Source organism: Vagococcus allomyrinae (assembly GCF_017829975.1).
Classification (GTDB): domain Bacteria; phylum Bacillota; class Bacilli; order Lactobacillales; family Vagococcaceae; genus Vagococcus_D; species Vagococcus_D allomyrinae.
This window is the reverse complement of sequence record NZ_JAEEGA010000002.1, coordinates 334,033-449,375: the sequence shown is the minus strand read 5'-3', so window position 1 is coordinate 449,375 and position 115,343 is coordinate 334,033. Positions and strand designations below refer to the sequence as shown.

The 115,343-nt window shown below is 39.5% G+C and carries 106 protein-coding genes (1 of these 106 running past the window's edge); 97 read left to right on the top strand and 9 right to left on the bottom strand.

Annotated elements, in window-relative coordinates:
* The 6 genes from I6N95_RS04750 to I6N95_RS04725 all read left to right on the top strand — a co-directional run.
* Nucleotides 1–1,493, top strand: partial view of a glycyl radical protein gene (locus I6N95_RS04750; protein WP_209525210.1) — the 3' portion only. 946 nt of this gene lie to the left of the window's left edge; 1,493 of the gene's 2,439 nt are visible here — the last part of the coding sequence; the start codon falls outside the window, past its left edge; the stop codon is at nt 1,491–1,493.
* A gap of 62 nt (nt 1,494–1,555) precedes the next feature.
* Nucleotides 1,556–2,260, top strand: a complete 705-nt coding sequence (locus I6N95_RS04745) for a hypothetical protein (RefSeq protein WP_209525209.1) — start codon at nt 1,556–1,558, stop codon at nt 2,258–2,260.
* A 226-nt stretch (nt 2,261–2,486) separates the two neighbouring features.
* Nucleotides 2,487–2,714 (top strand): hypothetical protein, encoded by a 228-nt coding sequence (locus I6N95_RS04740; RefSeq protein WP_209525208.1) that lies wholly within the window; start codon nt 2,487–2,489, stop codon nt 2,712–2,714.
* 8 nt (nt 2,715–2,722) lie between these two features.
* A complete protein-coding gene (locus I6N95_RS04735) occupies nt 2,723–2,998 on the top strand; it encodes a hypothetical protein (protein ID WP_209525207.1) in 276 nt (91 codons plus the stop codon).
* 385 nt (nt 2,999–3,383) lie between these two features.
* A complete protein-coding gene (locus tag I6N95_RS04730) occupies nt 3,384–5,513 on the top strand; it encodes a MucBP domain-containing protein (RefSeq protein WP_209525206.1) in 2,130 nt (709 codons plus the stop codon).
* Nucleotides 5,514–6,165: 652 nt separating this feature from the next.
* Nucleotides 6,166–6,759: a hypothetical protein gene (locus I6N95_RS04725; RefSeq protein ID WP_209525205.1), complete on the top strand. Its 594-nt coding sequence runs from the start codon at nt 6,166–6,168 to the stop codon at nt 6,757–6,759.
* 116 nt (nt 6,760–6,875) lie between these two features.
* Here I6N95_RS04725 and I6N95_RS27805 read toward each other — a convergent pair whose 3' ends face one another.
* Nucleotides 6,876–7,058: a GHKL domain-containing protein gene (locus I6N95_RS27805; RefSeq protein ID WP_209525204.1), complete on the bottom strand. Its 183-nt coding sequence runs from the start codon at nt 7,056–7,058 to the stop codon at nt 6,876–6,878.
* Nucleotides 7,059–7,351: 293 nt separating this feature from the next.
* Complete coding sequence (locus I6N95_RS04715; RefSeq protein ID WP_209525203.1) at nt 7,352–8,218, bottom strand: helix-turn-helix domain-containing protein; 867 nt, start codon at nt 8,216–8,218, stop codon at nt 7,352–7,354.
* 823 nt (nt 8,219–9,041) lie between these two features.
* On the opposite strand from I6N95_RS04715, the gene I6N95_RS04710 reads away from it, so the two are divergent.
* The 14 genes from I6N95_RS04710 (at nt 9,042) to I6N95_RS04645 (ending at nt 21,544) form a co-directional block, all read left to right on the top strand.
* A complete protein-coding gene (locus I6N95_RS04710; RefSeq protein ID WP_209525202.1) occupies nt 9,042–10,166 on the top strand; it encodes an AI-2E family transporter in 1,125 nt (374 codons plus the stop codon).
* Entirely contained in the window at nt 10,163–11,509 is a 1,347-nt protein-coding gene (locus I6N95_RS04705; protein WP_209525201.1) for a DUF1254 domain-containing protein, read from the top strand. The genes I6N95_RS04710 and I6N95_RS04705 overlap by 4 nt, the downstream gene beginning before the upstream one ends.
* Nucleotides 11,510–11,530: 21 nt before the next feature.
* Nucleotides 11,531–11,818, top strand: coding sequence for a LapA family protein (locus I6N95_RS04700; protein WP_209525200.1), 288 nt, complete (start codon nt 11,531–11,533; stop codon nt 11,816–11,818).
* Nucleotides 11,819–11,867: 49 nt separating this feature from the next.
* The gene (locus tag I6N95_RS04695; RefSeq protein WP_209525199.1) at nt 11,868–12,032 is read left to right on the top strand and encodes a hypothetical protein; all 165 of its coding nucleotides are present in this window, start codon (nt 11,868–11,870) and stop codon (nt 12,030–12,032) included.
* A gap of 34 nt (nt 12,033–12,066) precedes the next feature.
* Nucleotides 12,067–13,536 (top strand): AcpB/EbpR/MafR family transcriptional regulator, encoded by a 1,470-nt coding sequence (locus I6N95_RS04690; RefSeq protein WP_209525198.1) that lies wholly within the window; start codon nt 12,067–12,069, stop codon nt 13,534–13,536.
* A 60-nt stretch (nt 13,537–13,596) separates the two neighbouring features.
* Entirely contained in the window at nt 13,597–14,412 is an 816-nt protein-coding gene (locus tag I6N95_RS04685) for a DUF2238 domain-containing protein (RefSeq protein ID WP_209525197.1), read from the top strand.
* An 84-nt stretch (nt 14,413–14,496) separates the two neighbouring features.
* Nucleotides 14,497–15,153: a GAP family protein gene (locus I6N95_RS04680; RefSeq protein WP_209525196.1), complete on the top strand. Its 657-nt coding sequence runs from the start codon at nt 14,497–14,499 to the stop codon at nt 15,151–15,153.
* Nucleotides 15,154–15,197: 44 nt separating this feature from the next.
* Nucleotides 15,198–16,550: a DUF1254 domain-containing protein gene (locus tag I6N95_RS04675; protein WP_209525195.1), complete on the top strand. Its 1,353-nt coding sequence runs from the start codon at nt 15,198–15,200 to the stop codon at nt 16,548–16,550.
* Between the two features lie 150 nt (nt 16,551–16,700).
* Nucleotides 16,701–18,344 (top strand): SulP family inorganic anion transporter, encoded by a 1,644-nt coding sequence (locus tag I6N95_RS04670; protein WP_209525194.1) that lies wholly within the window; start codon nt 16,701–16,703, stop codon nt 18,342–18,344.
* 70 nt (nt 18,345–18,414) lie between these two features.
* On the top strand, nt 18,415–18,933 hold the full coding sequence (locus I6N95_RS04665; protein WP_209525193.1) for a DUF308 domain-containing protein: 519 nt from the start codon (nt 18,415–18,417) through the stop codon (nt 18,931–18,933).
* An 87-nt stretch (nt 18,934–19,020) separates the two neighbouring features.
* A complete protein-coding gene (locus I6N95_RS04660) occupies nt 19,021–19,530 on the top strand; it encodes a hypothetical protein (RefSeq protein WP_209525192.1) in 510 nt (169 codons plus the stop codon).
* Nucleotides 19,531–19,596: 66 nt separating this feature from the next.
* Complete coding sequence (locus tag I6N95_RS04655) at nt 19,597–19,908, top strand: DUF1622 domain-containing protein (protein ID WP_209525191.1); 312 nt, start codon at nt 19,597–19,599, stop codon at nt 19,906–19,908.
* 66 nt (nt 19,909–19,974) lie between these two features.
* Nucleotides 19,975–20,640, top strand: coding sequence for a GAP family protein (locus tag I6N95_RS04650; protein WP_209525190.1), 666 nt, complete (start codon nt 19,975–19,977; stop codon nt 20,638–20,640).
* Between the two features lie 82 nt (nt 20,641–20,722).
* A complete protein-coding gene (locus I6N95_RS04645; protein ID WP_209525189.1) occupies nt 20,723–21,544 on the top strand; it encodes a mechanosensitive ion channel family protein in 822 nt (273 codons plus the stop codon).
* Nucleotides 21,545–21,707: 163 nt separating this feature from the next.
* Here the strand turns inward: I6N95_RS04645 and I6N95_RS04640 are convergent, their stop codons facing one another.
* Nucleotides 21,708–22,676 (bottom strand): VOC family protein, encoded by a 969-nt coding sequence (locus I6N95_RS04640; protein WP_209525188.1) that lies wholly within the window; start codon nt 22,674–22,676, stop codon nt 21,708–21,710.
* Between the two features lie 38 nt (nt 22,677–22,714).
* Between I6N95_RS04640 and I6N95_RS04635 the strand changes: the two genes are divergently transcribed.
* Nucleotides 22,715–23,296 (top strand): alpha/beta hydrolase, encoded by a 582-nt coding sequence (locus tag I6N95_RS04635; RefSeq protein WP_209525187.1) that lies wholly within the window; start codon nt 22,715–22,717, stop codon nt 23,294–23,296.
* 380 nt (nt 23,297–23,676) lie between these two features.
* On the opposite strand, the gene I6N95_RS04630 is transcribed toward I6N95_RS04635, so the two are convergent.
* Nucleotides 23,677–24,717: a LacI family DNA-binding transcriptional regulator gene (locus tag I6N95_RS04630; protein WP_209525186.1), complete on the bottom strand. Its 1,041-nt coding sequence runs from the start codon at nt 24,715–24,717 to the stop codon at nt 23,677–23,679.
* Between the two features lie 258 nt (nt 24,718–24,975).
* Between I6N95_RS04630 and I6N95_RS04625 the strand changes: the two genes are divergently transcribed.
* The 21 genes from I6N95_RS04625 (at nt 24,976) to I6N95_RS04530 (ending at nt 51,532) form a co-directional block, all read left to right on the top strand.
* Nucleotides 24,976–26,382 carry an L-fucose/L-arabinose isomerase family protein gene (locus tag I6N95_RS04625; protein ID WP_209525185.1) on the top strand — a complete coding sequence of 469 codons (1,407 nt, stop codon included), beginning with the start codon at nt 24,976–24,978 and terminating at the stop codon, nt 26,380–26,382.
* Nucleotides 26,383–26,387: 5 nt separating this feature from the next.
* The gene (locus tag I6N95_RS04620) at nt 26,388–27,218 is read left to right on the top strand and encodes a transketolase (RefSeq protein ID WP_209525184.1); all 831 of its coding nucleotides are present in this window, start codon (nt 26,388–26,390) and stop codon (nt 27,216–27,218) included.
* Entirely contained in the window at nt 27,211–28,152 is a 942-nt protein-coding gene (locus tag I6N95_RS04615; protein WP_209525183.1) for a transketolase family protein, read from the top strand. The genes I6N95_RS04620 and I6N95_RS04615 overlap by 8 nt, the downstream gene beginning before the upstream one ends.
* Nucleotides 28,153–28,168: 16 nt before the next feature.
* Entirely contained in the window at nt 28,169–29,620 is a 1,452-nt protein-coding gene (locus I6N95_RS04610) for an FGGY-family carbohydrate kinase (RefSeq protein WP_245249245.1), read from the top strand.
* Complete coding sequence (locus I6N95_RS04605; protein ID WP_209525181.1) at nt 29,620–30,300, top strand: aspartate/glutamate racemase family protein; 681 nt, start codon at nt 29,620–29,622, stop codon at nt 30,298–30,300. Before I6N95_RS04610 ends, I6N95_RS04605 begins: the two co-directional genes overlap by 1 nt.
* Nucleotides 30,301–30,303: 3 nt before the next feature.
* Nucleotides 30,304–32,262 carry a glycoside hydrolase family 127 protein gene (locus tag I6N95_RS04600; protein ID WP_209525180.1) on the top strand — a complete coding sequence of 653 codons (1,959 nt, stop codon included), beginning with the start codon at nt 30,304–30,306 and terminating at the stop codon, nt 32,260–32,262.
* Between the two features lie 44 nt (nt 32,263–32,306).
* Nucleotides 32,307–33,746, top strand: coding sequence for a four-carbon acid sugar kinase family protein (locus tag I6N95_RS04595; protein ID WP_209525179.1), 1,440 nt, complete (start codon nt 32,307–32,309; stop codon nt 33,744–33,746).
* The gene (locus I6N95_RS04590) at nt 33,743–34,546 is read left to right on the top strand and encodes a beta-keto acid cleavage family enzyme (RefSeq protein WP_209525178.1); all 804 of its coding nucleotides are present in this window, start codon (nt 33,743–33,745) and stop codon (nt 34,544–34,546) included. The genes I6N95_RS04595 and I6N95_RS04590 overlap by 4 nt, the downstream gene beginning before the upstream one ends.
* Nucleotides 34,547–34,657: 111 nt before the next feature.
* On the top strand, nt 34,658–36,793 hold the full coding sequence (locus tag I6N95_RS04585) for a hydantoinase/oxoprolinase family protein (protein ID WP_209525177.1): 2,136 nt from the start codon (nt 34,658–34,660) through the stop codon (nt 36,791–36,793).
* A 19-nt stretch (nt 36,794–36,812) separates the two neighbouring features.
* Entirely contained in the window at nt 36,813–37,424 is a 612-nt protein-coding gene (locus I6N95_RS04580; RefSeq protein ID WP_209525176.1) for a hypothetical protein, read from the top strand.
* A gap of 12 nt (nt 37,425–37,436) precedes the next feature.
* Nucleotides 37,437–38,735: a citrate transporter gene (locus I6N95_RS04575; protein ID WP_209525175.1), complete on the top strand. Its 1,299-nt coding sequence runs from the start codon at nt 37,437–37,439 to the stop codon at nt 38,733–38,735.
* 88 nt (nt 38,736–38,823) lie between these two features.
* Nucleotides 38,824–41,493 carry an alpha-L-rhamnosidase gene (locus I6N95_RS04570; protein ID WP_209525174.1) on the top strand — a complete coding sequence of 890 codons (2,670 nt, stop codon included), beginning with the start codon at nt 38,824–38,826 and terminating at the stop codon, nt 41,491–41,493.
* Between the two features lie 3,124 nt (nt 41,494–44,617).
* Nucleotides 44,618–46,684, top strand: a complete 2,067-nt coding sequence (locus I6N95_RS04565; protein ID WP_209525173.1) for a BglG family transcription antiterminator — start codon at nt 44,618–44,620, stop codon at nt 46,682–46,684.
* 20 nt (nt 46,685–46,704) lie between these two features.
* Nucleotides 46,705–47,307 (top strand): KpsF/GutQ family sugar-phosphate isomerase, encoded by a 603-nt coding sequence (locus I6N95_RS04560; RefSeq protein WP_209525172.1) that lies wholly within the window; start codon nt 46,705–46,707, stop codon nt 47,305–47,307.
* Between the two features lie 21 nt (nt 47,308–47,328).
* A complete protein-coding gene (locus tag I6N95_RS04555) occupies nt 47,329–47,790 on the top strand; it encodes a PTS sugar transporter subunit IIA (RefSeq protein ID WP_209525171.1) in 462 nt (153 codons plus the stop codon).
* A gap of 17 nt (nt 47,791–47,807) precedes the next feature.
* Nucleotides 47,808–48,215: a hypothetical protein gene (locus I6N95_RS04550; protein WP_209525170.1), complete on the top strand. Its 408-nt coding sequence runs from the start codon at nt 47,808–47,810 to the stop codon at nt 48,213–48,215.
* Nucleotides 48,216–48,217: 2 nt separating this feature from the next.
* Nucleotides 48,218–48,868 carry a ribulose-phosphate 3-epimerase gene (gene rpe / locus I6N95_RS04545; RefSeq protein ID WP_209525169.1) on the top strand — a complete coding sequence of 217 codons (651 nt, stop codon included), beginning with the start codon at nt 48,218–48,220 and terminating at the stop codon, nt 48,866–48,868.
* Between the two features lie 13 nt (nt 48,869–48,881).
* On the top strand, nt 48,882–49,955 hold the full coding sequence (locus tag I6N95_RS04540; RefSeq protein WP_209525168.1) for a galactitol-1-phosphate 5-dehydrogenase: 1,074 nt from the start codon (nt 48,882–48,884) through the stop codon (nt 49,953–49,955).
* 12 nt (nt 49,956–49,967) lie between these two features.
* The gene (locus I6N95_RS04535; protein ID WP_209525167.1) at nt 49,968–50,261 is read left to right on the top strand and encodes a PTS sugar transporter subunit IIB; all 294 of its coding nucleotides are present in this window, start codon (nt 49,968–49,970) and stop codon (nt 50,259–50,261) included.
* 19 nt (nt 50,262–50,280) lie between these two features.
* Complete coding sequence (locus tag I6N95_RS27350) at nt 50,281–50,616, top strand: PTS transporter subunit IIC (protein ID WP_283808917.1); 336 nt, start codon at nt 50,281–50,283, stop codon at nt 50,614–50,616.
* Nucleotides 50,558–51,532, top strand: a complete 975-nt coding sequence (locus tag I6N95_RS04530; protein WP_347340530.1) for a PTS transporter subunit IIC — start codon at nt 50,558–50,560, stop codon at nt 51,530–51,532. Before I6N95_RS27350 ends, I6N95_RS04530 begins: the two co-directional genes overlap by 59 nt.
* A gap of 283 nt (nt 51,533–51,815) precedes the next feature.
* On the opposite strand, the gene I6N95_RS04525 is transcribed toward I6N95_RS04530, so the two are convergent.
* Nucleotides 51,816–53,282, bottom strand: a complete 1,467-nt coding sequence (locus I6N95_RS04525; protein WP_209525166.1) for a response regulator — start codon at nt 53,280–53,282, stop codon at nt 51,816–51,818.
* Entirely contained in the window at nt 53,267–55,015 is a 1,749-nt protein-coding gene (locus tag I6N95_RS04520) for a sensor histidine kinase (protein ID WP_209525165.1), read from the bottom strand. The genes I6N95_RS04525 and I6N95_RS04520 overlap by 16 nt, the downstream gene beginning before the upstream one ends.
* Nucleotides 55,016–55,128: 113 nt before the next feature.
* Between I6N95_RS04520 and I6N95_RS04515 the strand changes: the two genes are divergently transcribed.
* The 5 genes from I6N95_RS04515 (at nt 55,129) to I6N95_RS04495 (ending at nt 60,489) form a co-directional block, all read left to right on the top strand.
* On the top strand, nt 55,129–56,406 hold the full coding sequence (locus I6N95_RS04515) for an ABC transporter substrate-binding protein (RefSeq protein WP_209525164.1): 1,278 nt from the start codon (nt 55,129–55,131) through the stop codon (nt 56,404–56,406).
* 77 nt (nt 56,407–56,483) lie between these two features.
* Nucleotides 56,484–57,416, top strand: a complete 933-nt coding sequence (locus tag I6N95_RS04510) for a carbohydrate ABC transporter permease (RefSeq protein WP_209525163.1) — start codon at nt 56,484–56,486, stop codon at nt 57,414–57,416.
* On the top strand, nt 57,413–58,237 hold the full coding sequence (locus I6N95_RS04505; protein WP_209525162.1) for a carbohydrate ABC transporter permease: 825 nt from the start codon (nt 57,413–57,415) through the stop codon (nt 58,235–58,237). Before I6N95_RS04510 ends, I6N95_RS04505 begins: the two co-directional genes overlap by 4 nt.
* A gap of 30 nt (nt 58,238–58,267) precedes the next feature.
* Nucleotides 58,268–58,969, top strand: coding sequence for a hypothetical protein (locus tag I6N95_RS04500; protein WP_209525161.1), 702 nt, complete (start codon nt 58,268–58,270; stop codon nt 58,967–58,969).
* The gene (locus I6N95_RS04495; protein WP_209525160.1) at nt 58,936–60,489 is read left to right on the top strand and encodes an alpha-L-rhamnosidase-related protein; all 1,554 of its coding nucleotides are present in this window, start codon (nt 58,936–58,938) and stop codon (nt 60,487–60,489) included. Before I6N95_RS04500 ends, I6N95_RS04495 begins: the two co-directional genes overlap by 34 nt.
* A 153-nt stretch (nt 60,490–60,642) precedes the next feature.
* Here I6N95_RS04495 and I6N95_RS04490 read toward each other — a convergent pair whose 3' ends face one another.
* Nucleotides 60,643–62,085: an AcpB/EbpR/MafR family transcriptional regulator gene (locus tag I6N95_RS04490; RefSeq protein WP_209525159.1), complete on the bottom strand. Its 1,443-nt coding sequence runs from the start codon at nt 62,083–62,085 to the stop codon at nt 60,643–60,645.
* A 432-nt stretch (nt 62,086–62,517) separates the two neighbouring features.
* On the opposite strand from I6N95_RS04490, the gene I6N95_RS04485 reads away from it, so the two are divergent.
* From I6N95_RS04485 to I6N95_RS04435, 11 genes are all read left to right on the top strand, one after another.
* Nucleotides 62,518–63,042, top strand: a complete 525-nt coding sequence (locus I6N95_RS04485; protein ID WP_209525158.1) for a serine integrase family protein — start codon at nt 62,518–62,520, stop codon at nt 63,040–63,042.
* A gap of 267 nt (nt 63,043–63,309) precedes the next feature.
* Entirely contained in the window at nt 63,310–63,618 is a 309-nt protein-coding gene (locus tag I6N95_RS04480) for an LPXTG cell wall anchor domain-containing protein (protein ID WP_209525157.1), read from the top strand.
* Nucleotides 63,615–64,289 carry a WxL domain-containing protein gene (locus I6N95_RS04475; protein ID WP_209525156.1) on the top strand — a complete coding sequence of 225 codons (675 nt, stop codon included), beginning with the start codon at nt 63,615–63,617 and terminating at the stop codon, nt 64,287–64,289. The genes I6N95_RS04480 and I6N95_RS04475 overlap by 4 nt, the downstream gene beginning before the upstream one ends.
* A 39-nt stretch (nt 64,290–64,328) precedes the next feature.
* A complete protein-coding gene (locus I6N95_RS04470; protein WP_209525155.1) occupies nt 64,329–65,102 on the top strand; it encodes a WxL domain-containing protein in 774 nt (257 codons plus the stop codon).
* Nucleotides 65,103–65,121: 19 nt separating this feature from the next.
* Nucleotides 65,122–65,883 carry a WxL domain-containing protein gene (locus I6N95_RS04465; RefSeq protein ID WP_209525154.1) on the top strand — a complete coding sequence of 254 codons (762 nt, stop codon included), beginning with the start codon at nt 65,122–65,124 and terminating at the stop codon, nt 65,881–65,883.
* A gap of 24 nt (nt 65,884–65,907) precedes the next feature.
* The gene (locus tag I6N95_RS04460) at nt 65,908–66,672 is read left to right on the top strand and encodes a WxL domain-containing protein (protein WP_209525153.1); all 765 of its coding nucleotides are present in this window, start codon (nt 65,908–65,910) and stop codon (nt 66,670–66,672) included.
* A gap of 147 nt (nt 66,673–66,819) precedes the next feature.
* Nucleotides 66,820–67,638 carry a WxL domain-containing protein gene (locus I6N95_RS04455; protein ID WP_209525152.1) on the top strand — a complete coding sequence of 273 codons (819 nt, stop codon included), beginning with the start codon at nt 66,820–66,822 and terminating at the stop codon, nt 67,636–67,638.
* Nucleotides 67,639–67,664: 26 nt separating this feature from the next.
* On the top strand, nt 67,665–68,453 hold the full coding sequence (locus I6N95_RS04450; protein ID WP_209525151.1) for a WxL domain-containing protein: 789 nt from the start codon (nt 67,665–67,667) through the stop codon (nt 68,451–68,453).
* A gap of 219 nt (nt 68,454–68,672) precedes the next feature.
* Nucleotides 68,673–69,749, top strand: a complete 1,077-nt coding sequence (locus I6N95_RS04445) for a WxLIP family cell surface protein (protein ID WP_430727526.1) — start codon at nt 68,673–68,675, stop codon at nt 69,747–69,749.
* Between the two features lie 259 nt (nt 69,750–70,008).
* On the top strand, nt 70,009–72,270 hold the full coding sequence (locus tag I6N95_RS04440) for a MucBP domain-containing protein (RefSeq protein ID WP_209525149.1): 2,262 nt from the start codon (nt 70,009–70,011) through the stop codon (nt 72,268–72,270).
* A gap of 533 nt (nt 72,271–72,803) precedes the next feature.
* On the top strand, nt 72,804–73,163 hold the full coding sequence (locus I6N95_RS04435) for an aldo/keto reductase (protein WP_209525148.1): 360 nt from the start codon (nt 72,804–72,806) through the stop codon (nt 73,161–73,163).
* A 78-nt stretch (nt 73,164–73,241) separates the two neighbouring features.
* Here I6N95_RS04435 and I6N95_RS04430 read toward each other — a convergent pair whose 3' ends face one another.
* Nucleotides 73,242–74,102, bottom strand: coding sequence for a helix-turn-helix domain-containing protein (locus I6N95_RS04430; RefSeq protein ID WP_209525147.1), 861 nt, complete (start codon nt 74,100–74,102; stop codon nt 73,242–73,244).
* Between the two features lie 185 nt (nt 74,103–74,287).
* Here I6N95_RS04430 and rhaB point away from each other — a divergent pair, with 185 nt between their 5' ends.
* The 29 genes from rhaB (at nt 74,288) to I6N95_RS04285 (ending at nt 105,255) form a co-directional block, all read left to right on the top strand.
* Nucleotides 74,288–75,697, top strand: coding sequence for a rhamnulokinase (gene rhaB, locus I6N95_RS04425; RefSeq protein ID WP_209525146.1), 1,410 nt, complete (start codon nt 74,288–74,290; stop codon nt 75,695–75,697).
* Nucleotide 75,698: 1 nt separating this feature from the next.
* Entirely contained in the window at nt 75,699–76,952 is a 1,254-nt protein-coding gene (gene rhaA, locus I6N95_RS04420) for an L-rhamnose isomerase (protein WP_209525145.1), read from the top strand.
* A gap of 51 nt (nt 76,953–77,003) precedes the next feature.
* Nucleotides 77,004–77,825, top strand: a complete 822-nt coding sequence (gene rhaD, locus I6N95_RS04415) for a rhamnulose-1-phosphate aldolase (RefSeq protein ID WP_209525144.1) — start codon at nt 77,004–77,006, stop codon at nt 77,823–77,825.
* 156 nt (nt 77,826–77,981) lie between these two features.
* On the top strand, nt 77,982–79,136 hold the full coding sequence (gene fucO / locus I6N95_RS04410; RefSeq protein ID WP_209525143.1) for a lactaldehyde reductase: 1,155 nt from the start codon (nt 77,982–77,984) through the stop codon (nt 79,134–79,136).
* Nucleotides 79,137–79,424: 288 nt separating this feature from the next.
* Nucleotides 79,425–82,172, top strand: a complete 2,748-nt coding sequence (locus tag I6N95_RS04405) for a sigma 54-interacting transcriptional regulator (RefSeq protein ID WP_209525142.1) — start codon at nt 79,425–79,427, stop codon at nt 82,170–82,172.
* Nucleotides 82,173–82,406: 234 nt separating this feature from the next.
* Nucleotides 82,407–82,841, top strand: a complete 435-nt coding sequence (locus tag I6N95_RS04400; RefSeq protein WP_209525141.1) for a PTS sugar transporter subunit IIA — start codon at nt 82,407–82,409, stop codon at nt 82,839–82,841.
* Between the two features lies 1 nt (nt 82,842).
* Nucleotides 82,843–83,328 (top strand): PTS sugar transporter subunit IIB, encoded by a 486-nt coding sequence (locus I6N95_RS04395; protein ID WP_209525140.1) that lies wholly within the window; start codon nt 82,843–82,845, stop codon nt 83,326–83,328.
* A complete protein-coding gene (locus I6N95_RS04390; RefSeq protein ID WP_209525139.1) occupies nt 83,329–84,102 on the top strand; it encodes a PTS mannose/fructose/sorbose/N-acetylgalactosamine transporter subunit IIC in 774 nt (257 codons plus the stop codon).
* Nucleotides 84,102–84,923 carry a PTS system mannose/fructose/sorbose family transporter subunit IID gene (locus tag I6N95_RS04385; protein WP_209525138.1) on the top strand — a complete coding sequence of 274 codons (822 nt, stop codon included), beginning with the start codon at nt 84,102–84,104 and terminating at the stop codon, nt 84,921–84,923. The genes I6N95_RS04390 and I6N95_RS04385 overlap by 1 nt, the downstream gene beginning before the upstream one ends.
* 130 nt (nt 84,924–85,053) lie before the next feature.
* Nucleotides 85,054–87,627 carry a family 78 glycoside hydrolase catalytic domain gene (locus tag I6N95_RS04380; RefSeq protein ID WP_209525137.1) on the top strand — a complete coding sequence of 858 codons (2,574 nt, stop codon included), beginning with the start codon at nt 85,054–85,056 and terminating at the stop codon, nt 87,625–87,627.
* Between the two features lie 561 nt (nt 87,628–88,188).
* The gene (locus I6N95_RS04375; protein ID WP_209525136.1) at nt 88,189–88,848 is read left to right on the top strand and encodes an RICIN domain-containing protein; all 660 of its coding nucleotides are present in this window, start codon (nt 88,189–88,191) and stop codon (nt 88,846–88,848) included.
* Nucleotides 88,849–89,004: 156 nt separating this feature from the next.
* A complete protein-coding gene (locus tag I6N95_RS04370; RefSeq protein WP_209525135.1) occupies nt 89,005–90,591 on the top strand; it encodes an immunoglobulin-like domain-containing protein in 1,587 nt (528 codons plus the stop codon).
* Nucleotides 90,592–91,448: 857 nt separating this feature from the next.
* The gene (locus tag I6N95_RS04365; protein ID WP_209525134.1) at nt 91,449–92,198 is read left to right on the top strand and encodes a signal peptidase I; all 750 of its coding nucleotides are present in this window, start codon (nt 91,449–91,451) and stop codon (nt 92,196–92,198) included.
* A gap of 69 nt (nt 92,199–92,267) precedes the next feature.
* The gene (locus tag I6N95_RS04360) at nt 92,268–93,566 is read left to right on the top strand and encodes a hypothetical protein (RefSeq protein WP_209525133.1); all 1,299 of its coding nucleotides are present in this window, start codon (nt 92,268–92,270) and stop codon (nt 93,564–93,566) included.
* 92 nt (nt 93,567–93,658) lie between these two features.
* A complete protein-coding gene (locus tag I6N95_RS04355) occupies nt 93,659–94,375 on the top strand; it encodes a cell wall protein (RefSeq protein ID WP_209525132.1) in 717 nt (238 codons plus the stop codon).
* A 15-nt stretch (nt 94,376–94,390) separates the two neighbouring features.
* Complete coding sequence (locus I6N95_RS04350) at nt 94,391–95,197, top strand: hypothetical protein (protein ID WP_209525131.1); 807 nt, start codon at nt 94,391–94,393, stop codon at nt 95,195–95,197.
* A 12-nt stretch (nt 95,198–95,209) separates the two neighbouring features.
* Complete coding sequence (locus I6N95_RS04345; protein WP_209525130.1) at nt 95,210–95,818, top strand: hypothetical protein; 609 nt, start codon at nt 95,210–95,212, stop codon at nt 95,816–95,818.
* Between the two features lie 44 nt (nt 95,819–95,862).
* Complete coding sequence (locus I6N95_RS04340; RefSeq protein ID WP_209525129.1) at nt 95,863–99,171, top strand: hypothetical protein; 3,309 nt, start codon at nt 95,863–95,865, stop codon at nt 99,169–99,171.
* Between the two features lie 19 nt (nt 99,172–99,190).
* Nucleotides 99,191–99,520, top strand: coding sequence for a hypothetical protein (locus I6N95_RS04335; protein ID WP_209525128.1), 330 nt, complete (start codon nt 99,191–99,193; stop codon nt 99,518–99,520).
* Between the two features lie 17 nt (nt 99,521–99,537).
* Nucleotides 99,538–100,065, top strand: coding sequence for a recombinase family protein (locus I6N95_RS04330; protein WP_209525127.1), 528 nt, complete (start codon nt 99,538–99,540; stop codon nt 100,063–100,065).
* Between the two features lie 17 nt (nt 100,066–100,082).
* A complete protein-coding gene (locus I6N95_RS04325; RefSeq protein WP_209525126.1) occupies nt 100,083–100,391 on the top strand; it encodes a hypothetical protein in 309 nt (102 codons plus the stop codon).
* Nucleotides 100,392–100,423: 32 nt separating this feature from the next.
* Entirely contained in the window at nt 100,424–101,134 is a 711-nt protein-coding gene (locus tag I6N95_RS04320) for a recombinase family protein (RefSeq protein ID WP_209525125.1), read from the top strand.
* A 42-nt stretch (nt 101,135–101,176) separates the two neighbouring features.
* Nucleotides 101,177–101,737, top strand: a complete 561-nt coding sequence (locus I6N95_RS04315; RefSeq protein WP_209525124.1) for a recombinase family protein — start codon at nt 101,177–101,179, stop codon at nt 101,735–101,737.
* 12 nt (nt 101,738–101,749) lie between these two features.
* Nucleotides 101,750–102,064 carry a recombinase family protein gene (locus I6N95_RS04310; RefSeq protein WP_209525123.1) on the top strand — a complete coding sequence of 105 codons (315 nt, stop codon included), beginning with the start codon at nt 101,750–101,752 and terminating at the stop codon, nt 102,062–102,064.
* Between the two features lie 35 nt (nt 102,065–102,099).
* Nucleotides 102,100–103,761, top strand: coding sequence for a LysM peptidoglycan-binding domain-containing protein (locus I6N95_RS04305; protein ID WP_209525122.1), 1,662 nt, complete (start codon nt 102,100–102,102; stop codon nt 103,759–103,761).
* A 12-nt stretch (nt 103,762–103,773) separates the two neighbouring features.
* Complete coding sequence (locus I6N95_RS04300; RefSeq protein WP_209525121.1) at nt 103,774–103,989, top strand: hypothetical protein; 216 nt, start codon at nt 103,774–103,776, stop codon at nt 103,987–103,989.
* Between the two features lie 20 nt (nt 103,990–104,009).
* Nucleotides 104,010–104,558 (top strand): hypothetical protein, encoded by a 549-nt coding sequence (locus I6N95_RS04295; protein WP_209525120.1) that lies wholly within the window; start codon nt 104,010–104,012, stop codon nt 104,556–104,558.
* Nucleotides 104,559–104,572: 14 nt separating this feature from the next.
* Nucleotides 104,573–104,800, top strand: coding sequence for a hypothetical protein (locus tag I6N95_RS04290; RefSeq protein WP_209525119.1), 228 nt, complete (start codon nt 104,573–104,575; stop codon nt 104,798–104,800).
* A gap of 170 nt (nt 104,801–104,970) precedes the next feature.
* Nucleotides 104,971–105,255 (top strand): hypothetical protein, encoded by a 285-nt coding sequence (locus tag I6N95_RS04285; protein WP_209525118.1) that lies wholly within the window; start codon nt 104,971–104,973, stop codon nt 105,253–105,255.
* A gap of 310 nt (nt 105,256–105,565) precedes the next feature.
* On the opposite strand, the gene I6N95_RS04280 is transcribed toward I6N95_RS04285, so the two are convergent.
* On the bottom strand, nt 105,566–107,008 hold the full coding sequence (locus I6N95_RS04280) for an AcpB/EbpR/MafR family transcriptional regulator (protein WP_209525117.1): 1,443 nt from the start codon (nt 107,006–107,008) through the stop codon (nt 105,566–105,568).
* A gap of 569 nt (nt 107,009–107,577) precedes the next feature.
* Between I6N95_RS04280 and I6N95_RS04275 the strand changes: the two genes are divergently transcribed.
* The 10 genes from I6N95_RS04275 to I6N95_RS04230 all read left to right on the top strand — a co-directional run.
* Complete coding sequence (locus tag I6N95_RS04275; RefSeq protein WP_209525116.1) at nt 107,578–108,120, top strand: hypothetical protein; 543 nt, start codon at nt 107,578–107,580, stop codon at nt 108,118–108,120.
* Nucleotides 108,121–108,170: 50 nt separating this feature from the next.
* Nucleotides 108,171–108,458 carry an LPXTG cell wall anchor domain-containing protein gene (locus I6N95_RS04270; protein WP_209525115.1) on the top strand — a complete coding sequence of 96 codons (288 nt, stop codon included), beginning with the start codon at nt 108,171–108,173 and terminating at the stop codon, nt 108,456–108,458.
* On the top strand, nt 108,455–109,147 hold the full coding sequence (locus I6N95_RS04265; protein WP_209525114.1) for a WxL domain-containing protein: 693 nt from the start codon (nt 108,455–108,457) through the stop codon (nt 109,145–109,147). Before I6N95_RS04270 ends, I6N95_RS04265 begins: the two co-directional genes overlap by 4 nt.
* A 45-nt stretch (nt 109,148–109,192) precedes the next feature.
* Nucleotides 109,193–109,966: a WxL domain-containing protein gene (locus I6N95_RS04260; RefSeq protein WP_209525113.1), complete on the top strand. Its 774-nt coding sequence runs from the start codon at nt 109,193–109,195 to the stop codon at nt 109,964–109,966.
* Between the two features lie 19 nt (nt 109,967–109,985).
* On the top strand, nt 109,986–110,747 hold the full coding sequence (locus tag I6N95_RS04255; RefSeq protein ID WP_209525112.1) for a WxL domain-containing protein: 762 nt from the start codon (nt 109,986–109,988) through the stop codon (nt 110,745–110,747).
* A 22-nt stretch (nt 110,748–110,769) separates the two neighbouring features.
* Complete coding sequence (locus I6N95_RS04250; protein ID WP_209525111.1) at nt 110,770–111,531, top strand: WxL domain-containing protein; 762 nt, start codon at nt 110,770–110,772, stop codon at nt 111,529–111,531.
* A 148-nt stretch (nt 111,532–111,679) separates the two neighbouring features.
* Nucleotides 111,680–112,498 (top strand): WxL domain-containing protein, encoded by an 819-nt coding sequence (locus I6N95_RS04245; RefSeq protein ID WP_209525110.1) that lies wholly within the window; start codon nt 111,680–111,682, stop codon nt 112,496–112,498.
* Between the two features lie 27 nt (nt 112,499–112,525).
* Entirely contained in the window at nt 112,526–113,311 is a 786-nt protein-coding gene (locus tag I6N95_RS04240; RefSeq protein WP_209525109.1) for a WxL domain-containing protein, read from the top strand.
* 152 nt (nt 113,312–113,463) lie between these two features.
* The gene (locus I6N95_RS04235) at nt 113,464–114,567 is read left to right on the top strand and encodes a WxLIP family cell surface protein (protein WP_209525108.1); all 1,104 of its coding nucleotides are present in this window, start codon (nt 113,464–113,466) and stop codon (nt 114,565–114,567) included.
* Nucleotides 114,568–114,870: 303 nt separating this feature from the next.
* A partial coding sequence (locus I6N95_RS04230) for a hypothetical protein (protein WP_209525107.1) occupies nt 114,871–115,343 on the top strand: 473 nt, incomplete at its 3' end.

Here is a 115,343-nt window from a genome sequence, read left to right as displayed (position 1 = left end):
AAGAGGAAGCAGTGGAATTATTGACTAACCTGTGGATTAAGACCTTAACTGTCAATAAGGTTCGTAGTCAGGCTCACACATACAGTAGTGCAGGCAGCCCCTTGTATCAAAATGTGACCATTGGTGGTCAGACTAGAGATAAAAAAGACGCCGTTAACGAACTGTCTTTCTTAGTGCTAAAAAGCGTGGCTCAGACCAAATTACCCCAGCCTAACTTAACTGTTCGTTACCATGCAGGATTAAGTAAAGCCTTTATGGATGAGGCAATTGAAGTGATGAAGCTGGGCTTTGGCATGCCGGCCTTTAATAATGATGAGATCATTATTCCCTCATTTATCAACTATGGTGTTAGCGAAGAAGACGCGTATGACTACAGTGCCATCGGTTGTGTGGAAACAGCCGTACCAGGGAAATGGGGCTATCGCTGTACAGGCATGAGCTACATCAACTTCCCTAAAATTCTCATGATCGCCATGAATGACGGCGTCGATCCTGTGTCAAACAAGCGTTTTACAAAGGGCTACGGACGCTTTACAGAAATGACATCCTACGAAGAGTTAGCAGAAGTTTGGGATAAAACTCTACGGGAACTGACACGTATGAGCGTGATCGTCGAAAATGCGATTGATTTGGGAATTGAAAAGGAAGTCCCAGATGTGCTATGTTCAGCGCTGACAGATGATTGCATCGGTCGTGGCAAAACGTTAAAAGAAGGTGGGGCAGTCTATGATTTTATTTCGGCCTTACAAGTCGGCATTGCTAATTTAGCAGACTCATTAGCCGCCATCAAAAAATTGGTTTTCGAAGAGCAAACTGTCACACCTGGGGAGCTCTGGGAAGCCTTAATGACGGATTGGCAAAGCGAACGCAGTCAAGAGATCCAACAACAGATCCTTTATGACGTGCCTAAATATGGGAATGACGATGACTATGTCGATCAGTTGGTAACAAAGGCTTACGATGTCTATATCGATGAGATCAAAAAATACCCAAATACGCGTTATGGGCGGGGGCCCATTGGAGGCATTCGTTATTCTGGCACCTCCTCTATCTCTGCCAATGTTGGACAAGGTCGGGGCACAATGGCGACACCAGACGGACGGAAAGCTTGGACACCACTTGCTGAAGGCTGTTCACCCTCTCACAACATGGATCAAAACGGACCGACAGCTGTCTTAAAATCGGTGGCCAAACTGCCGACAGAAGAGATTTTAGGCGGCGTGTTGCTCAATCAAAAAGTTAACCCGCAAACCTTAGCAAAAGAAGAAGATAAACAAAAATTGATCATGTTGTTGCGCACCTTTTTCAATCGGTTGAAAGGGTACCACATTCAGTATAACGTTGTGTCACGAGAGACCTTATTAGATGCCCAAACTCATCCGGAAAAACACCGTGATTTAATCGTTCGGGTTGCTGGTTATTCAGCCTTTTTTAACGCCCTATCAAGAGCCACTCAAGATGACATTATCGAACGGACAGAACACGTCATCTAACACAGTAAAGAGGATGGAACAACCAAAGGGCTGTTCCATCCTCTTTGATCGGAGAGATGAAAATGAACCTTTTATACATGGTGTTGGGCAAGGAGTTTGTCAGAATCGCTTGTTTGATCGGTGAAGTGGCCGACATGAAGCAGGTCGAGAAAAATAACCTAATCGCAGAGCTTAAAGACAGAATGGGGCCTTTGTCAGAAAGTGATTTTCCCGTTGAACTGGTGTTTAAGGGGGAGGAAGTCACTTCTTTTATGGGATCAGAGATGATGGCACTCACTCATCAGAACAGTGATTTTCTGGTCTTAGATGACCAGCCAAGTGAGTGGCACCTTTTATGTGGAGCAGCAGGTATGTTAACCACGATCGTCGGCTATTATCTACGCTGGGATGATCGAGGTGTCACTTGTATTAGGCTAAAAGAGGGGCAGATTGAGGAGACTAAACAGTTTCTTGTGCCCCTTTCCGAAAAAAAATTAATCAAGCAATTGAAGGTAGCTGAACTTCAGCGATCCATCATGTTATTCTACGGTAGACCGGTTGGGATTGTCGATTTAGTAAAATTTGAACAAGTAGGAGATCCAGTTGCTAGTCAATTTTTGCAAGAGATCGCCAATTGCTTATTAGAGATTTTGGCTGAACTGACAAAGAGTTCTTCTGAGACAACTTATTATGTCTCAAGGATCTTTCCTTTATGTAAGGAAAAAGTGTTTATGGCTGCCTTTAAGCAAATGGCGTGGGAAATGTTGGGAATAAGAATAAATCAATGAGAGGGCATTGGCTGTTTAAACTAAGTTTGGGAATAACTGCTCACAAATGAAGTGATAGTCAGAATAAGTAAAGCGGCATATAAATGAACATTTTAGTCGTTTATATCATCTATTATCTGATATTAGGTTATTTATATTCTTATTATGCGGTTCATATGTTAAAATGAGGGAGAAATGGCCAATGAGGAAGTCTGAAGAATGGAAAATGTCTAATTAGGAGGGTCTTATGGCAACTTTAGAAAAAATAGAATTTATTAAAATTCCCAAAGTTCGTATTATTGGACGTCAGGTGTCTCATTCCATGGAAGCGGGAGTTGAAAATCCTGTACCTGCTCTTTGGGAAGACAGTTTTGACGATGGCAGTGTTGAAAAGCTTAAAAAGTTACCTCTTGTGATTGAAGGCTGCACCATTGGATGGATGGGTGATTTTGATGGCAGCATTTTAAGTATATAGCAGGCGTATTGGCATGTGAAAACACCCCAGTTCCAGAGGGGATGCAATATCGAGATTTACCTGCTTGTAATATTGCGAGAGGCTATATTCATGGTAATTTGCAAAATGGTGAGGCTAATGTCAACGCTCACGAGTTAACGCTTGGTGGAATTGAAGCCCATAATTATACGCCTGATTATAGTTTTGGTTGGAGCGCTGAAGTATATCCAGATAGTTTAGATTTTGCAGAAGAAGAAGGGACTATTGGTTATCTTTGTCCATATAATCCCCATAAAACTAGTTAGTAACTGCATCGTGCTAATTTCACTAGCTGAATAACGGTAACCTCATAGCCATTTTATAGATAAAAAATGTTTATGGGAAACCTTTGCTGATATTGCTGCAACCATCGGTGAGTTCTTTGGTGTCCAAAGCCCAGCAGGTGTCTCATTTTTACAAAAAGTTTTGAAATAGCTCGTTATTTTAAGGGAAGTATTAGCTGGAGAAATGCCTAGCTAGTACTTTTCTTTGTTATAAAAAAGAGCTATCGAGTAAATAGCGTAATGAACGAGGGAAAGCAGTCATTAGTTAATTTTAATGCACACAAACCTAAACAACGTTGACAAAGTCAATTGGTCACGATAAACTAGTGATACGTTCGAAAAACATACGTTAAAAAGGAGAGTATAGATGAAAAAGAAGATTATCTTGAGAATTTGTTATTCCACTATGGTTTTGACAAGTGTTGTGGCAATTAATCACTCACTAGAGCAAGAGGTATTTGCTGAAGAATTGTCAACCACCATTCAAGTGGCTGAGGCCGCCCATTCAGAAGAAGGACAGACTGAAACTGCAAGCGTCGTCGAAGAGGCAGTGGTTCCAAAAGTTAACCTTGAGCAAGAAACAGTTTCCCCCCATGAAAATCCAGAAGAAACGGTCACAACTGAAACCGTTCCACCGGCCAATGTTTTACCAGAAACTTCCGAAGAAAGTAAGACAGAGCCGTCAGAAGAGATTGCTATACCAGAGACCAGTCAAGAAACACCTCTAGGCGAGCAAACGCCAGCAGTCCCTCAAGCTGAGGAATCGCTACCTGATGCAACTGCCGAAGCAGGGGTAAGCAATACAGAGATCACTTCAGAGGTTGAAAAAGCCACCGAGCAAGGGGCAGCAGCACCGATCTCACCGGCAAATCAAGGACAAACAGAAAAGCCTTATACAGACACGTGGACCGAGGTTAACAAAACACATGTTGTGACCAATTACTTTAGCCGTGGCGGTGTTAACTTTGAAGTTAGTTCTCACTTTAAAGGCGGTGTCTTAGTTGGGCAAACAATTAAAAATCTCGCGACGGGAATCGATAACACCTACTCTTTTTCCCATGGAAGCGCTAGTACATCTAAGTATTACTATCAAGACAGTAATGGAGAACAATACATTCGTGTTGATAACAGCACTGTTTCGTATTACACTCAAGCTGAAACCAATGGAAATACCTTGATTGGCCGTAAATTTATTTTTACGGATCAAAAAAATGCAGGCGGCAAAATTGAAATTTTTGAAGTTCTCCAAACAACGTTAAATGGGGCCTTTAAACATTTCCTTACCTATAATAATGTGGGAACCTATACGTACAATGATTTTATTTTAGGTGTTCAAGTGGATACTGAATTAAATGGAAATGATCGAATTCCACTTTATGCTATCGGCAACGGTGGTATCTACATCACCGATGATGACTTGACCCTCTATAATGAATCACTTGATGGTAGCAACGTTTATGCTGGACGCTGGGTGTCTAGTTCTAACGTTCCTAGCGATGATTATGTTTCTGCTAATGGGCAAGCTAACGGTACCTTACTTGGCGAGAATATGGACACCGCCATTTATTATGAAAAAGCTCCTAGCATATTCGTTCCTGGCCAAACGATCGAGATGTCTTGGCAAGAACGCTTATACACGGAAGGGGAAGACACCTCTACAGTGACAGTCAATTATGTTGATGATCAAGGGAATACAGTGGCTCTTTCTGATGTTAATATTGGCATTGTCGGCGAAGCTCATAACGTGGCAGCCAAAACAATTGCCGGTTACACACTTGTGACAACGGCTGATCCAACGGGTGGTCTTTTTGGTACAAGCAATCAAGTCATTACCTATACGTACAAGAAGAATGAACAAAGCTCAGGCACTGTCATTGTGACTTACGTAGATGAAAATGGTAATCAACTTAGCATCAGCGAGGCAGTTTCCGGGAAAATTGGCGATGCTCATGCCATTGCGCCGAAAGCCATTGAAGGTTACACGTTAGTAGCGACAACGGATGCCACTGGTGGTCTGTTCACTGCAAATGAGCAATCAATTGTCTATACCTACAAAGCGAATGAAGCAGCGACTTCTTCGATTACCATTAAATATCAAGATGAGAATGGCAATACGATTCATCCAGATACGGTTATTACCGGAAAAGTCGGGGATCTTCATAATATTGCCGCACAGAAAATTGAAGGGTTTATCCTAGCAGGTGCTCTTGATGGAACCCAAGGTATTTTTGATTCGACTAATCAGACCATCGTCTTTACCTATAAAAAAGCTCAAGCAGAGACAGTGAAAAAAGAACAACCGAAAGAGCAAACCGTGCCTTTAGCGTCACAGTCAAACGTTGATCCGATAGTTCAAAAAACGATCGCTAAAGCTGAGGTGAAAGCTGCCTCACTGTTACCAGCCACAGGTGAGGCGACAACAAGTATCTCTACGGTATTCGCCACTATTCTCTCAAGTCTTGGTGCTATTGGTTTGTTTTTCAAACATAGAAAGTAAACCAATCCAATCAATCCCGTTAGTAGCTAAAATGCTACTAGCTTGTCATAATCGGCTACAAACCTCATAAGACATGTGATTTTTCCTTTACGGACCTTGGTCAAGGTCGTGCTAACTGGAAAAGTCATGTGTCTTTTTTGTTGAATTAAGATAAGTGTTTAAATGGCAAAGAACAATATACTGCTTAAAGCCCTCCCGTTTCTGATTACTCATCAGATCTTCCGGTAACAGAGGATTCGCTTTTTTACGAGTTCTGTCGATTGTTTTGTTCGTTAATTATGTGAAGTGAAGGAGAAGATGAAAGGGGCGATGACAGTGAGCTAATTGCCCATACAAATAAGTCATTATCTCTCCCTATCTGGTTAAGAAGAAAGTTAGCCACCATCAACCATTTCCTTCTTTGCAGTCTTACTGCGGGTTTTTCTTATTTTTCCACTTGAGTGAAAAAAATAGAAATGCATCAACTGATGAAACATTGTAGTATGAAATAAAAGAATTGATGAGCAGTCACATGAGCACCCATCAGATATGAAAACGGTTATCTGATGGGTATATTACCACCAGTACGTTCATTTATTTTATATTAATGGACGATTTCGTTGGCTAATTTCAGAAACAAGTGGCTGATCTGGTCAGTGGTTTTTGTTCAGGTATGACACAAGTAATTATCTTAATTAAGAAAGAAGGCAATACCATGACCCATGACCCGAATAAGCCAGCAGACCCCTCATTTTCTTATGAACAACAACTGGTAGATCAAGAATTATCGTTGAATTATGCCGCCCTTTTAGAGCTTAATCGCTTGTTGTTGAAACAAGTGGACAGTCTAAATCAATCCTTTCGCGGCATGATGCTTGCTAATCAAACGGTGCAAAGTCAGCAAGGGATTATTTTAAAAGTGATGCAGACACTGGAAGTTTGTGATCGCTTAAGATCGGCAGCCGACTCAGGCCAGGACCCGACGGAGGTGATGCAACAATACATGTTAACAGCAAAAGATCCGACGATTAGCACAGGGCAAGAGGTTCAGACTCGAAGTGATGAACAACTTCGAGTAGCAAGCCAAGTGTCGCGAGTATCAGCCTTTTTTTTACCACCCAAAGCAGAAAAAGCAGTGATTACCTCTAAAGAGCCAGTGCCACTCGTCTCATTTGTCAAAGATAAGCAAACAGAACTCCATGTATTAGAAACAAGTGTCAATGAGCAACTTAAGTTATTAAGAACCCACTTTGACAAGACAGTGTGATAGGCTTTGTCTGAAAACTAACGATAGAAAAAAATCGACAGACCTTATCTCTCTTAGGTAACGAGATAAGGTCTGTTTGTGTTAGTTAAAGGTTTTTAGCAGTAGAACAGCTAGTTTTAAACGTTGCTCATAAGTATCACTAAAGAAAACTCTCGTTCAGTATGTGCCATATCAAAGGTGTCATTGTATTTATCAACAATCCCTCCCACGGTTTTGAGGCCAAAACCGTGGGAGGGGTTAGCTTTTTTGGTGGTGACGAGTCCATTACCATTGTGATGCTTGTCAGAAATGATTGGCAACTAGATGGAATCACTATCTTGTGAGTTCGGATTTTTCAATATGGGATTTACCGTCTTTCTCTCAGGAAAACTAACCAACTGGTCAGCGAGGCCCTAAACTTCTGAGCTTGAGCGAATCAGGAAATAAAATTGTTGGCTTCATCAAATAACAGAAAAACCATCGGAACGTGTCATCATTCCGATGGTTTTAGTGCGTGGTGGCCAAGTTGCCAATTTAGCTTAATTTTTGAACAGTTAATGATACGGTTACGCTTAATCGGTTTACCTTAAGCCTTATGAGTGCCACATCTTTGTTATAAGTCACGAATCTTTTCCAAGGTTCGTTTTAGCTCAAGAACGTATTTATCTGCCAACGACACTTCTAAGGTTTTAATGACTAAAATCGCCTCATTGGCCATTTTTAATCCTTCATAAGTATTTCCCTGAAGAATAGTGATAAGGCCATTGAGAAACAAGCTTCGGTTTTTTTCGAAAAAAAAGCCGGATTTAAGCAACTCCTTAGCGTAGTCAAAGGCTTTGATAGCTTGCTTAAGATTGTCATTACGTAAAAATGTAAAGGCAGCATGATGAAAAAGGAAAATCAGCTCACGGGGATTTGAAAAACCAATCATTTGATGGCTGTTTAATTTTTCTATTTCATTGATGAGTGTGACTAATAAATAGGGAGAAATAATGGCATGAGAACACCCAAAAACAAATAAGTTGTAGGAAGACCAAAAGGGAATCTGCAAAAGATAGTCGGACATGACTTTTAAATCGTCCTTGGAAATAAAATAGCTGGGATTGAGATCGACGATAGCAGCTGCAATCATAATACTATTTATCTGATGTGTTTTTCTTTTAGTCGACTTAAAGAGCGTTTCCTCACTGTCCTTTAGCTGGAGAAGCTGAGTGACATTATTACCACGATAAGCTTCGGAAATGTTGGTAGCTAGTTCATCAAAATTATAAAGTGAGCTGTTACAGAAAAAAATAAACTCATCCATTTTAATATTGAGCCGATCAAGTAATTTTATAAAGGTGGGAAGTGTTATATTTGTTTTTCCCGTTTCAAATTTTCCTAAGTAGGAAAGTGAAACGATGCCAGTAGAGACTTCTTTTAGCGTCAAATTTTGACTCGTTCGGATGATTCGAAAGACTTCTCCGTAATTGTCATTCATGTAGCTCCTCCTTAATGGTTCGAATTAAAAAAGATGTATATAAACAGGTTGCTTATTAACCTGAGATAGACGTTGTTAGCCATGTCGAGCAAAGGACTGGTGATTAAAAATATCATAACTTGCTGGAGTAAAATGGGCCTAAGTTTTAATAAGTTGACAATATCAAACAAACTATCTCCTTTTGAGTCGTTAGTTAGGGATCTATTAGTATTAGTTTACCTCAATTAGGGCTAGTCCCCAAATAAAATGAATTTTAGCTGATTGACAGAAAAGTCACTGAAGCGTGTTTAAGAAAGGAGGGAGTGTCAAGCAAATCGGGGTTATCAAATTATTTTTTGATTGACAGCGGCGTGGTCAATCTGGTTTTTATTCATTTATCTATAAAAAGTCGTGTTTAATGAACGGTAACGAGGGAAATTAAGAGGGGTTTATAAAAGCGGATGAGTGCGTAAGTATAACTTTTCACATAAATCTGATTGTCATATAGAAGAAAAGTTTATAATAAACGGATTTTTTATACGAAATAAAAAGTTTATTTTTTTAGTTGCCAACAAAAAAATTCTATTATAGGCGAAAAATAATAAGGTGACTGTGGCTCGTGATAGGCTAGTGACAACTAAAAAAGAAATGTCTATTATCAACCAGGACCACTCCCTTTTAGAAATAGTAACTAGGGTAGTCCAGTCATTTATTATTTTCAGGGAATAGCGTTCATTTTAGCAGACCATACGTGAATATGAACTAAAAGGCAAGTTGATTGGAGGTGTGAGGGACATTAGTTGGCTAAAGAAGTTAGCAAATAGTTGGTAAGGAGGTCAGGAAGATGGGGAAATTTAAAGAGTCGAAGTTGTTTTTTTGGTCGGTTGAGTTGTTAGTATTGTTTACCCTTGTGTTGGTCGCAAGTCATACGTTGTTTGTTTTTAAGCCGCTGCAAGTGATGATTCAAACGCTATTTGCACCGTTTCTTATTTCGTTCTTTTTGTTCTATTTACTTAAACCGCTAGTAGAGTACATTCATAAAAAATTAAAATGGAAACGAACCACTGCTGTCTTAATTGTCTTTTTATTGTTGATCTTAAGTGTGGTTGTAATAGTTGGAACGATTATTCCGGGATTAATTAGTCAAATAACCGAATTGATTAAAAATATTCCCGGTTTCCTTCAAGATCTTGGCAAGTGGTTAGAGGAAAACAGCACCAAGTTTATGATCAATAAAGAGGAAATTGAAACATTTATGGCATCGACAGACATGTCGATTAGCAGTATTTCCAAAAATATTCTAACCTCTATTAGTACAGGGGCTTTGAGCTTTATCGGTAATATTGTCAATGTGTTGGTCGTAGCCTTTACAGTTCCGATGGTGTTGTTTTACTTGCTTAAGGACAGTGGGAAAATGGTTCAGAAAGTGACAAAAGCGATGCCCCTTGATCATCAAGAAGAAGTGGCAGGCCTGATAAAAAAAATGAACCAAACGATTTCTTCATATATAAGTGGTCAAGCGATTGAATGTTTATTCGTGGCAATTGGGACGTTTATTGGGTATTTAATCATTGGGGTCGATTACGCTTTACTTTTTGGTTTTTTAGCTGGCGCCACTAATATCATTCCCTACATCGGTCCCTATATTGGCTTAGCACCCGTTATTTTTGTGACAGCCTTTGATTCACCACTAACGGCTTTATTAGCATGTGTGGTCGTTCTTGTGGTTCAGCAAGTCGACAGTAATCTGGTTTATCCCAATATCATGGGGAAAAGTTTGGACGTCCATCCCCTGACTATTTTTGTTATTTTATTAGTAGCAGGGAATTTGGCTGGCCTTTTAGGCATGATTTTAGGTGTTCCCGTCTATGCCGTAACAAAGGTAATTATTATGTACATCTTGGATATTAGGCAATTAAATAAACAAAAACAAGAATTTCCAACAGAGATGAAGGAGGAAAAGAAATGAACTTAACAGAAATCGCTAAACAAGCTTATGTGTATGGTTTTTCACTGGTATTTAATGTAGATGAAATTGTCCGGCACGTCACTCAAGGGGTAGGGGCCAATAAGGCCGCTCCCTATAATCGCTTTAGTCACGCTGAAAGCTTGGCCGGACCAGAAGACACGTTTGTGACAATTAATAATGACACCGTCTATTCCATGGCTCAATTGGATTTGAGTGGCGGGCCCGTTTATTTTGAAGTGCCTAAAACAGGCAATCGTTATTTTGTTTTCCAATGTATCGATGCATGGACCAATAATTTTGCTTATGTAGGCACCAGATCCATTGGAAATGGGGGCGGTAAGTTTATCTTTTTACCACCAGGGTCAGAAGAAATTGAGTCTACTGATGCCCAAGTCATTCACTGTCCGACAACGATGGTCTCAATTCTAGGCAGATGGGCTTGCGAAGGGGAAGCCGATTTACCAGAGGTTCTCGCCCTTCAGAAAGCCACTAAATTATTCGCAATGGAAGGAAATACGGGCTTAAAGAACTCCTTAAATCTGGAAAAGGTGTCTGAACCATTGCTGTTTTGGGAGAAGTTAAGAGTTTATTTACAAAACTTCCCAGATGGTAGAATTTTCCAAACAATCCAAAAAGACATCGCTCGTCTCGGCCTTTTGGAAGAGTCATCACCTTTTATCAACCCAGCGGCTGAGCTTCTAGAAGCACTGATAGCGGGGCAAAAAGAAGGACAGGCCTTTCTTAAAGACTATCTCTTACATGGTGATATTGACACACAAAATGGTTGGCAGCTAGCCTATAAAGTCTTCAATTACAATACCGAATTTTTCGAGTTAGGCACAGTCAAATCGAGTGAGTGGGTGATGCCAACAAAAACAGTTGCAGAGGTGAAAGCCGTTTATATTCAGCGATCAGCCGCCGCTTTAGGTGGTTTGTGGGGCAACCATGGGTATGAGGCCTGCTATGCGCCAGTTTACGTTGATTCAAATGGTGACTTTTTGACGGGAGAACACACCTATCAGATTACCTTGCAACCAGAACCGCCTGTAGAAGCATTTTGGTCGATTACGATGTACGATGTGCCAAATTATTATTTGGTCGCCAATGAGATCGATCGTTATTCAATTGGCGATCGTACCAAAGGTCTGATTTATCAAGCAGATGGGGCTTTGACTTTGACGATATCAGCAACACCGCCAAGTTCTGCAGAGGAAAGAGCTAACTGGTTACCAGCACCTGAAGGGCAATTTAGACCTATTTTAAGGATGTATTTACCCACAGATGAGATTACTACCCAGCAGTATGTGATACCACCTTTAGTAAAAATTGAGCAGTCACGATAGGCAGTTAAGGGAGGCATTAACATGGAAAAAGTAAAAGAAATCATGACACCTAAACGCATCATCATTCTAGTGATTGTCGGGTTATTTATTTTATTTGCCAGCTTGAATTTTGATAAAATCACGATTAACATGTTGTTTTTTAGAATCAATATCCCTTTATTTTTCTTGATTATTGTTTTAGGCGGGGTTGGCTTTTTAGTAGGCTTTCTAACTAAGCGAAATCGCGATGAACAGACGATTAAATCATTAAAAAAGCAATTGAGCCAAAGGAAGGAGGCCGCATCTAAGCCAAAAGTGGTTGCCAAGTAGTTGCGCTGCTTAGGGAAAGGTGTCGCTCAAAGGAAGTAGAGGTGATTCAATGGGCTTAAAAACGTGGTTACGCGGAGAAAAAAGTAATGCTCAGCTGAAGAAAAAAGCTAAAAAAGGCGGCGTATTCTCTGAAGCTGAGCGAGCAGAGTATATTCATCGATTTAATGAAACACCCGAAACGACAAAAAATAATCACACTCAAGGTGAAAAGTAACTAACTGAATGAAGCAGAGACAGGAGGAAGCTTAATGATCAGCTTGTTAACCAGTTCTGAAAAGCGGCAACTACAGCTCCTTGATTTCTTAAATCGTTCGATAACCTGGTGGAAAATTGACACGCTCGCATCTGAGCTCCAGGTGTCCGACAATAAAATCAGAAAAGACATCGAAAAGCTATTAGCGTTTTCTCAAACAGAAGACAATGTATTTGAAATTTTATTAGATCCATTAAAAGGGGTCTACCTAAAAACAGATGCTCAAACCAGTATTCAGCTAATTCAAAGTAAATACGTGAAGCAAACAGTTAGTTATCAATTAATCGATGCCTTGGTTCAATCAAACGAAATTAGCCTCAACGATTTATTGACCAAGTTGTATCTTTCAAGAAGTACTCTTTATCGTCATGTCAGGCGACTTAATAAAGTGCTCGCTAAAAATAAGCTGGAGATCAGTGTACCTAGCGCTGATCTTGTCGGTGAGGAAGCGGCGATCCGTGAATTTTTGTATTATTTTTATTGGAGTGTGGCCGATGATGGAGACTGGCCCTTTAAAACGATCACCAGCGATACTGTCTATTTATCCGTCAAAGATTATACGGATTTTGGGAATATTAAATATTCGAAAGTGGAAGTGATTCAAGTGATGTTTCGGCTGGCGATTAACTTTATGCGCCACTCTCAAAAAAAATTCATACAGTCAATGGCAGGAGTCGAATACGTGGACCCGTATAGGAAGGCGTATATCGCCTCGGTTTCCGATTTAATGCCAGCCATTATTCCTCCTGACTATCGGCAAAATGAAGAAAATTTCTTGCGCTTACTGATCGTCTCTTATCCCTTTTTAGATGAGCGACATTTGGATTATCAAAAAATAAACCGCTGGTATCAAAAGCAAAATGGTCAAGCCTATCAATTGATGTTCGCCATACGCCAGCAGTTAGTGGCAGTCTCAACGGATAAACCCCTAGTTGATAACCCTATCTTGGAATTCCGTTTGTTGGCCATTTGTATCTATTCCATGGTTTTCCCTCAGTTGCATCTGCAATTGTCGGCCACGCGAAATAAGAATCAGCAGTTCGTGAACCGTTTGCCAGAAGTTTATAACAAAGTGAGCAAGGTGATCACCCCTGAAAAGGGCGGTCGAAATGACTTATTACTAGCAGAAGTCTATCGTGTTCTGGAAAAAAGCGAGCTAATTCAGCTATTTCAGCCTCTGCTTTATGTTAAATTACGTTGTGTTAAGTCCCCTTTGACAGAGCCTGATTTAAAACGTGAGCTATTGAATCGAGCAAAACAGAAATTAAGCGTGGATATTACCAAGGATAACCAACAGTCGACTTTTTCTTACGATGTGTTTATTTCGGATATGAGAATTCCTTATACGGAGCAGGTCAAGAGTAAGCGATTTTACCTCTGGCAAACGCAACCGACTGAAAGAGACTGGGAAGAAATTGCTAAAATTTTGTCTGAATGTGCGGCAGCTGACAGCCTTGAGGAATGAGAACACCCCTCAGCAGTTGAAGTCTCAAAGAGTAAATGATGTGAAAGAGTAGGTGAGGTTATGGGGATAAAAAATATCTTTAAGAAAAGAGAGACAAAATTAGGCTTATATATCGTCTTACGACTATTAGTTTTAGCGACGATGATCCGGCAGATGATGCTGGGAAATTGGCATAACGTCTTTATGTGTTTATTGACGTTGATTCTTTTTCTTATTCCAAGTATTTTAGAAAAACGGTTGCGGGTTCGTTTGCCTAATACCTTAGAGGCGATTATCCTGCTGTTTATTTTTTCAGCAGAGATTTTAGGGGAGATTAACAATTTTTATGGCACCTTTAAACATTGGGATACCATGTTGCACACCTTAAATGGTTTTTTAGCGGCCGCCATTGGTTTTTCGCTAATTGATATTTTAAACCGCAACGATAAATTTCATATCTCAATGTCTCCTCTGTTTGTTGCCCTTGTGTCATTTTGCTTTTCCATGACGATTGGCGTTATGTGGGAATTTTTCGAATTTACCGGTGACCAATTATTAAATATGGACATGCAGAAGGATAGAATCGTGCAACGAATCTCGACAGTTGAGCTGGAGCCAGACGGCAAAAATATTCCGGTAATTGTCGATAATATTCAACAAACCGTGATATATTCTCAAGCTAATAAGGAAGGTCCCGTTGAAACGGTGATTGAAGGAGGTTATTTGGACATCGGCTTAATCGATACGATGAAAGATCTGATTGTTAACTTTATAGGGGCGATTGTCTTTTCAATCTTTGGGTTGTTATACATTAAAAATCGCGATCGTTACAAGTTTGCTGGGCGTTTTATTCCTACCTTGGAAAGCGAGCAACCATCTGAAGAACCATCGGAGTGACGTATCTGCTTTTTTCAAAATTAGTTTAGCTTTCCAACGTCAGGGAGTAGAAATTAGCTAGAACAAAGAGAGGAAGGAAGTATTATGGAACTACTATCACAACTATTGACACCCGCTTTGGGAATAGCCATTAGCCCGCTGCCGATCGTGGGACTGATTTTAATCCTATTAGGGGAAAATGCCAAAGGAAATAGCGTGTTTTTCTCTATCGGTTGGTTAATTGGGAATTTGACCACCTTTATACTGGCCCTGTTCTTTATGGGCGTAACAACCAGTGAGAGCGGGGATACCAACCTTATTCAAAAATTGGTATTTGCTGTTTTGGGAGGATTATTGATTTTTATTGCGATTAAAACCTTTATGAAGCGCACCAAAGTGGGTGAAGAGCCAAAAACCCCCAAATGGTTTGCTAAGATGACCTCATTAAAACCGATGGGAGCAGTTGGTTTTGGCGTCGTTCTTTCGTCGGCTAATCCCAAAAATTTATTGCTGTCACTGTCGGCAGGAGCCGCAGCAGGGGCAGTTACACAGTCTATTTCAGAAGACGGTCTGGCAATTTTACTTTTTGGGTTGATTGCCACATCGACCATTGTCATACCAACCATTTTGTTTAGCGTTATGGGAGATAAAATCAGCCATAAATTAGCTGAAATGAAAAATTGGTTGATATATAACAATGATACCATCACCGCCGTCATGCTGCTGTTTATCGGCATTAAAATACTGGGTAAAGCGTTCTAAAAATAAAGCTATCCAACAAAAAAATAGGAAAAGGAGTTTTTATGATGAACTATAATAATTTGGATCAAGACAGTACGCGCGAGTTAGCGGAGAAGGCTTATGTCTATGGCTTTCCATTGGTTTTTGGTATTCAACAAATCAAGCGTTATTTAATTCAAGGGATGGAAGGCACACCAGCGCCATTTAACACCTTGAGTCACGCCTCTCATCTGGCTAATGACAAGGACACCTTTGTCAGTGTTAACAATGACACACTGTATTCTTGGGTGGGCATTGATCTGAGTGTTGGACCGCTTATTCTCCATGTGCCCAACACGGATAACCGTTATTACGTCGGGCAATTTGTTGATGCTTGGAGCAATAACTTTGCTTATATTGGTCAACGAAGCACGGGGTGTGAAGCTCAGGATTTTTATCTGGTCCCCCCTAACTATCAAGGCAATGTTCCTGAAAATATGATCAAAATTGAATTTCCAACGACTGTGGGCATCATTATTTTCAGATGGGCGATTTCAGGCATTGAAGAATTACCAATCATTAAAGAGCTACAGGCTGGGACTAGCATTACCGTAGAACAGCCGGAAAATAAAGGACAAGGTTTGCCGGAAATCAGTGAAGATGTGCCAGAAGCGCTGCATTTCTTTGAGAGTATGCGCCTTTATATCAATCAGTTTCCTTCTTCCGTGGCCGATCAGGTTAAAATTGAAAGTCAGTTTGAACGGTTAGGTTTGCTTGATAAAGATACCTCATTGGTGAATTTGGCCGATCAAGACGTCTTAAGTACGCTTGAAGCAGTTGGCCCTGCGGGTGTCAGCTTGATTCAGCAAATGATCCAGGAAAAAAATGCCGATGCCAGTAACGTCAACGGTTGGGATGTTTCATTGCACATGTTTGATTATAATGAGTGCTATTTTGAAGTTGGAGCGATAAATGAACCTCGTTGGATCATTAGAAAACGATCTGAGGCGATTGTTCAGCGGGCTTTAGCGGCTATGAGTGGTCTGTGGGGAAATAATAGTTACGAAGCGATTTACCCGACGATTTGGAACGACAGTGATCAACAACCTTTAGACGGTCAGCACAGCTATACAGTAACCTTTAAACCTGTTCCCACAAATGGTTTTTGGTCATTGACGATGTATGACGTGCCGGAGTTTTACTTGGTTAACAACCCAATTAATCGCTATTCTTTAGGAGATCGAACCAAGGGGATTATATACAATGACGATGGTTCTTTAACCATTACCCTTTCTCATACGCAACCTGAGACTGACATCGGCAAAGCCAATTGGTTGCCGACACCTCCAGGTAAGTTTAGACCGATGTTACGGGTTTATCAGCCAAAAGAAGAACTGCTAAGTGGTGACTATCAATTACCTGCCATTCAAAAAGAGTAGACAGGACTCATAGGCAAGGGGGCTGCTTATTGGGGAGTCTCAATAAGCAGCTATATACATTCTGTAAAATAATCCGAACAGATAGTTCCATCGTCATTATTTAATAGGAACTATATAATCAGATAAGTTTAGTGGAAGGAGGAACCCAAGTTGTTAAGTAAAGTTAAAGGGTATAAAAAAGAATACCTGATCAATGATCTGTTGTCAGGGATTACGGTGGCAGCTTTAAGTATTCCTGTGGCCATGGGTTATGCCCAAATCGCTGGGCTACAACCGATATACGGACTTTATGTTTCGGTCCTACCGGTGATTGTTTATGCGCTATTTGCCAGTTCACCGCAGCTGATTTTTGGGGTCGACTCGTCCTCAGCTGCGATTGCAGGCTCCTTAGTGGTAGCTGTTGGGCTCACTGCAGGATCGGCGGAAGCCTTGACCTTTATTTCAACCATTGCGTTATTTACTGGTTTATTCATGATGGTCTTTGCTGTTATGAAATTAGGTAAATTAACCGTCTATGTATCAGACCCAGTGATGAGTGGGGCGATTTTTGGCATTAGTACCTCTGTCATGCTGTCACAAATTCCTAAAATTTTAGGAATCTCCAGCGAAGGTTCTGAATTACGAGAGACAATCACCGCCATTATCACGCAATTCAGTCAAATAAATAAAACGGCTTTAGTTGTCGGTGGGGTGTCAATTGCCTTCATCTTAATCGGAAAAAAATTTTCGACCAAGATTCCTTTCCCCATCATCGTCTTGATTATGGCAACCATTAGCTCGTCCCTATTGAAATTAGACGATTATGGTGTGAAGGTCGTAGGGGAGATTCCTCAGGGGTTGCCGCCAATTAATGTGCCCCAGATCTTTTCCGGTGGTAAGTTACCCTACGCCATACTAGGTGGTTTATTGAGTGCCATTGTCTTAATGACCGATTCTTTGTTAACGAGTAAAAGTTTTGCCAATAAAAACGGTTATCAATTACAAGAAAATAAAGAGCTATTCGCCTTTGGGGCATCCAATGTGATGTCAGCATTTTCCGGTGTCTTACCAACCAGTGCCAGTGTCTCACGAACAGCTGCCAACGAACAGTTTAAAGGGAAAACACAATTGGTCTCCTTAATCGCTGCCGGAATCATTACCTTAGTATTGCTGTTTTTTAGTAGCTTGCTTTTTTACATGCCGCAACCAGCATTATCGGGGATTGTCTTTTCAGCACTGTTTGGTGTCTTAAGCGCCGAGCTGCAGACACTAAAACGAGTGACGAAACGTTCACAAAAAGAAGGGATTATCTGGGGCGTTTCGATGTTGGTAGTCTTGTTATTTGGAATATTGGTTGGCATCATCGTTGGGGTCATCTTATCATTTATTTTAATAATTGTGACCAAGTCAGCTAATTCCTCAGCTTTCTTAGGGAAAATACCTGATGAAACTGATTCATACTTTTATGATATCAAACGTAATCCATTGGCTAAAAGTGTGACTGGCACCTTAATATATCGTTACAGTAACTCGTTGTTCTTCACTAATATTGATGAGTTTACCTTAGAAATAAAACGTGAAATACAGCCGGAAACCAAAAAAATCATCGTCGATGCCCATGCGATTTCTAGCATTGACACGACGGCGGCAGATAAACTAAAAGAATTTTTACAAGAACTAACGAAGGACGGCATTGATTATTACTTTGCCAGCACCATTGGCGACTTTCGAGATGCTGTTAAGAAAAAGGGACTAACAGCAGAAATCAATGAGCAACACATTGTCAAAAATATTGAAGACGCATTAACTAAATAAACAAATTAAGTCGGTTCTAGTCATAATTAGGAGAAGCGACCGGACTAATTACAAATAGGAGGTCATTACGATGACAAGTGAAAGTACAGTAAAAAAAGGAACTGATTGGGGAAAATTAATCTTAGGCATACTATTGATTATAACCTCACTGATCTCTTTTAATAATCCCAATTTTAACGTTTTAAACGTGGTAGTCTTTTTTGGAATTGCCATGATTGCCAGTGGGATTCAAATGATTGCCTCCGCGGTTAAGTCAGAGAAAAGCAATGTCTTACTTATTATATTGGGGGTAATTACCATTATTTTAGGGATTTTAATCATCGTCAATATTTGGTATAGCTTGTTGATTACCCCATACTTTTTTGCTATCTGGTGTCTGGTACAATCCATTTCAGGTTTGTTTACCTTAGGCGAAATCAAAAAAGTCAGTAAAGGCGCATTTTGGTTCTCACTGATTATGAATATCTTAGGTATTCTGATTGGCTTGTTGCTATTTTATCATCCAGTCGTTTCATACTTTACATTATCGTTTACTGTTGGGATGGGCTTTATGTTTTTTGGGATTAAAAACATCGCTGAATCATTTTAATACCTAACAGATAAAACAGTAGTCTTGACAAAAGGGCTGGGAAAAAAGCCCAAGCCCTTGTTTGTCATATAAGAAAGTAGGCTGACCATGGCAAAGATTATCAAGTTAGAAGAAACAGAGGTGGTGATCGCCTCTAAAGACCATTCGGCAATCAGGGTGGCTTATGATGCCTTAGATTTTAAACCTAAATTAGGCGATCATGTGGAAATTTACCATGATGATGACCAAGTCATTGTGTTGAAGGTCGAAGCAACCAAAGCTCCGGCTAAACCATTTTATCAACAAATGTGGTTTTGGCTGGTTTTGCTGGTGTTAGTGGGCTTGATCACCTATTTAGCAGGAAAAGGCTTGTCAGAGCAAGTGCCGGCAACGGAGCCGGTCGTTGAAAGTCAGGTTGAATCTCCCCAAGTGTCCAGTCAGTTGGAGGCGTCGACTGAAACAAATGAAAAATTAGCACAGCTGATCACCAGTTTACAAGAAGAAATAGCTAACTTAAAACTAAAAGTGGAAGAACTGAAAAACAAGTTGGAAGAACAGCAAAACCAGTCGACGGACCCCACTCAAAAACCAGCTGAAACCACTGATGCTAGTCAATGAGCAAGGCGTCGCCATCATAAATAGGAGGCAAGGAAAATAACCTATATCGAACCAATCGTTCACCTGATGGTTCTAGCATTAAACGCTATTTCCATTATGATATTAGTCTTTGGTGTGGCTAAAGCTGTTTGGGATTTTATTCGAAATGAAGGGAGAGGGTTGCCGCGATTAGAGACGGCCAAACATAACAACATCATCAAAAATTACTTAGGAACCTATATCTTATTGGGCTTGGAAATTTTAATCGCGGCGGATATCATTGAGTCGATTATGAATCCGACCTTGGAAGATATCTTGGTGCTTGCAGCAGTTGTCGTTATCAGAACCATTATTTCTTATTTTCTTGGCAAAGAGATTGAAAACACCCAAATTGATTGAGAGCATGGTTAAACAAGAATGAGTTTAAGAAGGTTGTTAATTTAAATCAGAAAAGAGGAGCGTCTCATGGGAAATGCTATTTCAGAATTATTAAACTCGGCTTTGGGAATTGCGCTAAGTCCAATTCCAATCGTGGGTATATTTCTAATTTTGCTAGGAGATAGTCAAGAAAAATTGCCGAGTTTTTTATACATTGCAGGTTGGAGTCTGGGAAATTTGACTGTCTTTCTTTTGGCAGTAGCCTCCTCTAGCTTGGCAGTTGAAGGAACGAGTGAGCCACATTTATTAAAAAAAGTCTTATTTTTTCTGTTGGGAACAGGACTAATCTTGCTAGCAGTTGATCAGTTTAAAAAGCGTCCAAAGGTTGGCGTTAAAGTAAAGACGCCTGAAATATTAGATAAGATGGGCCAACTAACCGCTAAAAAAGCACTGCTTATGGGGGTTGCCTTTGCCACCTTAAATCCTATCAATTTATTACTGACAATTTCGGCTGGTGCTAGTGTGGGAGTCATGGAAATAACGTTGGTAAACTATTTGGTGCTAGTCATTCTGTTTGTGATGTTGTCGAGTTCCTCCATTATTGTTCCAACGATTGTTTATTTTAGAGATCCTGTCAAAATGAAACCAAGGTTGCTAAATGCAAAGACCTGGTTGATTCAGAATAACTCGGTAATTCTTTCCATGATGTTGTTATTTATTGGGGTCAATATTTTAGGAAAGGTCTTTAGTTAAGCGGTGTCTAACAGAAGGCGGTGCCGTTAAACAAGAGGGGCAAGAAAGGCATAATGACTTCAGAATAAATGGAGGTGACGATATGAGTAAGGAACTGGAAGAACTGTTGACGATTGTTCTTGAAAAAGGTGGAAAATTAGTAATAGCAACCCTTATTTTTTTCCTATATCAACACTTTAGTCATCGGATTGTTTCCAAGTTGTTTTCGGCCTATCAAAAAAAATCAACAGCCTATGAACGACGAGTTAATACTTTCTATAAATTGTTTTTAAACGTGTTTAAATATCTGGGGATTGCCATTTATATTTACATTATTTTGACAATATTTGGGGTACCAGTGACGACGCTAATGGCTGGGGCGGGTATTTTGAGTATTGGCATTGGACTTGGGGCACAAAGCTTTTTTAACGATACCATTACCGGCTTCTTTATTGTTTTGGAGCGCCAGTTTGACGTTGGGGATTATATCGTTTTGGACACTGTTGAGGGGTATGTCACGGCGATCGGCATTCGTACGACTCAAATTAAAAGCAATGATGGCATATTAAGCTATGTGCCGAATCGGAAAATCGGAATTGTCAATAATCTCTCTAAAAGTGAAATGCGAGTCAGCATTGATATTCCGATATTTTTAGATAGTAGCATTTTTAAAATTGAAGAAATCATCGAGAAGGTCAGCGACGAACAATTGCCAAAACACCCCGAAGTGAAGCAGAAGCCAACCATTCAAGGGCTGACCCATGCAGCAGACGGTAATTTTTATTACCGAGTGACCCTACATACGCGAAATGCCAATCAGACCACTATCAAGGCAGCCTTCTATAAGTATTATATTACTGCTTTAATTTCTCAAGGAGTTGCTTTACCAGATACCCGTTGGTCGATTGGTAGAGGGAGTGAGTAAAAAGGAGTCTGCATAAGCAGATCGCAGAAGATAGCGTGAAACAATCGGTTCTCGAGGGGGAGTTAATCGTCAATCAAGGAACGCCCGGTCATGCTTCTTTTACGCAAAAAAAGGTGTTGAGGCTGTTAGTCATCAACACCTTTTTTTCCGTTGTGAGCCTTCCTTAGCTTTCACGTCGATAGTTATCAATTGCCAACAGGTCTTTTTCGATACGGTCTCGTTTACTTTGAAGGAAATCAGGCAAGTATAACGGAACTTCATCAATAGTATCTGCTGAGCACGGTTCAGGCACTTTTTTAATTTTTGATGCAACTTCAAATAAAATGCCGTTCGGCTCTCTAAAATAAATGGCATCAAAAAATTCTCGAGGATGTAAGCCTGAATTCGGAAAGTTTTTGTCAATTATTTTTTCATTAATCGCTAACAAGTCTGAATAATCTTCAGCATACAAAGCTAAATGATGAATTCCACCAATTCCTTGGTCTTCTAGTGGTGCAACATGGTCTTCGATTAAATGAATTTCATGTTGAAACTCACTGTGTCGATTTTTTAAGACGGTCACTGGGAATGGCGTATCTACTAAGAACTCTGTCCGTTCAAAATCGAACCACTCAACGAGAATTTTTTCAGTTGCTTTAGGATAACGAACACGCAGATGAACAGAATGAATCCCAATAAGGGCATGTTCAAGAGGGATCTCGCTTTGATGATTAGGATAAAAATGGCCATCTGGTTGGGAAGCCAGAGACAACCCTAAGGGCATGCCATCAGGGTCTTCAAAACGAATAATTTTGCTATGACCATAAGTTTCAATGCCACAGTGCTCTATTTGATGAGCATCAAAGCGTTGTAACCAGTAATTTAAGGCATCTTCTGAGGTGACTGAAAACACAGCTCGATCGATGGCGTTGGTGCCGAAAGTATTTTTTTTGAAGGTGTTGATTTGAAAAACGGTAAATTCTGTTCCAGGACGCCCTTCCTCGTCAGCAAAAAACAAATGATACATGGTGTGATCGTCTTGATTGACAGTCTTCATTAGCAGTTTCAATCCGAGTAGGTTATGATAGAATTGAAAGGATACATGAATATCAGCAACAAGGGATGAGACATGGTGGATACCTAAACTTTTCATCTTATAGTCATTCCTTTACTAAAATTTGGAGGTGCGTGATGCAACATTTTATTTCTGAAAAAAGTTCAGAAGATCTGTTTGTCTTACTACATGGTACAGGAGGAAACGAGTTTAGTCTACTGTTTCTAACAGGAGAATTAGATCCGCAGGCGAGTGTCATTAGTTTTGTTGGAGACTATCAGACAGGTGAGCAAAGACGCTATTTTCCTTTACCGAAGGATGGTCAGCTAGACCATGGAAGTTTTTCTTCAGCAGTGGATCAATTCTTAAAAGAATGGGATAATTTAGCTTTGGCTTATCCGCAAATTACATTTATTGGCTACTCCAATGGTGCTAATTTGTTACAGGGAATTTTGCAAAAACGACCAAATATTGCGCAACGGATCATCCTACTTCACCCTCAAGAGTTTCATTTAGACTATTTGAATTCAGTTGGAGATAGCCGGATACTGTTGACAACTGGCGCTAATGATCCTTTAGTGGTACCTGGCGACATTATGGCACTGAGTAAACGAATGAAAGCCAACTTTAGAGAGGTCGAGCTATTGATAACTGATGGAGAACACGGTGTCACTGATGAAGAAATCTTTAAAGTCCGTCAATGGTATCAGGGGGATTAATAGATTCTATTGGAAATGGTTGATATAGAGATTTTTAATAAGATTTATTTGGGAGATGCTAAAGTTATTTAGGCTAGTAATGAGATAATAAAAAAAGTGCTGTCGAAAAGTAAATTGAACAGAGAAAGACTCGTGAGAGAGTAAAGGCGTGTATCATGTATTAGAAGTCGTCGACCGAAAGCTTGCTTTTAAGACAATCTTTTGGTGAGTTGGTATTGAAAGTTAGAGAATATAGTGTATTAACCTCATTATTAGCTATAGCCATCGGCTGATAATGAGGTTTTTAATAGTATGGGAATAAGAAGTAACAACTTATCTGATAATCAGAGTTATCTTTTTAGTTGAAGTAGTGTTATCACATCGCCAATCATTTAGATAGTTTATCTACGCCTAGGCAAGTTGATGTTTTTTACAGAGTCTCTGAGAACAAGACTGGCATTAACGAAGACTTGCTTTTTAGCAAAATTCCCTTGTGTTCCCCGCTCAATAATGCTGATAGCTTCTTGGATGATATCCTTAATAGGGACATGGACAGTCGATAATTCAGGGTAAATAACTCGACTTTCGGAAATGTCGTCAAATCCGATAACGGACACACTGCTAGGGACAGGACGTTTAGCTTTGTTGAGAGTCTTAATCACGCTGATGGCAATATAATCATCCTCACAAAAAATAGCTGTACAACTTTCGGTAAAATCAAGAAATTGCTCATATTTTTTTTGAATCAAGCTGATCTCCATTCCAGGTAAATAGAAAACGGGAGAGTCTTCTATTTTAATTTGATTGATTTTAAGCGCTTCTTTAAAGCCTGATCGTCTGTCATGAAAGTTGTTAATTCTTGGGGTTCCTTTTATATAGCCTATAGTCGTATGGCCCATGTCGATTAAATGTTGAGTGGCTGTAAAAGCGCCTAAATAATTATTCATTGTAACAGTATTGCAATTGATATTATTACAGTGGGTGTCTAAAATAACTAAATTTTTAAACTTCTTATTGATTTGGCCAATTTGATGGTAAGTCAGATTAGTTCCTAAAACAATGATGCCATCACTAGGATCATTTCCTTCACTTTTAATTAAATCGTCTAACAAGTTTTCTTTGGGATAAGTGTTTGTTGACAAAGAGTGGCCATGAAAACTGACTTCAGTTGAAAGTGAAGAAAGCAGTTCTTTAAAAAAGGGGAGCTGATCGTAATCTTTAGAAATCACTCCTTCATTCGTACAGGCTACAAAGCGTATTTTTAATAGATTTTGAAGGTCCTCTTTTTTTACGTGCTTCCTTAAGGGGACATAATCATTTTCTTTGGCAATTTTGAGTATTTCTGCTCTTTTTGTTTCACTAACACCAGGTTTTCCATTCAGTGCTAAAGAAGCAGCTGATTTTGAAACATTTGCAATTCGTGCGATATCTTCTAGTTTCATTTGATAATCCTCCAATAACTTCAAATTTATCATACAATATTAAACTTATCAATATTAATCCACTAAACTAATTCTATTGTTTTTCTTATTTAAATAATTATCCTTTCTATTTTGATATACCTTCAAATGAAAACGCTTAGTTTAGTAAACTAAAATAATAATATGTTTATTTTTCTTTTTGTTTATTGTAAGTTTATCTGTCTGATGCTATTATTTGAGTGAAGAAAGTGATTTAATACTAATTTGGGAGTGATGGAGATGGATAAAGTAAAGATCGGTTTTGCCCCAACCAGAAGAAATCTGTTTAGTGCAGATGCGGCAATTGAATACGCAAATTTAACACGTGCAAAGTTAAATGATTTAGAAATTGATTATGTCGATATTTTAGATATTAATCAAGACGGCCTTCTGTACGATGATGAAGGTGTCGAAAAGATAGCTGAAAAATTTAAAGCGGCTAAAATAGATGGTTTATTTTTAGCAAATGTAAATTTTGGAACAGAATATGCATGTGCTCGTTTAGCAAAAAAATTAGAAATACCGGTTTTACTTTGGGGGCCAAAAGATGAAACACCAGCGGAAGATGGCTCACGTTTAAGAGATACTCAGTGCGGTCTGTTCGCAATTGGGAAAGTGTTAAGACGATTTAAAGTACCGTTTACTTATATTAAAAATTCTGATATCGACACGCCAGAATTTGAAAGGGGAGTCACCGATTTTATTCGTGTCTGCAATGTCGTCAAAACGTTTAAAAACACTCGAGTTCTGCAGGTGGGGCCTAGACCTTTTGATTTTTGGTCCGTGATGTGTAATGAAGGGGAACTTCTAGAAAAGTTTAATATTTCACTGTCACCTATACCAATAAAAGAAGTTATTCAAGAAATTCAACGTGTAAAATTAGAAGAAAAGGTCGAAGTTGAAAAAGTAATTAACTTTTTCAATGAAAACACTGTCGTTCAAATTAAAGAGCATGAATTGACTATGGTCGCAGCTCTAAAAGTTGCTTTAAAAAATCTATGTCATCATTATGGCTGTAATTCAGGAGTTATTCAATGTTGGACGGCTTTACAAGATGAGATTGGCATCTTGCCATACGCTTCTCTATCTTTATTACAAGAAGAAGGAATACCATTTGTTTGCGAAACTGACATTCATGGCGCAATTTCAGAACTTTTAATTGAAGCAGCTTCATTAGGGGAACATCGGGCTATATTTGCAGATGTCAATTGTCGGCATCCGGAAAATGAGAATGGTGAACTGTTACAGCATTTAGGGGTGTTTGCATACTCTACAGCGGAAGAAACGCCTGTTTTGCCCCCGCGTCATTTTGTTTTTGACTACCCAGGTTCTGTTGCTTTTAGGGCAATTCAAGACGAATATACGTTGTGTCGTTTTGATGGTGATAATGGTGAATATTCATTGTTGATGGGGACTGGCCAAGGGATTGACGGACCTTATAATCAAGGCACGTATCTTTATTTGGAATTTGAGAACCTCAATCGTTTGGAGTTTAAATTAGTTTATGGACCATATATTCATCATGTGGCAGCAGTTCGTAAAAATGTTGTCCCGATTCTTTATGAAGCCTGCAAGTATATTGGGGTTACGCCTGATTTTTATGATCCGATTGAAGAAGATGTCAATGCATATTTAAGAGGGGAATAGACAACATGAAAAATCTTGAACTAAAAAGAAAAGCAATTGAGATCAGAAAAAAGATATTGCAAGTCATTTATGAAGCAAAAGCAGGCCATACTGGCTCGGATTTATCTTGTACAGATATTTTAGTTGCTCTGTACTATGAGGTAATGAATGTGGACCCTCAGCATCCGAATATGGAAAATCGGGATCAATACATTCAAAGTAAAGGTCATGCTTCTGAGGTACTCTGGGCAATCCTAGCAGATAAGGAGTTCTTTGAAGCAGGTGAGTTGGAAACGTTCTCTCAGTTTGGCTCACGTTTAATGGGGCATCCGAATAACAAAGTCGAAGGTGTTGAGATGAATACTGGCTCACTGGGCCATGGTCTGCCGATATCTGTCGGCATCGCATTGGCAGGTAAAATAGATAAAAAAACGTATCATACATTTACATTACTAGGTGATGGTGAACTTGCTGAAGGGTCAGTTTGGGAAGGGGCGATGGCAGCTTCCCATTACAAACTCGATAATTTGACGGCAATTATTGATCGAAATGGTCTACAAATTACAGGTAAATCAGAAGATGTTATGTCCGTTGAACCGTTATGCGATAAGTGGGAGGCCTTTGGCTGGGAAGTAGTCGAGGTTGAAGGCAATGATATTGACCAATTAATCAAGGTCCTAAAAGAACCTAACTTACCGGGCAAACCTAAAATGATTATTGCTCATACGATAAAGGGGAAAGGCGTTTCTTTTTCTGAAAATAAAGTGAGTTGGCATCATAGAGTACCAACGTTTGAAGAATTACAATTAGCACTCGCAGAACTAGATAATCAGTTGGAGGTACTAGGAAATGACTAATCAGAATAATGTCGCAAATCGTCAAGTAATGTGCGAGGTTTTAATAGCAGAAGCTAAAAAAAATCCAGATATTCTTGTCTTAACAAGTGATTCGAGAGGCTCGGCCTCTTTAACTGATTTTGCGACAATGCTATCAGATCAACTAATTGAAACAGGAATTGCTGAACAAAATATCGTTAGCATTTCTGCTGGTCTCGCGCATATGGGGAAACGTCCGTTTGTTGCTTCTCCCGCCTGTTTTTTAAGCATGAGAAGTATCGAACAAATCAAGGTCGATGTGGCGTATTCCAATAAAAATGTCAAACTTGTCGGCATCAGTGGTGGTGTTAGTTATGGGGCGTTAGGCATGAGTCATCATTCTTTACAAGATATAGCAGTTACGAGGGCTATACCCAACTTACAAGTATTGTTACCAGCAGATCGTTTTGAAACTGAAAAAATGTTTTCAATCTTAGCGACTAGTGATGCACCAGCGTATATTAGATTAGGAAGAAATCCAGTGGAAGACTGTTACAGTAGTTTAGATTATGAGTTTGAAATTGGAAAAGCGGTCACAATGATTGAAGGACAGGATTTAACTTTTGTTGCTTCTGGTGAAGCGGTAAGACAGGCAATACTTGCTGCTGAGCTATTAAAAGAGAAAGGAATTTCAGCAAGAGTGCTAAATTACCACTCTATCAAACCGTTTGATGAAACGACATTAAAGAAAGCGGCACTTGAAACAAAAAGAATAATCTCAGTTGAAGAGCACAGTATTCATGGCGGACTTGGCGCGGCTGTTGCTGAAAACTTATCAGAACAACTAGATTGTGTTCATAAAATTGTAGGGCTACCAGATGAATCATTAGTGACAGGGACGTCAGCTGAATTATTTGCGCATTATGGACTGGATGGCAGCTCTTTAGCTGATTTAGCTTGTTCAATGGTATTGTAAAATGAAGGAAAAAAAGATGAGATTGGTGATAGATCAAAGTACGTCAGGAACTAAATTACTGTTAGTAAGAAACGGAAATATACTGAAAAGATACGACAAAACACATCAGCAATTACATCCTGAATCGGGTTGGGTTGAACAAGATGCACTTGAAATATGGGATAATGTTAAAGGCTTAATTGATTTGGCAATGACAACCAATAAATTGGACTCAACTATGATTGCCTCCCTCTCAATAACAAACCAAAGGGAAACCATTATTGCTTGGGATAAAGAAACAGGTTTACCGTTGTATAATGCCATTGTTTGGCAATGTAATCGCAGTCAGGATATTTGCAAGAGATTGATATCTCAAGGGAAAGAGGCTGTAATAAACAGTAAAACGGGACTTAAACTAGACCCCTATTTCTCAGGAACAAAAATCAAGTGGCTTTTTGAAAATGTGCCAATAATAGCAGAAAAATCAACTGCTGGAAAATTAGCTTTAGGAACCGTTGATAGTTGGTTGATCTGGAATTTGACTCAAGGAAAGGTTTTTGCGACAGACACAACCAATGCATGCCGAACATTATTATTTGATATTAATGAGTTGCGCTGGGACGAAGAATTACTTGAAATGTTCGGTGCCACGCGGTCTGATTTACCAGACGTTAAAGAATCGTCGACCATATTTGGTTACTATAAGGGGGTTAAAATTCAAGGAGTGATGGCGGATTCTCAAGCGGCTTTGGTGGGCCAGAAATGTACTCAGTATGGAGAAGTCAAATTAACTTTAGGCACGGGTGCTTCAGTATTAATGCAGATGGATGGAAACGGTTTTATTCGAGATACTCAGGTGATGACCACCATTGCCCATGCTAATCAAGGAAAGGTAGACTATGCCATGGAAGGGATCATTCGCTCTTGTGCGGATTCGATAAATTGGTTTCAAAAACAAATTACGACGTTTAGTGATATTGATCATGCCTGTAACTTAGTATTAGAAACTAGAAGTAATGAAGAGGTGTATTTTATTCCTGCTCTACAAGGGTTAGCGTCTCCTTTCTGGACGAACAATGCAACAGGGCTATTTGTTGGAATGAAACTAACCTCAAATAGAAGGGATTTGCTTAGAGCTATTTTGGAAAGTATTGTTTTTCAAGTTAAATCGATAATCGATGTGATGGAAGAAGTGGCGGATAAAAAAATTAAGTGCATAAAAGTTGATGGTGGGGTAACTAAGAACCACCAATTAATGAAAATGTTAGCAACTATACTTGGTAAAGAAATTATCATTAATAACGTTGAAGAACTATCGGCAATCGGCGTCTATTCAATAGTGGAAAAAGTGACTGAAACAATAACTCTCAATCAATCTATTATTGATCCAATAAACAATAGCGTCTTTCAAGAAAAAGCGGCTCTAATCCATCGGTTTGAAAGTTGGAAAAAGTTAATCAGTCGCTTTGAAGAAAAGGAGGATAAGTAATGGTAAAAGTGGGATTGATCTACACAAGCACAACACCAGAATTAATAGAATTAGTTCAGTTAAATATAAAAAAAGAATTAGGTGAGGGGATAACACTCTTGAGTTATCAGGATCCAACGATCTTGATGGAGGTGAGAGAAAAAGGATATGTTACCACACAGGCTACTGCTCGACTGCTTAAGCTATACATACAAGCAGTTGAAGATGGTGCAGAGGCCATTTTAAATTTATGCTCATCAGTGAGTGAAGTTGCCGATAGTGCTCAAAATTTAGCGCAGTATATGGGGATACCTATTGTCCGCATTGATGAAGAAATGTGTCGAGAGGCAACGAGAAATGCCTCCAGAATAGGTGTGTTAGCAACGCTGCCTACGACATTGCTCCCGACTAAAAACACATTAGCAAGAGTTGGTAGAGAAATGGGACGTTATCCTGTTCTAGTTGAAGGGTTAATCGATGGGGCATTTGGCGTGAGTCAAGACCAATTTAAAGAGATGATTTTAGCGAAGGCCACCGAAATAGAAAAAGAAGTTGATCTGATTGTACTATGCCAAGGTTCAATGGCTTTTAGCGAAGAGTTTTTGGAAGCTCAATTAGGTGTTAGGACACTGTCGAGCCCTAGATTTGGTGCTCGAGCATTAAAAAAAGCATTAATAAACAATGGAAGAATTGAGGCGTAAAAAATGTTAACAAATACAAAACATTCCCCCTATGCAAAAGTGTCACCTTTAGATTGGGATGCTATTTCTTGGACGGAAGGTCTCTGGGCAGATGTGGAAAAAACATCTTTAGGTACTATTTCTCATATTCAAAACCTATTTGAATCGACAGAAATTAGTCACGTAGTTGAAAATTTTCACGTATGTGCTGGAGATCATGAAGGGGAGTTTGGTGGAACAGACTTCGGTGATGGAGATTTTTATAAATGGTTGGAAGCATATATTTATAGTTCAGCCAAAAATAAAGATGAGAAAGCTTTCAAAGAGATTGATGGGTATATTGACTTAATAGCAAGATGTCAATTAGAGGATGGTTATATTTCAACAAAGCAAATCATTGGTGAACGTCAAAATAATGGGATTAAGCGCTTCAATGATATTAATGATTTCGAGGTATATAACTTTGGTCATCTGTTCACAACGGCGTGTTTGTATAACCGCATTACAGGCAAGAAAAACTTACTTGCAATTGCTGAAAAAGCTGCAAATTATTTAGCAGTTATGTATGCAGAAAACCAAGAAAATGGTGAGGTACAAACGGCTGTTTGCCCATCTCATTACATGGGACTGGTGGAGTTGTATCGAACAACGGGAGCTAATAAATATTTAGAATTAGCTAAATTGACGATTGAATTAAGGGATCTAGTCAAAGATGGAACGGATGATAATCAAGATCGACTGCCGCTAAAGAAGCATACGAAAGTGTTAGGGCATGCTGTGCGAGCTAATTATTTATATGCTGGAGTCTCAGATTTATATCTGGAGCAAGGCGATTCTGAGTATAAAGAAATGCTCGACAGAGTGTGGAGAAACTTGGTAGACAAAAAGATTTATATTACAGGTGGTTGCGGTGCTCTATACAATGGAACCTCACCCTATGGTAATTTCTTTGAAGATAGTATGGTTCACCAAGCTTATGGCTATGAATATCAATTGCCGAATGTAACAGCTTATAACGAAACATGTGCTGCAATTGGGAATGTCATGTGGGCTTATCGAATGTTTCAAATTGATCCCAAAGCGGAATATTTCGACATTATTGAAAGAACTATGCTGAACACGAATTTAGCTGCTATGAATTTGACTGGTGACAAATTCTTTTATGAAAATATGCTGCGTCGGACAAAGAGATTAGATTATGAATTGATTTGGCCATTAACTCGCGAGAGTTATATTTCAAGTTTTTGTTGCCCGCCTAATCTTGCAAGAACATTAATTGAATCATTTGAATATGCTTACACAGTTTCAGACGATAGCTTGTGGATTGGGATGTATGGTGGAAATAAAGGTAAAGTTAGTTTGAAGAACGGAGTCAATTTTAAACTTGAACAAGTAACTGACTATCCTTTTTCAGGAACAATTGCTTTAAATATTAGTGAAATAGTGGGAAAAGTAGCTTTTCGTATAAACGTGAGAGTTCCTGGTTGGGTCCAAAAAGGATCCCTTACATTTAACGGAAAAATACAAACACTAGATAAAAATAATTCTAGTAGCTATGTTTCAATAGTGATTCCAGCCAACCAAACTGAGGCCCAGTTGATAATTGATTTCGAGATGCCAGTACGCTATACAATCGCTCATCCATATGTTGAAGAAACCACTAATCAAGTTGCTATTGAACGAGGTCCGTTAGTTTATTGTCTGGAATCGCCAGACTGCTCTTTAGACAGTTTAGATGAATGTATGGTAGACATTTCAACAACATTTGAAACAGAATCACTTGACCTATGTGACAGAGGATTGATAGGACTTAAGGGAGAGATGTTACATCGGAAAATCAGCAATTATGACGTTTCGGCATTGTATCAGCCATTACAACATGTCACATTAGAGAAAACCAAAGTCTCTCTAGTTCCATATTTTGCATGGGATAATCGCGGATTCGGTGAAATGAAAATTTGGTTACCAGCTATTTATAAGTGATCGATTATAGACTTTGATTTTATCATGAAGGGAGTAGATGAAAGATGGTTAATCGCGAAAGAGAAGATCACTATACAAGAAGTAAGAAGGGTCACAACTCTGAGATTGAAGCTGCATATCACAAAGGATTAGCCGAGTTTAGTGGGAAAATTATTGTTCTTGACGATGATCCAACAGGTACTCAAACTGTCCATAGTGTTATCGTTTATACGGATTGGCTGAAAGAGACTATACGCAAAGGGTTTAATAATGAATCGAGCATCTTTTATATTTTAACTAATTCAAGAAGTTTTTCAGAAAATAAAACAAAGCAAGTTCATCAAGAAATTGCTCAAAATATTTCCGAGGTTTCTAAAGAATTAAACCAATCATTTACAATTATTTCGAGAGGGGACTCCACTCTAAGAGGTCACTATCCTCTGGAGACTATGACTCTAAGAGAGGAAATAGAGAAGGATAATGAAACGAAAATAGACGGTGAAATATTGTGTTTTTCTTTTTTTGAAGGAGAAAGATATACTTTTGATAATAATCACTACCTCAAGAAAAACGGCGAGTATATTCCAATTAGTCAAACGGAATTTGCCAATGATCCAACATTTGGGTTTAAGTCATCAAACTTAATCGAGTACATAGCCGAAAAAAGTCATCAACCAATTGACGCTCAAGATATTTTAACTATTCCATTAGAATACTTGAGGGAGTATCGCGTTGATTTGATAGAAAAAATATTGTTATCAAGTCATGGATTTCAAAAAATCATTATCAACTCGACAAATTATGAAGAATTAAAAGTGTTTGTAACCGCTTTGTTCAATGTAATGAAAAAAGGCAAAAATTATCTTTTTCGCACAGCGGCAAGTTTCCCTAAAGTCTTAGCAGGCATACCGGATATTGACTATCTAGATCGCGACACAATCGTCGATAAAACTAATAGTAACGGTGGGTTAATCGTTATCGGTTCGCATGTTAAGTTGTCTACGAGGCAATTAAGTCAATTAAAGGCGTCAAAATTACCATTGGCATTTATAGAGTTTAAGGTAGCGACTTATTTTGATGACCCTTTATTTGAAATGGAAGTAACAAGAGTAAAAAAGTTCGTACAAGAAAGTATTGCAAGTGGGGTAAGCACGGTAGTTTATACAAGCAGAGAACTACTGAAGCCAGATTTATTTGATGAGGAAAGTGCATTGAGTATGTCAGTTAATATTTCTTCTTCATTAACAAAAATTGTTGAATTATTAACAATCAAACCCAAATACATCATTTCAAAGGGAGGCATTACGTCAAGTGATATAGCGACAATCGGCCTTAAGATGACAGAAGGAACTGTTTTAGGGCAGGTAACAGCAGGTATACCTGTCTGGTTAGCAGATATAAACAGCAAGTTTCCTAAAATGCCATATTTAATTTTCCCTGGTAATGTCGGCACGGTGGATACATTACGAAACGTGGTTGAAAAGCTGGAAGGAGAATTTTCATGAGAAAAATTATTATCGCCTTAGCGCCTGTTCAGTCGGGAAAAGCAATTGATTATGCAATGTTGTCTGAAGATATAGTCGATGCAATTAAGTGTGGTGCCTCAATTTGCCACCTGCACAGTAGAAATATTAATGGACAGCTTTCAAAAGATTGCACGGATATGATGGCCTGTTTTGAACGAGTTTTGCAAGAAGAAAATGTGATTATTCAAGCCTCAACAGGTGGAATTTCAGATATGACAATAGTAGAACGTTGCCAGCCGCTTAATTATGAGATTGTAGAAAGCTGTTCCCTCAATGCCGGCTCAACAAATCTAGGCGAAGCTGTCTATGTTAATTCATTTCAAGATATCCGTTATGTCTCTCAAATGGCCTATGAAAAAGAAATATATCCTGAAATTGAAGTATTTGATATTGGCATGATTCAGGCCTTAGAAAAGATTTCAGAAGAGTTACCTTTCAAAACACCAAAACTGTATAATTTAGTGTTTGGACATCCAGGAGGTATGCAGGCAACTATTGAAAACTTGATCGCGTTTCGTTCTTTCGTTCCTAAAGATAGTTTGTGGGGGGTGACTCATTATGGTCGAACAAACTGGGATTTTTTGACGGCCGCAATCATTTTAGGTGCAACAGATGTCAGAATTGGGTTTGAAGATAGTGACTATTTAAATGAGAATATGGTAGCAACTAAAAATGCAGAATTGGTTAAAAAATTATCTGATATTATTTTTTCGATTGGCTATACGGTTGCGACAGTAACAGAGGCGAGACAATTATTGAAAATGAATACATCACGCTAACTAACCAAAGACATGGAGTTATTGGAGTATCTAGATGATTATCAGGAAATAGTGATAAATAAAGAGCGCATTAAGCATTTTCAATCATATAGTGGCTAAGGAGGGAATAAATTGAGTAGAAAAGTTAGAATCGGAATTGATGTCGGGGGGACATTTACAGATGCTGTGGCAATTGATAATGAAACATACGAGGTTATTTCAACAAAAAAAATCCCTACAACACATAAAGACGGTGTAGCAACTGGGATTATTCAAATTGTCAACGATTTACTGATAGAAAATCATATTGATCCAAATGATGTGGTTTTTATCGCCCATGGGACAACGCAAGCAACAAATGCTTTACTCGAGGGCGATGTAGCTCGTGTTGGGATAGTAGGCATGGGAACTGGATCAGACGCAAAATCTAGTAAGAAAGAAACAAAAATTGGTGATATTGAATTATCAAAGGGGAAATATTTAAAAACAGATAGCACATTTATTGATTCAAAAGAGTTGTCAGATGAATTGATAAATGAAGAAATCACTAAGTTGCTTGATAATAATTGTGAAGTAATTGTAGCATCAGGTGCTTTTAGTGTGGATGACCCATCTGAAGAATTAAAAATTCAGGAAGTCGCGTCTAAACGAAGATTGCTATTTACAGCAGGGCATGAAATGTCAGAATTATATGGGTTAAAAATGAGAACGGCTACAGCTGTTATCAATGCCAGTCTTATCCCCAAAATGATTGTTACGGCAAATATGACAGAAGAAGCTGTCAAGGGAACTAATATTGGGACTGAATTAATGATTATGCGTTGTGACGGTGGAGTAATGAATGTCGAAGAAGTTCGCAAGCGCCCCATCTTGACCATGTTGTCGGGATTAGCGGCAGGTGTTGCCGGTGCTTTGATGTATGAAAAGATTACCGATGGCATTTTTTTTGAAACTGGTGGGACGAGTGTGGATATTTCTGTAATTAAGAATGGAAAAGTGATGATTAAATATGCTCAAGTAGGGGGACACAAAACATACTTACAATCTTTAGATGTGAGAACTCTTGGTTTAGCGGGAGGGACCATGATCCAGATTAGAGATAGTGAAATTGTTGATATTGGACCTCGAAGCGCTCATATAGCAGGTGTTTCATACGAATGCTTTGAAGAGGCTAAAGAAATGGTATCTGCAACGTGTCATTTGATCTCTCCAAAGGAGGGCGACCCTTCAGATTATGCAATTGTAGAGGATCAAAATGGTAGGCGTTTTTCACCAACTCTATGTGGAGCGGCAAATTTATTAGGTTATGTACCTAAAGGAGACTATGCGGAGGGGAATATTGAAACTTCAAAGGTAGCTTGGGATGCAGTAGGGAAATTACTGAATCTGAGTGGTGAAGAAGCTGCTAAAAAAGCTTTAGATATGGCAACAGAAAAATTAAAAGAAGTAGTAGATTCGTTGATAGAGGAATATGAACTAGATCCAAAGATGCTTGTTTTAGTTGGTGGTGGTGGAAGTGCTCCAGTATTAGTGCCGGCGCTTGCAGAAAAATACGGAGAAAATATGAAGTGGAAAGTTTCGAACAATGCACCGTATATTTCTACAATTGGAGTTGCTTTGGCCATGGTTCGTGAGACATTAGAGAGGAGTATCGGTAATCCGTCAAAAAGTGACATCAAAGAAATTCGTCAAGATATTATTGAAAAAATAGTGAAATCAGGTGCACTAGAAGAAACGGTTGATGTTTCAGTTGAGGTGGATGCCGAGCATAGTATTTTAAGAGCTATTGCGACAGGGGCAACGGAACTCAGATCAAAAGACATGGGGATTAGTAAATTATCTGCGGAAGAATTACAAAAAAGGGCAGTCACAACATTGAATTTTGATAAAGTTGCAGCCAAAGGGCATGCAGGACGTTGGTCTGTTTTTAGCGGACAAATTATTAAGAAAAAATTCTTTGGTCTGATTAAGTCGAAACAGCAACCTGTAGCAGTTCTTGATAATGAGGGTGTGGCAAGATTCAAAAATCAAAATGCTGACTATCTGTCATTCTCTAAAGATAATTATGTAGAATTTGATGAATTTTTATATGATAATACGTCATTTGGTGATGCAAATGCTACAATACCTAGAATCTTTCTATTTTACCGAGAAAAAATGTTAGATTTGACTGGTATGCAAACTGCAGATCAGTTGAAGTCAATTATGGACGAAGAAATAAGTAACCTAGATAATAGTGAAAAAATAATCGCAGTCGCCTATAACTAAGATTTTTGGGGGGAGAAACTTGCAAGAGAAAAAAATTCCAGTATCATCAGTTGAACTTGGGGAGAGAGAATTACAAAAAAGTCCCGTATACCTGAAAATGAATAAGGCTGAAAAAATATTTTATATCGAAGAATCTTTGAAAATAGGGAAGATAGAAGGTCAAAAATATTTAAACCAAAATAAGGATATTTATCAATTGTTATCAGAAAATCAAATTATATATGAAAAAAAGGATTCAAAACAACCAAATGATGATTTCATTTTGCGGGGAGAGATCCACTTTAGAAAAAAAGGCTGCAAAATCACCGTTTATGATGAATCCATTCAATCTATTTATGTCCATCATCAACAAGTACTACCTAAGCATTTGGTTTTAAGTAACTCACAAGCGCTTGAGATTCATTTAGCACATGAGTTTTTTCACTTCTTGGAATTTAGCTCAGGAGCAACAGTATCAGAAAAACTAGGGAAAATGAGAATTCCTCTTTTTTTCAACTTTTATAGGGAAGTAGACGTTACAGCGTGCTCGGAAATAGCAGCTCATGCATTTGCTAAACAATTTTGTCAATTAGAAGTTTTACCGAATTACTACGATCTTCATTACCTTAATCAGAAAGAATTAGCTAAATAGGAGGGAAAAAATATGGATTTGTTAACAATGTTCAAAGGAATATCAATGCTCGTCATTTTTCTGGGGTTTGTCGCATTAATGGTGTCTAGAAAAATCCCAACGATTCTTGCGTTGCCACTGATGGCAATTATTTTTGCGGTAATTGCAGGTGTTCCATTTATGTCAAATGATCCTGAAAAAATTACTATATTCAAATCAATTGTTCAACAGGGTTCGTCGAGAATGGCAGATGCTATGGCTGGCTTAATTTTTGGGGCTTGGTTTGCTCAAGTTCTTAATCGCTTAGGAATCACGAAAGGGATTGTAAAAAAAGCGGCTGAACTTGGAAGTGGAAAACCGCTAGTTAATGCTATTCTGTTTTTTATCGTAACGGCAGTCATTTTTACAGGTGGTAGTGGTTTAGGCATGTATATCTTGGTTGGTAATATAGTTATTCCCATCATGATTTCAACGGGAGTGTCAGCTTTTAATGCTGGTTTGGTTCTGCTATTGGGCGGAACAATGGGATCTATGATGAATGTGACTGGCTGGGTTGTAATGGAACAAACATTGGGTGTAAGCATAGAAGTTATTCGGAGTAACATTTGGATTCCATTTCTTTCATTTGCAGTTATCTGCTTAATATTAATTGTTTTTTCCATCCAAAAAGATGTTGGAAGAAGAAAAACATGGTCGATGTCAAATGATAATTCTCAAACGCCAAAAACCAAAAGAGTCCCAATGCTTTCTTTCATTTCACCTCTCATCCCTGTTTTGCTAGTTTTTGCCTTTAGTATGGATATCATTCCAGCAATTATTATTTCGATCTTAGTTGCTTTAATCGTTGTTCGGCCAAAAAGACCGATGCAAGTATTGTCTTCAGGTTTGATTGAAGGGATTCAAGATGTTGCGAGTCCTATTGCTCTATTCATTGGTATAGGAATGCTGTTATCTTCAGTTTCAACAGTAGAAGTGTCAGGGGTTATTGCGCCAATTCTTAATTTGGCTATCCCTACAACAGCTGTGGGTTATATCTTGTTCTTTGTTATTTTATCTCCCCTCGCCATTTATCGTGGTCCCTTAGCTTTATATGGTCTTGGGGCGGGCATCGGTTCATTGATGATTCCAGGAGGCATGAGTCCAGCAATGGTGTTCATTGGCATGCAAGCGATCGGTGTTTTACAGGGGATCTCTGATCCTACACAATCCTATATCGTCTGGATTGCTGATTTTACGAGAACGGACGTTATTGATTACTTGAAAAAGACACTGTTTTGGTGTGTGGCAGGTGTTGCAATTTCTATCATTGTGGGAGTTATTATTGCTCTTTAAATCATACACTAAGATGTTCTTTTGTGAGAGCTCTCTTGAGATTATCTTTGATAATAAGCGATAGCTTGTAAAGTGAAGGAGACGTTAAATGATTCAAATTAAGCAAATTAAACTAAATTATGAAAAAGAGTTGATTGGGATTGAGAGTCATCCCCAAATCTCATGGTCGCTTCTGTCAGATAAACGAGGATGTATGCAGCAACAGTATTGGATTCAATTTTCAACAATAGAAAATTTTAAAGAGATCCTTTATTCGACCTCGTGGGTAGTGACAGACCAAGCGTCAGGCATCCAGTTTTCTGACAGTGAATTTGAGTTAGAAAGTGGCAAAAGATATTTTATTCGAGTGAAAATAATAACTAATGACAATGAAGAAAGTGACTGGAGTGTGCCTACTTCTTTTGTAACAGGAATTGTCCATCCTTCTGAGTGGTCAAGCGACTTTATCTCAAGTGAAACACATGGGGATAGAGATAGTTCAAAGGGAACCCTTTTAAGAGGCGTTTTAAGAATAGAGAAGGAAGTTGTCGAAGCCTATGCCTTTTTGACTGCTCAAGGACTTTACAAAGCTTATTTGAATGGAGAAAAAATTGGCGATGATGAGTTGACACCAGGGTGGACGTCCTATAATAAACGGCTTTTGTATCAAACTTACGACATTACTAATACACTAAAGAAAGGTGTAAATATATTTGGGGCAGTGATTGGAGCTGGCTGGTATAAAGGAAAAATGGGTTTTTTAGATGAGAGAAACAATTATGGGGATCAAACATCATTTTTAGGTCAATTACTCATACGTTTTAGAGATGGAACGAGTATGACTTGGGGAACATCGGAAGATTTTCTTTGCCATGATGGGCCGATCATTTTTTCCGAAATATATGATGGCGAAATATATGATGCTCAACTTGAACGAACAGAATGGTTAAACAACCAATCACTAGAAGCGTATCGTCATTGGAGAAAAGTTGAAAAAAAGGCTGTCAGGAAAGAGAGTCTTGTTTCCCAACCGACGAATCGTCCGTGCATCAATGAAAGGCTAGCGGTGAAGCAGAAGTTGTTAACACCAGAAAAAGATGTAGTGTTGGATTTTGGTCAAAATTTAACAGGATGGGTCGAGTTTGAAGTGACGGCGGCTGTGGGGAGTAGAGTAGTTCTTGAGTGTTTTGAAGTGCTTGATAAAGATGGGAATGTTTATCAAGATAATTTAAGAACTGCTAAACAGAAAATTGTTTATATTTGTAAAGGCGAGGGAAAAGAAGTGTTTCATCCGTCATTTACTTTCCAAGGATTTCGATATGTCAAAATTACAGAGTACCCTGGAGAATTAATTGTTGATCACTTCAGAGCGTTAGTAGTTCATTCAAACTTGGAGTTCACTGGGGATTTTGAGTGCAGTAATCAACAGCTCAATCAGCTACAACACAATATTACATGGAGTTTAAAAGGGAATTTTGTGGATATTCCGATGGATTGTCCTCAAAGAAATGAACGTGTTGGGTGGACAGGTGATGCTCAAATTTTTTGCAGAACAGCTAATTTTATTGTGAATGCTTATGGTTTCTACAACAAGTGGCTCCAAGATGTAGCGGCTGATCAATTACCAGAAGGAGGTATCCCGCATGTTGTTCCGGATATCCTAACTGGACATCCGAAAGTGGGGAATGACTGGTTATTGAGTCAAGGGACACATTCTGCAGCCGCCTGGGCGGATGTTGCTGTTATTGCACCATGGAATTTATACATCAATTTTGGTGATAAGAAAATATTAGAGCAGCAGTTTGTCAGTATGAAGAAATGGATCGATTTCATGGCTAACAATTCGGTTGATTATATTTGGAATTACAAACTTCAGTTTGGTGACTGGGTAGCGTTAGATGCTGAAGAAGGGAGCTATTTTGGCGCTACGCCCAATGAGTTAACTTGTACAGCTTACTTCGCTTATTCTACAAAATTATTTGTTAAAGTGTGTAAACTTTTGAATAAAGAAAATTTAATAGAAAAATATCAAGATCTTTATAATAACATTGTTGCAACTTATCAACAGCTCTTTTTTACATCAGCAGGCTCACTAAAAGTTAAAACACAGACGGCGCATATTATAACTTTAGCTTTTGATTTAATTAAAGATGAGTGGAAGCCTCAAGTGGCAGCTGAGCTAATTAAACTATTAAACGAGCAAGAGGGTCATCTTGTTACGGGTTTTGTTGGGACTCCTTATTTTTGCCATGTCTTGAGTGATCATGGTTATGTTGACGAAGCTTATGAGTTGCTTTTAAAAGAAGATTTTCCTTCATGGTTATATCAAATTAATCAAGGCGCAACAACTATTTGGGAACATTGGGATGGCATCAGAGAAGATGGTTCTATGTGGAGTCCTGATATGAATTCCTTTAATCATTATGCCTACGGAGCCGTTGGAGAATGGATGTATCGGAAAATACTGGGAATTGAACTTGATGAACATGATCCAGGTTATAAAAGGGTGAAAATTGAACCCTTAGTGAATAAACACTTAGATTACGCACGGGGCTCCTACGAAAGTATTTATGGGGAAATTGCCACATCATGGGAGTTTTTGAAAGATAATACAATACAACTGCAAGTTAGAATTCCAGTTAATACATCTGCTAAAGTTTGTTTAAAAAACTGTGATAGTATTCTTGATTCTGATGATATCTCCTTTCAAAAAGTTGAAAATGGTTATGAAGGAGATGTTCTTGCTGGAAACTATTCATTCACTTATCAATTGAGTTAAGCTAGACTAAAATTAGTTGAAGTAAATGATCTTAAACAACTTCATTGAGAAAGGTGAAGTTGTTTTTTTGTGCGAGGCATGAGTATGAGCTCGATGGGTCTATCATGGGCTGGGTAGTAGGAATTGGAACAATTTGTAATATGGGTGATAAAAAAATCATTGATACTTCTCATTGTTTCTTAAACTCTTTCGTTTTATAACAGATTCTCCCAGTGGCAAGGTAACGAGGGCGTTAATGAGTGATTCCATCACCAAGAGGTTTTTTCTGGATACTGATAAAGGTTGTCAATATCATTTTTTGATGAGTTCCTACTAGTTGTTTTTAGTAGAAAAACCTCAGCTGATGAGTGATCTTATCACTCGTTAAATAACAGGTTTATTTGATGGTTAGTTCGATAATAGAACAAGGGCATCGTAAGGTACCTGCAGCGTCGTTCTAATCCGTTAGAAAATGAAAAGTGTCGCGTAATAATGAAAGACGTTCAACTTGAATTATGCCTATGTAAAGGTGTTCGTTCTACTTATAACGAGTGAAGCCACGAGTTAGCCTCTCACTAATGGCTAACTTTTTAATTTAGTCGTGTTGCTTTACCTGAAGATTTTACTGTAATAGGTAAGGTCTTTTTTGTTTTGCGAGAGTTCACATAGACAATTGCAACGAGTTTTAATGAGTCTTATTTGTTTTTAGCGTGACCGATCATTAAAATAACGAAGTTTTCAATGAGTGACGCCGTCACTTATCGCTAATTTTTCATCTCATGAAGTTATTTGTCTAGAGGTCTTAAACCCATGTTTGACGTGGGTTTTGGGTTGTCGATCCTTTATCACATTTTCCACTTTAAAAAGTTAAAACCTCAACCAATGAGTGACGGGATCACTCATTAAATAACGATACAATGTCTAGAGATAGCGTCTTTCATATTGTGATTGCTAGGGAAACTCTATTTTATTTTTTTCGAAATTTTCATAGACAATTGTAACGAGTTTTAATGAGTCTTCTTTTTTTTAGCATGACCGATCATTAAAATAACGAAGTTTGCAATGAGTGATGCCATCACTTATCGCTAACTTTTCATCTCATGAGGTTGTTTGTCTAGAGTTCTCAAACCCGTGTCTGACGTGGGTTTTGGGTTGTCGATCCTTTAGCGCATTTTCCACTTTAAAAAGTTAAAACCTCAACCAATGAGTGACGGGATCACTCATTAAATAGCGATATAATGTTTAGGGGTAGCGCCTGTCATTATTGTGATTACTAGGGGAACTCTATTTTATTTTTTGCGAATTTCTCATAGACAATTGTAACGAGTTTTAATGAGTCTTCTTTGTTTTTTAGCTTGATCGATCATTAAAATAACGAAGTTATCAATGAGTGACGCCATCACTCATCGCTAATTTTTCATCTCATGAGGTTGTTTGTCTAGAACTCTCAAACCCATGTTTGACGTGGGTTTTGGGTTGTCGATCCTTTAGCACATTTTCCACTTTAAAAAGTTAAAACCTCAACCAATGAGTGATGGGATCACTCATTAAATAACGATGTAATGTCTATAAATAGCGTCTTTCATATTGTGATTGCTAGGGAAGGTCTCATTTTTATTTTGACGAAAGATCCTTTAGACAATGGCAACGAGTTTTAATGAGTCTTTTTTGTTTTTATCTTGATCGTTCATTAAAATAATAAAGATCGCAATGAGTGGTGCCATCACTCATCGCTAATTTTTCATCTCATGAGGTTGTTTGTCTAGAACTCTCAAACCCATGTTTGACGTGGGTTTTGGGTTGTCGATCCTTTAGCACATTTTCCACTTTAAAAAGTTAAAACCTCAACCAATGAGTGATGGGATCACTCATTAAATAACGATATAACGTCTAGAAATAGCGCCTGTCATTATTGTGATTGCTAGGGAAACACTATTTTATTTTTTGCGAATTTCTCATAGACAATTGCAACAAGAAATAAATAAGTTTCCTTTGATTTTAATGCTGCCGTTCATTCAAAAAATAATAAAGTCTGCAATGAGTGATACCATCACTCATCGTTGATTTTACAGCCCATGAGGCTATTTGTCTGGCGACCCCAATCCCATGTCTGATGCGGTATCGATGTCTTTTAAACCGTTGTAAAATTTTTCGTTTTGAAAGTTAAAACCTCAACCAATGAGTGACGGCATCACTCATTAAATAACACGATAAACGAAAATATTCACGGCTCAAATGATCAGTATATGACGAGGCTTTTTTAACAAAACCTCTTGGGCAATCAGCTCATGTCGTGGTTCTTTCAGAAGTGTTTTTCCAAAAAGCCAAGCCATCAGCTTTGATAGTTTTGAAGGCTTTTTTTACCTCTTCACTCTTACTACGAAATAAACAAAGGGACTTTCCGCTATTTTGGCAAAGCTGTAAAAAACTCAATTTTAAGAAAGCCTTTTCATTAAGGCGAGCCAAACTTTAGGATTATCTTATAACAAAAAGAGTTACTTTTCAATGGCAGTTTAAATAAAGATGAAAATTGCACCAACACCCTCAATTTTGCACAAATTTTGGTCACTATTTGTCACAAAGCTTGAGATAAAGGGAATCTCTTATGAGGCGATCAGTAAAATTGAGGGCATTTGTGTAAAATTGCGATTTGGTGGTTTCCTCATCATTTGTTATAGTTTAAGCAAATAAACCACAACAAATGACGAGGAAGGATCGCTGAATTTTTTAATATCAGAAAATGGCGCTAGCTCTCATGACCATTATTAGTAGGGTGAGCGGGAGTTAGGAAGCTGGAACAAGGTGTGGGGAGATTATTGTGCTAGGTTACTTAAGCAAGCTGACTTTTTTAGTCTTTAATTTAGCCTGACAAACACCACCCAGCTAACTATTAAGATTTCCGGAATATCAAAAAAACTAAAATCTAATCCCGCAAACGGCGAATTACCCGTATTTATTTGCTCCGTTAAAAACTTAGTAGGGAGCATGAAAATTATCATCATCACCATGTGAAGCAAACGATGGGGGAATTTTCAGTTTGAAAACGCTTATACTTTTGAGCGGTTTCGTCCTATACTTTTAGACGTAAGGCAGTGATAAATTTTGCAAAGCGGGGTGACTGATTTTGAAAGGGGCGTAAAGGCGATTGGAAGAAAAATACTTGGTTATAATTACTGAGATTTTAGTGAATCCGAGTATTACAAGAAAGGAGTTGGAAAAGAAGTTAGGTCTTTCTAAAGATCAAATAAAATACGCAATAAATAAAATCAATGATTACTTGGAAGAAAACAAATTACCCCCAATTGCTCGAACGAAAAGCGGCTGTTTTATTATCGATGGCTCTCTGTCAATGGTAGTGGATGAGGAAAACATCAATCTTGATAATGCAGATATGTTTTTTTCAGAAGAGGAACGAATCATTATTATCTTGTTATTACTTTTTAATGAAGCGTTGGATTTGTCTTTAGAATATTTTTCTTATGAGTTAAAAGTAAGTAAAAACACGGTTCTTCGAGACATTAATAAAGTAAAAATGAGGCTAGTTGATCACGGGTTGACAATTGCTTATTCAAGGATAGCGGGTTATTCAATTTTAGGAAATGAACTAGTTCTGCGAGATTTTCTTAAAGAAATTCTTTTTCAGATTATCAAAATGAGTACAGGAAGTCAGTTATTAGTCACCTTTTCCGGCATTCAACTAGACGAGCAAAGGAGCCTCGAGAACAAATTAAAATTGGTCGAAGAGACCTTAGAAATCAGGTACACGGATGAGCAATATCAGGTATTGCCTTACTTTTTATCGTTGATTTTTCAACGGATAGACGTGGGCAAATCACTTGAAAATCGTCGTTCGGATAAGGAAGATGTTCTAAACTTAGCTGAAGTTAAAATAATTGAGGACATCATGGCATTAGGCGGTCTTGATAATCGAGAAAAAATCTACATTGCCCTACAACTTTTGACCTCGACTATTTTTTCAGCAGACACGCTAAATGCCAGGTTAATGGCCCAACTGAAAAAGGTCTTAGTCGAATGTATCAGAATTTTTGAAACGAAAACTTCCATTAATTTCAAAGAGACCACCCAACTTTTGAATAGTTTGATGTATCATTTAACGCCGGCCTACTACCGCATCAAGTACCGAGTTAATGAAAAAAATGAACTATACGAAAAAGAATTTTTTGACAATATTGTGACCCAATACGATTATTTAAACACCATCATCAAAGAGTGTTTTAAGCCGTTGGCAGAATTTTTAGGTGTTCCATTACCAGAAGTGGAGATCATGTACATTTCCTTGATTTTCGGCTCTAAAATATTGCCACAGGGGAAAAGTCAAAGGCCTAAGTTAAAAACAGCTATCATCATCTGTCCTAAAGGAATTACCTATTCACAACTGATGTTGTCTCAGTTAATCGCGTTGTTTCCAGAAGTCTATTTTTACGAACCTGTCTCTCACAGATCCTTTAGAGAAAGTAATCTAAAAGTGGATATTGTCTTTTCAATAGGACATTTTCATGCTTATGAAAACTGTTTTGTGGTCAAAGCAACCATGACAAAATCTGAAAAGCAACAGTTACGTTCAAATGTATTCAAACGTATTTTTGGAGTAGATGATCAATACAACCTATTGGAAAAAATCATGGTGGAAATATCGCCTTTTGTTCCCGGGAATCAACAATCTGTGGTGAAGAATCGGATTACCGAAATTTTAGGTCAGAAGCAACTGACAAATCAGGCTCAGCGAGAGCAGCTTACCCATCAGCCTGTTCGCCTTTGGGAATTTTTATCCACCGCTAAGATTGCTCAAATCGACCAAATTGCAGACTATCGAGAAGCCATTCGCTTGGCTGGAAAGCCGTTACTCGAAGCAGGCTTAGTGACTAAAGACTATCTTGATAAGGTGATCGAAGCTCATGATTTCACTGATCCTTATACCATTCTTGGTTCTCGTTTAGCGATTCCTCATGCTCATCCTCAAGATGGTGTTAAAGGTTTAGGCATCAGTTTGTTAATAGTGAAAGAGGGTGTTTTGTTTTCGGAAAAGCAACGAATTAACCTTATTTTTCTGTTAGCACCCGTCGATAATAAACAGCACAACCAAGCGATTATTGATATCCTAGCCATTGCAGAATCGTCAGAAATAATTACTGAATTGTTGGCGGCAGTCAACACTGAACAAGTTTTAAAGATAATTAAAAAAACCATTTAAATTAAGAGAGGATGACTTACATGAATCATACAGACATCAGCAATAGCTTGCAAAACACGTTGGCAATTGAAGCTCAGACATTGGATCATTTAACTAAAACAATCGACACAGAGGTTTTAATCACCTTGGTAAAAAAAATTGGCGAGAAAAAAGGCAAGGTGATCGTAAGTGGTTGTGGTACCTCAGGAACGGCCGCCAAGAAAATCGTTCATTCCTTATCTTGTGTCAGTGTGCCAGCCGTTTACCTGACGCCCTCAGATGCAGTTCATGGTTCCTTTGGCATCATTACCAGCGATGATATTGTCATATTGATTTCCAAAGGGGGGAATACAAGTGAGTTGGTTAATTTATTAGGATCAATCAAAGAACAAGGGGCCTACTTGGTAGGGGTCGGCGAAAATCAAGACTCCCATATTGGAAATGCGTCAGATTTGTTTGTGAAAGTCGCTGTAGAAAAAGAACCAGATAGTTTTAATATGTTAGCAACAGCTAGTACCTTAGCCGTTATTTCGACCTTTGATGCGGTTTGTATTGCGTTAATGCCTTACACTAACTTTACCAAAAAGCAATTTGGCATTAATCGTCCAGGAGGCGCAGTTGGGGCAAGACTTTTAGGTAAATAAACCGGTTTGGAAGGGACATAGATGGAGACATTAACTAAGATGATTGATCGTCAAAATATTTTATTAATACCTCACACGAACAGTCAAACACAAGCAACGATTTTGGATATCATTTCAACTCAATTGCAGAAAACCGGTTTTGTAACCGCTGGTTTTAAACAGGCGATTAAAGATCGGGAAAAAAAATTCCCGACAGGATTAAATACTGCCACATACGGAATTGCGATCCCTCACACTGATAGCGACTATGTTAAGCAGGCGACAATTGCGATTGCTCTTTTAGAAGAGCCAGTCGTATTTCAAGAAATGGGCGCAGAAGAAATAGATGTTAAGGTTCGACTAATTTTTATGCTAGCAATAAAAAATGCGGACATGCAGTTAGAGACGTTGCAAGAAGTTGTCGAATTATTAGCAGATGACAACAAAATGAACCGACTCCTACAAGCTGAAAATGTGGATGAGATCTTAGCAGCGTTAAGTTAAATAAGGGGGTAAATAAAATGTCATGTTTATTTGGTGAAATGAATCAGTGGTTGCTGGGTGATTTTGGAAGGGCCATCCTAAGCCTTTTGAACGCCAATAAAGCGATCTTTCTCACACTGTTTGCCTGTTATGGCTTTCTGCTACTGTATTCAAAAATCATTTATATGTATTACATTCCCAGTAAGATGAGACTACTTATTGCGGAACATCCTCACAAGCATTTAAAGGAACTATTATCACTTTGGAAAAGCGAAAAAGGCCAGATACCGTGGTTTATTCTGATACCGACTAAAAATGAAATGTGGGTTCAACCTTTAAATCGGTCGAATAGTGACTATCAGTTGCTCTATTTTAATCGTAAAGCCTACCCTCAAAATGAGACGGATAGGTTAACTCAATTGTTAAAGGCAGAAGGGAGACTATAATCGTGTCAAAAAATGTGATCATGCCATCGTTGTTTGGTGCCGATATCAGTGAACTAAAAAAGGAGGTGACGCCTTTAAGGGGATTGGGCATAGACATTTTACATGTGGACATGATGGACGGCAGCTTTGTCCCTAATATCGCCTTTGGGCCATCCCAAGTGGCCGATTTAAAAAGGTCCTTACCTTTTATGTTTGACGTACATATGATGGTAGAAAATCCTGATAAATTTATTCCCGATCTGGTCAAAGCAGGAGTTGAGTTTATTAGTGTCCATCAAGAAGCAACGCCTCATCTGTTAAAAAGCATCCAACTAATCAAAGCCTTAGGGGCCAAAGCGGGCGTTGTCTTAAATCCGGGAACGCCGATTAATACTCTAGAGGTTGTCATAGACGAGGTCGACTATGTGTTAATTATGACGGTTAACCCTGGCGTAGGAGGGCAACAATTATACACCCCTATTTATAAAAAAATTGCCGCATTGAAAAAAATGATTGGCAGTCGCTCAGTTGCGATTCAAGTGGACGGTGGTGTTAACGTAAAAAACAGTCGGAAATGCCAAGAGGCGGGTGCTAATTGGTTTGTGGTGGGCTCATTTATGTTTTCTGGAGACCCCCAAGCGAACTTACAAGCCTTAAATCACTCATTAAAATAAGGAGTTGGATCAAATGAAATCACTACGATTATATGGTAAAGAAGATTTAAGATACGAAGAAGCAGATAAACCGCAATTAGAAAAAGAGAATGATGTCATTATCAAAGTAAAAGCTGTTGGAATCTGTGGTTCCGATCTGTCCAGATATAAAAAATTAGGCCCTTATGTTGAAGGCATGGTCTGGGGCCATGAGTTTTCAGGGGAAGTTGTCGAAGTCGGTCCTAAAGTCAGTCATGTTAAACTAGGCGATCGTGTTGCAGGGGCGCCTTGTTTTACTTGCGAAGATTTAGCTGTGCCAGAAGTGTGTTACTACTGCCAAAAAGCCGAGTTTGCCCGTTGCGAAAATTTAACGGTTATAGGAGCTCGGCATGGTGGTGCTTATGCCGAATTCATCAGGTTGCCGGAAAAAAATTGTGTGCAGATTCCTGATAATGTGGATTATGAATCAGCGGCGATGATTGAACCTTCTGCAGTGGTTGTTCATGGGTATTACCACACCAATATTACGGCGGGTGACACAGTGGTGATTGTCGGATGTGGTAATATGGGACTTTTATCAGTCAAATTTGCGCAAATCTTTGGGGCAACCACAATTATTGCTGTTGATATAGCCGAAGATGCTTTAACAATGGCAAAGGCAACAGGTGCAACCCATGTGATCAATTCGGCAAAAGAAAATGCCTTGGAGGCCATTGACACATTGACCGGAGGCTTGATGGCAGACATCGTTGTCGAAGCAGCTGGCTCGCCAATTACCTCAGCGCAAGTCTTTGCTTATGCTAAAAAGGGTGGCGGCGTCGTCTTCCTCGGTATTCCTTACGCCGATGTCATGGTGGAACGTTTCTATTTTGAGAAAATTGTTCGCAGTGAATTAACGGTTTGGGGAGCCTGGAACTGTGTCTCTGCGCCGTTTCCCGGGAAAGAGTGGTTGACGATTATGTCATTATTGAAAAATCGGCAGCTTGAATTGAAGTCGATGATTACCCACAGGTTAAGTTTGGAGCAAGGACCTGAAATTTTTGAGACGGTCAGTCATAAAAAGCCAGAAGATAACTTTGGAAAAATCATGTTTTTCCCAGAAAAGTAAAGGAGAATTCAAATGAATAGAAAAAGAATTTACGTCTGTTGTGGCACGGGCATTGCGACCTCAACAGTTATTACTAAAAAAGTGTCAGAGTTTTTAGATGACGAACAGATTCAATATGACATTAGCCAATACATCGTATCGGATATTCCCTCAAAAGTTGCCAACAAAAAGCCTGATTTAGTCATTAGTTCCACGACGATTTCAGCTGATTTAGGTGACGTTCCTGTCATTTTAGGCCGATCTTTTTTAACTGGTATTGGGAAAGATCAAACGAAAGCAGAAATTTTAGCTATTTTAAGCAATTGATTACAAAGGAGGAAAAACCATGAATGTCGTTCTTGATTTTTTTAAGTACATCATTGATTTAGGGGTCAGTGTCATGATGCCGATCATCATTACCATCCTAGGGGTAGTGTTTGGGAAAAAATTATCTGTTTCCTTTAAGGCTGGCCTGACTGTTGGCATTGGGTTTATCGGGATTAACGTAATGGCAGGCGTGATGATGGGAGCCATCACACCTGTAACAGAAGCGTTAGTCGAACGCTATAATTTTAATTTGACGGCCACAGATATTGGCTGGGGCATCGGTTCTTCCATTGCCAGTGGTCCCGTTTGTTTTTATTGCGATCATTATTACCAATATCGTGATGATTATGTTTAATTTGACTAAAACGATGGATGTGGATATTTGGAACTATTGGCAACCGTTATTTATTGCCAGTGCGTTGTATTTAACAACAGGCAAGATGGTTATCGCCGTCGCCAGTGCGGTGATTAATATGGCGATTATCTTTAAGTTGGCCGACTGGACTCAAAAAGATGTTGAAGAAGTCTTAGGGTTAGAGGGGATCTCATTGCCAGCACTTCAAACGACTGGCTGGGCGGTCTTAGGCTATCCGATGAACTGGTTGCTGGATCATATTCCTGGAATTAATAAAATAAATTGGAATACAGAAAACGTCCAAAAAAGACTAGGGATTTTTGGTGAACCGATGATGATGGGCTTGATCATCGGGATGGCTCTTTCAGCAGTGGCTGGCATGCCAATCGCTGACATTTTAACAACTGGTGTGACCATTGCGGCCTCTCTTGTCTTGATTCCCAGAATGGTCTCGTTATTAATGGATGGTTTAATCGTTATTTCCGAAGCGGCCCAAGAGTTTATGTCCAAACGATTTGAAGGAAGAGAGATCTATATTGGGTTAGATGCGGCGCTGGGAATTGGGCATCCCTTTGTCCTTTCATTAGGGCTAATCATGATTCCCATTACCCTGGTACTAGCCTTTATCTTACCTGGTAATAAAGTAATGCCTCTGGCCGATTTGACTGCTCTGCCATTTTATATGATTTTCGCGATTCTGCCATCGAAAGGCAATTTATTCAGAGGCATCATTACCGGCGTGGTGATTGCTACCATTACCTTGTATATCTCAGGCATAGCAGCGCCTATTATGACCAGCATAGCAGCTGATATTGGCTATCAAATCCCTGGTGGTGCGACAGAGATCACCTCACTAGCAGTTGGAACACAGTGGTACTCTTGGATTGTCTATTATGTATTAAGTCTTGTGGCGTAGAATATACGGATGAACGATTAACATACTATTGGTTAGGAGTCTGAGGCTTAATCCTCAGACTCCGTCTTTGCGATTAATGTGCTTTAAAAATTCTTCTGGTGTCTCTGTACTAAATACTACCTATATACATCCTGTTAAATAATCAAACAGATAGTTCCTTTGGATAATTCGCATAATCACCCGCCAAGAGTGGTACTTTCAGCTTTTTTCTGGCTGAAAGTTTAACGGTAAAGGATGATTATTTAATGGGAACTATATATGAATTATGTTGAATAGGTAGTATTTAGGTATTGATATGTTTCATTGCCAATTTATACTGCTCAGGGGAGAAGCCCGTAGCCTTTTTAAAGATTCGAAAAAAGTATTTTGGATTGTCATAACCAACCGCTTGTGAGACTTGATAAACTTTGCGCTCACTGTTAAGGAGAAGCTCCTTGGCGTGGGTGATTCTGACAGCGTTTAAATAATCAGTAAATTTCACTGCTGAGCGTTCTTTAAATAATGTGGAAAGGTAAGAGCTGTTAATAAAAAAGATATCAGATAGAAAATCCAATTGAATATTTTTATAATAGTACTTGTCAATATAGAGCTTCACATTTTCGATCACATCATCTGAACCGTAGATCTTTTCATAAGAAAAGCCGACAGAAATATTTGCTAAAAAGTCGCTAAAAAAGCGTTGCAGCTCATCAATTGAAAAGATACTCTCATAAATGGTGTCGTAAATATGCGGGAGCGTCAGGTTTGACGTTGTTTGATAGTGCTCATTTAATATTGATTTGGTTTGTTCAATCAGCGACAAACCATAATCTTTGATTTCCCCATAAGTCAACAAGTTCTGCTGGTGGATCTCGTTAAAGATTTGTCCGATCAGGCTAGTTAGCCGCTCAGTTTGGCCAGACTCAACAAAAAAAATTAACTCATCCGTTTTGGGATGATGAAAGCCTGTCGAATAGGGCCTTTTCTGATAAGTTAAGACGCTTTCCGATCCAGAGAGACTGGCGGAATTTAAGGCTTTAATGGTTTTTTTATAGGCCTTGGGCAATGTCTCGACTTGAGCACTCTCACTGATGCCAATCAAGGCGCCAGGGGAAAGCGTCAGCAGTTCCTCTAAGTGTGGTCGAATGGCCTCCTCAAGATCAACCAACAGAGTCAGCTGTTGAAATTGCGGATGAGGAATTATAAATGACGTGCTCCCTGTGAGATAGTTATGGCCTGCTGTCGATAGATTAACTAGCGTCACAACTGTTAAAAGGCGATCTTTTAGCTGAAAAGCTAAAGGTTCAGGCATTTTTTGCAGGGGAGCATTCCCAATTAAATAGTGGCTTAAAAAATCAATTTCCAATGAATTTGAGAGCGCTAAGGCTGTTTCCTCATGTGATAACAGGGTCATCGTCTCCAGAATAATTTGCCTGATGTCTTCTTTGCCAAAGGGTTTCAATAAGTAATTGACAGCCTTGGCTTGAAGGGCTTTTTGGGCGTAGTTAAAATTTTCATAAGCACTGATCACGATGATTTTTAAGTCAGGATAGTCCTTGATCAAGACATCTAACAAAGCCGTGCCATCCATAACAGGCATATCCATATCAGTAATAATAAAATCAGGGGCAGTCGCCTGGATCAAGGCTAGAGCTTCTTGACCATTAGCGGCTTCACCGACACAAATTGGGGCATCGGCCATTTTTTCTATTTTTTTTCGTGTTCCTTTGCGGATAAGTGCTTCATCGTCAACAATTAAATAGGTGTACATAAGCTATCTCCTTTCAAGGCTAATGGCAGTAACAAGGTCACGACGGTTCCCCGGTGAGTGCTAGCAAGCTGAACGCCATAATCGGTTCCATAGGCTAGAACTAGTCGTGTTTGAATATTTAGTAAACCGATATGAGACTCGGCGTGGTTAACATTATGAAGAGCAGAGGCTAATTCCCCTTGGACGGCTGCCAATCTATCAGGAGATAGGCCAAGTCCTGTATCTGTGACGGTGATCCTCAAGGTAGAGGTGCTGTGACTAACATCCAATAAAATGTCACCAGGGAGACTGCCTTTATTTAGCCCGTGGAAAATGGCGTTTTCGATTAAGGGCTGTAAAATCAATTTAGGCACAACCGCTAATTTAAGTTGATTGGAATCAAGGGTGACCATGTAATTAAAGGAGCGTTGGTAACGAATCTCTTGAATTTTAAGAAAATCATTCACATTTTGTAATTCGTTTCCTAATAAACTATCTTGAACAAAGCCATTTGAGGCATAGCGAAACATTTTGGAAAGGGCCAATGTCATGGTGGAGATCTCCTCGATGTCTGCGATTTCAGCAACTGAATTAATGGATTCCAACGTATTATATAAAAAATGAGAATCAATTTGATTGCGGTAAACGTTGATTTGTGACGTTAACAACGCTTGTTCGTAAGCCAACGTCTCTTCCATATAACGATTTAAGGTTTCAACTAAGTGATCGTATTCTCGGTAAAGGACGCCGATCTCATCTTGTTGAGACATAAAGGAAGAATCGTGTAAGTAATACTTTTTTTCCGCTGAGTTTTTTCGCATAATGGTCGAAAGCTCTTTAATTGGATAAGTAAACCGTTTGGAAAATAAGTAAAAGGCAAAAAAGGTAATGGTGAAAATCAGCAGCACTAAAATGAGAATGACCTTGATCGAATTAAACAGGATTTCATAATAGGTGCTAGTATCCACATAAGTAGTTAATTTAAGAGGATAGTGTTGAGAGACGATCGATTCTTTGCGAACAAATGAACTGGAGCGGGAGTCAGAGTTATTGCGGTTAAACAGCACCTCTGGAGAATGCTGTTTGCTGATTTGAAAATCAACAATATTATCGGCATCGGTTTTAGTGATGGCATTAAAAATGGCTGGGTCTGATTCTACTAGTAAAACAGCTAAAAATTCACCCGTATAAAAATCGTAAATCGCCCGGGAAAAGAAAAGTGACCCATTATCGCCAGCATTAATAATCAAGTTTGACTGGTTGTGGACGGAAATATAAAGATCTCCTTTGGCTTTTAGAGTCTCTTGATACCATTGATCTTCATAAGGCGAATAATCAGTGACTAAATCATTTATCGAATTGGAATATGAGAAAATATGCCCACCTGGCGTGATTAAAGCCACCAGATTAATTTGATCTTGCCGATATAGCAAGGTTTGAAAGATATTCCGCGTTTCGGTTCGCGTATCAAATAGCGTTGAGGCCGAGATGGTTCCAGTGGTATACTGTTTAAGATCATCCATCAGATTGTAGGAACTTTTGGCATAGAATTGAATCTTTTCCGTGAAAATATCAATTTCGTCAATCGTATCATCGATGTCTAAAATAACTCGATTTAACATGTTTTTTGTATTCGTTTTCATTTCTTTTTGTGAATTGGTATAGTAGTTTAGAAATGACAGTCCCCCTAAAATAAAAAGGGCAAGGGTGCTAATGACGGTGGAAAAAACAATCATTTTCTTTTGCAAATTCATAATCGGCTCTCCTTTTTGCTGAAATCCAAAAATAGTATACCATAATCTTCAAAATTATTACACCATGGTTAATATATGATAAAGAGGTAAAGAAAATATAAGAGGTGAGAGAGATGAAAAAGTTTATTGGATTAATGGTCATTGGGTTAACAGCTTTAATGGTATTAAGTGGTTGTGGGGATCAAAAAGAGCAAGAGACTAGCAGTGGTACTAAGGAAACTCTAACTGTCATGGCATCTGGTGTTAAAAATGGGACGCAAGGCGTCTTTTTGGAGCAGTTTAAACAGATGGTGGAAAAAGAGTACCCGGAATTGACAGTGGAAACAACGTTGCTGCCAGATGATCAGTATTTAACGGCTTTAAAAAGTAAACTGTCCACTGGCCAAGCACCGGATTTATTTTTAGTCCAACCGAAGAAAGCCAGTGCTAATTCCGTAGAAGAACTAGCAAAAGCAGGTTACTTGGAAGATTTATCTGATCTGGAAAATTGGGATAAAATTAAAGATCAAGGGAAAAACGACATGTCCTTTGAAGGAAAGCCATACGCTTTGTCCAGTAGTATCTCAGTTTTAGGAACCTGGTATAACAAAGATTTATTTAAGCAACATAAGATTGACTTACCAACCAATTGGCAGGCGTTTTTGGCGGCTTGCGAGACCTTAAAACAAGCTGGTGTGACACCGATTGTGATGGGTGATAAGGACTCCTTTATGATTCAGTTTGGCATGTATCAAGTGGCAGCTAATCAGGTTTACCCTAGCAATCCTCAATTTGACGACCAGCTGTATACGGGAGAAACGAAACTGACCGATGATGTTTGGGTTAAAACGGTCACCATGTATAACGAGTTATACAAAAAAGGTTATGTCACAGATAAATCATTGGGCTTAGGCCAACCTCAAGCTCAACAATCCTTTGTGGATCAGGAGGCTGCCATGATCTTTGACGGCGATTTTAGTTTAACGGCGATTGAAAATGACAACTTCGATTTAGGCTTTATGGCGATGCCGGCTAACGAAGAAGGAGAGACGTATCTCTCAGCAGCGACAGGTGCTGGTTACGCGATTAGCAAAAAGAGTCAACACAAGGAAACTCTAAAAGCCGTCTTTAATAAAATGACAGATGGCCAGTCGGAGATGTTTACTAACTGGTTGGCGACAGCGACTTCTTTCACTACCTATGCGGAAGGGGATGACTTAAATCCAGTCTTTGAAGAGATTGTGCCAGCGTTTGAAGCTGGGCGGTCATTTTACTGGAGCAATCAAGCTTGGCCTTCAGGAACTGAAACAGAGATGCAAGCTAAATTTAGTGAAATGATTGGGGCAGGCAAGTTAAAACCGATCGATGTGACAGAAGCGATGCAAAAGAAATTTGAAGAATTAACCAAATAGAAGGTGGTTTAGAAAGCAGTTTGGCAGATAGTCTAAGCTGCTTTCACCAGCTTTTCTAGTGATGGAGGAAAGGTATCATGGAACTTAAATCTAGTAGGAAAAGGGGACTATCTGGCATGGGGCGCCGTCAGTCCTTGGTAATGAACAATCAGCTATTCCTTTTTGTTTTACCCGCCTTATTAATTTTTTCAGTCTTTTGGATTGTGCCGTTTTTGCGCCTGTTTGCATACAGTGTGACAGATTATAACGGCTTTAATCCTCAGTACAACAACGTTGGTTTTGATAATTTTAAAGTCATTTTTGAAAGCGGGATCCTAACAGCTTCGATCAAAAACACTTTGATCTACACGGTACTTTTGGTGGTAGTCGGCAATAGTTTGGCGATCGTCCTGTCCTTGGCCTTAAATAGTAAGATCAAAGGGATGAGTTTTTATCGATCAGCCGCCTATATTCCAACGCTCTTTAGTGCCATCGTCATCGGCTTTATCTGGTCGTATGTTTACATGCCTGATAAAGGAATGATTCCAGCTTTTATGGACATGATTGGCTTAGATGGTAGTCAATTTAACATATTAGGTGATTTTGGCAAAGCCCTGTACGGAATTACCATCGTCGATATCTGGAAAAACATTGGCTCAACGATGATTATCTACTTGGCTGGCTTGCAGACGATCGACGAGTCTTTATTGGAATCGGCTCGCATGGACGGTTGTACTGAGCTCCAATTAATCCGTCATGTAAAACTCCCTTTGTTAGCCCCGTCGATTACCATTAATGTGATCTTAACGGTGATTAATGGTCTTAAGGCATTTGATTATCCCTTTATTATGACCAATGGGGGACCGGGAACGTCCACCAATACGTTGATGTTTTCAATTTATAAAATGGCCTTTACCGAGCAGCAATTTGGCAAAGCCGCCGCCTTTAGTGTGGTCTCCTTTTTGGTGATCATCGCCATTACCGCTGTATTGCTAATCTTTATGAATAAGAAAGAGGGGGAGATGGAATGACCAAGCCAAGTAAGTTCATCATTCATCTAGGCATTATCTTGTTTTTAGTGATCTCTTTAGCACCACTGCTGATTGCGGTTTCGACTTCCTTGAAAGTCCCAGGTGACACCAGTTCGCCCTTGGCTCTCTTTTCCCAGTTTTCACTGGAAAGCTACCGAGTGGCCTTTGAGCAGATGAATTTTACCACGTCCTTTATGAATAGCGTCATCACCACTTTTGGCAGTGTGATCATTGTGGTCTTGGTAGCCTCAATGGCGGCGTATCCTTTAGGTCGGATAAAAAGCAAGTTAAGTCGTTTTTTGTACATATTATTTATTTCAGGATTAGTGATTCCTGGTCAAATGGTGGTGATTCCGATTGCCCAAGTCTTTAGTTTTCTCAATATTCCAAGCAATCGTTTTACACCAATGATTATGTTTATCACCTGTAGTATTCCCTTTTCCACCTTTCTATACACCGGTTTTGTTCGCAGTGTGCCAGCGGAAATCGAAGAATCGGCTTATTTGGATGGGGCAAATTTGGTCACGCGGTTTTTCAAAATCGTGTTACCTTTACTTGCGCCAGCCACAGTCTCGGTTGTGATCACTCAAGGAATCTGGATTTGGAATGACTATTTTTATCCCTTGATCTTCGTCAATAAATCAGCTGAGATGTCTTTGCCAGTGACGATGTTAAACTTTTTAGGTGATAAAGAAAATCCTGCTCAATGGAGTATTTTATTTGCGGCGTGTATCTTGTGTGCCATTCCGCTAATCATCGTCTTTTCAATCTTACAAAAACAATTTGTTAGTGGTATTTCAGCAGGCGCCGTTAAAGGCTAGTCAGATATGAACGTTTAAGGAGGGGCTCAGATGGAGAAAATTCGCGCAGGGGGTTGGCAGTTATCGTTATATTTTTACCAGTTTATTGTGTTGAATGGCTTGTTTTTAGTGACCAATAGTTTGTTCTTTCAAATATTTTTCGCCGTTGACTTTAAGCCAATCTTTTTCCCCTTGTATTTTGTGGTGAGCCTGAGTCTTTTACCATCAAGTATCGCCATTGTCAGAACGATTGATCGGGTGGTTTATCAAAAAAAAGGCCAGATATTGCAGACCTATTGGCAGCAATTAAAAAGGGTCATGAAAGTAGAAAAAGCCATTTGTTTGGTCTGGACGATGTGCTTTTACCTGACCTTGACTGGTTTGTACGCACCGTTGTCAGTCACAGGCCTTGGGGGACAATTGTTGTTGGTGTTTAATCTGATTTTTTTAGTAGCGGAGCTCAGTTTGTTTATCTTAATCACAGGCCACTCAATCGCTTATTCAAGTACAGAAATTTTAAGGGCGACCATTAGTCAGATCTATCCCTCACTTTTAAAAGTAGGGTTACTGGCAATGTTAGCTGTGGCCTTAGTGACGCTTCAAAGGCTGTCCTTTACGATGATTCTCTTTATCTTTAGTGGAGAATTTTATTTGCTAGTCTTTTTATGGCAGCCGAGACGTTCGTCACCAAAACATCAAAAAAAAAGGAGTGTCAGTCGATGTTTCAAGTCAATCAAGGAATTAACTTTATAGAAGATAAATCGCTTATAACCCAACTGGATCAATTAGAGATTCCCATTTTACACCAGGATGTCAGGCCTCAAGCTGTTGTAACAGTCAATCAGGAAGATCAGCTCCCCCAAGTGATCCAGCCCTTAAACTCAAACAGCACTCTGGAAATGGCCCGTGGAGAGGAACTTATTTTGGATTTTGGCGATCATCAAGTCGGTAGCTTGTCATTTGAGCTGGAGAGTTTTGGAAGCCCGCCAGACGCACCAACTAAATTGCAACTGTCTTTTGGCGAAAGGCCATTGGAAATGGTCGGTTCTTTTGCCGCGTATGACGGCAGTTTAAGCCGCTCGTGGCTTCAAGAAGAATTAATCACGGTCGATGTGTTACCCACAAAGATCAACTTAACCCGCCGTTATTGTTTTAGGTATCTCAAAATCAAAGTAGTGGACACCTCACCTAAATACGGCATTCGCCTTAAAGAACTGATTTGCCACACTCAAAGTGCTGTCGCCTTTGATGAGGCTAGCTTTATTTCAACAGAAGATTCCCTTTTGAATGAGATCGATCGAATTTCTCAAAAAACCTTAGCTCAGTGTATGCAAGAGGTGTTTGAAGATGGTCCTAAGCGGGATCGCCGCTTATGGTTAGGAGATTTAAGGCTACAGGCTTTGGCTAATTATGCCACCTTTCAACACAACGACTTGGTAAAAAAATGTTTGTACCTGTTTGCCGCTAAGACCAAAGACGATGGTCAAGTATCGGCCAATGTTTTTGTGGCACCAACGTTAATTCCAGACGATACTTTTTTAACGGATTACAGTCTCTTTTTTGTGGATACCTTGCTAGAATATGTCAAGCAAACCGCCGACCAGGTGACATTAAAGGCCCTGTATCCAACCGCCATGGCTCAAGTGGCATTGGTTCAAAAGAAGATTGGCTCGAATGGCATGATTCAATTGGACGAAGGTTGGTCAGCTTTTATTGATTGGCAGGAAGAGCTTGATAAATTGCCAGCCATGCAAGGGGTTGTCATCTACACCTTTAAAAAAGCCGTTGAATTAGCCCAGATGATGCAAGAGTCAGAGCGAGGAGAGGAACTGATTCAGCTTATTGAGCAGTTGGAAAAGGCGGCCTTGTCTGAGTTTTACGATCAAGATCGCCAATTGTTTAAAGGGCTTAGTGGCCAGTTATCTTATGCATCACAAAGCTGGCTGGTTTTAGCAGAAGTCGGCAGCCCAGAATTAAGACGCAGTGTCATGCAGATGACTGCCGATAGTCAAGGAGAGCTAGTTGAATGTAATACTCCTTACATGTACCATCACTATGTGGCAGCCCTTTTTGAAACAGGTTTAAAGGAGGCCGCCACAGCTGTCATGAAAAGGTATTGGGGCGGCATGGTCGCTGAAGGGGCTGATACTTTTTGGGAAATTTACAATCCCAATAAAGCTAATTTTTCGCCTTATGGCAGTCCTTTAATTAATAGTTATTGCCACGCCTGGAGCTGTACTCCTTGTTATTTAATTAGGAAGTACTTAAAGTAAAAAGAAGTTAACAACCAGAGACAATGCCGAGAGAAATCTAAGCTCGAGAAAGTAATTAAAGAGAGTTTGAAAAATTACCAATCTAAAAACATCTGTGAATTGACCCAAAAGCGGGGCATTCACAGATGTTTTATTGGGCTTCCTGTCATAATATTATCTATTTTCTACCATCTTTTCTAAAGTGTCAAAGTAATACTCGTGAAGCGAGGCTATTTCTTTTGCCGAAATATCAAATGGAATACAGAAGCAATCTGTCTTGATGTTTAGATCATTAACCTCAGTGATAATTAAATCGTAAGATTCTTTAATTTTTCCTGGTGTGTTTTTGAAAATAACGTCAATTAGCGTAATGTCAAATTGATGTTCAAAAGTCGATTTAAGTATCCTTAAGTTGCTAAACGTCGTTAGGCGATTAAAATGTCCGTAAAGACCGACTTTTAACTTAGGCTGAGCGGTGCAACCAATAGTAAAAAAATCTTCTGTTGCACTGAGTATGTAACGAAGGAGAGAAGAGTAATTGATATTACACATTGATGAAAATGATTTCGCTACTTCAGAGACAATCAAGTAGACATAAGGTACCGTTTCTTTGGTGTACTTCAGAATGGACTCATTTGGATTTTCGATAATTGGCAGTTGCGTCATTTCTGAAAACGATGCGATATAGATATTATGAATAATACGGTCTTTTGATGTGAGTGTAATGTTCAATTCCTTTTCAATCGTGTCAATCAGTTGGCTAAAAATATCAATTTTTTGTTTTAGCTTAGGAGAAGATTTAGTCAAAGAAAAAAGGTCTTCTGGTGAAAAACAGATAGGATCTTCGCCGTCTGGACGATAAACATCAGAATAAAAATCGTTAGAGTCTGATAGGCCAGCAAGAATTGACAGTCTTTCATTAAATTCAATAACAGCGGGTTGATTAGGAGGAGATGTGATACGTTCATATCTATTAGCACTATTTTGCTTTAATCGATAGACTCTTATAGCGGTCTGCAGGCTTAATAAGTTGCGATATATGGGGTGCATAGTTACGTTTAATTTTTCGTGCATTTGAATCGTTGACTCATTAATCTCTTTAACTAAGTCTTCCTCAAGTGGTAGGTGGACGTCGTATCTGGCCATCAAGTAACTAGTGAAGAAAACCGTAATTTTTTGTTCATCTCCAATTAGTGCCACAGGAGAAGTACCGATCTGAAAATTTAACTTTTTAATAACCGAATTAGCGTGTTTAATGGCTTTAGTTACAACATTAGTGCTAGAATATAAAGCTTCAGCTAGTTCGTCAATAGACTCATATGTATTAAAAAAAACAGCTTCCAAGATGGCAAATTCGATGCTTTCAGACAGTAACATCGAGTAAATGTACTTGATAGAATAATTATTAGGTATAAATAGTTTATTTCCTGTTTTTTTTGAAGTTTCAATATTAATTGGTGCTAAACGAACGTTCAAATATTTAATGTCTTCTCTAAGTGTGCGTTCAGTATAACCAGTCTCTTTACTTAAATGCTGTAGTGTAACCCAGTCTCTATCATAAAGATAGTTAATCATGTGGAGCATTCGTAATCCCTTTTTCCCCAATAGTTTCTTCATACTTTCCCCCATAGAGTTCATTTATCCTAGTTGTTAAAAGCGACAACGTAAGAGTTATTTTTGATAATGTCATTATATACCTAATCCTTGTTAGTATGATATCAATTAATGCTCTAATAATCACTAAAAAATGAGATTTATCGAATGTTATTACATAAAAGGAGTGTTTTAAAAAAGGGATAAGCTATATTCAATACGGGCTGAAACTAGCTTTTTCTCTTTGAAGGGAAAAAATAAGTGTGATTTAATTTGTGAAACTATGTAATATGTGTGATAGATCGATTAAAGGGCATTTATCCTGACACCCATCCGGTAATAATTAAGTTATCTGATGGGTATCTCAAAGTTCGCCTGTTCATTTATTTTTATTTAATGGACAGATTTGATTGATTTATTTATTAAGTATGTTAATTGAAAGGAGGCGTAAAAAAGATGATTGGTTATTCCTATTATTTATCTACGACCGACAAGCAAAAATTAGAAGCGGCTGGCTGTGAGCGAATCGTTGCTGGAAAAAAAGAATGGACAGAATTGGATTCGTTCAAACATTTTTTGGCTAAATACGGTCATGAAGAAATTGTGTTGATCAGTTTAGAGAGCATAGGTAAAAAATACACACTCCTTCAATTAGGTGCGATAATTACTGAAATTGTGGAAAGAGAGATTTCTGTTCAATTCATTGATCTAAGTTTATGGGAAGAAACAGAGCTTAATCACTATTATTCTGTCATTTTAGCACTAGTTGAACGAGAACGGGCAGCTAGTCGACAACGAGTGATGGATGGGTTGAAGCGCGTTCGCAAACAAGGGGTCCCACAAGGTCGTCCACCAGTGGATCAAGGGATTGCTACCTCTATTCGACAATGTTATGAAAGAGATAGAATGTCCATGAGAGCCATTGCGGATAAATTTAATGTTTCGGTTGGGACTGTTCATAAGTATAGCAAGGAGTTATAAGTGAGCAGAAGCAAACTAATTAGCATAGAGCTTCGAAGCAATAAAAAACGAAGGAGGTTGGCGAGGGGAAGATGATAGAAACGGTGATAACTTGAGCCGGTTTCAAAAAAAGACCGGTAAAATTACGAAACTGTTCGTTTTTAGGTGGCTTATACACTAAAGATTGAGTCGCAATAGTCGAATAATTATCCGAATAGCAGCTTTCATTTGTGACTATCAAAAAATCTTCCTAAAAAATAAGTAAACCGTTAAAGAAGGAGGGAAGCAATGACTTATTTGAAAAAAATCTCACTCTCATTCGGAGTAATCTTATTACTATTAATTGGAGGTGGGACAAGCAGTTTGGCGTCAGATGTGACAGTGAAGGCCGGGGTTGAGTTTACCGAGCTGCCAGCAGACAGTTCTGAGCCGGCACCAAGTTCGACAGGTGCCACCAGCGAACCACCAGCAAAAATATTATCCAAGTTACCTCAAACAGGCAATACCGTTTCCCGTGGTAGCATTGGCATAGGCGCAGTTCTTTTGGTCGCCTGTTTGCTATTGGGACGTTATAAATGGTCAAGGAGGTCGCTATGAAAAAGATATTAGTATTACTGTCGCTTGTGTGTGTTTGGCCATTAACTGGTCATGCTCAAGATGTTGACGGCAAAGCTGAGACGGAATTTCAAGCTAATAATGGCCCGGTTGCACCGGTTGACCCAGATGAAGGCAATGAAGTGGTGCCGGTTTACCCACCAACGAATGGCCCGCTTAGCCTGAGCTATGCCGCCGATTTAGAATTTGGCAGTCATAAGTTTAATGGCAAAGAGTCGAGCTTTTTAGCTGAAAACTATACAGTGACTCAAGTGGCGACTAACAAGGCTAAACAATACCCACCCTTTGTGCAAATTAATGATTTAAGAGGGAGCGGGGCTGGTTGGACCTTAGCTGTTAAGCAAAATAGCCCACTGGCAAAAGAGAACGGCGTGGAAATTGCTAACAGCCAGTTTAAGATTTCGGCCCTTAGTGCTGAATCGCCTCATGGTATGACTCAGCAGCCAAGTACCTTGTATAGCAAAAACGTCTCGAATAATGGTGAAACGGTGCCGATCATCAGCGCCAAAGAAGGGGAAGGCATGGGAACCTGGACGATCTTTTTAGGGGACATGGGTAGCCAAAACCCGGAACTATCAGTGCCCCTGGCATCCGTCAAAGAAACAGGGCGCTACCAAACATCGTTAACATGGATTTTGCAGGATGTTTTATAACATCTTATAAAATAAATCAAAAAAAGGGGAAAAATAGTCATGATTAAATTAAGTAAATTAGCCTTGATCTCAGCCGTTGTGCTTGGTGGGCTATATAGTACGACCGTCTCTGCGTCAGCAAATACGATTAATGGCAAAGCGGATGTGGAGTTTCTGCCAGCCGATCCAACCAAACCAGTTGATCCAACGGATCCCGAAGATCCAGATCCAAAACCAGTGAAACCGGTGGATCCAGAAGATCCAACTCCGCCAGTATATCCCGGTGGGGCTTTGCGTTTAAACCATATTCCAACTTTCCAGTTTGGTAAAAACAACATCGTCTCAGGCGATGGCAACTTTAATGCTTACTTTGAAACGGTGATTGACGAGGAAACCAATGCCAAAACTAAAAAAGCCAGTTATGTGGAAGTTGCTGATGAAACTGGGTCTTCAAAAGGCTGGACAGTCACGGTTAACAGTGACGGTGTTTTTAAATCGGCTAAAGGCAATATCAATGCCGGCATTACCTTAACAAATGCCAGTGTTCGTGGGATTTTAGGCATGGAAAACAAGCCAGAAGTAGCACCAACGACACAAGAAACCATTCAAATTGGTTATGAATCACTTGGTAATGCGGAAGTCATGAAAGCAGATGCTGGCAAAGGCTATAACAAATGGCAAGTTCGTTGGGGCCACTCTGATACGGCGATCAAAGGGGACGGCGACGAAAATCGTAACCCAGCTGTCTCATTGTTTGTACCAAAAGGACAACAAGTCATGGCGGATGCTAAATACACGGCAAAAGTAGTGTGGACGTTACAACAAGGAGTATAGAAAAAGGGGAGTGTTTTACATGAAAAAAGGATTATTATTAGCAGGTTTATCAATCTGTGCGGCAACTATTTTAGGGGTCACTCAAGCAGAAGCGACTAATACCGAAGGGGTCATCAACTTTAAAACGAGTACCGACCAAACAGGGGAATTAATTAAACCAGATACGGAAGACGAAGTGATTACCTCAGAGGACGGTCAATCTTCAACGGGCCTATTGCGCTTGCAATTTGTGCCAAACTTTAACTTCTTGGAGCAAGAAATTAAAGTCGGACCAGCAACTTACAATCCGAAGATGACGACTTACCAATACGCTGATGTGGCGAAACCTGGCGATCAAGCAATGCCACAATTTGTACAAGTAACCGATAGCCGTGGGTTAAATGAAGGTTGGACCTTAGATGTTCATGCCTCAGAATTTGCGTCTGCAACGAATTCATTGGAATTTGCGCAAATTGAGTTTGTGCAAGGTAAATTGTTTAACACCGTTTATGATAATATCAGCAACCGTGTCTCTGCTTTTGCTGGGGAAGCTACAGCTAAAGTATCATTGGATCCAGCCGCTAAAACACGCGTATTAGCGACGAAGGACAACGCAGATGCCTCAACAACAAACGGCTCACAAACGTCTCTAGTCTTTAACAGTGGCTATGACAAAGAACAAAGCTATGGTTTAACGGACCTTAATCCAGGGGTTAAATTTATTAAGACAAACAAAGATATACCAGTTGCTGGGGAACAGTACAAGTCAACGATTACGTGGACATTAACAGCTGGCGTCTAAAAACAATAAAAAGGGGAAATTATGATGAAAAACAAACTATCAACATTACTAACATTAACGATCTGTGCAAGCATTTTAGGAGCGGCAACACCGGCTTTTGCTGAAGAGGTAGAGTCATTAACGACAACGGGGAAAGTCGAATTTACAGCTGATGGCGACGAAACAGGAACGATTGTTAAACCTGATGAGAATGGCGACGATGAAGAAGAGATTACGATTCCAGGAGAAGAAGGGACATCTGGCTCAGGCTCATTACGGATTCAATTTGTACCAGCCTTTAGCTTTGTGACACAAGCAGGAATCTCAACAGAAACTAAAACCTATGATGCTAAGTTAACGAAGTACAATACCGATGAAAAAATGCCAGCTTTCGTTCAGGTAACGAATAATTCTGGTGAAAACCCAACGTGGAATTTAAAAGCGAAAGCCTCTGCCTTTGAGAATAATGGACACACATTAGCGGGAGCCTCAATTAATTTTAACGGCTCAACCTTAACAACCACAGGATTTAATACAGCCGATGCTAACACAAAACTTAATAAGCAAAGCGCAACAACCCTAATAGCAGGCGATGTTAATTCAACGGTTTCTGTTTTGTCTGCTAAAGTTGGAGCTGATACCAATGGTCAACAATTATCGAATGTCTTCCAAGATGACTACAAAAAAGCCGATGACTATGCGGGTCAAACAACGACAAAGGGTGTTCAAATGGTTAAACCTAGTGGGATCGCACCTAAAGCCGGTACTTATACATCTACCATTACATGGACATTAGAGGATGGCATTTAATCAGAGTTAAGGTTAAATCAAGTTAGTCATTCAGCGATATTAGGTGAAGAGAGTTCAATTACAGCTGTTTTTGAACTGATGATCTTTACCTAAAATCGGCTGGTAGGGAAATGAAATAAAAAAATAATTTATAAGGGGAAACATCACATGAAAAAAACAGTTTTAGTTGCAGGTATTTGCGCATTAGTTTTAGCAGGAGGCGCTACAGTCAACGCCGCCGAAGAGGCAAAGTCATTAACAACAGAAGGTAAAGTTCAATTTAGCCCAGAAGGCGATGATTCAACTGGTGAAGTTCATACGCCAAATGAAGATAGTCAAGAAGGAGAAGAGCCTGAAGTCATTGAATTACCTGATCAAGGGAATAGTGGTGCAGGGGCTCTTAGAATCCAGTTTGTGCCTAACTTATTCTTTAAAAACGAAGAATCAAAAGCAGCCCGCAGTGTTTCAAACGTTAACCTCTTGAAATACAACCTGAAAGGTGAGACCACTGAAAGTGTTATCGCCCCATTTGTCCAAGTATCAGATGGCCGTGGGTTAACAGGTGCAGCCGCTAAATGGGATTTAACGGTTAAAGCCACACCATTTACTGCAACAGGAGCTGATTTACCAGGTGGTACGCATGTTTTAACAAACAGCACAATCGTTTTTGGTGGGTCTACTTTAACGTCAGATTATATGACGTCTGCTAAAGCAGCTGAAAGAATTACGGGTCAAGAAGCCTCAGCCAAAACAGGCTTAGCAACAAATGGTACAGCATCTGTCTCAGTAATGAAGACACAAGCAGGCAAAGATACTAATGGTTACCAAGTGTCTAACGTCTTCCATGATGGCTATGAAAAAGGTGCCACAACTTATGCAGGTGGCAACACATCAGGTGTTCAGTTTGTGAAACCTGTTGGAATTGCACCATACGCAGATGTCGATTACAAATCGACCTTAACTTGGACGTTAACATTCGGTATTTAATTAAAAAGAGAAAAGAGGACATAATTATGAAAAAATTAGTCACAGGTATGTTGTTAGCAACAGTTATTTTAGGGGCGGCTGGATTTGAAGCGAGTGCCGCAACTGTCGAAACAAAAGGGGACGTAATCTTTAAAACACAGGGGGATGACTCAACTGGAGAGGTGACGAAACCTGAAACAGATGATGAGATCATCAAACCAGTAGACCCTAATAACTCAAAAGGGACTCTAAGAGTCAATCATATTTCTGATTATCACTTTGGGGAAATCGAAGTTAAATCTGATAGCTATACGGTCGATGCTTTAATGGACCGTTATGTTGACAAAGATGATGCAACGGAAACTGAAAAAGATATTTCTCACTACATCCAAGTAGAAGACGTTCGTGGGGAACAAAAAGGCTGGACATTGAGCGTGAAAGCTAACCCATTTACCCCACAAGGTGGCGGTAAAGCTTTGGAGCAAACCTATATTGAGTTAACGCAAGCTAAATTGTCTAACACACGGATGAGTGGAACTGAGATTGTCGGTGCGGTTAACGTCTTTGATGGGGCAGCGTCTAAAAATCTGACACTAGGCCAATCAGTTGAAATCATGAGCACAAAAGCTGGTAAAAATACTGACAGTTCTAAAACATCATTGGTATTTAATACTGCGTATACAGAAGCTGATCCAGCTGCAGGTGCTAGTACTCGTGTAGGCGAAGATGGGAAATACAATCCTGGGGTTAAACTACATGCTATTGGGACAGATGAAAAATTAGTCGGCAAAACTTACGTGTCAACATTAGAGTGGACATTAGCTGACGGGATTTAATATTTTTAGCATGAGAAGGATCGATGTGAATGAAGCAACTGGATTCGGTTTGGCTTTCCACTAAATCTTTTTGCCAAAAAATAGGTGAATTAGACTCAATTATTGAGTCAATTGGGGCAGTAATTGGGGGTATACTTATTTTATCAACTAAACAATATAAGAGGATGTGGAAGTGACATGATGAGAAGAATGAAGTTAACGTTTCGAATAGTCGTTGTAATGATCGCGGTGATGGTGGTAGGGCTAATGCCAAAGGTTGCCAAGGCGGATTCCTCGCCAATTGCTGTTAAGGCGATTTTGCCAGATAATCAGTTTAAAAAAGATGTGTCGTTTTATTACTTGAAGATGTCCCCAGGGGCCAAACAGGAAATTGAATTACAACTCTTTAACTCTTCCGATCAAGAAGTAACCGCAGAGGTCAGTTTATCCTCTGCCACGACCAACGATAACGGCTTAATTGACTACAATCTCATTGAGAAAGAGATCGATAAAAGCTTGCTTTATCCCTTTCCTTCGATTGCGTCAACACCAAAAGAAGTAAAAGTGCCAGCTCAATCGGATGTTAAAACTAAAATCAAGATTGAGATGCCAGCCGAAGAATACGACGGCATGATTTTGGGTGGCGTCAATGTAAAAACAAAAAAGACCGAAGATAAACAAACCGAAGATGACAGTTCTCAAGGTGGTATGAAAATTGAGAATGAAATGACTTACTCAATTGGTGTTGTCTTAATTGAAAACGAAGAATTTGTTAAAACTGACATGAAGCTGACGAAAGTCTTTGCCAGTCAAATTATGGGAAATAATACGACAAAAGCAACGTTACAAAATCCCACATCTGCTGTGATGGAAGATGTGTCAATCGAAGCTAAAGTCATGAAAAAAGGCAGTAGCGATGTGCTGTATGAAATCAAAAGTGACGGCTATCGCATGGCGCCAAATTCAGCTTTTGACTTTGGAATTCCGATTGGGAAGGAACGTTACCGTGCTGGGGAATATACCTTGAAGTTAGTGGCGGTGTCTGATCCCAAGGATGAAAAAGATGGCGAACGTCAGGAATGGACATTTGAAGAGGACTTCGTGATTAAACGTGAAGAAGCCGATAAATTAAATGCGAAAGCTGTTGATTTACCGACGGATTATACCAAGTGGTTCATCATTGGTGGCATAGCATTGCTTGCTTTGATTCTGATCATTATCATGATTGTGGTGCTTGTGAAGAAGAAAAAGCAGGAGCAAAAAAGAAAAGCCAGCAAAAACAAAAGTAAGAGTAAAAGCAAAAAACGTAAGAAATAAGCAACGAAGAAGCAACAAAGAAGATAATGTAACATAAGCGGGATCTGCTCCCTTTTCAGATCCTGCTTATGTTACTAAGGTTTAAGAAGAATCTTGAGAGCAGGCGATGATGGCAAGTTTGAACATAGACAGTGTCTATCAATGGCTTACCATGAATCGTTGAGGTAGCACACTTTATAAACTTTATAAGGGATAGAGTGAAACGAATTCTGATTATTTTTTTAGGATATCGACATGTAAAAAGAGACGAGGGATACGAATGAGCAAAATTTTAAAAGGGATTTTATTAAGCTTTATTTTAAGTTTTATTTTGGGTGGCCTCTTTTTGGGAGGTGATAAGCTCAAAGCTACAACCTTGGACACTAAAGAAGGGAAGGTTGAGACAATCGCTTCTGAAGAAAAGTCCGAAGAAGTTGCAGAAGAATCATTTATTGGCCCTGTTCAGGTGAGTGAAACAGATAAGTCAACACGAGCACCTATTGGCACGGAATTTTCAATTTTTGATGCACCTGCAGATTGGAATGTCGTGGAGACCACTGATGCAACAATTCTACCAGCAGAATACACTTTTATGGCAGTTAGAACAGCACGAAGTCAGTATAAACTAAATGATGGGCCAGCACAGAATTTTCCAACAGCGGCAAGTATAACAAGTCAAACCCCAGGTTCAATTACTTACACGAACGTTGGGTATTATAAAAAACAATCGGTTGATGTGCGTTATACCATGGATACCGAATACCAAGCGTACTTTAGAGCTGATAGTATAACTTATAATGGCTTTGGGACAATTTCTGGGTTAAATGCGAACAAACCAGGTACCGTTAAAATTGAATACTTTGATTCTGCGACAGGTGAGCCTATTTCGGATATGAAAGGGGTCTATTCTTTGGGAGCCATTGGAAATTGGGGGACATCTTATGGCTGGATGGAATTTCAAGCTGATAAAGATGGAATTATAGGTATCTATGCGCCAAAAGGTTCTGCTGTTTATGCTCGGTTGTCAGATCCTGATGAGACATATTATTTTTCCAAAGGGCCAGTAATTTCTGCGACAACGCCACTTAGTAAAATAACGGCAAGTTTGAAGTTTGACTTTACTAATGCAACTAACAAGTTCTTAACTCTGAAAAATATAGTTGATCCAGGTCATAGATATGCAATGCGTCAATCAGCAGATGTTAATATGCGATTTGAATTTGTCAAGCCAATGAAAACCGGGTTAGTCAATGAGACTAAAGAAGGAACGGTCAATTATACCATTGATCAGTTCATTCCAAATCAATTTGTTCCGTTTAAAACCTTTGTGATGAAGGATAAATTAGAACCGATTTTTAAACAGCTAACAGCAGCGGATATTACGGTTATGACAGGTGAAGGAGTCAACGTTAAGTCCGATTTTGACATTACGGTGTCACCGGAAAATGAGTTGACACTTACCTTTAAGAATTCTACGGCACGCACAAAAATTCAAAACCAAATGTTAACAATTGGCATTAAAGCCACAGTAGATAAAACTAAAGATTTATCTTCATATTTAGTTCCGGCAGATGGTAGCAATAAAGTTTATTTAACGGTTGATAACCAAGCAACTCTTGATGTCAATGTAGGAGAAACTTATGAACAAAACCTTACGTCGGATAAAGCGACTGCAAAAACGTACTGGGGAGATTTAGCACCAGTTACCGTAAACTATCTTGATGGTGATAGAAATACACTAAGCCCAGCAGTCACTACTTACCAGCCAGTAGGGAGTAACTATACTGTTTCTAGTCTTGATCTTTCACAACAGGGTTGGAAATTAAAAAATGTTGAGAATGCTGAAACAGGCGTCGTACCAGAATCAGGCGTGGTCGTTAATTACGTGTATGAACGCGGTGAAGTTGAAGTGGCGACTCAGTATTGGTTACAAGATTCTGAAGGTGGTTTATCTGAGCTCTATCCAACGGTTAACCAGACATATGGTTATAATGTTGACTATGTGACAGATTCCAAAGAGACAGAAGCTTTAGCAAATAACTACGTTCTTTTAAGCTCAGACACAGGTGATTCACCTGAAGGCAACACGGGATTCGCAAATAAGACAATTACAGTTAAATATGTCTTTAAAAGAGCGTTAAGAGAAATAGTCTCAATTCCAGAAACCATTGATTTTGGTAAAAACAATTTGCTTTCTATTGGAAAAAAAGATGTTTTTCCGACAGAAAATATAAAAGTATCGATTATTGATGAAGTTGAAGGAAACTGGGATTTAAGATTAAAAATCTCAGAAACAATCAAAAGTGTGGGGGCAAGCACGCCACTAAAAGGTTCCTTTAGATTTGTTAAAGATGATGGAACACCTGTCACAATTGATGAAGTCGGAGCAACCATCCATAGTAAGAAAGCCTCTAATGATGATGAGGTCAACTTGGAATGGGCAACGACAGAAAGTAAAGGGTTGATCTACACCCAAGTACCGGGTGAACAAAACCAAGCCTATAAAGGTGAATTTTCATGGAGTCTGGTGGACGGTTTATAATCTAACGGTTGTCACACAGACATGAAGAAACACAAATTGAAAAAGACTTCCAACTCCTTCATAAAAGGGCCGAATTAACTCCGCCCTTTTATTCAAGGAGTTGTTTGTTATGGCACGGATTGTTATTTATCTAAGTAATCGATGGAAGACACTGTCGTGAAAGGTATGGCTCATAAAATAGTCACTAAGACTGTCTTATCTGGTGAGTAAGAATTGCTCCTTCGATCTAAAACGATTAAATGAACTCTGAATGAGACGATCTAATTGTAAATCATTCCTCTGGTAATTGATTGTTTGGTTGTTTACTTTTAGGCAATTCGTCACAAATAAACGATGTTCCTAGCGTAGCATGCCGTTCTAATTTCAGACGGTGTTCACTATCTAATGCTGGCGTACCCAAATAGACAGTGCACTAAACCAATTTTTTTGATAATGATTAATTTTCTTTTCAACATAGTGCATATATTCTTCCAGCTCTTCTAATTTGGCAAGCCTATGGTTGTGTACAGCAACGCCATAGTTTTTTAACGCCGTTGGCAACCGCAGATTTTGGTGTACAAGAATATGCAACAACAGAACTACTCACTTATGTAAAGCAGCACCCTAATCTAAAACTATTAGCCTATTCACCATTATTACAAGGACTATATAACAAAAAGATGGCTTTACCAGAAAAATATAATACACCTGAAAATCATTATCGCCTAAACAAGTTAGCTCATATTGCTGGCGAGTTAGACGCTACCCCTAATCAAGTGGTCTTATCGTGGCTGATCCAAGCCCCACCTTCCGTCATCCCCATCGTCGCTGCAAGTTCATTGGCCCAACTTCGTGAAAATCTGCAGGCAAGTTACCTCAAATTAACCGAAGAACAGTTAGTTTACTTATCGTGATGTACATTCATAGACCATAACCGAAAAAGCTCTCCTTAATCAAGGGAGCTTTTTTGGTTCCTATCAAAAATAACTCAGCTACCCATTCTTCCGATAAGTATTTGGGGTAACACCCGTTTTTATCTTGAACAACCGAGAAAAGTAAGGCGTGTTCTCGATGCCGACATCCATGGCAATCTCTTTGATCGGTTTCGTCGTGTAACGTAAAAGATCTTTAGCTAAGTTCATCCGCTTAGCAATTAAATACTCAATCGGTGGCGTCCCAATATACTTGGAAAATTCCTTGTTTAATTGATACTTATTAATCATAAAGCTTTTTTCCAAGCTATCCAAGGTTATGGCTTCCTGAAAATGATCATCTAAAAACGTCTGTAAAGCAAAAATGTAAGAGGGCACATCGGTTTCCAAGAAATCCAATTCATTTTTTTGAATGACCAACTCATTAAGTAACTCGTGAAGGAGCAACGAACAAGTGAAATCTGTTCGAGCATTGCGGTTTACTTGTAATTGTAAGAGGTTTTCCATGATCCGCCCAATTCGTTTGGTGCGGGTTTTAAAGGTTTGCCCACCATTTTTTAGATAGTCTTGATAGAACAAAGGGGAGGCGCCACCATGGAAATGCACCCACGCCATTTCCCAAGGCTCATCGCTAATGGTCTCGTAGTATTGATAGTGCTGGCAATCGATGAGAAAGACATCGCCTTTTTCTAAGACATAAGTTTGCCCTTGATAATGTAGTCGCCCTTGGCCGCTAAGGGTGTATTTCATTAAATAGGAAGCTAAGTGTTCACGTTCAGTGTAGTAAGGTTGAAAGGCTTTAAAGTGGCCGATTTCTTGAATAAAATAAAACATCTCTTGATTCTTTTTGGAGGGGGTTAAGATATAGCGCGTAGAGTCGCTAGTCCACGAGTGGTTTGCCTTTTGCCAGAAATCGTTCATGAGGTGACTCCCATCTTTTTTAGTTTTGCCAAGAAAGTGCAATTATTTACCAATATTTGCCGATGTATTTCTAACTGCTACCGATTACAATAGGTCTATAAATAGATTGTAAACGACCGATGTGGATTAGTAAATGAAAACTAGTATCTGACATTTGGGGATGTGTTTGAAAGGAGAGGATCAAAGTGGGGACAACCTACATCGCAATTGACATCGGGGCATCCAGTGGCCGTTTGATGAAAAGTCAGTTATTGGACGGACGTTTGAGTTTGGAAGAAATTCATCGCTTTAAAAATGGTTATGACGAAAAGAACGGTCACAAGTACTGGGATATCGATCGTTTAATTCAGGAAATATTACAGGGGCTGGCAAAACTAAAACAATCAGGGGTAACGACTTGCCATATCGGCATTGACACTTGGGGCGTCGATTATTGTCTACTAGACGCTGAGGGAACTCTTTTGAGACAGCCTTTTTGTTACCGCGATCAGCGAACGAGTCAGGCAGTTGCCGCATGGTCGAAGAAACTGTCGCTTGAGGCTCTCTACGATAAAACAGGTATTCAAATTCAACCCTTTAACACCTTGTTTCAGTTATTAGTTGAGGATAAAGAGTTATTAAAGGAGACGGATCAAATCCTTTTAATTCCCGACTATCTTGGTTATGTGTTGACAGGCAAAGGGGTCATGGAAAAAACCAATGCCTCCACCACACAGTTAGTCAATTCGGCGACCGGTCAATTAGATGAAACACTGTTGTCTTTGGTGGGAGTCTCCTCTCAACAGCTTCCCCGAATGGTTGAAGCGGGAACCGAACTTGGAGATTTACGACGAGCTGATTTTCCAGAGTATGACTTACCTGAAGCGAAAGTCATTACCGTTGCCAGCCATGATACCGCTTCGGCAGTTGCAGGAACCCCAGGGAGTGGCGAAGACTGGGCCTTTATTAGCAGTGGCACTTGGTCCTTATTAGGGGCAGAACTAAAGGCACCTTTGATTAGCCCCTCAGGATTAGCGGCTAACTACAGCAATGAGGGAGGAGTCTTTCAGAGCACGCGCTTTTTGAAAAACATCATGGGTCTCTGGTTGATTCAGGAAGTGGCCCGAATGGCCGAGACGCCTTATTCATTTGCTGAATTGGCAGAGCTGGCTGAGAGGGAAAACTTCGAGGTTCCCCTGATTGATGTTAACGATGCAAGTTTCTTAAATCCGCCAAACATGGGTCTGGCCATTCAAGATTACTGCCGTCAGCGAGGGTTAACAGTGCCAGAATCAACGGGACAACTGGCTTTGACCATTTACCACAATCTAGCGGCCTGTTATGGTCGAGAATTGACCACATTAGCAGAGTTAACAGGCAAAACCTTCCAGAACTTACAAATTGTTGGCGGGGGTGCCAATGCCCGCTTGCTTAATCAGTTGACAGCGAACGCTACTGGACTAACAGTCGAAGCGGGACCAACAGAGGCGACGGCGATCGGCAATATACTGATGCAAATGTTGACCACAGGCGAAATTGACTCACTTGAACAGGGGCGGGAACTCATTAGGCAATCGTTTAAATTGACCAACTATTACCCAGAGAGGAAGAAATAACGTGGATAAAATAACAGAAAAATATCAAGTAGCGCAAGCCAAGTATCAAGAGATTGGTGTGGACACAGAGCAGGTCTTGGCAGCCATAGATCAAGTAAAAATCTCGATGCATTGTTGGCAAGGAGATGATGTGAAAGGGTTTATGAATCCAGAAGGTGAACTGACAGGGGGGATTTCCGTAACCGGGAATTATCCAGGGGCAGCACGAACACCTGCTGAATTACGTCAGGATTTGGAAAAAGCCTATTCCTTGATCCCTGGTCAACATAAATTGAACTTACATGCGATTTACTTGGATACAGAAGAAACGGTTGACTTAGATCAAATTGAACCAAAACACTACCAAAATTGGGTAGAGTGGGCCAAAGAACTAGGCTTAGGGCTCGATTTTAATCCAACTTTCTTTTCACACCCGATGTTGAAGGACGGGTTTACCTTAGCCTCAGCTGATGAAGAGGTTCGCCAATTTTGGATTGAACATGGCAAACGAGCACGACGAGTGGCCGCCTATTTTGGCCAAGAACTAGGGCAAACCAGTGTCAACAACTTTTGGGTGCCAGACGGTTTTAAGGACAATCCGATTGATCGTTTGGCTCCACGCCAACGACTGATGGCATCTTTGGATGAGATATTTAGCGAAGAATTTGATAAAGCTTATACCTTGGATGCAGTTGAGAGTAAACTTTTTGGCTTAGGCGCAGAATCTTATACAGTTGGCTCTCATGAGTTCTACATGGGCTATGGCTTGACTCGCGATAAAGTGATTTGTATGGATGCCGGTCACTTCCACCCAACAGAAGTCATCAGCAATAAATTATCTTCCCTCGCCCTTTTTGGCAATGAAATGTTGCTTCATGTTAGTCGCCCTGTTCGTTGGGACAGTGATCATGTAGTAATTATGGACGATGAATTGATGGAAATTGCCCGGGAGCTAGTTCGCAATGATTTATTAAAACGGACTCATGTTGGGTTGGATTTCTTTGATGCCACGATTAATCGGGTAGCTGCTTGGGTGATCGGCACACGCAATACCCAAAAAGCGTTACTAAAGGCCATGTTGGAACCGATCGCCCAGTTAAAACAACTGGAAAATGACGGCGATTATACCACTCGTTTAGCCTTTGTAGAAGAATTAAAAGACTTTCCCTTTGCCGATGTTTGGAATTATTATTGCCAAAGCAAAGGCGTGCCTGTGGGAATGGATTGGTTGAGGGAAGTGAGACAATATGAAGCGGATGTGTTAGTGAAGCGTTAATTAATCAGCTTCAGTTCAAAACAAATCAAACAGAGAGACAAGGAGAAACAGATGAAAAAAATTGACTTATTACAAGCCCCTTTTGTTCAAGAGATGATTGAAACGACCACTAATCTATACCGATTAGGCTGGGACGAACGAAATGGTGGCAATATTTCCTACTTATTACAAGAAGAAGAACTTGCCCCTTTTTTAGATCTGACAAAAGTCATTCGTGAGATTCCCATGATTTTTGACGCCAGCGCCTTAGCTGGTCGCTATTTTATCGTGACAGGTTCAGGCAAATACTTTAAAAATGTCGCCAAGGCTCCTGATAATTGTTTGGGAATTGTTCGGATTAAGCCTGATGGCAAAACCTTGGAAGTATTGTGGGGATTAAGCGAGGATGGCTTACCGACCAGTGAATTACCGTCTCACTTTATGAGTCATATCGAACGCCTAAAAATCGATCCAGAACATCGGATTGTGATGCACAACCATGCCACCCACTTATTAGCGATGACCTTTACCCATGAACTGACGGAGCGGGCCTTAACGAGAACCTTATGGCAGATGTGTACCGAATGTTTGGTTGTTTTCCCAGAAGGAGTTGGCATCATTCCTTGGATCGTGCCTGGAACCAATGAAATCGGTGAAGCCACAGCCACTAAAATGCAAGACTTTCGTTTAGTCGTCTGGCCACATCACGGCATTTATGGAGCAGGCAAAGACATGGATGAGGTCTTCGGTCTGATTGAAACGGCGGAAAAAGCCGCAGAAGTGTATACCTACGTAATGGCTCAAGGCGGGGTGAAACAGACGATCACCGACCAACAGCTACATGCCTTGGCCAAAGGATTTGGCGTCACACCGCGAGAGGGCTATTTAGCTTAAGCACCTGCTTAGAAAGGTGAAACAAGCTCGGCTTTTGAGCGAATTAATGCGCAAGTGGTGAAACAGATTATTTTCAAGAAGTGGTCGCCGAGTTGGCATCATTTCTAATCTGTTAAAATAAATTGTGAAATAAATAACAATACGGATAGGAGCTTGATGATGGTAAACAGAATGATTTTGAATGAAACCTCTTACTTTGGCAAAGGCGCTATTGAGAAAATTGCGGAAGAGGCAACCAAGCGAGGCTTTAAAAAAGCCTTAGTCATCACAGATAAAGGGCTGATGGAGGCAGGCGTGGCCACTCGCGTGACGGCTATTTTGGATCAGGCAAATTTGTCTTATGAGGTATTTGATGGCATCGTGCCGAACCCAAGTATTGAGGAGGTCCAAGCAGGTATTGTCGCCTTTAACCAAGCCGAGGCGGATTATCTGATAGCAGTTGGTGGCGGTTCGCCGATCGACACGGCAAAGGCGATTGGGATTATTATCACCAACCCTGAGTATGCTGACGTCCGCAGCTTGGAAGGAGAAGTGGCCACCAAAAATCCTAGCGTGCCAATTCTAGCCGTACCGACGACTTCTGGAACGGCGGCAGAAGTCACCATTAACTATGTTATTACCGATAAAGAACGACAGCGTAAATTTGTCTGTGTGGATCCCCATGATATACCAGTCGTCGCCTTTGTTGACAGCAATATGATGATGGGCATGCCGACAGCTCTCTGCGCGGCCACCGGGATGGATGCCCTGACTCATGCCATCGAAGGATATATCACGAAAGGGGCTTGGGAATTGACGGACATGATGCACCTTAAGGCGATTGAAATTATTGGCCGCTCCCTAAGAGCATCTGTTAAGGGGCAACAGAGCGCTCGCGAAGAGATGGCCTTGGCTCAATATATTGCTGGCATGGGATTCTCCAATGTTGGTCTAGGTTTGGTTCATGGCATGGCTCATCCCTTAAGCTCTTGGTATGATGTGCCACATGGTGTGGCATGTGCCTCTTTATTGCCAGACGTCATGGACTACAACAAAGAACAGACAGGGGAAAAATACCGCGATATCGCTTGTGCCCTAGAAGTAGCAGGAGCAGCCAGCCTAAGTTTAGCGGAAGTTCGTGATGCAGCAGTTGCGGCCGTTCGTCAATTAGGAAAAGACGTGGGAATTCCTCAAAACATTACCGAATTAGGCGTCAAAGCTGACGACATACCACTCATTGCCAAAGATGCCTTAGCCGATGTTTGTACTGGTGGCAATCCTCGTGAGACAAACTTAGTAGAGATCGAATCGATTTATCGTCATATGTTATAGCAGTGAAAAGCTGAGGCTACAGGCCTTGGCTTTTTATCTGTATACATCCCGTAAAATAATCGGAACATATAGTTCCATTGGCTTATCAACATAATGACGAGCAGAGAGTGGTGCTTTCAGCTTCTTTTTAGCTGGAAGTTTAACGATTGACCGTCATTATTTAATAGGGGCTATCTGGCCGTATTCGATCTTTACGCGTTAATTCAAGGCCGCAAGCACTGCATTACTTAATTTTATTGAAACTTAGTTTATTCTTTTGTATAGTTAAGCTGACTGGGGGAATAGAAGATGAAACGAATAGATAAAGTTTACCTGTATTGTGAAGACAGCACAAAAAGTTATTCAAGAGAAATGCTGATGACTGACATCGACGTAGGTAGCTCAGCGAGTGAAATTGCTGAAGCACTTAATCTGCTAAGAAACAATGTTTCAGCGGATTTAAATATATTGGTCAAACAGGAGAAACTGTTGAAAATTAAAGGAAAGCCCACAAGATTTTTAGAAAAAAAGTTACTTTCCGAAAAACTAGGAATTCATTTTATTAATCAAAATGAGTGCTCAAGCATTCAACAATTACTACCAAAAGAAAGAAGACAAATGATTCATTCACCTTTTAGTCGGTTGATTGGTTCTGATAAAAGTTTAGCATCTGTGATTCGGCTGGCAGAAGCGGCTATCTCCTACCCTCCTAATGGGTTACCAACTTTAGTTGTTGGCGACTCTGGTACGGGAAAGAGCCTTTTAGCTGAAGTGATGTTTGAATATGGAAAGCATGAAGGTAGCTTTAAAAAGGAGTCGAAATTTGTCGTACTAAATTGTGCCGATTATGCAGCCAATCCTCAATTGCTGTTGAGTCAATTATTTGGAAGTGTTAAGGGAGCCTACACAGGTGCTGAAAAAAATCGCATTGGGTTAATTGAGCAAGCAAATGATGGTGTCTTATTTCTTGATGAGGTTCACCGATTGCCACCAGAGGGGCAGGAAATGTTGTTTGTTTATATCGATAAAAATGAATTTTCCAGACTAGGAGAGACCCATCATAGAATAAAATCTGGGACGCTTTTAGTTGCAGCAACAACAGAAAATCCTAATTCTGTTTTGTTGGATACTTTTAAGCGGCGGATTCCCGTGATGATAACGATGCCAAATTTAGGCGAGCGTTCTTTTTCAGAACGACTGGAATTAATTGAGAGTTTGTATAAAGCCGAGTCTGCGAAAGTGGGGATGGCGTTACAAGTCTCTGTTGAAGTGCTAAAATCACTCATCACATACTGTCCAAAAGGAAATATCGGACAATTAAAAAGTGATATCCAGTTATCTGTTGCCAGGGCATTGCTTGAGAAGAAAAAAAATAACTTAGAGAATCTGACGATAACAAATGACTTTTTGTCTCCTTATGTTTTAAAAACGCTTACGCAAATATCTCTCGAGGAGAAAAGAGAAGTCGCCATACTTGTGGGAATGAAAGACTATTGTTTCGGGCACGAAGATGTCTTAGCTGTTAGCGCTGAAGAGTTTCAATACGATTTTTTGACTTTTTATGATAAGCATAAACATGGGACTTATTCCATCGAGCAAGCATTTAAAGACTATTCTCAAGAAATAGCAAGAAGAAGCATTTTGGATGACAATTTCACCTTCTTTTTGAATGGAGATATCAAACAGATAATTTTAACAATTTCAGATATCTTATATAAAGATTTAGGGATTATTATTGATAAAGACATTAATACTGCGCTAGCATTGTACATTTATAATAAAAATGAGCATCAATTGGCGTTGGAACCACTAGATTCAGTTGAAATTTCGGACAGAGTAATGAAAGCCACTCGTAGCATAATCAAGACGTTAGAAAACGAAAATAATATGTTTTTTTCTAATGCCGAAGTCAATCTGTTAGGAAATATCATCAATTCTTGTGAGGATACTGGAAAGAAAAGTGATGTTGGTATTGTATTGTGTGCTCATGGTGATGGGGTCGCGACAGAAATTGCTAAGGTAGTGAATAATTTACTAGGTCAAACCATTGTCCACCCGGTTAATATGGGCTTAGAAATATCCCCTTCTGATATCTATCAGGAACTGAAAAGGCAATTATCAAGAATTGCTGAGCAAAACATCGTTTTGTTTGTAGACATGGGGTCGATTGCCACATTTGAAAGTAATTTGAGTCAAGAAACTGGTAAAAAAGTGATCACGATTGAAAGTATTGACCCACTTTTAGTGTTAGAAACGGCAAAAAACACAGAGTATTTATCGATGAATTTCAAAAATGTCATTGAAGGAATTCAAGTGTGCAATACCAGAACGTTCGAACGAATAACAAGACGCATTGAAAATTACTTTGATTCTAATAAGAAAAAGATTGTGTATACCGTTTGTGGAACGTCTGAAGGTAGTGCCCAATTTTTAAAGGAGAACATCAAAAAAGTCTTTCGGGATTTAAACATCTTTGACATCGAGGTTCAGGCGATTAAAGGGAAAGACGCTCATGCAATTGCAGCAAATCTCGACAGCAAAAAAGAGTTGCAAGTAGTCGCAGTTGTGGGGACGATTGATCCTAAACTTGAACAAGTTCCTTTCATCTCATTACAAGAAATGGTGTTGAGAAAAGGCATTGACAAGCTGCTACTGTTGTCAGGTGCAGTAGTTACCGAAGAACGTTATGAAAAAAATATTAATGAGTTTACCAAAGAGGTTGTGTTGGACATGGGAATGGAATCCATTGATAAGTATTTATATCTTCTATCGGCGGAAAAAATGAGAAAAAGCTTAGAATCTTTTGTGCTCAATGTGGAACAGGAATTGAAAACAACCTTTAGCAATAATGTGCTATTGAAGTTATTTGTTCACACTGCCTGTATGATTGAACGAGTACTATTAAATGGTTCTGAGGTGGTATTGCAAGAAAAGAAGGAAGGCAAAAAAGAGCTTGCTCAGGTGATAAAAAAAGCCTTTAGAAGGATAGAAGTTGAGTATAATATTGATATTTCAATGGACGAATGTTATTTTATTGTTGAAATTTTTGAAAAATAGCAGTGAGCTAGTTGACAGTCTGGTTAAGACTTTCAGCTAGTTTTTTAATACAGAGGAATAGAGATTCTAAGAAACGTGTATTAATGAGTATTAGACGAGATGAAACAGCAATTGTTTCGGAAAGAAGAGTATTGAAAGAGTATTAGAAAAAGACTAAAAGCCTTTATTAGTCATCGATAAAAGTTTTGGCATGGAAATTGCTTAGTAAAGAGTATTGAGGAAGGAGGTCTATGGATGAAAGTAGAAGTTGCTTTAATTTTAGCTAGTCATGGTGATTTTGCTAAAGAAGCTTTAAAAAGTTTGGAGATGATTGTTGGCAAACAAGCTAACAGTTGTTCCTTATCACTTTTTCCAGGGACAAATTTATTAGATTTTACAGAAGAAATGGAGAGGGCCTATCAAGAATTAGATACATCTAATGGGGCGGTTATTATTTGTGATATTTATGGAGGAACTCCAAGTAATGCAGCTACCGCAATGTTACTAACTCACAAAAGTGAAAAAATATTAGCCTATTCAGGCTTAAATTTATCGGTGTTATTAGAACTTTCTGCTAATCGAAAAAAAGAGCAGATTGAGTTAAAACGTATAATTGAAGAAGCCGCTAAATATAATTGGGCTGAATTAAAAATGAATAAAGAGAAACCGACAATTGAGGGAGGGCTTTAATATGAGTATTGATTTAGTTAGGATTGATGATCGCTTAATTCACGGTCAGGTAGTGACAACATGGGTAAAACAAAACAATATTGGCCAAATATTAATTATTAATGATTTGATCGCCAAAGATGAGGTACAAAAATCTGTTTTTGATTTAATGGCACCTCAAGATGTGAATGTGCGAACCTTTGGCGTGGAAGAATTCATTCAAATAACGAAAAAAGCGCAAATAAAAAGAAAAACACTCTTGTTATTAACAAACCCAAAGGACGTTTTAGAATTAAAAAAAGGCGGCGTTGAATTTTCGAAGCTAAATCTGGGTGGGATGAAATATACAGCTGATCGAAAGCAGTATACGAAAGCCATTTCCATGACAGAGGAAGAGAAAGCCCAATTAAAAGAACTAGCCGATTCAAAAGTTGAAATTTCAGTTCAAATGATCCCCTCAGATAAGGCGATTATCTTCTCTGAATTAGTAGAAATGGAGGGGAGATAAATGTTACTTCAATGTTTATTATTAGCACTGTGGGCAGGGATTTGTACCGTAGATGAAAGAACTCTGTGGACGGGGACACCAAAAGCGATTCTTGCTGGATCAGTAGCAGGAGTCATTATGGGAGATGTCACAACAGGATTAATCATTAGTGGGACACTGCAAATGATGTGGTTAGCTAACTCAGCGATAGGAGCATATATTCCGCCGAATGAAGCAACTGGAGCAATTATCGGCGTTGCGGTTGCCATTATGTCTGGCGGAGGATTAGCAACAGGCTTAGCCGTTGCAGTTCCAACGGCTTTGTTATGCCAACAGATCATTATGTTGACGAATACGTTGAACATTGTTTGGATTCACAGAGCAGATGCGGCAATTGAATCAGGTGATTTTGATAAAGTTGCTCGTTACAATTTATTAGGGATTCCGTTGAGTTTTGTGGCTGGATCGGTTCCGGTATTTTTAGCTTCTTATTTTGGTGGTCCAGCAGTCGAATCTGTTTTAGGTCTGATCCCATCTCAAGTATTTGACGGCCTAACAGTGGCGGCCGGTATCATTCCTGCAGTTGGGATGGGCATGCTTTTAATGATGATGATGGGTAAAAATATGTGGATATTCTTACTTTTGGGCTTTGTATTTGCTGCCTATCTGAATTTAGGAACAATCGCTATCTCTATCCTAGGTATTTGTTTCGCAGCACTCTATGATTTGATCATTAATAAAAAAGACAGCGGTACGGCGACTAGTCAGACTGTAGAAGAGGAGTATGATTTATAATGACAGAGCTAACAACCAAAAAAATAACGAAATCTGATTTGAATAAAGCTTTCATCCGATCAAATTTTTTGATGGCATCCAGTAATTTTGAACGAATGCAAGCTTTAGGAGCTTATTATTCAGTCGTTCCGGCCTTAAAAAAAATATACGGCGATCGCCCAAAAGAAGAACGGGTGGCAGCGATTAGAAGACATTTAGAATTTTTTAACACGAACCCCTATGTATACGGCCCTATTTTAGGGATTACCATGGCGATGGAAGAACAGACGCAAGAAACGGAAAAAGAATCAGTCATTTCTGTTCGAACGGGTCTGATGGGTCCCTTTGCTGGACTTGGTGATAGCCTACTTGCAATGACAGTCGTGCCTATATACATGAGTATTGCATCAGGATTGGCAATTGAAGGCAATCCTCTTGGTCCAATTTTGTTTTTTGTCCTATTCAGTATTACCATCTGGCCAATTAAATACAAAGGTGTTTTCTTAGGGTATGAAAAAGGTTCAGAATTACTAACAGGGAAAAACGGCAGTAATCTCTTGCGAAGAGTATCAACCATGGGAAATGTTGTTGGAATGATGGTGGTTGGCGCATTGATTGTTTCGACTGTAAAAATTACAACCCCTTTAGAGTATTCAGTTGGAGAATCTACCTTGAAAATTCAAGAAATGATTGACGGTATTATGCCAAATTTCTTTCCGTTACTCGTGACAATGTCAGTCTATTTACTATTAAAAAAGAAAAATGCTAAAAATGCCGTGGCGATTATCTTGGCAATTATGGTACTGGGGATGGCTCTTTCCCTACTTGGTATTTTAGGATAATAAAATTAGCTACTGCGATTATTTGAGCGCAGTAGCTAGTCCTGCTTGACCTTACGACTCAGTGGAACTGGTTATTCTAGTTGTGATCTGACCAGATATAGACAAAAAAGCTATTTGGAGATGAAATAGAATGAGACGAAACGATGAAATAAAAGTTAATAGCAAACAGCTAAATTTGGCTGTAAAGCTATCTCAAACTATCACCATTGATTGGAAGGCCTTAGAAATCCCTCAATCAAGTTACATGTTAGTAGTTTTAGAGAATAATAGTGTAATAAAAGAAATCGTAATGGAAACAGATAAGCCCTACGCTAGTATTAAGCTGAATAAAACAGACGCAAGAAAACAATACAAAGTGATAGTGACGCTGAAAAATAAAGAGGAAGAAAAAACATTTTATACCTATTTTTTTTCCGAGAACCAGCGGTTAACTAAGGCAAAGTGGATAACACGCCAAGACAATCCTATTGAAAAAGAGCTTCATTATTACAAGGATAAGCCTAATATTTTGTTAGAAAAATCATTTAATTGGAACAAGAAATCAAATTGTTTTATTGATATTGTTGGTTTAGGTTATTATTCTCTGAGAGTAAATGGCCAGAAAATAGAGTCAAGCTATCTAACATCAGATATCACGTCCTATGGAAAAATTGTCTATTATGATACCTATCGTTTGGATGATTATTTGCTTGAGGGAAACAATTGTCTGACAGTTGAATTAGCTAATGGTTGGTACAATCCTGCACCGCTAAAACTACTAACTAAATATAATTTTAGACAACAGTTAACGGTTGGTAAGCCAATGATGATTTGTCAATTGTCATATTTAGAGGGAAACAATCAAGTTGAGATAGTCGAAAGCGATCGGACATGGGAGAGTAAATGCGGGCATTACTTATTTGATAATGTTTTTATTGGGGAACGAATAGATATTAGGCAAAGGAAGCTAGACTCATTTTCACGAACTGTTAATTGTCGGACTGTGGCAGTGGCTGGTCCAGGTGGAATACTTGAGCCTAGTCGGATACCTAAAATCAAACGAACGCAGTTGTATCAATATAAAAAAATAACACAAAAGAATGATGGTATCTTACTAGATTTTGAGCGGATGATTACAGGCCATTTTAGTTGCCTATTTAAAAAGCACGTTGTTGATAAAGTTACGATTTATTATAGTGAAGAACTAAATGAGGTTGGCGAATTGGATTTCCGAAGTAGCGCTAATGGAGTTTACGGTATTGACGATTCAGAGGTCGGAATAACAGAACAGACGAATGCTGTTCAAAAAGATGAAATCATATTAAATAAGCAAGATTTCAAGTTTGAAAATCAATTTACCTACCATTCTTTTAGGTATGTCTATCTTAAAGGAGCTGGGTTAACAGCAGCACATTTGAAAGATATTTGCGCCTATGATGTACACACGGATTTAGACATCAATGCGAATTTTGAAAGTTCAAGTCATCAATTAAATCTGCTATATCAATCGGCTAATGATACTAAATTAAATAACATTCATTCTTATTATGAAGACTGTCCTAGAGAGAGACTAGGATATGGTGGCGATATTGTGGCGCTTATAGAATCTCAAATTAAGGCTTTTGATTCGGAACAACTTCTTTTAAAAGTATTAACAGATTTCCTAGTTGAGCAAACGAGTAGTGGCGGTATTACCCAAACAGCACCCTATATTGGCATTCAAACTCACGGACCAAGTGACAAAGCAGGGTCCCTTGGTTGGCAGTTAGTTTTGCCGACATTGATTCAATATATTAAAAACAGTTATTATCAACCTCATATAATAGAAGAAAACAGTGATGCATTACTAAAACACGTCAACTATTTGCTTTCTTTTGACTACGACTATGTGAAATATTGTTGTTTAGGTGATTGGGGGTCAATTGATACGGAAATAATTGAAGGGAAAGAAACCCCACCAGATAAAGAATTTTGTTCGGCAGTTATGTATTATCTGCTACTTAAAGGGTATTCAGACCTTTTGGCTGGCGATTTGTATCAGAAAATACATAAAAAAATCGAGTTAAAACTGAAGGATGTTAAAGAAAAAATAGTGATTGATTACTACAATGATGAAGGATATTTTCAAACAGGAAGTCAATCCAGCTATATTTTCGCACTTAAAAGCGGAATCGCAGAGAATAACAAAGAAATTTACGCTAACTTTCTTGCTAAAATTAAACAAGATAAGGGTGTATTTAGAGCAGGGATTTTTGGAATGTCCTGGATGTATTCTATATTGAAGCAAACAGATAGTCAGCTAATTTATTCTTGGCTAGTCCGAGAGCCGGCCCCAAGTTTACTTTCCATGTTAGACAATAGTGGTATTATCAGCGAATATTTTGAACCCTCGTTAGGCTCACTAAATCATGCCATGTTCACCTCTTACAGTAGTTGGATAATCGAGAAAATATTAGGTATAACGATAAACAATAATGGATTAGGAGAACGAGAATTGTCCTTTTCACCATTCTTCAACGGGGAGTTGACATTTGCAAAGGGGGGAGTGACAATCCCAGAAGGACGAATAAAAGTTGACTGGAAAAAGGAAAAAGAAACATACACGATTCACCTAGTCGCACCTGCAAGCATCAACGTGACATTTGATATTGACCAATCATTTGAGATAGTCAGTACGCTGGAAGATGGTTTTTCCAAGAAAATTCAGATTGTAGTTATGAATTAGCTTAATGTTCTATTTGTTCGTGATTCCCTAAAAGAAATCTCATAAAAGATGAGGTTTCTTTTGGGGAATTCAGCTTTAGCTGTTATATTAACCAAATACCTTCTCAACTCAAAAGAATAAATTAATAAAAAACGATATGATAAAGTGAGGGATAATTGATTAGATTGACGAAATGTTTGATTGTTTGATAAAAAAATTAAGGCTAATAGGTGTTATTGGAAGGGGAAAAATTTGGAAAAAGTGGTAATTATTGGTGGCCGTGTCGTAGGATTAACGGCAAGCATTTACAGTTACTAAAACATTTTGTAGCGTAACAGCGAAGGAATTAAAAAAAAGGCTATTGCTTACTAGCTAGCTTTAGAATTGCTTAATGATAAATAGGCATGAGGCCAATAAGTCAACCTTTGAAATTATCAGGCGTTTGACATATTTTTCATGACAGATAACCATCAATTTGTTCATATCGTTCCAATTTCACTTGTTTTATGAACACACGTTGTGTTAATATCATTTTGTGGGGTTATTTGGTAGTGAAAAAATTATGTGTGAGGAGAGATGTAAGTGATAAAGAAAATATTAGTAGGTTTGGCAGCTGTTTGCTTTTTAGCTATTGGTCAAAATGCTTATGCTGCAACTATTCAAGAAGCGGGGATTTCCAAAGAACAGGTGGCTCAGTTTGATGAAAAAGCAACCAGTATTGTGAAGGATTATGTTGCTAAAAACAAGCTTAGAAGTTTCCCGAGTACTCCAGGAATAGTTAAGGATGTCGAAGATGGGCTTTATCAAATTCGTTTTAAAGATGCGCCGTTTTATTTAACATTATATGGGGGAAGAAGTGCAAATGGCAATAGTTTGTATAGCTGGACCCATGCATATGGGGCTAGTTTCGTGTTTTATATTAAAAATGTAGGAAATGGCGAAGTGATGATTTTTGATACGATCGGCTTTAGAGCAGTAGAAATTCAAAATTCCAACGTTTTTAATGGCGCTAGATTACAATTATGGAATGCTAACCCAGCTTATCCAACAATGAGATGGACTGTCCAAGAAGCGCCAATTTCACATAGCGCTGAGGTCGATTCTGTTAATTTGGTGAATGTAAACTCTAATCTTGCCATTGATGTTGTTGGGGGCAGACTAACAAGAGGTAATCATTATCATTCATGGCAAAAATTGAATGTTGCAAGTCAAAAGTTCCTTTTAGAAAAGTTAACATTTTAATAAGTAGTTAATCAAGTAGTATACTTCAAATACCCCATCAAAAATTTATATAAACGTTCGAAAAGGTTATTTTCGAACGTTTTTTAAAGAGTCAACAAGTGCTTTTTATGAGTTCTTGCGATTTTTTTTACAATAAAGTATTAGGAGGGAAATAATTTGAACGACCAGTCAGTTTTAAACCAAAAAAAGGTGATATTGTTTATTCAAATGTCGTTATTGATAATCCTATCTTCTCTGGGGATTACCGTTTATGCAGAAGGAATAAACTCAAATATGGAAGCAGCTCAAATGAGACTAATCTCAGGTGTGTCGTATACTGACGCATCAGGCAACTCAAATGATATTGAGATTCCCACATCTTCATTGGTCGAATTAAGTGCGACCGTTACCACAGTGACAATCAAGGCCAATGGTCAAACCTATAGTTTAAAAAATATTCAAGAGTTGTACTTAAAAAATATTGTGATCTCGAATTTTGCGTCCTTCTCTACTAATAGTGTGAATAAGATGGTGGTTGACGGCGTAGAGTTTAAAAGAGGAACAACTTTCTCAAATATGCAAAACCTTCAAACGCTAATAATTAGAAATTCACTGTTTGGGTCGATTAATTACTCCCTAAGTGTTAATTCAGCGCCACGCTTAGAAACATTGCTAATTGAGAAATCTGAGCTAAGATCGGATTTACTGATTCATTCAAATAAATCATTGTCAGAAGCCACGGTTTCGGAGTCCACCTTAAAGAATAATGCAGTCCAGCAAAATAATAAAAAAGGGTATCGTACGAATTATGTCAATACTCATTTTGAACGCACCAAACTGTTAAGAAATATTTCATCTGGTGAAGCTCCAGCAGATTCAGATGATATCTTTTTCATCAATCCGAATAATACACCAATAGGTGAGACTAAATTTAACGCTATGGAACCTGGGAAAATATTTTATGAAGGTGCAGACAGGCAAGTCAAGACAATTGATGTTCCAGCTGCGACGCCAATTGTTGAAGTAAAAGAGCAGGCAGAGGCTATTACAGTAAAGCTAGCCGATGGCCAAAATTTTGTATTAGCCGAAGTCAAAGAAATATACTTCCGTAATGTAGATATTCGTACATCGATCTCTTTTACCCAGAAAAAGTTGAAACTCGAAAAAATTCAACTGGTTAAATGCAATGTGCGTAACATCGATTTTGCGAATATCAGCACATTAAAAACTATCGAAATTAACCAATCAGAATTCACTCAGACATCTGCCTATATCCGAGTTAGGGAGAACAAAGCTCTTGAACAGTTTATTTTGCAAGATTCTTACCTAGATGGTGGAGGAGCTACAGGTTATGTGATGATTTACGGTTCACCAGTATTAAAACAATTGATTATGAACAATGATCATATCTCAGGTTACTTACTTGCCAAGGATATAGGGGCAGTTACCTTAGAAATAGGCAACTCTCAATTCGACGATTACATCACAACCCTTAACACAATCAATGGAACTGCCACACCTCAACCAGTCGGTTACATACCAACTATTGAAGCAACTGATCACGATCATAATAAAGGTGAGGAATTTGATGGGAAACTTGGTGTTAAGGCCTATGACGTGGAGGATGGCGATTTAATGTCAGTTCTGAGTATTGACACATCAAAACTGAATGTTGATCGGAATGGTACTTATCCAGTAACTTATTCTGTGACAGATTCTGATGGGAACACGGTGACAGTAACGATTCAAATAACTGTTGTTTAAGACCTCATAGAGAGAAGATGGCATGGTTCTTTTGAATGACAACGGTTTTTATTAGACAATGAGAAGACTATCTGATATGATTTATTTTGTTGAACAATCAAAAGAAAGTAGCTAACTGACAGTTAATAGACATAAAACTATATAATAAATAGCGCCTGAATAGTTAACTATTCAGGCGTGTTTTGTATAAAAACTACTTGGTATAACCTATCTTATGTAAATTAGCGGCATATCCTGTTCAATAAATAAACTATACCATAATCGAAAAATAATGTACACCCCCTATGCATATATTCATCACATGAAAATGAAAAGGATATCTTTCGCCTATTTCAAAGAACTGTTTCGATAGATAGTAGCCCCTTTTCGTACGGTTTATAAAACGAGAGCTGAGTTAAATCCTTAGGGGGCAATGGGCAAGAAAGATTGTTCAATGTTAAGCAATTAGCTGATTTGCTTGTTTTCATAAAACGGGCGAATCGTTTTTTTGTGTTTTAAGAAAAAAGTTAAAATGAAGGCCAAATCAAGCTGTGTTTGATGTTGATTGCGTCAAATGCGTTATCAAATAATAAAATAACCAACCTTTAGGGAAGAATAGTAAAGTATTTTCGTGTTGGAGAAGATGCTTTTTTTGTTATGTTTTGTACAAAGGTTTAGTTTACATAAGATAGGTTATACCAAGTAGCTCGTCTAAAAGCGATATTGGCGCTGTTAAAAGTTCGAATAGACACGGTTAATGCCGATTATAAGTTAACCGAACGCAATTACGAGTAGCTAGTTAATGGCACTTTACTTTAACGAATCGTTCGTTTAGGTGTAGCTTTATGATCTGTTGAGAAGGGGACGATTACTTCATCATGGAAGGAAAAATAAAATCAGAACAGCCACATAGAAAAAAAAGGCGCCATCGATCAGATGTTAAAGGGCGTCGGGTCTCACATGATTCCTCTAGACGAAGAGGTCCCATAGGCGAGGGCTATCAGCGAGAATCAGAGGGACGGCCAGTCAGGCCAAGATCAGTTAAGCGACCGTCGCTGTTGAAGACGGGGATCAGATTGCTGTTTAACGGTTTGTATTACCTGATTGTGATCACCTTGATTCTCAGCGCGACCTTGTTCGCCTTAAACCGAGACACCAATAAAAGTTATTTTGGGTATCGATTTTATACGGTGTTGACCGATTCCATGGTGCCGAAAAAAGACTCACCACCGGGCGGTTTTCGTTCAGGCGACATGATCATCGTGCAATCGATGGACGGCCGGGATGCCAAAGAAGGGGACATCGTCACCTTTTTAGTGGGAGATGCTCAAGATAAGTTTTTAACCCATCGAGTGGTCAAGACCATGAAAGAATTAAATGGGGAGGAAGGGGATTTCGTCCTCACTCGTGGCGATGCCAATAACACGGACGATCCGCCTTTTAGTGCCAAAAAGATTGTTGGTAAGAAGGTCTTTGTGATTCCGAATGTCGGTTTTATCGCAGAATTTGTGCGAGAGAACATCTGGATTTGTCTGGCTTTTGTTCTAGGATTACTCGGTTTCTTATTAGTCCTGCGTTATTACTTCTTTTCAGACGGGACAGGAAAATCAAGTGGGTATCATACTTAAGATATATTCTTTGATTCAGCTTGAATCAAGGTTAAATATATAAAAACAAACTATAGGAGGTTTTTTTCCATGAAGAAGGTAAAAAACAAGAACAAGAAAAAAATGATGGGCCTAGCTGCTGCTTTAGGGCTCGTCACATTATTAGCGGGAACATTTGCTTGGGTAGCGTACGAAGATGCTCGAATCAATAGAATTAAAACAGCCGCAGCCGGCGACACGGTCTTACACGAGGTTTGGGAAGATCCAGGTGAATTAGCCCCAGGGATGGAAGCCAAAAAGGAAGTCACGGCGGTTAATACGGGAACAGCTCCTACTTTTGTCCGGGTGTCATTTGAAGAAGTCCTGACACATTTAACAGAATTTGGTAAACAAACGGCCAGAGCTACAGGATGGAATATTCCAACACCAACAGCGACAGATGATATTCCTGTGCCAGAAAATGTCTCAAAAGTATATGATCATGCTACAGGTACGCCAGTAAATGGTTATGTAGATGTTACGTCTCAAGTCACTGGTTTAACTGGTGGTGCGAAAGTATGGGCCAAAGGTGACGTTAAATTGAACTCATCTTCAGGTAACCTGCAAGCTTCATTTGATGCCGTAGTAGCCTTTCCTTATGATACTACTGCTGGGAAATACCAAAAAGTTAACACTAGCTTGACACTGAGTGGGGGATATACACCAGTTATTGGCCATACTGCCGCAGACTTTACCTTTGATGCAACAGCAGCTGAGTACATGGTTTATGCTAACGGCACGACCAAAGTCGGGTATGATTGGACAGCTAAAAATACGTTGCTAGGAACAGCAGGAAACACCCAAAAAGATGGCGGCGGAACTGTTGCTTACGACTATACCGCACCAGGCACGACTTTTACAGCTAATACAGCAACACCTGTTCCAACTAATGCGATCCCATTACCAGGAGCTATTACTAACGTGAACGTGTTAGCCGATCAAACTGCGTTAGCTACAGGATTACCAGCTGGGGTTGATTCACTTTTCAGCATTAACTATGGTCAAATCACTGATTTAACCACATTAGCAGCTGATAGCTGGGTATTTAATAGTGATGACGGCTTCTTCTATTATACCAATACGTTAAAAGGTGGCGTGACGACGTCTAAATTATTGGAAAGCTTAAACTACCAACAAGTTCCTGGCTCTATTACAGGAAATGATTTACAACAAGTAAAAGACGCTTATACCGATTTAGAATATGATTTAGGCGTTACGATGGAAGCTGTACAAGTGGAGGCTGGCGCATTGTATGGAACAGGTTCTCAATGGAACATGGCAATTACAGGCGATTCCAAAACAATTTTAAATAAATTATTAACATCTGCTAGCTTACCAGCGATTCCATAAAAGGATAACGGAGTAACTTTACCCAACAACTCTATCATGTCGAGTTGTTGGGTGTTAGTAGATCGTAACAAGCAAGAGGGAAGGGATACAACATGAGAAAGAAACAAGCATGGCAACAAGCAGGACGGCTTCTTTTAGGATTGGTGATAATGGGTAGTGTACTTTTCGGAAAAGCCGCTCTGATTGAGGCGAGTACCCTTCCTTCCGGGCTTGTGATTGCGGATGACTCTGGAATAGTCGTATCAAAAGAAGGCGACTATTTTGTAGACATGCCCAATGTTTTGCCTGGAGACGTGTATACAAAAGACATTACCATCAGAAGTACCGATGAAAAGGAACCTTTTGATATAGGTTTGCGCGTAAAAAAAATAAGTAGCACAGGTGATATTGATTTTAATAAACATGTGACCGTGTCGTTAGTTCTTGAAGGCAAAGAGATCTACAAGGGACCATTACTCGGTAATGGGGAATTTGACTGGACGAAAGAGTCACTACCTTTAGGCACCTATCAATTTGGCACGGATCGAGTGCTAAAAGCGACCTTCACAGTGGATAAAGCTTTGACAGCTGAAAGTTACAAATTAGAAAGTGAAATGAAGTATGAATGGAAGTTTATCGCCATGAGGGATGATCAACCCATTGTCGATCCGAAGCCGGATCCACCAGGGAAGAAACCATTTATCAAGTTGCCGCAAACTGGGGAAGAATGGCGCAACTTGATCTATAAAGTATTAGTCGGCTTTTTATTAATCTTAATCGCCTTATTATTATGGAAACAAAAAAGACGGGAAAATGAGCATCGTGAGTAGAAAGGGGGAGAAACCTTGGCCAAAAAGAAGCGTAGCCGCTCCAAAAGTAAGCAAAAACGCACACTGAAAAAGGGGTTTATGATATTTTCGATTATTTATTCGCTGGTAATTGTGATTGGCAGTACCTATGCCTGGGTTACCATGGCGGACGAACGAATCAACCGAGTGGAGACTAATCACGTGGCAATTAAAGTGGAAGGTGATCAGTCTAATACGGTGATCTCACCAGGTACCGTGGCAGAAAAAGACATTACCGTTCGCAATATTTCCAGTAGTGCGGGATTTGTCCGCGTGTCATTGGAAGAAGCGTTACTGACCTTTGAGATTGATGTGACCGATCAAATGGGGAATGGCAATGTGAAAGTTTATCCTACCGTTGCAGCCTCTGAAATTAAGCTGAAGGATCTAAGCACTTGGGTGTCAGGTAACACCTATAAGAAAGCCAACAATCAGTTTTTTAAAGCGGACCTCTCCTTGCAGCAAGCATATGACCATGAAGACCCAGCTCGGAATACCACACTCTTTCAATACGTTGAGTTGGCATTTCCGGAGGTGTTTACTAGCATTCAAGGGGGAACTGATTACTGGTTATATGAAGACGGCTATTTCTATTATTCAGAATTTTTAAAACCAAATCAACAAGCGGAGATTTTGGTTAAGTCAATCAAAGGCAGTCAGGCAACACCTAATATCTTCAAACAAACCTTTTATGGGCTAGAGGTACAGGCCGAAGGGTATTCGTTGACAGAGACCTCTTTGGAGTTAATGGGATTGACTTCAAGTGATCTCGCCTATCAAATGTTGATGAGTCGACTAACTTAAGGAGGGACCATTATGAAACGATCAACCAAAAAAATACTGTTCCTAGCCCTCCTGACCTGTGTCCTTTTAGGAGCTACCAAAACGATTCACAGTTTGTTTGGGGCACCTCTGTCGGCTGATGGCGAGACTTTTACTGTCGAAGTAGAAGATTTAAATGTCTTTATTGATGGGGCATTCGGTCCCACTGCCACGATTGAAAATGGCGAAACTCTTACCAAAAAAATTAAAATAGAGAACAAAACCAATGGGGACATGTTTGTCCGAGTGATGATCTTACCGACTCTTGAAACGTCAGCAGGCAAAGTATTCTCTCCACGACTGGGTAAAGAAGTGCTTATCGGGGGCATGACAACTAGTTGGGTAGCAGGCGAAGATGGCTATTATTATTACACGAAAGTCATTGAAGGCAGTGAAAAAAGTGAGCCGCTGATAGAAGATGTGACCCTTCACCATGTGCCATCAGGAGGTCAAGAAGAGTTGTCCATTCAACTAAAAGTGGAGAGCATCAATACCTCAAAGGATGGCTTTGTGGAAGCTTGGTGGCAGGGAGTAGAGCCAACTGCGGCTGATGAACCTTATTATAGTATCTATACAGCCTTGGATTCGCAAACAACAAATTAACAGACAAAAATAAATTGTTTGTATGTTAGAAAGGAGTTCTTCTTTTGATTAAGAAAAAAACCACTAAAAAGATAAGAGTGGCGCTTGCCATAATTGGGTTAGCACTAAGTATCGTTACTCTTGTTTATTTAAATAACCAGAGAGAATCAAATCAACTAATCGCGCACCCGACGAGCTCTATCACTTTAGACAACGGGCTGTCAACAGAGTATACCGTTAAGCCAGATGCAACTCAATTGTTGGAACCAGAACTGATCGATCAGTCGCCGGTGTATGATGAATATCTTCAGGGAAGTGATATTGTCCCGACTATTGAGAAGATACGGATTGAAGGCGTAGCAAGCCCAATGGTTCCAGAAACTCCTTCCAATATTTTAAGAATGGTAAGTTGGAGTGTTGTTGATATAGCTGAAACATCACAGGGGAATTTCGTCGTTTTATATGCGGCTAAAGGAAACAATGTTGGAGGAGTCGTCAAATTGAGCATTTTTAATATTGAAGGAGTTGAATTAGCAACTTATGAATATGGAGATTTAAAAAATGCCATATTTCGTTTAGCGACAGGCTTTTACGCTACTGAAAATAACCAATTTTTAGTTTACCCTAGTGGTCGCGGTGATGGTAGTACGTATATCAGGTTCGATGTTAATGAGAATGCTAACCCAATCCAGATATCTGCCACTCAATTTACAGGGACAGGTGCTGCTGCACAAGGAACTGCATTAAAGTCCTACTTAACCTATAGAGTAGCTGGAAAGAAAGCAGGTATTGATAAAGATAACCCAGAAATTAATGCTCAAATTTATTTTTCAAGCTTAGCTCGAATGGGGACGATTGCTGGGAGAGTTCCTATTGGAAAAGTTAATAATGTAGGATGGCAATCTGGTACTGGAATGGATACTAAGTATGTTACCTCTTTAGAAACAGATAACCCTATACCAAGTACACAATTAACTGCAATAAAGAATGCCTATATTGACCCTATTATTGGTGAAAATCAAGAAGGATATTATTATGGGAGAATTGATTATATTGATTTCAGAGTGTCATCAGATGTAAAAGTAAGGACAACATTTCAAGTATTTGATAATACTGACAGTAATATTAATGGTCAGTTATTACGCAAGAAAATTTTTGAATATGAAGATACTAATCAACCAACTGCTTTAGACGTGTATAGTCTTAGGCAATTACATGAATTGACGACTGAGACTGAATTGTACTTCTTAAGCTGTGAAGCCACAATGACGAAGTTGATTAAGGTTGATTTGACTAAAATAAATAAAACTAATATTAATGCATATAAAGGCGAAGTTATAAAACAATTCCCACCATATACGGTTTTAGAAATTGCTAAAAATAGTAATGGCACTCTTTCTTATTATGGAAGCACTACAGATATTAGCAATGCAAATAATAACGATTTTTATTCAGAGTTTTACAGTTCAAAATTGAATAGTTCCAATTATTATGTGCAAGGTATTATGGGTGGAACAACAACGACTAATCCGTTTGATGTTATCAGTGTAAAAGCATTAGAAGTTAGTGACATTGTTAATCCTAAATTCATTCATGCAGTCAACACACCTGAAAAAGACAAGCTTTTTGTGGCAGGCGATACGATGGATCATGATAATTTTGTTGATAAGATGACATACATTGATAAAGATGGGAATCATTCTTCGGTAACACCAGCATATAAAGGATTAGTTGCTTTTGCAGGTGTCCTTCGAATAGAAGACGACTATGCTCCAGCCATGTCAGGTTTTGAAGACATGATGCTGAATATTAACGATAAATCATTATCCTCTCCAACGCTAAACGCTTATGATTGGCGGGTGTTAGATAACTGGTTAATCACAGGAACCAAAACTGGCAGTTTAACTGATTCAAAAGCGATTAAACTAGCGGATGTTAAGGATTATGAGAACACCTTAATCGGAAGTACTTTAGCTGACAGAGAGAAATACTTAGCTATGAGGATTAATCGAAATGTCAATAATCTAGGGGGCGACATTGATTGGGATGCCTTAGGTTTTGATAAAACCTATCCAGGCCCACAGTTGGCCACTTATTTTGCCAATGATTCGCAAAATCAACAAACCGTCATGTCCAGGTGGGTTAATAAAATTACGGATCGAACGGTCATCGATAAAGATCATTACCTAGATGTGCATGACTTTACCTATGAACTGTCGAAGGTAGGGGAGTTATCGGATAAAGAATTAGTTAAACGACTGTCTCGAATCGTGGCGTGGTATATCATCGAAGAAACTGAAAATGGTGTGACTAAGAAAAAAGCGATTGAAGATGAAAACACCCTTAAAAATCCTGCTGTCTATGATCATTCAGCTGTCACTTTTGATGCCAGTCAATTAGCTGATATTATGAACGCTAAAAAGGCCGCACCCTATCCGTTAGTTTTCACCTATAAAGGAACCGATCAGGATGGTAACCCTGTTGAATTAAAAAACCGCGTCACCATCTTTTTAACAGATGAAACCTTTGATGATGAGAATGGCTATGCCAACGATCCCCAACGAGAACTGGCCATCTATGCAGAAGACTATTCACGTTCTTTGTATTTAGCCAAAGATGAGGATGCGACCAAGGTTTACAACACATCAGATATTAAGGTTTATGAGTTTGATAAAGACCGCAATACTGAAGGAGCGACCACCATAACTTTAGCAGATAAGAATAAACAATTGGCTGATTTAACACCAGATAGCGTCTTGTTGAGAAATATCCAAAATGCCGACTATCCTCAGAAAATGCCGATGGAAGTGACTTATGAAGGGGTGAATTCCAAGGGGGAGACAGTGAAACTGACAGGTAAAATCGTCGTGACCTTAATCCCAGAAGTCCTACTCCACCTACGGCAAGTGGTGGTATCACCACTTGCTGAACTAGTCGTGCCAACCGAAGGCTACGCTAATCTCAACAATGTGAAACTAGCTGATCCTAGCCAACAAGCCGATCTCTCCTATCATGTGATCACGTCGTCAGATTTGGAAGCCAATCTGCCACTTTACAAAAAGATCATCGTGCCCTTTGAATTTGACTACGATGAGCCAGATTTGACGAAACAATATGGTGGCATCACGGTGAGCAACGTTATTCCTGAGTATTATCAGTACGAAGGGCACGCTTTGACCTATCATAAAACAGACCCAAATGGGGTCGCCAACATGGTCAACAGTGAGGTATTATGGCCGATCATTGATGACAAAGAGCATCATGAAGCCTGGTTGACCATTTTTATTAAACCGACCCTAAGCTCGTCAGACCATCCGCGGCCTTATAGCTGGGATTACCGTCTAAACGAACTGGGAGAAGTTATTGAACCCTAATCAATTAAAGGAGACCACGATGTTAAAACTAACCGACATTCACTTTGACGACACCATGATCCTCAATCAAGGGAAATTTATCTTAGTGGAATTAGTGCCAACGTATCAAACCGAAACAACGCCAGAAACAGGAAACCACCGCATCGGCACCACTGCGGTGGTGGCCCTGACCGGCCACCGTTTAGAAAAGATTGAGGTCTTTTTAGAGGCCATCATCCCCTGTTCCCCTTTTAGTGAGTTGGAACTAGCGGAAGTCACCTTTAGTGGCTTTGAAGGTCACTTTGACTGGGCCAGCGGTGAGGCGCTTTTCAAGGCTACTGCCAAACAATTACACTTAATCAGTCATTAAACAAAGGAGAGGAAACTATGACGACCATTGGGTATACCGTGAAGACAGATTCCACCCTAGAAAAAGACTTGCTGACGACGGTTGGTCAGTGTCAGGAAATTATTCAAACCGACCACGATAACTACGACCGTTTCGCTGAGTTTCTGCATGCCTATCAACATGACCAATTGGTGGTCGTTGATTTTGAAAGCATCGGCCTTCAGCTCAGCCAGTTAGCCCCCTTACTGGAATGGCTGCTCGAACACGAAGTCAGCTTTCATTTTATGGAAAAACCGGTAGCCGACGACCACGATTATCTGACCATTTTGTATCAACTCGCCATCAGTGAAAAAGAGGTGGTTAGCCGCCGGACCCTCAATGGCTTGCGGGTCGCTCATGCCAATGGGGCTGTCAGTGGCCGACCGCGGATTAACTTGGCGACCATTAAAAAAATCAAATATCTCCACACGTACCAACGGAAAAACATTCGAGATATTGCCACTGAATGCAACGTGTCCCTAGGGACTGTTCATAAATACATCAACTTAAACGAAGCGGATTTATAACCAAAGGGGGGAATCTGATGAAACAGCTGACGATTTCTCAAAGTGAAGGGGAGCGCTTGATTCAAGCGGTTAAGGGCTTAGGCTGGGCCTGGCAAACTTACCAACGGGAAGTCCCTGACGGCTGGTACGAATTTAAGTATCAACCAGTCCTGCGTCAGTTTATGGCTTCGGACATGGAAGATCAATTGTTGTCTCAGGTTCGTGCCACCTGGTTTAAGCGGATCAAATTACCAGTGACGGTTTACCGGGAGTTGATGGAGCTGGCCACGATTTATGAGGAACTGCAAGATGCCTTGGATCACCCACCATATGGGTCACAGCCGTAGGCTTAAGGAAGTTGAAAAAGGGAGGAAGTTCAATGAGGTTGGGTTATGTTCAAGAACGACGACAGCCGCATAGTGGTCAGCAGGAACTGGAAAGAATCAGGGGCTGCGACAAACTGTATGTGGAACGGTCCCAAGATGCTAAACGAGACTGGCGGAAACGCCCCGTGTTACGGCAATTACTGGAACAGTCCCAGCCGGGTGACACTTTGGTCATTGAGGACTTGGAGGGGATGCCCTTTCACTACCACACTTGGTTGGAGCTAGTGTCAGAGCTGAGAAATTGGCAATTGGAGTTGGAGGTGTTGGCCTTTCCTGGCAATCAGCTCCGTCAGTGGCAACAGTTGTTTCAGTGGATGCAGCGCCAAGATCAAGCTCAGGCGACAATTAAGATCAGAAAGTTCAGTAAAGAGCGGTCAACTGAAAAGAGCCAGTACCGCTTTTTCTCCCGAGACCCCTATTTTAGACGGGCTTACCGAGAGATTTTACAACAAGTTATGGCGAAGCGCTCTCTGCGCCAAATCACCAAAGAAAGTGGGGCCCCTTTAGGTACCGTCGTGCGAATTCGCAAGGAATACGCCAAGTTTAAACAAACCCTCTTATTAGTGGGGACCTTTATCTTGACGATTATCAGCTTAAAGATGGCTCAGGCTTATTCGCCTAATCCTTTTTTGCAAGTGGGCATCTGTGCCATTATGACCGTTTTAATTATCTATTTATCGTATTCCGATAGTCAATCAGACTAAGCTTTAAATAGGATGAAAAAAATCAGAAAGGAGCCATCTATTATGACACGATACGGGTATATTCGTAAAGGGTTTCCCTACAGCGAGACCGACCAAATACGCCAAGTAATGACAAGAGACTGTGAGGAACTCTTTTTTGAAGGAGGGACCTTACTGGAGGTTCAGCAATTGGAGGCCTTATTGACCCGCCTAGAAACAGGGGATCAGGTGATTGTGGCCAGCTTGCAAGTCTTTGGGCAAAACATGCAGCATCTGACGCCGATTATCACCGAATTTAAAAGCAAACAGATTCAATTGGTCAGTCTGCAAGATCAATTGGACACTCGGCGGGATTCCTTCTTTTACCCGCTCTTTGAGGTCTTATCAGTGATGGACTCAGAGTGCAAGAGCGAGCGCATCAAGCAGCAGATCGTCCTGGCCAGAGATGAAGGCAAAGTGATTGGTCGGCCGGCCATTGATGAGACCACTATCGATCGCATTTACCAGTTGTATCACGAGTACAAGTGGTCCATGCGGCGAATCGCCACGGAGTGTGGCGTGTCCTTAGGCAGTGTTTTTAAGTACACTCAACCGGCTGATGGCGAATCGGCCGTCAGTGTTTAAAGGAGGGAGACCATGACAACTTATGGCTATGTAAACAGTCAGTATCCCTTGCCGACCAACGATCAATTAAAAATTGTGGCCGATTATCACTGTCAGGAAATTTTTATTGAAAAGGCCGACAGTCAGCACCGAAGGGAATTAAGACGTTTGTTGACAGAACTGGTGCCAGGGGATCGGGTAGTTATTGCCAGCCTGCAAGCTTTTGGCCACACCACAGAGGAAACCCTTCAGGTCATGACGGAACTTAAAGACAAGCAAGTCCAAGTCATCAGTTGGAGTACTCAGCTCCATTTAAACTATTACAAACGAACGGCTGGCCTTTTTTAGAAAACTTATTTACCAGAGAACGAGGAGGAACGAATGTGACACGGGAGAGATGGAAAGTGATTGGCCTGAGCCATTACTACACAGTAACAGCAGCTCGGCCTCAACGACATCGCCAAAGTCAACTAGTGGCGCTGGACCGGGTGAGTTTTAGTCAGCCCTATGGTCAAATAATTGGCGTGATTGGCGGAAGAGGCGCCGGTAAAAGCACCTTAGGAGCCATTCTGTCAGGGCAACAAAGAGCTAGTGAAGGCTTGATCAGTGGCAGTACAGAGATAAAAGGAGCTTTCATCTTGCCAGATCACCGCTACGATGAACGGACTGGAGAAAGTTACGCTCGTCAACAATTAGCCAAATGGGGGATTTCCAAGAAAAAAATGCCTGACTTGCTGGCCCACATTCGCTCTTTTTCAGAACTGGGAAGTCAGTTTGGGGTGAAATTGAAGCATTACTCGCTGTCAGAAAAAAGCCAACTGGCCATCAGCCTCTTGTTGCACATGGCGCCAACCACCCTTTACCTGGATGACTCTCTCTTAGTTGTCAAAGAGCATTTTTATCTTAAAGTTTGGGGGTTTTTAGACCAACTTAAAGCCTTGGGCTCAAGTATTTGGGTGGAAACCGAACAAGTCAGACGAATCGAGCGTTACTGTGATCAGTTGATGTGGTTGGAGTTTGGCCAATTAAAACAATATGGCGATGTTATGGACGTGTTAGCAGCTTACGATGAGTATTACTTTCAACTCAGTCGCTTAAGCCTGAAGGAGCAACAAACCTTTTGGGAAGAGGGGTATCAAGGACAGCTTTTGGAAAAAGCAGAGGTTGTCTCTCAGCTGGTTCCACCTTCTAGCGTCGATCAGCAAGAAGTCGTTAAACAAGAAGAGCCAATAGAACAGGAACAAGTTGATCAACCAACCGAAGAGCTTCAAGATGTGGCCGCGCCTAGTCGACGTCACCGGCAACGGCCCAAGAAAATCAATCGATGGCCGTTAATCTTGGTGGTTCTGGGCGGTCTGATTATAGGCGGCCTTGGGGTGGCTTACCCGTATTTAAAAGCCAGTCGCCTAACATTACCACAGACCGGGGCTAAGTCCAGCGATCGTCAGCCACCAGTGACCACGACGTCGACTTCACTTCTAGCAGAGCCTAGCTCATCCGCCAGTCAACCAGTAGATCTTAAGGGAACCTATCACGTTCAAGCGGGAGAGACCTTGTCCGAGATTGCCAATACCCTAGGCCTGAGTGTGGCCGAATTGCGAGAATGGAATCAGTTGACAAACGATCACATTCAGCCTAATCAATTGTTGCTTACAGTGGAACCTGTAGCAGAAAATCCCGCCTCAAACGTGGCCCTAGCTAGCTTCACTCATTCAGTCAAAGCGGGGGAAAGTCTGGCGACCATTGGGGCTGCTTATCAAGTCAGCGTTGCAGAGTTACAGGAAGCCAACCAACTAAAGGATGTCACGATTTATACCGGCAGTCAATTGGCTTTGCCAGCTAGTGCTAAGGAGCCAGTCAGTCTTACTGCCACGACTGAGACCCTTGCCTCTTCAGCGCCACCAGTGTCAGACTACGTGGTGCTGTCAGGAGATACCCTTTACAGTATCGCCCGAAAATATGGGGTCGATGTCATGGCAATTCAACAAGTCAATCAGTTACAAAGCGAACAATTATCACCTGGTGATGTTTTAACATTGCCGTAAGGAGGCAGTCTTATGGGGAAAAGAAGGCGGCGTCAGCGATCAAATTGTTCACAAAACAAACGGACTCGAAAGGTATCTAGAAGCAAGAAGAAAGTCAGTCGTGAAGGTTCTCTATTCCTGAGTCTATTAAAACACCCAATCGAGCGTTGGCTTTTGATTGGCTTGCTTTTCGTGTTGCTTTTGTTTGGATTTTCAGTGATTGAGACGTTGAAATTGATAGTTAATTAGTGAAAGAAAGGGCGAAGAGGATGGCTAATAAAAGAGTATCTGTTCAGGAAATGGGGATTCCTTTCGCTAAGGTAAGCCATCAACGTTACGCCGCTTTAGAAAAAGATAACCAGCAGTTGCAACATGAGTTGCGTGTGACCCGTCAAATCAGTCAACAGTTTAGTCAAGTGATCCAGCAATTGGCAAAATTAGAACTAACAGAGAAATCACCGCCTTTTGAGCAACTGATTCAACAAGGCCTGTTATTGGGCGAGGGATTGGTGAGCGGGGACTCGATTGATGCACAGATCGGGCGTTATTTACTGGCCGCTAAACAAGAAGCTCAGAGGATTGTCCGACAAGCCTTAGAAATGTCAGAATTGATAGCCCAACCAGGCATGCCAACGAAAGAACATGCCGGAAAAGCAATCCATTTAGCTAATAAGGGACAAACTCATAAGTCAGCACTTGCCTCAACTAGTTATCGAGCGCGTTTAAGTAGGGTCAAGTCGACTTCCCAAACCCAGTGTCGCAAGTTGATGACGGTGGTCGATGATAAAGCTGCCCGGTTGATCGATCAGCAAAAATAGAAGGAGGAATCGTTATGTCAGAAGACATCAGTCAATTGGCCGCAGAGCTAAAAGAGACCATGGTGGAAATCATGAAAGTCTTTGAAAAGGAGTTAACGGCGAAGAATCAGCAATTAGCACGAGCAGAACAACAACTACTAGCCCAACAGCAATTAACGATCCAAGCCAATGATCGCCTTCGTCAATTGGAAAAAGGGTGTGGGTATCAAGTGAGTAAGGTGAAAAAATCGAGTAAGCGGTAAGTATCGCAGTTGTTTTGTGTCAATCTATAAAAAGTTGTGTTCGTCTTTAACCATCAACTATTTGTTTATGAAAAGTTTCATAGTTCAATAGAATCTAGCTTTCAATTAGCAATATTGGCTCGGTTATTTTAGTGGTAGTGTACTTAACTTTAAAGAATGGAGGCGTTTGGATGAAAAAGAAATTTTTATTCGTGTTAGTTCTTGTATGTTGCATGTTTGTTGTAATGCCAAAGAAAGTGTCAGCCTATGTGACATCGGTTAAAGATACTGCTTGGCAAAGAAAGACGACACTCAACGGCAAAACCTATTGGGGCGATTTATACAGTATTACGTATAAAAGAATCAATATTTCTCAGGGCTGGCGCAGCAATGGTTATGAAATAGTCGGGTCTCAGAGACTATCGAGTAATGCCGTAGCTTATAAATTCAAATTTAAGTATAAAAAAATTTATTAGGGCGATGGTATTGTAAATAAATAGAAGTAAAGATAAGCGAGTTGTTAATAGAAAGTTAGGTTCTGTTGAGTTGTTGGAGGAATTATTCTAAACAAAGGTTAGTAATTACATCTACAGTTTATTTAGTTTTCAAAATAAAAACTGGTATCTCTAAAAAAGAGGTGCCAGTTTCTTTGTGAAAACTTTAAAATAATAAAGACTACTCTAATTTTTATGATTATTACGTGAAGTGGTGTTGCAAGGGAAGAGAGCGGCTTTTGTAATAATTGTCAAAATTGCCAGTAATCATTCATACCTAATTTTTTTAAGATTAAATAGAAGCTTTCATTTGATTCATCGTGTCAAAATAATACTGCTGAAGTGACCGGATATCTTTGGTTGATATATCGAAGGGAATACAAAAACTGTCAATTTCAACTTCAATATCGTTGATTTCAGTAATCAGAAGATCGTAGTATTGATTAATCTCTTCACGAATGTCTTCAAAAGTGCTTTCGATTAACGTGATGTCGAATTGATGTTCAAAAATGGTCGTGAGAATACTCCAATTATTAGTTGTGGCCAGATTGTTATATCGACCATATAAGGCTACCTTTAATTTCGGTTGTCTAGTTCGACCAATAGTAAAGAATTCTTTTGTGGAGCTGAACACATAATAAAGAAGAGATGTATAGTCAACATTGTGATGATCGGCAAATTCCATAACTATCTTTGAGACTGTCAGGTAAACAAACGGAATAAGCTCTTTAACATGATTTAATAAGAACTCTGTTTTGTTTCCAATAATTGGGATAATATACTCTTCCTGTAAGGAAATATTGTACAAATTGAAAATTGTGGCCTTTTTGGAATGAAAAGTAAAGTTTAACTTTTTTTCAATAGAATTAAGTAAATCAGAGTAGCTATCTAACTTTTCTTTTAGCCGAGCTGATTGAGCCGATAGGCTGAAAAGTTCTTCTGCTGATAAACAGATGTATTGGCCATCACTTGGTCGACAAATATCGGAAAAAAAGTCATTAACCTCATTCAAATTTGCATATGTTGAAAGTTCATAATTAAATTCATTAACAGCTGCAGATTGTGAAGAAGGCACTTTACGCGAGTATCTATTAGAACTATCTTGTTTAAGTCGATGTACTCTGACACTAACATACAAAATAAGCAAGTTACGGTTAATCGGCTTCATGTTCTCACCTAGTTTTTGACAAAGACTAGTGACAGCATTGTAAACATGTTCGATGAGCTCATTATCAAGGGGAATATTATTGTCGTATTTTTCTAATAAATAACTTCTGAAAAAGACCGTAATCCACTGCTCGTCTCCGATTAATTTTATCGGGGTGCTGCTAATAGAAAAGTTGTACTTTTTAATGACTTGATTGATTCTTTTAATCGCTTTATTGATGACATGAGGACTTGTATACAATACTTTGGCTAAATCATCGGCAGTGTCATAGGGTCTAAAAAAGATCGCCTCTAAGATGGAAAATTCAATGCTCTCTGAAAGTAACATGTAATAAATATAATTGATTGAATAGTTGGTTGGAATAATTAAGCGAACACCAGACTTCTTTGAAGATTCGATGGCAATTGGATGTAGATGAACATTTAAATACTTTATGTCTTCCCTTAGTGTTCGTTCGTTAAAGTTTGTTAAGGAACTTATCTCTTGTAAGGTCACCCACTCCCTAGAATACAGATAGGTAATCATGTTAAGCATTCGTATGCCTTGCTTGCCTAGTAATCTTTCCATAGAAATTCCTCCAATTTTAGTGTATCGCACTTCTCTTTAGAATAGATGTAATTCATAGCGCGGTTGATTGTCTGATGAAATATAGTTTTTTTATAAAAAAACAGTTAATGTAAGTACTTAGCAATGAGAAAGTGGGACTTAAAACAGCTTTAGTTATCACTGTATGGTTAATTATACAACAACATTTGCTTTCCTCTAACTCAATATTTGGGTTATATTTCATTATTTTTTGATACAAAGAAGAAAATCAAGTTGGTTATTATGTGAGAAGGCTTGTGAATACGTACAAAAATGAAGAGAGGATGATGTTAAAAAACATTGATTTATTCATTTTCTCCGTTTAATCGGTAAATGGATTAATTGAACAGACCTGATTTTTCATCTACAATGTGTGTTAGCCAATTCAAAAGGCTACTTTTTAGAACATACCATCTGACTATTTTTATTCAAGGCCAGTCAATTTTTCAAGTTTTTCTTAGCTGTTCGTTAATTCGGTGAGGAATTAATGGAGCAAGTTGTGTGTGTGGATTTGACATAACGTTTCAAGAGATGGAAGGAGGAGTATAGAGGTGAAGATTGGTTATTCTTACTATTTAACAGTTGAGGAAGAACATCAGTTTTTATCCCAAAATTGTGATTTAGTCATTTCTGGCAATAAAAACTTGACTGAAAAAGAATCGTTTATGATGATTCTGGACAAGTTTCAGACAGATGAGATTATCCTTTATAGTTTGGAAAGCATTGGATGTAAATACACGTTAATTCAATTGGGACAGCTCATAAAGGAAGTGATAGAAAGAAAAATTATTATTCAATTTATTCACGGTGATCTTGGTAATGCCGAGCATGCTCAGCTGTATTTTTCCATAGTATTAAGTTTAGCAGAGAGAGAAGAAAGAGCTAGAGAATTGCAAAAAAATGCCAAACTAATTAATAATCGTAAACGTCAATTGCCAGGTCGTCCTTCCATTGGAGACCAAATGATACGAGCTATTCAACATAGTTGTTGGAACGAGAACATGAGTATTCGGGAAGTAGCTTTCAAATACAATGTATCTGTAGGAGCTGTTCATAAATATTCGAAACGAACAGGTGGCAAGTCGGATAAATAATAAATAAAACAATCAAGAGAATGTTAATTTACTGATAAAGGAGACGTAAAATGAATCGCATATTAAAATGGGGAGTACTTGCAGGAAGTTTTCTTTTCTTATGGGGAGTTAAGCCAAGCGAAATATCGGCGACAGAAATGGACATGCAAGTCACTCTTGAAATTGAACCAGCTTCTGAGGAGTCCCAATCAACTGTCAATAATGAAGTCAAACAAAAAGTAGGGGCTGTATTGCCTCAAACTAATACTAAAAATTCTTTTTTGTTAAGCAGTATGGGAATACTCCTACTTACTACCAACGCAATTGGTTGGGTTGTCAAGCGGGAGGTGGATCAATGAAAAAAGTAAAAGAGGTCGTTGTATTATTGGCAATAGTCATCTATTTTAGTGGTGTGAGTGTAGCGCAAACGGTAGACCACCAAGCGGATGTTGAATTCCAGTCAAATAGTGGAACAGTTCCACCGGTAGATCCAGAGACAGGAAAAGAGATAGTACCTGGACCATCCCCTACTAATGGTCCATTAAGTCTTAGCTATGTGACTGATTTGCGTTTTGGCAAACACCAATTATCAAGGTCTGCTCAAAGCTTTTACGCTCAAAATGAATGGATTAAAGATGTCAACGACGGTCTTGAAAAAGAATATTCGGCATTTGTTCAAATCAATGATTTGCGAGGAAATGCCGCAGGCTGGACATTATTGGTTAGTCAAAACAATTTATTTCACAATGAGGTGGGGACACCTATTGAGTCCAGTTCATTTGTTATATCGGCTGTCGACATCACTAGTCCAGATAATATGAAGAACCCACCGACAACGCTAGATCAAAAGAAAACAGTTACAAGTGAGGGAGAGCTCGTTCAAATAGCAAAAGCAAATGAAAATGAAGGCATGGGAACATGGCATGTTCATTTGGGCAGCAAGCAAGATGTTACTCAAAATATTAAACTGACTGTCCCACAAGCAGGAATTAAAGAAAAAGGGAAATACACGACCTCACTAAAATGGGTATTACAAGATGCGCTGTAACAGGTATCTGTAAAATGAAAATAAATCTAAAAGGGGAAAACACTCATGATTAAATTAAGTAAATTAGCCTTGATCTCAGCCGTTGTGCTTGGTGGGCTATATAGTACGACCGTCTCTGCGTCAGCAAATACGATTGATGGGAAAGCGGATGTGGAGTTTCTGCCAGCCGATCCAACCAAACCAGTGGATCCGACGGATCCCGAAGATCCAGATCCAAAACCAGTGAAACCGGTGGATCCAGAAGATCCAAATCCGCCGGTATACCCAGGTGGTGTCTTGCGTTTAAACCATATCCCAACCTTCCAGTTTGGTAAAAATAACATTGTCTCAGGTGATGGTAATTTTAAAGCTTACTTTGAAACGGTAATTGATGAGGAAACCAATGCCAAAACCAAAAAAGCCAGTTATGTGGAAGTCGCTGACGAGACAGGCTCTTCAAAAGGCTGGACAGTCACGGTTAACAGTGACGGTGTTTTTAAATCGGCTAAAGGCAATATCAATGCCGGCATTACCTTAACAAATGCCAGTGTTCGTGGGATTTTAGGCATGGAAAACAAGCCAGAAGTAGCACCAACCACACAAGAAACCATTCAAATTGGCTATGAATCACTTGGTAATGCGGAAGTGATGAAAGCAGATGCTGGCAAAGGCTATAACAAATGGCAAGTTCGTTGGGGCCACTCTGATACGGCGATCAAAGGGGACGGCGACGAAAATCGTAACCCAGCTGTCTCATTGTTTGTACCAAAAGGCCAACAAGTCATGGCGGATGCTAAATACACGGCTAAAGTAGTGTGGACGTTACAACAAGGAGTATAGAAAAAGGGGAGTGTTTCATATGAAAAAAGGGTTATTATTAGCAGGTTTATCAGTATGTGCGGCGGTTGTTTTGGGTGTCACTCAAGCAGAGGCAACTAGTACTGAAGGGATTATTAACTTTAAAACTAGTACCGACCAAACAGGGGAATTGATTAAACCAGATACAGAAGATGAAGTAATTACCTCAGAGGACGGTCAATCTTCAACCGGCCTATTGCGCTTGCAATTTGTGCCAAACTTTAACTTCTTGGAGCAAGAAATTAAAGTCGGACCAGCAACCTACAATCCGAAGATGACGACTTACCGATACGCTGATGCGGCGAAACCTGGTGATCAAGCGATGCCACAATTTGTGCAAGTAACAGATAGCCGTGGGTTGAACGAAGGTTGGACATTAGATGTTCATGCGACAGAGTTTGCCTCTGCCACAAACTCATTGGAGTTTGCCCAAATCGAATTTACTCAAGGCAAGTTGTTTAACACCGTTTATGATAATATCAGCAACCGTGTCTCTGCTTTTGCTGGGGAAGCCACAGCAAAAGTATCATTGGATGTTGCTGCGAAAACAAGACTATTAGCAACGAATGACAATACAAGTGCCTCGACAACCAACGGGTCACAAACCTCATTAGTCTTTAACAATGGCTATGATAAAGAGCAAACTTACGCTTTAACGGATCTTAATCCAGGGGTTAAATTTATTAAAACAAACAAAGATACACCAGTTGCTGGAGAACAGTACAAGTCAACGATTACGTGGACATTAACAGCTGGTATCTAAAAACAAAAAAGGGGAATTTATGATGAAAAACAAACTATCAACATTACTAACATTAACGATCTGTGCAAGTGTTTTAGGAGCAGCGACATCGGCTTTTGCTGACGAAGTGGATTCACAGACAACAACGGGGAAAGTTGAATTTAAAGCAGATGATGATGAAACAGGATCGATTGTTAAACCTGATGAAGAAGGCGAAGACGATGAAGTGATTACCATCCCAGAAGAAGAGGGAACAACTGGCTCTGGCCCATTGCGGATTCAATTTGTGCCAGCCTTTAGTTTTGTGGCACCAGCGGGGATTTCGACAGAAGCTAAAATCTATGATGCCAAGTTAACTAAGTATAATATTGATCAAAAAATGCCAGCCTTTGTTCAGGTAACGAATAATTCTGGTGAAAACCCAACGTGGAATTTGACGGCAAAAGCATCGGTCTTTAAAAATGGTGACCATGAATTAACAGGAGCTTCAATTAATTTTAATGGGTCAACGTTGACTACAACCGGGTTTAATACAACAAACGCTAATACTAAACTCAACAAACAGAGTGCGACAAAACTAGTGGCAGGTGATGGTTCAACTATTTCAGTTTTGTCTGCTAAGGCAGCTGCTGATACAAATGGCCAACAATTATCCAATGTTTTCCAAGATGACTATAAAATTGCCGATGACTACGCTGGTCAAACAACCACAACGGGTGTTCAAATGATTAAGCCAGCGGGGATTGCACCTAAAAAAGGTATTTATACTTCTACCATTACATGGACATTAGAGGACGGCATTTAATCAGAGTTAACGTTAAGTTAAGAGATTATTACAGCGATACTTAGGTGGAATAAGGTTCAATAACGATTGTTTTCGAACGATGCTTTTTCACCTAATGTCGATGCTCAGGGAAAACTAACATAAAATAATTTATAAGGGGAAACATCACATGAAAAAAACAATTTTAGCAGTAGGTATTTGTGCACTAGTCTTAGCAGGAGGTTCTACTGTTAAGGCAGCGGAAGAAACAAGCTCACTTAACACTGAAGGCAAGGTTCAATTTAGTCCAGTAGGTGACAATACAACAGGTGAGATTCATACACCAGATGAAGATGGTGAAGAAGGGGAAGATCCTGAAGTAATCCAACTGCCAGGGCAAGGAGCTAGTGGAAAAGGGGCTTTAAGAATTCAATTTGTACCTAACTTATTCTTTAGAACAGAAGAGTCAAAAGCCGCTCGTAGTGTCTCGAACGCGAATGTCTTGAAATACAATCTAGAAGGTGAGACTAATAAAAGTGATATCGCCCCATTTGTCCAAGTATCAGATGGTCGTGGGTTAACAGGGGAAGCCGCTAAATGGGAGTTAACAGTTAAAGCAACGCCATTTACCGCAACAGGTGAAGATCTTCCAGAAGGTGAGCACGTTTTAACAAATAGCACAATCGTCTTTGGTGGCTCCACTTTAACGTCAGATTATATGACATCTGCCAAAGCAGCTGAAAGAATTACTGGCCAAGAAGCCTCAGCCAAAACAGGATTAGCAACAGATGGCACAGCATCAGTGTCCGTGATGAAAACACAAGCGGGTAAAGATACCAATGGTTACCAGGTATCAAACGTCTTTCATGACGGTTACGAAAAAGGTGCCACAACTTATGCAGATGGTAACACATCAGGTGTTCAGTTTGTGAAACCTGCTGGAATCGCGCCGTACACCGGTATTGATTATACATCTACCTTAACTTGGACTTTGACATCTGGAATTTAATTAAAAAGAGAAAAGAGGGCAACAATTATGAAAAAATTAGTCACAGGAATGTTATTAACAACTGCTATATTAGGGGCTGCTTTTGAAGCCGGTGCCGCAACTGTCGAGACACAAGGCGACGTGATCTTTAAAACACAAGGAGATACGTCAACAGGAGAGGTTACCAAACCTGAAACAGATGATGAAATCATTGTGCCAGAGATACCTAATGGTTCAAAAGGAACCCTAAGAGTCAATCACATTTCCGATTATCACTTTGGTGAAATCGAAATTAAATCTGATAGCTATACGGTCGATGCCTTGATGGATCGTTACGTTGACAAAGGCGATGCAACCAACACCAAAAAAGATATTTCTCACTATATTCAAGTGGAAGACGTTCGTGGGGAACAAAAAGGCTGGACTTTAACAGTTAACGCTGGTCAATTTAAACCAGAGGGCGGCGGTAAAGCCCTAGAGCAAACCTATATCGAGTTAACTCAATCCAAGTTGTCTAACACACGGATGAGTGGAACGGATATTGCTGGTGCGGTTAACGTCTTTGATGGCGCAACGTCAAAAAATCTGACATTAGGCCAATCAGTTGAAATCATGAGCACAAAAGCTGGCCAAAATACCGACAGCTCTAAAACGTCATTGGTGTTCAATGAGTCATATACAGAAGCAACTCCAGCCGCTGGTGCTACTTCTCGTGAAGGTGAAACAGGCCAATATAACCCAGGGGTTAAACTACATGCCATCGGAACAGATGAAAAATTAGTCGGCAAAACCTATGTATCAACTTTAGAGTGGACATTAGTTAGCGGACTGTAGACATGTAAGTATTAGAAGGATCGATGTGAATGAAGCTGCTGGATTCGGTTTGACTTTCCACAGTTAAATCCTTTTAGCCAAAATAGGTGAGCTAATAATTGGGACACTTATTTTATCAACTAAACAATACAAGAGGATGTGGAAGTGACATGATGAGAAAAATGAAGTTAACGTTTCGAATAGCCGTTGTAATGATCGCGGTGATGGTGGTAGGGGGAATGCCAAAGGTTGTCAAGGCGGATTCGTCGCCAATTGCTGTTAAGGCACTTTTACCAGATAACCAGTTTAAAAAAGAGGTGTCGTTTTATTACTTGAAGATGTCTCCAGGGGCCAAACAAGAAATTGAGTTACAACTCTTTAACTCTTCCGATCAAGAAGTAGCCGCAGAGGTCAGTTTATCTTCTGCTACGACCAACGATAACGGTTTAATTGATTACAACCTCATGGAAAAAGAGATCGATAAAAGCTTGCTTTATCCCTTTCCTTCGATTGCGTCAACGGCAAATGAAGTAAAAATTCCAGCTCAATCGGATGTTAAAACTAAAATCAAGATTGAGATGCCAGCCGAAGAATACGACGGCATGATTTTAGGTGGCGTCAATGTTAAAACAAAAAAGACTGAAGATAAACAAACCGAAGATGACAGTTCTCAAGGTGGGATGAAAATTGAGAATGAAATGACTTACTCAATTGGTGTGGTCTTAATTGAAAACGAAGAATTTGTTAAAACTGACATGAAGCTGACGAAAGTCTTTGCCAGTCAAATTATGGGGAATAATACGACGAAAGCAACGCTCCAAAATCCCACATCTGCCGTGATGGAAGAGGTGTCAATTGAAGCTAGAGTCATGAAAAAAGGCAGTAGTGATGTCTTGTATGAAGTTAAAAGTGACGGCTATCGCATGGCACCAAATTCAGCTTTTGACTTTGGAATTCCAATCGGGAAAGAGCGCTACCGTGCTGGGGAATATACCTTGAAGTTAGTGGCGGTTTCTGATCCCAAGGATGAAAAAGATGGCGAGCGTCAGGAATGGACCTTTGAAGAGGTCTTCGTGATTAAACGTGAAGAAGCGGATAAATTAAATGCTAAAGCGGTTGATTTACCGACTAATTTCACCATCTGGTACCTTATTGGTGGATTGATATTAGTCGTACTTGCTATCATCGTCATTGTGATGGTAGCTATTCGCAAGAGGAAAAATGAAATCACTCGAAAAAAGAACAAAAAGAGAAAAAGACATAATCGATCAAAATAAAAGAAACAGTTTATTGAATCTAGTAGTAACCATGTGTTGTTATGATTGATAATTTTTATCAAGTATCTTGACATGAATAGTTAACCGACTGAATACTCAAAGCAGATAGTGCTTTTAATCATCGTTTAATCATTAATTAACGGTGTTTTTGTTGAAATAATCATTGATGATATATAACTTAGCCTGAAATATGCTGAATGGGGTCAGATGAAATTTGATTATGTCAATACTTTTAAATCCACTTGCAAGGATGACTAGAGAACTTAAAATGACTCTAGAACAAAAGAAAAGAGAAGTGAGAAAATGAATAAAAAAAGAAACATTATTTATTTTATTTTGTTCATGTTAAGTTGCGGGACATGGTTGTTTAATGGGTCGTTATATACGGCGGAAGTAACGATCAATGAATCGAAAGAATACACAGTGGTCAATCCCCAGCAGTCTCAGGACTTGGAAATGACACCAAATACCATGATGGAGCTAAAGTTTGGGTTAGTCGATGAGGGGTGGCAAGCAGAAGCCAATATGGGGAAACAGTGGACAAATTCAATTGTTAATTATCCGATTAGCCCACTTGCTTATCCTGAGGGGGCGTTTGAAGGAAATATTAGGTCTGGAAAAATTGGGTCAACAGGTAATATCTATAATTATAAACCCTTTAACATAGCAAACATGTTAGACATTAATTATTCAATAGAACGAAAAAAGACTATTAACGGCGTTGAAGTTCCTAGTAATGTCAATAACATTTTTGGCTATACTTATCAAGATTCAAC

Bases quoted from the DNA above. Each gene is read 5' to 3' on its own strand.
- I6N95_RS04695 (WP_209525199.1), top strand. From the start codon at position 11,868: ATGGGCTTAAAAACGTGGTTACGCGGAGAAAAAAGTAATGCTCAGCTG.
- I6N95_RS04745 (WP_209525209.1), top strand. From the start codon at position 1,556: ATGAACCTTTTATACATGGTGTTGGGCAAGGAGTTTGTCAGAATCGCT.
- I6N95_RS04470 (WP_209525155.1), top strand. From the start codon at position 64,329: ATGATTAAATTAAGTAAATTAGCCTTGATCTCAGCCGTTGTGCTTGGT.
- I6N95_RS04390 (WP_209525139.1), top strand. From the start codon at position 83,329: ATGTTACTTCAATGTTTATTATTAGCACTGTGGGCAGGGATTTGTACC.
- I6N95_RS04655 (WP_209525191.1), top strand. From the start codon at position 19,597: ATGGTTCTAGCATTAAACGCTATTTCCATTATGATATTAGTCTTTGGT.
- I6N95_RS04365 (WP_209525134.1), top strand. From the start codon at position 91,449: ATGGAAGGAAAAATAAAATCAGAACAGCCACATAGAAAAAAAAGGCGC.
- I6N95_RS04645 (WP_209525189.1), top strand. From the start codon at position 20,723: ATGAGTAAGGAACTGGAAGAACTGTTGACGATTGTTCTTGAAAAAGGT.
- I6N95_RS04730 (WP_209525206.1), top strand. From the start codon at position 3,384: ATGAAAAAGAAGATTATCTTGAGAATTTGTTATTCCACTATGGTTTTG.
- I6N95_RS04525 (WP_209525166.1), bottom strand. From the start codon at position 53,282: ATGTACACCTATTTAATTGTTGACGATGAAGCACTTATCCGCAAAGGA.
- I6N95_RS04245 (WP_209525110.1), top strand. From the start codon at position 111,680: ATGAAAAAAACAATTTTAGCAGTAGGTATTTGTGCACTAGTCTTAGCA.
- I6N95_RS04355 (WP_209525132.1), top strand. From the start codon at position 93,659: ATGAGAAAGAAACAAGCATGGCAACAAGCAGGACGGCTTCTTTTAGGA.
- I6N95_RS04455 (WP_209525152.1), top strand. From the start codon at position 66,820: ATGAAAAAAACAGTTTTAGTTGCAGGTATTTGCGCATTAGTTTTAGCA.
- I6N95_RS04625 (WP_209525185.1), top strand. From the start codon at position 24,976: ATGGATAAAGTAAAGATCGGTTTTGCCCCAACCAGAAGAAATCTGTTT.
- I6N95_RS04285 (WP_209525118.1), top strand. From the start codon at position 104,971: ATGAAAAAGAAATTTTTATTCGTGTTAGTTCTTGTATGTTGCATGTTT.
- I6N95_RS04450 (WP_209525151.1), top strand. From the start codon at position 67,665: ATGAAAAAATTAGTCACAGGTATGTTGTTAGCAACAGTTATTTTAGGG.
- I6N95_RS04330 (WP_209525127.1), top strand. From the start codon at position 99,538: ATGACGACCATTGGGTATACCGTGAAGACAGATTCCACCCTAGAAAAA.
- I6N95_RS04475 (WP_209525156.1), top strand. From the start codon at position 63,615: ATGAAAAAGATATTAGTATTACTGTCGCTTGTGTGTGTTTGGCCATTA.
- I6N95_RS04380 (WP_209525137.1), top strand. From the start codon at position 85,054: ATGAGACGAAACGATGAAATAAAAGTTAATAGCAAACAGCTAAATTTG.
- I6N95_RS04325 (WP_209525126.1), top strand. From the start codon at position 100,083: ATGAAACAGCTGACGATTTCTCAAAGTGAAGGGGAGCGCTTGATTCAA.
- I6N95_RS04640 (WP_209525188.1), bottom strand. From the start codon at position 22,676: ATGAAAAGTTTAGGTATCCACCATGTCTCATCCCTTGTTGCTGATATT.
- I6N95_RS04290 (WP_209525119.1), top strand. From the start codon at position 104,573: ATGTCAGAAGACATCAGTCAATTGGCCGCAGAGCTAAAAGAGACCATG.
- I6N95_RS04560 (WP_209525172.1), top strand. From the start codon at position 46,705: ATGAATCATACAGACATCAGCAATAGCTTGCAAAACACGTTGGCAATT.
- I6N95_RS04295 (WP_209525120.1), top strand. From the start codon at position 104,010: ATGGCTAATAAAAGAGTATCTGTTCAGGAAATGGGGATTCCTTTCGCT.
- I6N95_RS04550 (WP_209525170.1), top strand. From the start codon at position 47,808: ATGTCATGTTTATTTGGTGAAATGAATCAGTGGTTGCTGGGTGATTTT.
- I6N95_RS04400 (WP_209525141.1), top strand. From the start codon at position 82,407: ATGAAAGTAGAAGTTGCTTTAATTTTAGCTAGTCATGGTGATTTTGCT.
- I6N95_RS04700 (WP_209525200.1), top strand. From the start codon at position 11,531: ATGGAAAAAGTAAAAGAAATCATGACACCTAAACGCATCATCATTCTA.
- I6N95_RS04590 (WP_209525178.1), top strand. From the start codon at position 33,743: ATGAGAAAAATTATTATCGCCTTAGCGCCTGTTCAGTCGGGAAAAGCA.
- I6N95_RS04460 (WP_209525153.1), top strand. From the start codon at position 65,908: ATGAAAAACAAACTATCAACATTACTAACATTAACGATCTGTGCAAGC.
- I6N95_RS04500 (WP_209525161.1), top strand. From the start codon at position 58,268: ATGGAGAAAATTCGCGCAGGGGGTTGGCAGTTATCGTTATATTTTTAC.
- I6N95_RS04510 (WP_209525163.1), top strand. From the start codon at position 56,484: ATGGAACTTAAATCTAGTAGGAAAAGGGGACTATCTGGCATGGGGCGC.
- I6N95_RS04465 (WP_209525154.1), top strand. From the start codon at position 65,122: ATGAAAAAAGGATTATTATTAGCAGGTTTATCAATCTGTGCGGCAACT.
- I6N95_RS04705 (WP_209525201.1), top strand. From the start codon at position 10,163: ATGAACTTAACAGAAATCGCTAAACAAGCTTATGTGTATGGTTTTTCA.
- I6N95_RS04270 (WP_209525115.1), top strand. From the start codon at position 108,171: ATGAATCGCATATTAAAATGGGGAGTACTTGCAGGAAGTTTTCTTTTC.
- I6N95_RS04335 (WP_209525128.1), top strand. From the start codon at position 99,191: ATGTTAAAACTAACCGACATTCACTTTGACGACACCATGATCCTCAAT.
- I6N95_RS04485 (WP_209525158.1), top strand. From the start codon at position 62,518: ATGATTGGTTATTCCTATTATTTATCTACGACCGACAAGCAAAAATTA.
- I6N95_RS04605 (WP_209525181.1), top strand. From the start codon at position 29,620: ATGGTAAAAGTGGGATTGATCTACACAAGCACAACACCAGAATTAATA.
- I6N95_RS04540 (WP_209525168.1), top strand. From the start codon at position 48,882: ATGAAATCACTACGATTATATGGTAAAGAAGATTTAAGATACGAAGAA.
- I6N95_RS04345 (WP_209525130.1), top strand. From the start codon at position 95,210: ATGAAACGATCAACCAAAAAAATACTGTTCCTAGCCCTCCTGACCTGT.
- I6N95_RS04630 (WP_209525186.1), bottom strand. From the start codon at position 24,717: ATGAAACTAGAAGATATCGCACGAATTGCAAATGTTTCAAAATCAGCT.
- I6N95_RS04535 (WP_209525167.1), top strand. From the start codon at position 49,968: ATGAATAGAAAAAGAATTTACGTCTGTTGTGGCACGGGCATTGCGACC.
- I6N95_RS04405 (WP_209525142.1), top strand. From the start codon at position 79,425: ATGAAACGAATAGATAAAGTTTACCTGTATTGTGAAGACAGCACAAAA.
- I6N95_RS04480 (WP_209525157.1), top strand. From the start codon at position 63,310: ATGACTTATTTGAAAAAAATCTCACTCTCATTCGGAGTAATCTTATTA.
- I6N95_RS04575 (WP_209525175.1), top strand. From the start codon at position 37,437: ATGGATTTGTTAACAATGTTCAAAGGAATATCAATGCTCGTCATTTTT.
- I6N95_RS04490 (WP_209525159.1), bottom strand. From the start codon at position 62,085: ATGAAGAAACTATTGGGGAAAAAGGGATTACGAATGCTCCACATGATT.
- I6N95_RS04240 (WP_209525109.1), top strand. From the start codon at position 112,526: ATGAAAAAATTAGTCACAGGAATGTTATTAACAACTGCTATATTAGGG.
- I6N95_RS04360 (WP_209525133.1), top strand. From the start codon at position 92,268: ATGAAGAAGGTAAAAAACAAGAACAAGAAAAAAATGATGGGCCTAGCT.
- I6N95_RS04445 (WP_430727526.1), top strand. From the start codon at position 68,673: ATGATCGCGGTGATGGTGGTAGGGCTAATGCCAAAGGTTGCCAAGGCG.
- I6N95_RS04660 (WP_209525192.1), top strand. From the start codon at position 19,021: ATGGCAAAGATTATCAAGTTAGAAGAAACAGAGGTGGTGATCGCCTCT.
- I6N95_RS04235 (WP_209525108.1), top strand. From the start codon at position 113,464: ATGAGAAAAATGAAGTTAACGTTTCGAATAGCCGTTGTAATGATCGCG.
- I6N95_RS04595 (WP_209525179.1), top strand. From the start codon at position 32,307: ATGGTTAATCGCGAAAGAGAAGATCACTATACAAGAAGTAAGAAGGGT.
- I6N95_RS04320 (WP_209525125.1), top strand. From the start codon at position 100,424: ATGAGGTTGGGTTATGTTCAAGAACGACGACAGCCGCATAGTGGTCAG.
- I6N95_RS04495 (WP_209525160.1), top strand. From the start codon at position 58,936: ATGTTTCAAGTCAATCAAGGAATTAACTTTATAGAAGATAAATCGCTT.
- I6N95_RS04675 (WP_209525195.1), top strand. From the start codon at position 15,198: ATGAACTATAATAATTTGGATCAAGACAGTACGCGCGAGTTAGCGGAG.
- I6N95_RS04685 (WP_209525197.1), top strand. From the start codon at position 13,597: ATGGGGATAAAAAATATCTTTAAGAAAAGAGAGACAAAATTAGGCTTA.
- I6N95_RS04600 (WP_209525180.1), top strand. From the start codon at position 30,304: ATGTTAACAAATACAAAACATTCCCCCTATGCAAAAGTGTCACCTTTA.
- I6N95_RS04680 (WP_209525196.1), top strand. From the start codon at position 14,497: ATGGAACTACTATCACAACTATTGACACCCGCTTTGGGAATAGCCATT.
- I6N95_RS04315 (WP_209525124.1), top strand. From the start codon at position 101,177: ATGACACGATACGGGTATATTCGTAAAGGGTTTCCCTACAGCGAGACC.
- I6N95_RS04610 (WP_245249245.1), top strand. From the start codon at position 28,169: ATGAGATTGGTGATAGATCAAAGTACGTCAGGAACTAAATTACTGTTA.
- I6N95_RS04515 (WP_209525164.1), top strand. From the start codon at position 55,129: ATGAAAAAGTTTATTGGATTAATGGTCATTGGGTTAACAGCTTTAATG.
- I6N95_RS04615 (WP_209525183.1), top strand. From the start codon at position 27,211: ATGACTAATCAGAATAATGTCGCAAATCGTCAAGTAATGTGCGAGGTT.
- I6N95_RS04310 (WP_209525123.1), top strand. From the start codon at position 101,750: ATGACAACTTATGGCTATGTAAACAGTCAGTATCCCTTGCCGACCAAC.
- I6N95_RS04715 (WP_209525203.1), bottom strand. From the start codon at position 8,218: ATGAATGACAATTACGGAGAAGTCTTTCGAATCATCCGAACGAGTCAA.
- I6N95_RS04250 (WP_209525111.1), top strand. From the start codon at position 110,770: ATGAAAAACAAACTATCAACATTACTAACATTAACGATCTGTGCAAGT.
- fucO (WP_209525143.1), top strand. From the start codon at position 77,982: ATGATGGTAAACAGAATGATTTTGAATGAAACCTCTTACTTTGGCAAA.
- I6N95_RS04620 (WP_209525184.1), top strand. From the start codon at position 26,388: ATGAAAAATCTTGAACTAAAAAGAAAAGCAATTGAGATCAGAAAAAAG.
- I6N95_RS04385 (WP_209525138.1), top strand. From the start codon at position 84,102: ATGACAGAGCTAACAACCAAAAAAATAACGAAATCTGATTTGAATAAA.
- I6N95_RS04555 (WP_209525171.1), top strand. From the start codon at position 47,329: ATGGAGACATTAACTAAGATGATTGATCGTCAAAATATTTTATTAATA.
- I6N95_RS27350 (WP_283808917.1), top strand. From the start codon at position 50,281: ATGAATGTCGTTCTTGATTTTTTTAAGTACATCATTGATTTAGGGGTC.
- I6N95_RS04690 (WP_209525198.1), top strand. From the start codon at position 12,067: ATGATCAGCTTGTTAACCAGTTCTGAAAAGCGGCAACTACAGCTCCTT.
- I6N95_RS04665 (WP_209525193.1), top strand. From the start codon at position 18,415: ATGACAAGTGAAAGTACAGTAAAAAAAGGAACTGATTGGGGAAAATTA.
- I6N95_RS04280 (WP_209525117.1), bottom strand. From the start codon at position 107,008: ATGGAAAGATTACTAGGCAAGCAAGGCATACGAATGCTTAACATGATT.
- I6N95_RS04260 (WP_209525113.1), top strand. From the start codon at position 109,193: ATGATTAAATTAAGTAAATTAGCCTTGATCTCAGCCGTTGTGCTTGGT.
- I6N95_RS04740 (WP_209525208.1), top strand. From the start codon at position 2,487: ATGGCAACTTTAGAAAAAATAGAATTTATTAAAATTCCCAAAGTTCGT.
- I6N95_RS04635 (WP_209525187.1), top strand. From the start codon at position 22,715: ATGCAACATTTTATTTCTGAAAAAAGTTCAGAAGATCTGTTTGTCTTA.
- I6N95_RS04255 (WP_209525112.1), top strand. From the start codon at position 109,986: ATGAAAAAAGGGTTATTATTAGCAGGTTTATCAGTATGTGCGGCGGTT.
- I6N95_RS04725 (WP_209525205.1), top strand. From the start codon at position 6,166: ATGACACAAGTAATTATCTTAATTAAGAAAGAAGGCAATACCATGACC.
- I6N95_RS04520 (WP_209525165.1), bottom strand. From the start codon at position 55,015: ATGAATTTGCAAAAGAAAATGATTGTTTTTTCCACCGTCATTAGCACC.
- I6N95_RS04505 (WP_209525162.1), top strand. From the start codon at position 57,413: ATGACCAAGCCAAGTAAGTTCATCATTCATCTAGGCATTATCTTGTTT.
- I6N95_RS04300 (WP_209525121.1), top strand. From the start codon at position 103,774: ATGGGGAAAAGAAGGCGGCGTCAGCGATCAAATTGTTCACAAAACAAA.
- I6N95_RS04710 (WP_209525202.1), top strand. From the start codon at position 9,042: ATGGGGAAATTTAAAGAGTCGAAGTTGTTTTTTTGGTCGGTTGAGTTG.
- I6N95_RS04650 (WP_209525190.1), top strand. From the start codon at position 19,975: ATGGGAAATGCTATTTCAGAATTATTAAACTCGGCTTTGGGAATTGCG.
- rhaD (WP_209525144.1), top strand. From the start codon at position 77,004: ATGAAAAAAATTGACTTATTACAAGCCCCTTTTGTTCAAGAGATGATT.
- I6N95_RS04265 (WP_209525114.1), top strand. From the start codon at position 108,455: ATGAAAAAAGTAAAAGAGGTCGTTGTATTATTGGCAATAGTCATCTAT.
- I6N95_RS04430 (WP_209525147.1), bottom strand. From the start codon at position 74,102: ATGAACGATTTCTGGCAAAAGGCAAACCACTCGTGGACTAGCGACTCT.
- I6N95_RS04570 (WP_209525174.1), top strand. From the start codon at position 38,824: ATGATTCAAATTAAGCAAATTAAACTAAATTATGAAAAAGAGTTGATT.
- I6N95_RS04440 (WP_209525149.1), top strand. From the start codon at position 70,009: ATGAGCAAAATTTTAAAAGGGATTTTATTAAGCTTTATTTTAAGTTTT.
- I6N95_RS04395 (WP_209525140.1), top strand. From the start codon at position 82,843: ATGAGTATTGATTTAGTTAGGATTGATGATCGCTTAATTCACGGTCAG.